General features: G+C 48.1%; 116 protein-coding genes and 1 riboswitch (1 of these 117 only partly in view). Of the genes, 2 read left to right on the top strand and 114 right to left on the bottom strand.

Annotated elements, in window-relative coordinates:
* Positions 1-371: 371 nt before the first annotated feature.
* The 76 genes from H2R00_RS06225 to H2R00_RS06600 all read right to left on the bottom strand — a co-directional run bounded on the left by H2R00_RS06225 (position 372) and on the right by H2R00_RS06600 (position 75,381).
* Positions 372-4,688 (bottom strand): PolC-type DNA polymerase III, encoded by a 4,317-nt coding sequence (locus tag H2R00_RS06225; RefSeq protein ID WP_154999846.1) that lies wholly within the window; start codon positions 4,686-4,688, stop codon positions 372-374.
* A gap of 87 nt (positions 4,689-4,775) precedes the next feature.
* Entirely contained in the window at positions 4,776-6,494 is a 1,719-nt protein-coding gene (locus tag H2R00_RS06230) for a proline--tRNA ligase (protein WP_182070673.1), read from the bottom strand.
* A gap of 108 nt (positions 6,495-6,602) precedes the next feature.
* Positions 6,603-7,868 carry an RIP metalloprotease RseP gene (gene rseP / locus H2R00_RS06235; protein ID WP_182070674.1) on the bottom strand — a complete coding sequence of 422 codons (1,266 nt, stop codon included), beginning with the start codon at positions 7,866-7,868 and terminating at the stop codon, positions 6,603-6,605.
* A 6-nt stretch (positions 7,869-7,874) separates the two neighbouring features.
* Positions 7,875-9,026, bottom strand: a complete 1,152-nt coding sequence (dxr, locus tag H2R00_RS06240) for a 1-deoxy-D-xylulose-5-phosphate reductoisomerase (RefSeq protein WP_154999843.1) — start codon at positions 9,024-9,026, stop codon at positions 7,875-7,877.
* A 46-nt stretch (positions 9,027-9,072) separates the two neighbouring features.
* Complete coding sequence (locus H2R00_RS06245) at positions 9,073-9,876, bottom strand: phosphatidate cytidylyltransferase (protein WP_182070675.1); 804 nt, start codon at positions 9,874-9,876, stop codon at positions 9,073-9,075.
* A gap of 12 nt (positions 9,877-9,888) precedes the next feature.
* Entirely contained in the window at positions 9,889-10,671 is a 783-nt protein-coding gene (locus H2R00_RS06250) for an undecaprenyl pyrophosphate synthase (RefSeq protein WP_182070676.1), read from the bottom strand.
* Positions 10,672-10,800: 129 nt separating this feature from the next.
* Entirely contained in the window at positions 10,801-11,343 is a 543-nt protein-coding gene (frr, locus tag H2R00_RS06255) for a ribosome recycling factor (protein ID WP_412056282.1), read from the bottom strand.
* Positions 11,344-11,359: 16 nt separating this feature from the next.
* Entirely contained in the window at positions 11,360-12,082 is a 723-nt protein-coding gene (pyrH, locus tag H2R00_RS06260) for a UMP kinase (protein WP_020451416.1), read from the bottom strand.
* Between the two features lie 147 nt (positions 12,083-12,229).
* Complete coding sequence (tsf, locus tag H2R00_RS06265) at positions 12,230-13,111, bottom strand: translation elongation factor Ts (RefSeq protein WP_075752805.1); 882 nt, start codon at positions 13,109-13,111, stop codon at positions 12,230-12,232.
* Positions 13,112-13,211: 100 nt separating this feature from the next.
* The gene (gene rpsB, locus H2R00_RS06270) at positions 13,212-13,952 is read right to left on the bottom strand and encodes a 30S ribosomal protein S2 (RefSeq protein WP_043926390.1); all 741 of its coding nucleotides are present in this window, start codon (positions 13,950-13,952) and stop codon (positions 13,212-13,214) included.
* A gap of 151 nt (positions 13,953-14,103) precedes the next feature.
* Positions 14,104-14,616 carry a DUF6115 domain-containing protein gene (locus H2R00_RS06275; protein ID WP_182070678.1) on the bottom strand — a complete coding sequence of 171 codons (513 nt, stop codon included), beginning with the start codon at positions 14,614-14,616 and terminating at the stop codon, positions 14,104-14,106.
* 95 nt (positions 14,617-14,711) lie between these two features.
* A complete protein-coding gene (locus H2R00_RS06280) occupies positions 14,712-15,476 on the bottom strand; it encodes a FliA/WhiG family RNA polymerase sigma factor (RefSeq protein ID WP_003181822.1) in 765 nt (254 codons plus the stop codon).
* A 22-nt stretch (positions 15,477-15,498) separates the two neighbouring features.
* The gene (locus H2R00_RS06285; protein ID WP_182070679.1) at positions 15,499-16,005 is read right to left on the bottom strand and encodes a chemotaxis protein CheD; all 507 of its coding nucleotides are present in this window, start codon (positions 16,003-16,005) and stop codon (positions 15,499-15,501) included.
* Entirely contained in the window at positions 16,002-16,631 is a 630-nt protein-coding gene (locus H2R00_RS06290) for a chemotaxis protein CheC (RefSeq protein WP_003181818.1), read from the bottom strand. Before H2R00_RS06290 ends, H2R00_RS06285 begins: the two co-directional genes overlap by 4 nt.
* A gap of 10 nt (positions 16,632-16,641) precedes the next feature.
* A complete protein-coding gene (locus tag H2R00_RS06295; RefSeq protein ID WP_003181816.1) occupies positions 16,642-17,118 on the bottom strand; it encodes a chemotaxis protein CheW in 477 nt (158 codons plus the stop codon).
* Between the two features lie 23 nt (positions 17,119-17,141).
* Positions 17,142-19,163, bottom strand: coding sequence for a chemotaxis protein CheA (locus H2R00_RS06300; protein WP_182070680.1), 2,022 nt, complete (start codon positions 19,161-19,163; stop codon positions 17,142-17,144).
* A 5-nt stretch (positions 19,164-19,168) separates the two neighbouring features.
* Entirely contained in the window at positions 19,169-20,242 is a 1,074-nt protein-coding gene (locus H2R00_RS06305; protein WP_154999837.1) for a protein-glutamate methylesterase/protein-glutamine glutaminase, read from the bottom strand.
* A complete protein-coding gene (locus tag H2R00_RS06310; protein ID WP_182070681.1) occupies positions 20,239-21,126 on the bottom strand; it encodes a MinD/ParA family protein in 888 nt (295 codons plus the stop codon). The genes H2R00_RS06305 and H2R00_RS06310 overlap by 4 nt, the downstream gene beginning before the upstream one ends.
* A 2-nt stretch (positions 21,127-21,128) precedes the next feature.
* Entirely contained in the window at positions 21,129-22,241 is a 1,113-nt protein-coding gene (gene flhF, locus H2R00_RS06315) for a flagellar biosynthesis GTPase FlhF (RefSeq protein WP_154999835.1), read from the bottom strand.
* Complete coding sequence (gene flhA, locus H2R00_RS06320; RefSeq protein ID WP_154999834.1) at positions 22,238-24,274, bottom strand: flagellar biosynthesis protein FlhA; 2,037 nt, start codon at positions 24,272-24,274, stop codon at positions 22,238-22,240. The genes flhF and flhA overlap by 4 nt, the downstream gene beginning before the upstream one ends.
* A 33-nt stretch (positions 24,275-24,307) precedes the next feature.
* A complete protein-coding gene (gene flhB, locus H2R00_RS06325) occupies positions 24,308-25,387 on the bottom strand; it encodes a flagellar biosynthesis protein FlhB (protein ID WP_154999850.1) in 1,080 nt (359 codons plus the stop codon).
* Positions 25,387-26,163 carry a flagellar biosynthetic protein FliR gene (gene fliR, locus H2R00_RS06330; protein ID WP_043926383.1) on the bottom strand — a complete coding sequence of 259 codons (777 nt, stop codon included), beginning with the start codon at positions 26,161-26,163 and terminating at the stop codon, positions 25,387-25,389. Before fliR ends, flhB begins: the two co-directional genes overlap by 1 nt.
* Before the next feature lie 7 nt (positions 26,164-26,170).
* Positions 26,171-26,440 carry a flagellar biosynthesis protein FliQ gene (gene fliQ, locus H2R00_RS06335; protein ID WP_003181801.1) on the bottom strand — a complete coding sequence of 90 codons (270 nt, stop codon included), beginning with the start codon at positions 26,438-26,440 and terminating at the stop codon, positions 26,171-26,173.
* Between the two features lie 15 nt (positions 26,441-26,455).
* Entirely contained in the window at positions 26,456-27,121 is a 666-nt protein-coding gene (gene fliP / locus H2R00_RS06340) for a flagellar type III secretion system pore protein FliP (protein WP_182070682.1), read from the bottom strand.
* Complete coding sequence (gene fliZ, locus H2R00_RS06345) at positions 27,114-27,794, bottom strand: flagella biosynthesis regulatory protein FliZ (protein WP_154999833.1); 681 nt, start codon at positions 27,792-27,794, stop codon at positions 27,114-27,116. Before fliZ ends, fliP begins: the two co-directional genes overlap by 8 nt.
* Positions 27,795-27,806: 12 nt before the next feature.
* A complete protein-coding gene (locus H2R00_RS06350; protein WP_003181796.1) occupies positions 27,807-28,169 on the bottom strand; it encodes a chemotaxis protein CheY in 363 nt (120 codons plus the stop codon).
* 26 nt (positions 28,170-28,195) lie between these two features.
* A complete protein-coding gene (gene fliY, locus H2R00_RS06355) occupies positions 28,196-29,329 on the bottom strand; it encodes a flagellar motor switch phosphatase FliY (protein WP_182070683.1) in 1,134 nt (377 codons plus the stop codon).
* Positions 29,319-30,317: a flagellar motor switch protein FliM gene (fliM, locus tag H2R00_RS06360; protein ID WP_182070684.1), complete on the bottom strand. Its 999-nt coding sequence runs from the start codon at positions 30,315-30,317 to the stop codon at positions 29,319-29,321. Before fliM ends, fliY begins: the two co-directional genes overlap by 11 nt.
* Positions 30,318-30,352: 35 nt before the next feature.
* On the bottom strand, positions 30,353-30,784 hold the full coding sequence (gene fliL / locus H2R00_RS06365) for a flagellar basal body-associated protein FliL (RefSeq protein WP_144582884.1): 432 nt from the start codon (positions 30,782-30,784) through the stop codon (positions 30,353-30,355).
* Entirely contained in the window at positions 30,781-30,996 is a 216-nt protein-coding gene (swrD, locus tag H2R00_RS06370; RefSeq protein ID WP_003181786.1) for a swarming motility protein SwrD, read from the bottom strand. The genes fliL and swrD overlap by 4 nt, the downstream gene beginning before the upstream one ends.
* A gap of 42 nt (positions 30,997-31,038) precedes the next feature.
* Positions 31,039-31,830 carry a flagellar basal body rod protein FlgG gene (gene flgG / locus H2R00_RS06375; protein WP_182070685.1) on the bottom strand — a complete coding sequence of 264 codons (792 nt, stop codon included), beginning with the start codon at positions 31,828-31,830 and terminating at the stop codon, positions 31,039-31,041.
* A 27-nt stretch (positions 31,831-31,857) separates the two neighbouring features.
* Positions 31,858-32,325 (bottom strand): flagellar hook assembly protein FlgD, encoded by a 468-nt coding sequence (flgD, locus tag H2R00_RS06380; protein WP_182070686.1) that lies wholly within the window; start codon positions 32,323-32,325, stop codon positions 31,858-31,860.
* Complete coding sequence (locus H2R00_RS06385) at positions 32,325-33,704, bottom strand: flagellar hook-length control protein FliK (protein WP_182070687.1); 1,380 nt, start codon at positions 33,702-33,704, stop codon at positions 32,325-32,327. The genes flgD and H2R00_RS06385 overlap by 1 nt, the downstream gene beginning before the upstream one ends.
* Position 33,705: 1 nt before the next feature.
* The gene (locus H2R00_RS06390) at positions 33,706-34,317 is read right to left on the bottom strand and encodes a MotE family protein (protein ID WP_154999827.1); all 612 of its coding nucleotides are present in this window, start codon (positions 34,315-34,317) and stop codon (positions 33,706-33,708) included.
* Positions 34,318-34,330: 13 nt separating this feature from the next.
* Complete coding sequence (gene fliJ / locus H2R00_RS06395) at positions 34,331-34,774, bottom strand: flagellar export protein FliJ (protein ID WP_003181776.1); 444 nt, start codon at positions 34,772-34,774, stop codon at positions 34,331-34,333.
* 2 nt (positions 34,775-34,776) lie between these two features.
* Positions 34,777-36,090: a flagellar protein export ATPase FliI gene (gene fliI, locus H2R00_RS06400; protein WP_411802374.1), complete on the bottom strand. Its 1,314-nt coding sequence runs from the start codon at positions 36,088-36,090 to the stop codon at positions 34,777-34,779.
* Positions 36,090-36,857 (bottom strand): flagellar assembly protein FliH, encoded by a 768-nt coding sequence (gene fliH, locus H2R00_RS06405; protein WP_182070688.1) that lies wholly within the window; start codon positions 36,855-36,857, stop codon positions 36,090-36,092. Before fliH ends, fliI begins: the two co-directional genes overlap by 1 nt.
* On the bottom strand, positions 36,841-37,857 hold the full coding sequence (gene fliG / locus H2R00_RS06410) for a flagellar motor switch protein FliG (RefSeq protein WP_182070689.1): 1,017 nt from the start codon (positions 37,855-37,857) through the stop codon (positions 36,841-36,843). Before fliG ends, fliH begins: the two co-directional genes overlap by 17 nt.
* Before the next feature lie 13 nt (positions 37,858-37,870).
* Positions 37,871-39,472 (bottom strand): flagellar basal-body MS-ring/collar protein FliF, encoded by a 1,602-nt coding sequence (gene fliF / locus H2R00_RS06415; protein ID WP_154999498.1) that lies wholly within the window; start codon positions 39,470-39,472, stop codon positions 37,871-37,873.
* Positions 39,473-39,522: 50 nt separating this feature from the next.
* Positions 39,523-39,840, bottom strand: a complete 318-nt coding sequence (fliE, locus tag H2R00_RS06420; RefSeq protein ID WP_182070690.1) for a flagellar hook-basal body complex protein FliE — start codon at positions 39,838-39,840, stop codon at positions 39,523-39,525.
* Between the two features lie 13 nt (positions 39,841-39,853).
* Positions 39,854-40,306, bottom strand: a complete 453-nt coding sequence (flgC, locus tag H2R00_RS06425; protein ID WP_009328519.1) for a flagellar basal body rod protein FlgC — start codon at positions 40,304-40,306, stop codon at positions 39,854-39,856.
* Positions 40,306-40,695 (bottom strand): flagellar basal body rod protein FlgB, encoded by a 390-nt coding sequence (gene flgB / locus H2R00_RS06430; RefSeq protein WP_025804533.1) that lies wholly within the window; start codon positions 40,693-40,695, stop codon positions 40,306-40,308. The genes flgC and flgB overlap by 1 nt, the downstream gene beginning before the upstream one ends.
* Before the next feature lie 351 nt (positions 40,696-41,046).
* Positions 41,047-41,826, bottom strand: coding sequence for a GTP-sensing pleiotropic transcriptional regulator CodY (gene codY / locus H2R00_RS06435; protein ID WP_003181756.1), 780 nt, complete (start codon positions 41,824-41,826; stop codon positions 41,047-41,049).
* Positions 41,827-41,864: 38 nt separating this feature from the next.
* The gene (hslU, locus tag H2R00_RS06440) at positions 41,865-43,268 is read right to left on the bottom strand and encodes an ATP-dependent protease ATPase subunit HslU (protein WP_154999499.1); all 1,404 of its coding nucleotides are present in this window, start codon (positions 43,266-43,268) and stop codon (positions 41,865-41,867) included.
* Positions 43,269-43,284: 16 nt separating this feature from the next.
* The gene (gene hslV / locus H2R00_RS06445) at positions 43,285-43,830 is read right to left on the bottom strand and encodes an ATP-dependent protease subunit HslV (protein WP_043928298.1); all 546 of its coding nucleotides are present in this window, start codon (positions 43,828-43,830) and stop codon (positions 43,285-43,287) included.
* 14 nt (positions 43,831-43,844) lie between these two features.
* Positions 43,845-44,759 (bottom strand): tyrosine recombinase XerC, encoded by a 915-nt coding sequence (gene xerC / locus H2R00_RS06450; RefSeq protein WP_182071033.1) that lies wholly within the window; start codon positions 44,757-44,759, stop codon positions 43,845-43,847.
* A 66-nt stretch (positions 44,760-44,825) separates the two neighbouring features.
* Positions 44,826-46,130: an FADH(2)-oxidizing methylenetetrahydrofolate--tRNA-(uracil(54)-C(5))-methyltransferase TrmFO gene (trmFO, locus tag H2R00_RS06455; protein WP_182070691.1), complete on the bottom strand. Its 1,305-nt coding sequence runs from the start codon at positions 46,128-46,130 to the stop codon at positions 44,826-44,828.
* Positions 46,131-46,205: 75 nt separating this feature from the next.
* The gene (gene topA / locus H2R00_RS06460) at positions 46,206-48,281 is read right to left on the bottom strand and encodes a type I DNA topoisomerase (protein WP_154999502.1); all 2,076 of its coding nucleotides are present in this window, start codon (positions 48,279-48,281) and stop codon (positions 46,206-46,208) included.
* Positions 48,282-48,485: 204 nt separating this feature from the next.
* A complete protein-coding gene (dprA, locus tag H2R00_RS06465; protein ID WP_154999503.1) occupies positions 48,486-49,388 on the bottom strand; it encodes a DNA-processing protein DprA in 903 nt (300 codons plus the stop codon).
* Between the two features lie 112 nt (positions 49,389-49,500).
* A complete protein-coding gene (sucD, locus tag H2R00_RS06470) occupies positions 49,501-50,403 on the bottom strand; it encodes a succinate--CoA ligase subunit alpha (protein WP_009328521.1) in 903 nt (300 codons plus the stop codon).
* A gap of 18 nt (positions 50,404-50,421) precedes the next feature.
* Positions 50,422-51,582: an ADP-forming succinate--CoA ligase subunit beta gene (sucC, locus tag H2R00_RS06475; protein ID WP_154999504.1), complete on the bottom strand. Its 1,161-nt coding sequence runs from the start codon at positions 51,580-51,582 to the stop codon at positions 50,422-50,424.
* A 175-nt stretch (positions 51,583-51,757) separates the two neighbouring features.
* Entirely contained in the window at positions 51,758-52,042 is a 285-nt protein-coding gene (locus H2R00_RS06480) for a FlhB-like flagellar biosynthesis protein (RefSeq protein ID WP_025811381.1), read from the bottom strand.
* Positions 52,039-53,733 (bottom strand): hypothetical protein, encoded by a 1,695-nt coding sequence (locus tag H2R00_RS06485; protein WP_154999508.1) that lies wholly within the window; start codon positions 53,731-53,733, stop codon positions 52,039-52,041. Before H2R00_RS06485 ends, H2R00_RS06480 begins: the two co-directional genes overlap by 4 nt.
* 24 nt (positions 53,734-53,757) lie before the next feature.
* Positions 53,758-54,525 (bottom strand): ribonuclease HII, encoded by a 768-nt coding sequence (locus H2R00_RS06490; RefSeq protein WP_043925929.1) that lies wholly within the window; start codon positions 54,523-54,525, stop codon positions 53,758-53,760.
* A gap of 77 nt (positions 54,526-54,602) precedes the next feature.
* Positions 54,603-55,454 (bottom strand): ribosome biogenesis GTPase YlqF, encoded by an 852-nt coding sequence (gene ylqF / locus H2R00_RS06495; protein ID WP_154999505.1) that lies wholly within the window; start codon positions 55,452-55,454, stop codon positions 54,603-54,605.
* Between the two features lie 114 nt (positions 55,455-55,568).
* Positions 55,569-55,916, bottom strand: a complete 348-nt coding sequence (gene rplS, locus H2R00_RS06500) for a 50S ribosomal protein L19 (protein ID WP_003181728.1) — start codon at positions 55,914-55,916, stop codon at positions 55,569-55,571.
* A gap of 138 nt (positions 55,917-56,054) precedes the next feature.
* Entirely contained in the window at positions 56,055-56,786 is a 732-nt protein-coding gene (gene trmD, locus H2R00_RS06505) for a tRNA (guanosine(37)-N1)-methyltransferase TrmD (protein ID WP_182070692.1), read from the bottom strand.
* Complete coding sequence (rimM, locus tag H2R00_RS06510; RefSeq protein ID WP_154999507.1) at positions 56,783-57,307, bottom strand: ribosome maturation factor RimM; 525 nt, start codon at positions 57,305-57,307, stop codon at positions 56,783-56,785. The genes trmD and rimM overlap by 4 nt, the downstream gene beginning before the upstream one ends.
* Positions 57,308-57,311: 4 nt before the next feature.
* Complete coding sequence (locus H2R00_RS06515; RefSeq protein ID WP_003181722.1) at positions 57,312-57,698, bottom strand: YlqD family protein; 387 nt, start codon at positions 57,696-57,698, stop codon at positions 57,312-57,314.
* 137 nt (positions 57,699-57,835) lie between these two features.
* Positions 57,836-58,081: a KH domain-containing protein gene (locus tag H2R00_RS06520; protein WP_043925934.1), complete on the bottom strand. Its 246-nt coding sequence runs from the start codon at positions 58,079-58,081 to the stop codon at positions 57,836-57,838.
* Positions 58,081-58,353: a 30S ribosomal protein S16 gene (rpsP, locus tag H2R00_RS06525; protein WP_006638197.1), complete on the bottom strand. Its 273-nt coding sequence runs from the start codon at positions 58,351-58,353 to the stop codon at positions 58,081-58,083. The genes H2R00_RS06520 and rpsP overlap by 1 nt, the downstream gene beginning before the upstream one ends.
* A 107-nt stretch (positions 58,354-58,460) precedes the next feature.
* Positions 58,461-59,801, bottom strand: a complete 1,341-nt coding sequence (ffh, locus tag H2R00_RS06530) for a signal recognition particle protein (protein ID WP_182070693.1) — start codon at positions 59,799-59,801, stop codon at positions 58,461-58,463.
* A 15-nt stretch (positions 59,802-59,816) separates the two neighbouring features.
* Complete coding sequence (locus tag H2R00_RS06535; RefSeq protein WP_043925936.1) at positions 59,817-60,140, bottom strand: putative DNA-binding protein; 324 nt, start codon at positions 60,138-60,140, stop codon at positions 59,817-59,819.
* Between the two features lie 133 nt (positions 60,141-60,273).
* Complete coding sequence (gene ftsY / locus H2R00_RS06540; RefSeq protein ID WP_065644117.1) at positions 60,274-61,260, bottom strand: signal recognition particle-docking protein FtsY; 987 nt, start codon at positions 61,258-61,260, stop codon at positions 60,274-60,276.
* Positions 61,261-61,276: 16 nt separating this feature from the next.
* The gene (gene smc, locus H2R00_RS06545; RefSeq protein WP_182070694.1) at positions 61,277-64,837 is read right to left on the bottom strand and encodes a chromosome segregation protein SMC; all 3,561 of its coding nucleotides are present in this window, start codon (positions 64,835-64,837) and stop codon (positions 61,277-61,279) included.
* A gap of 99 nt (positions 64,838-64,936) precedes the next feature.
* Positions 64,937-65,686, bottom strand: coding sequence for a ribonuclease III (gene rnc, locus H2R00_RS06550; protein ID WP_075752863.1), 750 nt, complete (start codon positions 65,684-65,686; stop codon positions 64,937-64,939).
* Between the two features lie 140 nt (positions 65,687-65,826).
* Entirely contained in the window at positions 65,827-66,060 is a 234-nt protein-coding gene (acpP, locus tag H2R00_RS06555) for an acyl carrier protein (RefSeq protein ID WP_003181706.1), read from the bottom strand.
* 76 nt (positions 66,061-66,136) lie between these two features.
* Positions 66,137-66,880: a 3-oxoacyl-[acyl-carrier-protein] reductase gene (gene fabG, locus H2R00_RS06560; RefSeq protein WP_023857217.1), complete on the bottom strand. Its 744-nt coding sequence runs from the start codon at positions 66,878-66,880 to the stop codon at positions 66,137-66,139.
* On the bottom strand, positions 66,867-67,826 hold the full coding sequence (fabD, locus tag H2R00_RS06565) for an ACP S-malonyltransferase (RefSeq protein WP_176275650.1): 960 nt from the start codon (positions 67,824-67,826) through the stop codon (positions 66,867-66,869). The genes fabG and fabD overlap by 14 nt, the downstream gene beginning before the upstream one ends.
* A gap of 17 nt (positions 67,827-67,843) precedes the next feature.
* On the bottom strand, positions 67,844-68,836 hold the full coding sequence (gene plsX / locus H2R00_RS06570) for a phosphate acyltransferase PlsX (RefSeq protein ID WP_003181700.1): 993 nt from the start codon (positions 68,834-68,836) through the stop codon (positions 67,844-67,846).
* Positions 68,837-68,853: 17 nt separating this feature from the next.
* A complete protein-coding gene (fapR, locus tag H2R00_RS06575; RefSeq protein ID WP_003181698.1) occupies positions 68,854-69,420 on the bottom strand; it encodes a transcription factor FapR in 567 nt (188 codons plus the stop codon).
* 116 nt (positions 69,421-69,536) lie between these two features.
* Positions 69,537-71,585, bottom strand: coding sequence for an ATP-dependent DNA helicase RecG (recG, locus tag H2R00_RS06580; RefSeq protein ID WP_234113008.1), 2,049 nt, complete (start codon positions 71,583-71,585; stop codon positions 69,537-69,539).
* Positions 71,563-72,465 (bottom strand): L-serine ammonia-lyase, iron-sulfur-dependent, subunit alpha, encoded by a 903-nt coding sequence (sdaAA, locus tag H2R00_RS06585; RefSeq protein WP_182070695.1) that lies wholly within the window; start codon positions 72,463-72,465, stop codon positions 71,563-71,565. The genes recG and sdaAA overlap by 23 nt, the downstream gene beginning before the upstream one ends.
* 17 nt (positions 72,466-72,482) lie before the next feature.
* Positions 72,483-73,145, bottom strand: coding sequence for an L-serine ammonia-lyase, iron-sulfur-dependent subunit beta (sdaAB, locus tag H2R00_RS06590; protein ID WP_154997711.1), 663 nt, complete (start codon positions 73,143-73,145; stop codon positions 72,483-72,485).
* Positions 73,146-73,327: 182 nt separating this feature from the next.
* Complete coding sequence (locus H2R00_RS06595) at positions 73,328-75,001, bottom strand: DAK2 domain-containing protein (RefSeq protein ID WP_154997713.1); 1,674 nt, start codon at positions 74,999-75,001, stop codon at positions 73,328-73,330.
* Between the two features lie 17 nt (positions 75,002-75,018).
* On the bottom strand, positions 75,019-75,381 hold the full coding sequence (locus tag H2R00_RS06600) for an Asp23/Gls24 family envelope stress response protein (protein ID WP_154997715.1): 363 nt from the start codon (positions 75,379-75,381) through the stop codon (positions 75,019-75,021).
* A 286-nt stretch (positions 75,382-75,667) separates the two neighbouring features.
* On the opposite strand from H2R00_RS06600, the gene rpmB reads away from it, so the two are divergent.
* Entirely contained in the window at positions 75,668-75,856 is a 189-nt protein-coding gene (gene rpmB / locus H2R00_RS06605; RefSeq protein WP_003181685.1) for a 50S ribosomal protein L28, read from the top strand.
* Positions 75,857-75,975: 119 nt separating this feature from the next.
* On the opposite strand, the gene spoVM is transcribed toward rpmB, so the two are convergent.
* The 17 genes from spoVM to H2R00_RS06690 form a co-directional block, all read right to left on the bottom strand.
* Positions 75,976-76,056 (bottom strand): stage V sporulation protein SpoVM, encoded by an 81-nt coding sequence (spoVM, locus tag H2R00_RS06610; RefSeq protein ID WP_003221545.1) that lies wholly within the window; start codon positions 76,054-76,056, stop codon positions 75,976-75,978.
* Between the two features lie 85 nt (positions 76,057-76,141).
* Positions 76,142-76,786, bottom strand: coding sequence for a thiamine diphosphokinase (locus tag H2R00_RS06615; RefSeq protein ID WP_154997717.1), 645 nt, complete (start codon positions 76,784-76,786; stop codon positions 76,142-76,144).
* A 75-nt stretch (positions 76,787-76,861) separates the two neighbouring features.
* A complete protein-coding gene (gene rpe / locus H2R00_RS06620) occupies positions 76,862-77,518 on the bottom strand; it encodes a ribulose-phosphate 3-epimerase (RefSeq protein WP_182070696.1) in 657 nt (218 codons plus the stop codon).
* A 3-nt stretch (positions 77,519-77,521) separates the two neighbouring features.
* Positions 77,522-78,406 (bottom strand): ribosome small subunit-dependent GTPase A, encoded by an 885-nt coding sequence (gene rsgA, locus H2R00_RS06625; protein WP_182070697.1) that lies wholly within the window; start codon positions 78,404-78,406, stop codon positions 77,522-77,524.
* Positions 78,407-78,418: 12 nt separating this feature from the next.
* Entirely contained in the window at positions 78,419-80,392 is a 1,974-nt protein-coding gene (pknB, locus tag H2R00_RS06630; RefSeq protein WP_182070698.1) for a Stk1 family PASTA domain-containing Ser/Thr kinase, read from the bottom strand.
* Entirely contained in the window at positions 80,386-81,150 is a 765-nt protein-coding gene (locus tag H2R00_RS06635; RefSeq protein WP_154997725.1) for a Stp1/IreP family PP2C-type Ser/Thr phosphatase, read from the bottom strand. Before H2R00_RS06635 ends, pknB begins: the two co-directional genes overlap by 7 nt.
* A 7-nt stretch (positions 81,151-81,157) precedes the next feature.
* Positions 81,158-82,243: a dual-specificity RNA methyltransferase RlmN gene (rlmN, locus tag H2R00_RS06640; protein WP_003181673.1), complete on the bottom strand. Its 1,086-nt coding sequence runs from the start codon at positions 82,241-82,243 to the stop codon at positions 81,158-81,160.
* Positions 82,243-83,589, bottom strand: coding sequence for a 16S rRNA (cytosine(967)-C(5))-methyltransferase RsmB (gene rsmB / locus H2R00_RS06645; protein ID WP_182070699.1), 1,347 nt, complete (start codon positions 83,587-83,589; stop codon positions 82,243-82,245). Before rsmB ends, rlmN begins: the two co-directional genes overlap by 1 nt.
* Positions 83,579-84,529, bottom strand: a complete 951-nt coding sequence (gene fmt / locus H2R00_RS06650) for a methionyl-tRNA formyltransferase (protein ID WP_182070700.1) — start codon at positions 84,527-84,529, stop codon at positions 83,579-83,581. The genes rsmB and fmt overlap by 11 nt, the downstream gene beginning before the upstream one ends.
* Before the next feature lie 4 nt (positions 84,530-84,533).
* A complete protein-coding gene (def, locus tag H2R00_RS06655) occupies positions 84,534-85,016 on the bottom strand; it encodes a peptide deformylase (RefSeq protein WP_182070701.1) in 483 nt (160 codons plus the stop codon).
* Between the two features lie 29 nt (positions 85,017-85,045).
* Positions 85,046-87,463, bottom strand: a complete 2,418-nt coding sequence (gene priA, locus H2R00_RS06660) for a primosomal protein N' (protein ID WP_182070702.1) — start codon at positions 87,461-87,463, stop codon at positions 85,046-85,048.
* Positions 87,460-88,677: a bifunctional phosphopantothenoylcysteine decarboxylase/phosphopantothenate--cysteine ligase CoaBC gene (gene coaBC / locus H2R00_RS06665; protein ID WP_154997731.1), complete on the bottom strand. Its 1,218-nt coding sequence runs from the start codon at positions 88,675-88,677 to the stop codon at positions 87,460-87,462. The genes priA and coaBC overlap by 4 nt, the downstream gene beginning before the upstream one ends.
* Before the next feature lie 81 nt (positions 88,678-88,758).
* Positions 88,759-88,959 (bottom strand): DNA-directed RNA polymerase subunit omega, encoded by a 201-nt coding sequence (rpoZ, locus tag H2R00_RS06670; RefSeq protein WP_154997733.1) that lies wholly within the window; start codon positions 88,957-88,959, stop codon positions 88,759-88,761.
* A gap of 2 nt (positions 88,960-88,961) precedes the next feature.
* A complete protein-coding gene (gmk, locus tag H2R00_RS06675) occupies positions 88,962-89,576 on the bottom strand; it encodes a guanylate kinase (RefSeq protein ID WP_003181659.1) in 615 nt (204 codons plus the stop codon).
* 7 nt (positions 89,577-89,583) lie between these two features.
* A complete protein-coding gene (gene remA / locus H2R00_RS06680; RefSeq protein ID WP_003181657.1) occupies positions 89,584-89,853 on the bottom strand; it encodes an extracellular matrix/biofilm regulator RemA in 270 nt (89 codons plus the stop codon).
* Between the two features lie 75 nt (positions 89,854-89,928).
* The gene (locus H2R00_RS06685) at positions 89,929-90,804 is read right to left on the bottom strand and encodes a YicC/YloC family endoribonuclease (protein WP_154997735.1); all 876 of its coding nucleotides are present in this window, start codon (positions 90,802-90,804) and stop codon (positions 89,929-89,931) included.
* A 110-nt stretch (positions 90,805-90,914) separates the two neighbouring features.
* Positions 90,915-93,587 (bottom strand): calcium-translocating P-type ATPase, SERCA-type, encoded by a 2,673-nt coding sequence (locus H2R00_RS06690; RefSeq protein ID WP_154997737.1) that lies wholly within the window; start codon positions 93,585-93,587, stop codon positions 90,915-90,917.
* A 146-nt stretch (positions 93,588-93,733) separates the two neighbouring features.
* Between H2R00_RS06690 and H2R00_RS06695 the strand changes: the two genes are divergently transcribed.
* The gene (locus tag H2R00_RS06695; RefSeq protein WP_154997739.1) at positions 93,734-95,446 is read left to right on the top strand and encodes an Rqc2 family fibronectin-binding protein; all 1,713 of its coding nucleotides are present in this window, start codon (positions 93,734-93,736) and stop codon (positions 95,444-95,446) included.
* A gap of 18 nt (positions 95,447-95,464) precedes the next feature.
* On the opposite strand, the gene H2R00_RS06700 is transcribed toward H2R00_RS06695, so the two are convergent.
* From H2R00_RS06700 to H2R00_RS06800, 21 genes are all read right to left on the bottom strand, one after another.
* Positions 95,465-95,959 (bottom strand): NAD(P)-dependent oxidoreductase, encoded by a 495-nt coding sequence (locus H2R00_RS06700; RefSeq protein WP_182070703.1) that lies wholly within the window; start codon positions 95,957-95,959, stop codon positions 95,465-95,467.
* A complete protein-coding gene (locus H2R00_RS06705) occupies positions 95,940-96,725 on the bottom strand; it encodes a sirohydrochlorin chelatase (RefSeq protein ID WP_182070704.1) in 786 nt (261 codons plus the stop codon). Before H2R00_RS06705 ends, H2R00_RS06700 begins: the two co-directional genes overlap by 20 nt.
* A 1-nt stretch (position 96,726) precedes the next feature.
* Positions 96,727-97,500, bottom strand: coding sequence for a uroporphyrinogen-III C-methyltransferase (gene cobA, locus H2R00_RS06710; RefSeq protein ID WP_182070705.1), 774 nt, complete (start codon positions 97,498-97,500; stop codon positions 96,727-96,729).
* Between the two features lie 151 nt (positions 97,501-97,651).
* Positions 97,652-98,245 (bottom strand): adenylyl-sulfate kinase, encoded by a 594-nt coding sequence (cysC, locus tag H2R00_RS06715; protein ID WP_182070706.1) that lies wholly within the window; start codon positions 98,243-98,245, stop codon positions 97,652-97,654.
* Between the two features lie 13 nt (positions 98,246-98,258).
* Positions 98,259-99,395 carry a sulfate adenylyltransferase gene (gene sat / locus H2R00_RS06720; protein ID WP_182070707.1) on the bottom strand — a complete coding sequence of 379 codons (1,137 nt, stop codon included), beginning with the start codon at positions 99,393-99,395 and terminating at the stop codon, positions 98,259-98,261.
* Between the two features lie 25 nt (positions 99,396-99,420).
* A complete protein-coding gene (locus H2R00_RS06725; RefSeq protein WP_154997749.1) occupies positions 99,421-100,485 on the bottom strand; it encodes a sulfate permease in 1,065 nt (354 codons plus the stop codon).
* A gap of 11 nt (positions 100,486-100,496) precedes the next feature.
* Positions 100,497-101,198 carry a phosphoadenylyl-sulfate reductase gene (locus H2R00_RS06730; protein ID WP_011197966.1) on the bottom strand — a complete coding sequence of 234 codons (702 nt, stop codon included), beginning with the start codon at positions 101,196-101,198 and terminating at the stop codon, positions 100,497-100,499.
* Positions 101,199-101,284: 86 nt separating this feature from the next.
* Positions 101,285-101,401 carry a YezD family protein gene (locus tag H2R00_RS06735; protein WP_369878884.1) on the bottom strand — a complete coding sequence of 39 codons (117 nt, stop codon included), beginning with the start codon at positions 101,399-101,401 and terminating at the stop codon, positions 101,285-101,287.
* A gap of 103 nt (positions 101,402-101,504) precedes the next feature.
* A riboswitch (SAM riboswitch) is annotated at positions 101,505-101,611 on the bottom strand.
* 163 nt (positions 101,612-101,774) lie between these two features.
* Positions 101,775-102,404, bottom strand: coding sequence for an orotate phosphoribosyltransferase (pyrE, locus tag H2R00_RS06740; protein WP_154997754.1), 630 nt, complete (start codon positions 102,402-102,404; stop codon positions 101,775-101,777).
* Positions 102,401-103,120 carry an orotidine-5'-phosphate decarboxylase gene (gene pyrF / locus H2R00_RS06745; RefSeq protein WP_154997756.1) on the bottom strand — a complete coding sequence of 240 codons (720 nt, stop codon included), beginning with the start codon at positions 103,118-103,120 and terminating at the stop codon, positions 102,401-102,403. The genes pyrE and pyrF overlap by 4 nt, the downstream gene beginning before the upstream one ends.
* Positions 103,089-104,027, bottom strand: coding sequence for a dihydroorotate dehydrogenase (locus H2R00_RS06750; RefSeq protein ID WP_182070709.1), 939 nt, complete (start codon positions 104,025-104,027; stop codon positions 103,089-103,091). Before H2R00_RS06750 ends, pyrF begins: the two co-directional genes overlap by 32 nt.
* Positions 104,024-104,794 (bottom strand): dihydroorotate dehydrogenase electron transfer subunit, encoded by a 771-nt coding sequence (locus tag H2R00_RS06755; RefSeq protein ID WP_182070710.1) that lies wholly within the window; start codon positions 104,792-104,794, stop codon positions 104,024-104,026. Before H2R00_RS06755 ends, H2R00_RS06750 begins: the two co-directional genes overlap by 4 nt.
* Positions 104,791-108,003 carry a carbamoyl-phosphate synthase large subunit gene (carB, locus tag H2R00_RS06760; RefSeq protein WP_182070711.1) on the bottom strand — a complete coding sequence of 1,071 codons (3,213 nt, stop codon included), beginning with the start codon at positions 108,001-108,003 and terminating at the stop codon, positions 104,791-104,793. The genes H2R00_RS06755 and carB overlap by 4 nt, the downstream gene beginning before the upstream one ends.
* Complete coding sequence (locus tag H2R00_RS06765) at positions 107,988-109,082, bottom strand: carbamoyl phosphate synthase small subunit (protein WP_154997763.1); 1,095 nt, start codon at positions 109,080-109,082, stop codon at positions 107,988-107,990. Before H2R00_RS06765 ends, carB begins: the two co-directional genes overlap by 16 nt.
* On the bottom strand, positions 109,079-110,365 hold the full coding sequence (locus tag H2R00_RS06770) for a dihydroorotase (protein WP_182070712.1): 1,287 nt from the start codon (positions 110,363-110,365) through the stop codon (positions 109,079-109,081). The genes H2R00_RS06765 and H2R00_RS06770 overlap by 4 nt, the downstream gene beginning before the upstream one ends.
* The gene (locus H2R00_RS06775) at positions 110,349-111,269 is read right to left on the bottom strand and encodes an aspartate carbamoyltransferase catalytic subunit (RefSeq protein WP_154997767.1); all 921 of its coding nucleotides are present in this window, start codon (positions 111,267-111,269) and stop codon (positions 110,349-110,351) included. Before H2R00_RS06775 ends, H2R00_RS06770 begins: the two co-directional genes overlap by 17 nt.
* 144 nt (positions 111,270-111,413) lie before the next feature.
* Positions 111,414-112,718, bottom strand: a complete 1,305-nt coding sequence (gene pyrP / locus H2R00_RS06780; protein ID WP_154997769.1) for a uracil permease PyrP — start codon at positions 112,716-112,718, stop codon at positions 111,414-111,416.
* A 194-nt stretch (positions 112,719-112,912) separates the two neighbouring features.
* Positions 112,913-113,461, bottom strand: coding sequence for a bifunctional pyr operon transcriptional regulator/uracil phosphoribosyltransferase PyrR (pyrR, locus tag H2R00_RS06785; RefSeq protein ID WP_043928159.1), 549 nt, complete (start codon positions 113,459-113,461; stop codon positions 112,913-112,915).
* Positions 113,462-113,638: 177 nt separating this feature from the next.
* Complete coding sequence (locus H2R00_RS06790) at positions 113,639-114,553, bottom strand: RluA family pseudouridine synthase (protein WP_154997771.1); 915 nt, start codon at positions 114,551-114,553, stop codon at positions 113,639-113,641.
* A 1-nt stretch (position 114,554) separates the two neighbouring features.
* Entirely contained in the window at positions 114,555-115,016 is a 462-nt protein-coding gene (gene lspA, locus H2R00_RS06795) for a signal peptidase II (RefSeq protein WP_234112996.1), read from the bottom strand.
* A 122-nt stretch (positions 115,017-115,138) separates the two neighbouring features.
* Positions 115,139-115,343: the 3' portion of a TraR/DksA family transcriptional regulator gene (locus H2R00_RS06800; protein WP_154997773.1), read on the bottom strand. The gene runs 161 nt beyond the window's last position; the window shows 205 of its 366 coding nt (coding positions 162-366); its start codon lies off the right edge, out of view; its stop codon occupies positions 115,139-115,141.

Here is a 115,343-nt window from a genome sequence, read left to right on the forward strand (position 1 = left end):
CCCCATCTGTCTACATCATACTCACCTCCTTTTAGATTTACCGGCGAACAAAGCAAGGGCAAAGTTGAAAAATCGAAGAAATGATTGCACATTAAATCAGCACACGGCTGCAAGCGAGGAATTTGAAAAGCAACTTAGTTTATTTATGCAATAAACTAAGTTGTGAGAATAAAAATCTAATAGACAATACATTCTAAAATCAATGTTATATTTTGGAAATTCTAACATTAATGTTTATTTATTGTCAACAGATCTGACAGCCCTTTATTTTTTTTGGAATCATTTCCTCCAAGCATTTGGCATCTAATCCTGAAAACGATCTTTATGCTGTAAAACATATAAAAAAACTGCCTGCTTTAAGCAGGCAGTTTCTAGAACAATGACAGCTGGTTCTGATCTGGAAGCGACTCGAGACAGCCGTGGCGCTCCAAGTATTCCATGATCGTTTTTGACACCTTGCCTCTTTTTTGCAAATCTTCTTTTGAAAGAAATTCGCCTTCTTCTCTCGCTTTGACAATATTCAAGGCGGCGTTTGTTCCAAGCCCCGGTATTGAATTAAACGGCGGAATCAAGCTGTTGCCGTCAATGATGAATTCGGAAGCGCTCGATCTGTATAAGTCGACTTTTTGGAAAGAGAAGCCCCTTTCGCACATTTCAAGCGCCAGCTCAAGCACTGTGAGCAAACTTTTCTCTTTCGGAGAAGCGTCAAGACCTTTAGAATTGATGTCATCCATGACGGCTCTGATCGCTGTCGACCCTTTGATCATCGTTTCGATGTCAAAGTCGTCGGCCCGCACCGTAAAGTATGCTGCGTAGTAGAGCAGCGGATGATGGACTTTAAAATAAGCGATTCTGACCGCCATCAATACATATGCCGCAGCGTGGGCTTTCGGGAACATGTATTTGATTTTTTTGCAGGAATCGATATACCAGTCCGGAACATTATTATTCTTCATTTCTTCTTCCCACTCAGGTGTCAGTCCCTTCCCTTTACGGACAAATTCCATAATCTTAAAGGCGAGGGATGGCTCAAGCCCCTGGTAGATTAAGTACACCATAATGTCATCACGGCAGCCGATTACTTCGCTCAGTTCACAAATATTGTTGTGAATAAGCTCCTGCGCGTTGCCGAGCCATACGTCCGTACCGTGTGACAGGCCGGAAATCTGAACGAGCTCGGAAAATGTCGTCGGCTTGGTGTCCTCAAGCATCTGTCTGACAAAGCGGGTTCCGAATTCAGGAATGCCAAGTGTACCGGTTTTACAGCCGATCTGCTCCTCGGTTACCCCTAAAGACTCTGTCCCTTGGAAAATTTTCATCACTTCAGGATCATCGGTCGGAATCGTCTTCGGATCAATCCCGCTCAGATCCTGGAGCATACGGATGACCGTCGGATCATCGTGTCCGAGAATATCAAGTTTCAGCAAGTTGTCGTGGATGGAATGAAAGTCAAAGTGCGTCGTCTTCCATTCGGAATCGGTGGCATCCGCCGGAAACTGAATTGGTGAAAAGTCGTAAATATCCATATAATCAGGCACAACGATGATTCCGCCCGGGTGCTGTCCTGTCGTCCGCTTGACGCCTGTACAGCCTTGGACAAGGCGGTCGATTTCCGCCCCGCGCATATGCAAATTGTTATCGTTAGCATACCCTTTAACATACCCGTAAGCCGTTTTTTCGGCGACTGTGCCGATCGTTCCCGCACGGTAGACGTTATCCTCTCCGAACAGGACTTTCGTATAGTTGTGGGCGTGCGGCTGATATTCGCCTGAGAAGTTCAAGTCGATATCAGGGACCTTGTCCCCTTTAAATCCCAGGAACGTCTCAAACGGAATGTCGTGGCCGTCTTTTCGGTAGGCCGCTCCGCACTTCGGACAGTCTTTGTCAGGCAAATCAAATCCCGAACCGACCGATCCGTCGTTGAAAAACTCAGAATGGCGGCAATCCGGACAGACGTAATGCGGCGGCAGCGGGTTAACCTCGGTAATTTCCGTCAATGTTGCGACAAGGGAAGAACCGACAGATCCCCTTGAACCGACGAGATAGCCGTCATCAAGGGAGCGTTTTACAAGCTTATGAGAGATCAGATAGATGACGGCGAATCCATGGCCGATAATGCTTTTCAGCTCTTTTTCGATCCGCTTTTCGACGATTTCGGGCAGGTCGTCGCCGTAAATGCTTCTTGCTTTCTCATAGCTCATGCGGCGGATTTCGTCATCTGCGCCTTCGATCTTCGGTGTGTAAAGATCGTCTTTGATCGGCTTGATCTCATCGATTCGCTCGCTGATCATGCGGGTGTTCTTGACAACGATTTCTTTCGCTTTTTCCTCACCCAAAAATGAAAAGGCTTCAAGCATTTCATCAGTCGAACGGAAATGAACGTTCGGCAGCTCGTGCCTGTTGAGCGGATTTGCGCCGCCTTGCGAGGAAACCAGAATCTTCCGGTAAATTTTGTCCTCAGGGTTCAAGTAATGGACATTTCCTGTTGCTACTACTGGAATATTCAGCTTCTCGCCGAGCTTAGTGATGTTGGCGATGATTTCTTTTAACGCTTTTTCATCCCTGACGAGTTCAAGCTGGAGCAGGTGCCGGTAGACTTCAGGCGGCATGACTTCAAGGTAGTCATAAAATGAAGCGATGTCTTCGACTTCTTCCGGCGATTTCTGCATCATGCCTTCGAATACTTCGCCTTTGTCGCACGCCGAACCGATTAAAAGACCTTCTCTGTACTTTTCAAGCTGTGACCTTGGGATCCTCGGCACCCTGTAAAAATAATGGATATGCGACAGCGAAACGAGTTTGAAAAGGTTTTTCAAGCCTGTCTCATTGACCGCCAAAAGGGTTGCGTGATATGGCCTTGAACGCTGATAGGCATTGGACTGCCCCATATTTTCATTCAGCTGATCGTGGTACAGTATATTTTTTTCGGCCGCGTCTTTCAGCATTTTCACAAGGAGATAGCCCGTCGCTTCGGTATCATAAATCGCCCTGTGGTGCTGGGTGAGCTCGATGTCAAACTTTTTACAAAGCGTATTCAGCCTGTGGTTTTTGAATTCCGGATAAAGAAAACGGCCCAGCTCAAGTGTGTCAATGACCGGGTTCTGCACTTTCTCCGAATTCAGCAGGCGCTTATAGGCGACATTGATGAAGCCGATGTCAAAGCTTGCATTGTGAGCGACAAGCGTGTGATCTCCGACCCATTCTTTAAAATCTCGGATGACCTCTTCGGCTTCAGGCGCATCTTTCAGCATATCATCGGTAATCCCCGTAAGCTCGATGATCGTAGCCGATAAAGGCCGATGCGGGTTGGCAAACCTTTCAAAGCGTTCGATGATTTCCCCGCCTTTTACTTTTACGGCGGCCAGCTCGATGATTGTATCATAGACGGCTGATAGCCCCGTCGTCTCGACGTCAAACACGACATATGTTTCCTCTTCAAGCAGACGGTGTACGGGATTGTAGGCAATCGGCACGCCGTCGTCGACGAGGTTGGCTTCAAGTCCGTAGATCATTTTCACGCCATGCTTTTTGCTTGCCGCGAATGCATCAGGAAACGATTGGACAACAGCGTGGTCAGTGAGCGCGATAGCCGGATGCCCCCATTTTTTCGCCTGTTCGACAAGCTTGCCGATGCTTGATACGGCATCCATTTGGCTCATCGGTGAATGGAGGTGGAGCTCGACTCGTTTTTCGTCCTCAGGTGCTGTATCCTCACGGGTTTTCCCTTTGATTTCATTGACATCGTTGGCGATCATCACCAAATCGCGGACGAACGTATCGTTTTGTATGCTTCCTCTCGCCTTTACCCACATCCCTTTTTTCAGGGACTTCATCAAAACGGCGTCCTCTTTTTCGCGCGCGAACATTTTGACGAGAATGCTGTTTGTATAGTCGGTTATTTTAAAGATGCAAAGTGTTCTGCCGCTTTTCAGCTCTCTTGTTTCAGCGTCGAATACATAGCCTTGCACCGTAATTCTCCGCTCTTCATCCATAATGCTGTCAAGCGTTCTGATCTCTTCAGAGTCTTTAATCTGGTAGCCGATCTGAAGAGGGCCTGACGGCGCTTCATCGTCTTGGGCTTCCTTATCCTGCTTTTCCATTTCGATTAAAGCCTGAAGGGCTCTCTCTTGATCCTCGGCCATTTTTTGCTCTCTGAATTTCTGAATCTCTTGATCTGACACAAAGATTTCTGTGTCGAGCTGGAGCTCAGGAAAACCGAATGTGCGGTAGCTTGACTGGATGAGCGAGCTGTATTTCTTTTTTAAAGCGGATGCTTCTGTATCTGTTTTCGTTTTAAGCAGGATTTTGTTCCCCGTAAGCTTGGGCTTTTGGTCGTTCAAAAGCGTCAAAATCGGCGGAGAAATACCATCGAGTTCTTGGATGCAGCGCGTCCAGTAATCCTGAACAAGCTGCTCATCAACCGAAGGGTTTTCCGCCTCGATGGAACAGGTGACCTGGGCGATATGGGAAAAGGTGCGGGTCAGCTGGCTGTGAAACCGTTCGAAGATTTGATAAGGCAGCACATTTTTCAGTTTAAAGTGAAAGTGCCATGTCTTCTTGTTTTTATGAACGGTCAGCTTTATGATTTGTCCGCCTTCAAGGTGGCGGATCATCGTATCTTCCGTTACATTCAGCTGCTGCAGAAGAATTTGAAACTGTCTTCTGTTGACAGAAAGCTGGTCTTCCAAGACAGATTCCTCCCTAAAAGAAAATCATAATTGAAGGTACCTTGGGACGATGCCCGAGGTACCTTCCTTTACTCTAGTTTAACAGGTTTAAGAGTGAGAAGATAAGCTCTTGACTTGTTTTTCGATGAAGTCCGGAAGCTCATCAGCAGCGACTTCAAAGGATTCTCCGGTTTTGCGGATCTTCACTTCAACAACGCCTTCATCAGCTCTCTTTCCGACCGTGATGCGGATCGGCAGACCGATCAAATCGGAATCTGCAAATTTAACGCCGGCCCGTTCGGCACGGTCATCAAACAGTACGTCGTAGCCGTTCGCTTTAAATTCTTCATACAGCTTTTCGGCAAGCTGAACCTGCGCGTCATTTTTCATGTTAAGCGCGAGGATATGCAGGTCATACGGCGTCACTTCCAGCGGCCAGATCAAGCCTTTATCGTCATGATGCTGCTCAACGATGGCAGAAAGCGTCCGGGAAACCCCGATTCCATAGCAGCCCATCAGCATCGGCTGAGCGCGTCCGTTTTCATCAAGGTATGTTGCGTCCATCGCTTCAGAATAGCGGGTGCCGAGCTTAAAGACTTGTCCGACTTCGATTCCTTTTGCAAAACGGATCGTTCCGTTTCCATCCGGTGAAGGGTCTCCTTCCTGGATAAAGCGGAGATCGGCGAATGTCACATTGTGCACATCCCGGCTGATATTCACGTTTTGATAATGGTAATCTGTTTTATTCGCTCCTGCTGCTGCGTTTGCCATCGCCTTCACAGCAAAGTCTGCAAAGATTTCGATTTCGCGGTCGAGTCCAACCGGTCCGACAAAACCGGGCTCAGTACCTGTTATCTCAGCAACCTCTTCGGCGCTCGCGAATTCGATCGTTTCTGCTTGAAGCAGGTTCTTCACCTTAACATCGTTGACTTCGTGATCCCCTCTCGTCAAGACGAGGACAAAACGTCCGTCTGCTTTCATCAGCATTGATTTCATGCAGTCTGACGGGGATATGCCAAGAAATGCGGCAACTTCTTCGATCGTTTTTACCGAAGGTGTGTGAACTTCCTGCAGCTCTTTCATTTCAGCCTGCCCGCCAGCATCGGTTTCTTTCACTTCAGCCATTTCAATGTTGGCAGCGTATGAAGACTGATCAGAGTACGCAATTGTATCTTCACCGACATCTGACAGTGCCATAAATTCATGGGTATCCTTTCCGCCCATCGCGCCTGAATCTGCAATGACCGGTCTGAAATTCAGGCCGCAGCGCGTAAACACATTCGTATACGCCTGGTACATATCATTGTACGTTTCATCAAGGCTTTCGGCGGAGGAATGGAAGGAATACGCATCCTTCATGATGAATTCGCGGCCTCTCAATAGACCGAAGCGCGGGCGCTTTTCATCGCGGAATTTCGATTGAATCTGGTAAAGGGTCAGCGGAAGGCGCTTGTACGATTTCACTTCATCTCTGACGATGCTTGTGATGACCTCTTCGTGTGTCGCGCCAAGGGCAAATTCGCGGCCGTGGCGGTCTTTCAGCCTCATGAGCTCAGGACCGTACGTGTACCATCTTCCCGATTCCTGCCAAGTTTCCGCCTGCTGGAGCGCCGGCATCAGCATTTCGACGGCATTGATTTTCTCCATTTCTTCGCGGACAATGCTCTGGATTTTATGAATGACTTTATTGGCAAGAGGCATATAGCTGTATACGCCGCTTGTGTTTTGTCTGATAAACCCCGCTCTGAGAAGAAGCTGATGGCTTTTCGCTTCAGCATCAGCCGGCACTTCGCGGAGCGTAGGAATTAAAGTCCTGCTCTGTCTCATTCGTTCGCACCTCATTTGTTTCAGTTGGTTACTTTTTGAGTCGGGAACGGCGTCCCTAAAAAAGAGCCTTTTAAAAGGCTTGGCTGCACTTAAAAAAGGCAATTGGTTTTACAGAAATAAGCGCTGGATATCGTTCCATGTGACGACAAGCATTAAGAGCATCAAAAATGCGACGCCGATGAAGACGACAAACGCTTCTTTCTCGCGGTTGATCGGCTTTCCGCGGATCGCTTCAATAAACAGGAACAACAGTCTTCCGCCGTCCAGCGCAGGGATTGGCAGAAGGTTGACGATCCCGAGGTTGATGCTTAAAAATGCGGCCAGCTTCAGCAGGTTGATAACGCCTGTCTTGGCCACTTGGTCTGTCATGTCATAAATGCCGACAGGACCGGCCAGCATGTCGATTGAGAACTGTCCCGTGACGAGCTTTCCGAGATTGGTCACGATGCTCTGCGCAACTGTCGCCGTTTCGGTCGCACCGTAGGAAATCGATGCCAGGATTCCTGTTTTCACCGGGTTGTAAGCGCCGAATCTGCCGACGGTTTCATCCCCCGCCTTGACTGCTTCAGGTGTTACGTATTTCGTCAGCTTGACATTGTCGCGCATCACAACGATTTTCAGTTCTTTTTCAGGGTGTTCCCTGACTGTGTTGACAATATCCGTCCACGATCTCATCTTCTCGCCGTTGATCGTTTGAATGCGGTCTCCTTCCTGGAGCCCTGCTTCCGTCGCCCGTCCGTTGTCTATCAACTTGCCGAGCACCGGCTCGTCAGACGGCACTCCCTGCATCAGTCCGAGCATCACGAGAATGACATAAGCCAAAATAAAGTTCATAATCGGGCCGGCCGCAATCGCTTTTATACGCTGCCAAACCGTTTTTGAATGGAATTGGCGGTTGTAAGGGGCGATCTGGACTTCTTCCCCGTCTACGATGAAAAAGGACGTTTCACTGACAGAAAATGAAGAGAGATGATCTTCATTGCCGTGTTCATAGCCCGTAATCCTCATCTGGTGCTCCAGGTCAGCCTGCTCGACTTCGATGACCAATGCGTCAGGATACTTTTCTTTTTGGTTGATAATGATCTTTTCGACTTTGTTTTCGCTGTCGAACAAGAGCCCGACCGTATAACCGGGCTTCACTTCAATCATCTCAGGATCTTCGCCGGCCATTCTGACAAAGCCGCCGATCGGAAGAAGCCTGATCGTATAAACGGTCTCATTTTTCTTAAACGAAAAGATTTTCGGACCGAAGCCGATAGCAAACTCCCGGCACAGTATTCCGGCTCTTTGAGCAAGGATGAGATGACCAAGCTCATGGAAAAATACGAGCGTTCCAAAAATAAGAATAAACGCGATCACAGTATTCACGAACATACCACCTTATGTGAGTAATGTTTGGACAAACTTTCTGGCGTCTTTGTCCACTTCACGGATCTCTTGAAGACTCGGCTTTGCGATCACCTGATGGCGTTCCAAAGCTTTTTCGATGATGTCTTCAATTCCGAGAAAGGAAATCCTGCCCGAAAGAAATGCCGCAACGGCTTCCTCGTTGGCCGCGTTTAAAACAGTCGGCATTGTACCGCCTATTTTACCTGATTCATAAGCGAATTGTAAGCAGCGGAACCTTTCAAAATCAGCTTGGGCAAAATTCAGCTGTCCGACTTCCCAGAGTTCAAGGGATTTGGCCTCATCAAACGGCAGGCGTTCCGGATAGCTGAGCGCATATTGAATCGGCACTCTCATATCAGGTGTGCCAAGCTGAGCGATGACGCTTCGGTCGTGGAATTCCACCATTGAATGAATAATGCTTTCTTTGTGAAGGAGGACATCGATCTGGTCATAAGGCAGATCAAACAGCCAGTGCGCTTCAATGACCTCGAGCCCTTTATTCATCATTGTAGCCGAATCGACCGTGATTTTTGCACCCATCGACCAATTTGGGTGATTGAGGGCTTCTTCCACTGTGACGCCTTCAAGTTCCTGCCTTGTTCGGTCCCTGAAGCTGCCGCCTGATGCCGTGACGATCAGCCGTTTGATATGCTTCGGATTTTCCCCTTGAAGGGCCTGGAAAATCGCGGAATGTTCGCTGTCGACAGGCAGCAGCGGGACATCGTATTTTTGGGCGTGTTCTTTCACTATATGACCGGCTGTTACGAGAGTTTCCTTATTTGCAAGCGCAATTGTTTTTTTATGCTCCATCGCCTTTAAAGTCGGCAGAAGGCCGACGCTGCCGACGAGAGCGTTGACGACGATATCCGCTTCCGGGATAACGGCCGCTTCGATTAAAGCTTCCTCCCCGATCCCTGTGTTAAAGGTGTAGGAGAAAGAATGCTGTTTTAATGTTTCATATGTATGCTCATCCCCGACGCCTACATACTTCGGTTTAAAGGTTTCAATGATTTCTGCCGCTTTTTCGGCGTTTTTGCCGAAAGTCATGGCGGTCAGCCGAAACTTATCGTCATGCGCTTTGATCACATCAAGCGTCTGTTCTCCTATGGAGCCTGTCGCCCCCAATAGACATATGTTCTTCAAAATTGCCGCACCTCTGTTTCTTTCTAGCTATCAGTACCCTTTTCTATCATAGCCCGAACGGCTGAAAAAGAACAAGCAGGAAGTATAGAACCGGCATGACAAATAAAAAGCTGTCAAAGCGGTCCAGCATTCCGCCGTGTCCCGGGAGGATCCGGCCCGAGTCTTTCACCTGGTAATGCCTTTTGAAAGCAGACTCGGCCAAATCGCCAATCTGACCGACGATTGATAAAAGCACGGTAATGATCAGCACAAACAGATAAGCGTGCGGAAAACCTGTGGCAGCCTGATAAATCGCGGAAAAAACGACCGCTGTTAAAATTCCGCCCCAAAAGCCTTCAACCGTTTTGTTAGGACTGATTTCAGGCCAGAGCTTCCGCTTTCCAAACGCCTTTCCGATAAAATAAGCGCCGGAATCTGTCGACCAGACGACGCCGATCGCGAAAAAGACATAACTGAGTCCGATGTTTCTGATTTCAATAAAGTAATAAAACCCGAATCCGATATAAACTGCTGCGAGCGCCACGAATGCCGCTTCGTCAAAAGTAAACGAGTTTTTGCTGAGCACCGTATATGCCAAAAGCAAAAGGACGGCCAAAAAGACGACCTCCCCTTTGGTTATACCCAGCCCCGCGTTTTCCGCGTATTGGCTTGGATACAGCAAAACCGCCAAAACCAGCAGGCTGATGATACCCGGAGCGCTGATAAGCTTCAGGCCTTTCATTCTTAAAAGTTCAAATAGAGCGAGTATACCTATTGCATAAACTAGCAGGGTGAACGGCAGCTCGCCGAAAATCACGAGCGGCAGAAAAACCGCTGCCGCGATCACACCCGTCAATATTCTCTGTTTCATCTGCACCATCCTCTAAATTCCGCCAAACCTTCTCCCGCGACGCTGATATTCTCCGATAGCCTGAAGCAAGTGAACCTCTTTAAAATCAGGCCACAATACATCGGTAAATAAAAATTCGCTGTAGGCAAGCTGCCAAAGCATGAAGTTGCTCAGCCTGATCTCGCCGCTTGTGCGAATCAGCAAATCAGGGTCCTGCAAAGATTCTGTCATCAAATAATCGGAAAATAGCTTTTCGTCGATTTCCTCGGTATTCAATGTGCCTTTTTTCGCTTCTTCGGCAATTCTCTTTGCGGCTCTGACGATTTCTGCACGTCCCCCGTAATTCAATGCAAAATTAAGAATAAGTCCGTCATTGTTCTCCGTATCACGGATGGCTTTTTCAACCGCGCGGATCGTGTGGGGCGGCAGTCCTTCCCTATCGCCTGTCATGCGGACCCGGACATTTTCTTCGACCAGCTCCGGGAGATACGTTCCCAGAAACTCTTCAGGCAGCTTCATCAGAAAGTCAACCTCAAGCTTTGGACGCTTCCAATTTTCCGTCGAAAAGGCATACAGCGTCAACGCTTTGACACCGAGCTCATTGGCAAGCTTTGTCGTCTGTCTGACCACCTTCATGCCTTCGTGATGACCCGCGATGCGGGGCATCGCCCGTTTCTTTGCCCAACGGCCGTTTCCGTCCATAATAATGGCGATATGTTCAGGAATTTCTCCTTTTAAAATATTTTCTTTTGTGTAACATTCCATGTTGGAAGCAGCTGAATGCTGATTCTTCCAATTTTTGAGTATATTGAGCATGAGAGTCCTCCATCACCCAAAAGGTTGCTTTCCTGTTATATCGTTCTAGATAACAACAGTATTAACAAAAAAACCCCCTGTAAACATGAGAGGGTCTTTTCACTATTATCTATTGTACAGAGTTTTTCATTAAACTTCCATGATTTCTTTCTCTTTATCTTTTGTGATCTCATCAATTTTTGACACATATTCATCTGTCAGCTTTTGTACGTCTTCCGTTGAAGAGCGCAATTCATCCTCAGTCATTTCACCATTTTTCTCTAGTTTTTTCAGATCGTCATTCGCATCGCGGCGGATGTTGCGGACCGCGACTTTAGCATCTTCCGAATATTTTTTCACGAGCTTGGCAAGCTCTTTTCTGCGCTCCTCAGTTAGAGCAGGGATCGTGATCCGGATGATGTTGCCGTCGTTTGACGGAGTTACGCCCAGGTCGGCTTTTTGAATCGCTTTTTCAATATCGCCGAGCGCCGTTTTGTCATATGGTGTGATGAGGAGCATGCGCGCTTCCGGCACCGTAATGGACGCGATCTGGTTTAAAGGCGTTTGCGCTCCGTAGTACTCAACTGTCACTTTGTCCAGCAAAGACGGATTTGCACGTCCTGCACGGACAGTGGCCAATTCGCGCTGATAAGCGCCTATCGCTTTTTCCATCCGTTCTTTTGTTTCATTCATCACTTGAGTTGACACGTTATTTCCCCCTTACGATTGTACCGATTTGTTCGCCTAATACGGCTTTTTTAATATTTCCTTCTTCCATAATAGAAAAGACGATCAGCGGGATGTCGTTATCCATGCAAAGTGAAGAAGCGGTTGAATCCATGACAGCCAAACCGTCTTTTAACACATCGAGATAAGACAATTTTTCATATTTTACGGCTGTTTCGTCAGTTCTAGGATCGGCATTGTATACACCGTCGACATTATTTTTGGCCATTAAGATGACGTCGGCTTCGATTTCAGCCGCTCTGAGCGCTGCTGTCGTATCCGTTGAGAAGTATGGATTGCCTGTACCGGCAGCGAAGATGACGACGCGCTTCTTTTCAAGATGGCGAATCGCTTTTCTTCTTATGTATGGCTCAGCGACCTGCCGCATTTCGATGGATGTCTGAACTCTTGATTGAATGCCGAGCGTTTCAAGGCTGTCTTGCAGCGCAAGGGAATTCATGACCGTTGCAAGCATTCCCATGTAGTCCGCTGTTGCGCGGTCCATTCCGAGATCGCTGCCCGTTTTTCCGCGCCACAGGTTGCCGCCGCCGACGACGACCGCCACTTCAACATCAAGCTCGGCGATTTCTTTCACCTGTTTGGCGATGGACTGGATCACGGTCGGGTTGATGCCGTTTCCCTGTTCACCCGCAAGGGCTTCTCCGCTAAGCTTTAATACGATACGATTATACTTTGGTTTTTCCATAATAACCTCCAAGTGCATGCTTGCCGTTATTTATTATGCAAGAGAAAAAAAGGTTTGTAAACTGTTTTAAAAATAGGGACACAAATTGTGTCCCCTATTCTCCTTGAAAAGACCTTGCCGTGTGTTTTAAGCAAGCGCTTTTCAATCTTATTTTTTCACTTGGTTCATAACTTCTTCAGCAAAGTTTTCTTGGCGTTTTTCGATGCCTTCTCCAACTTCGTAGCGGACGAATGTTTCAACTGTTGCGTTTTTCGCAGCAACGACCTGTTTCACTTTTTCATCCGGGTTTTTAACGAATGCTTGATCAAGCAGGCAGATTTCTTCGAAGTATTTGTTCAGGCGGCCTTCAACCATTTTAGCGACGATGTTTTCAGGCTTGCCTTCTTGAAGCGCCTGCTGAGTCAAGATTTCGCGCTCGCGGTTCGCTTCTTCTTCTGACACTTGGTCGCGGGAAATGAAGCGAGGGTTAACAGCCGCAACGTGCATCGCGATGTCTCTTGCTGTTTCTTCGTCAGTTGTGCCGTTAAGGACAGTCAATACGCCGATTTTTCCGCCCATGTGCAGGTATGCGCCAAATGCAGCGTCATCGCCTTTTGTCAGGACAGCGAAGCGGCGAAGCGTGATTTTTTCTCCGATTTTAGCAACCGCGCTTGTGATGTATTCTTCTACAGTTGAACCGTTAGCCATTTTTTGGGCCATAGCAGCCTCAACGCTTTCAGGCTTTTCAGCAAGAATGTGGTCAGCCAGGTCGTTTAAAAGCTCTTTGAAGCCTTCGTTTTTCGCAACGAAGTCCGTTTCAGAGTTCACTTCAAGAATAACGCCTGTGTTGCCGTCGGTTTTGATCAAAGTCAAACCTTCAGCTGCGATGCGGTCAGCTTTTTTGGCAGCCTTTGCGATTCCTTTTTCTCTTAGAAGATCGATCGCTTTATCCATGTTGCCGTCAGTTTCAGTTAACGCTTTCTTGCAGTCCATCATGCCTGCGCCAGTTTTTTCGCGAAGCTCTTTTACCATTTGTGCAGTAATTGCCATTTTTGATTTCCTCCTTATATATCAAACAAAATATGTAAATGTTGATCTGGTGAAAAAAAAGGTGATAAAAGGCAGACCCCCTTATCACCTTTTGACCAGGTTAAGCAGTTGTTGTTTCAGTTGTTTCTGCTTCTTTCGCTTCTGTTTCAGCTGTTTCTTCGCCTTGTTTTGCTTCAAGGATGGCATCTGCCATTTTAGAAGTCAGCAATTTAACAGCGCGGATGGCGTCATCGTTCGCAGGGATGACAACATCGATTTCATCTGGATCGCAGTTTGTGTCAACGATTCCGATGATCGGAATGTTCAGCTTGCGCGCTTCTGCAACCGCGATGCGCTCTTTGCGAGGATCGATGATGAACAGTGCGTCAGGAAGCTCTTTCATTTCTTTGATTCCGCCGAGGAATTTTTCAAGACGCTCTAATTCTTTTTTCAATTGAACGACTTCTTTTTTAGGAAGTACGTCAAATGTGCCGTTTTCCTGCATTTTTTCGATATCTTTAAGGCGTTTGATACGCTTTTGGATCGTTTCAAAGTTTGTTAATGTACCGCCAAGCCAGCGTTGGTTGACATAGTACATTCCAGAACGTTCCGCTTCTTCTTTAACAGAGTCTTGAGCTTGCTTTTTCGTACCGACGAAAAGGATTTTTCCTCCGTCAGCTGCAAGGTTTTTCGTGAAGTTGTATGCTTCTTCAACTTTTTTGACTGTTTTTTGAAGATCGATGATGTAGATTCCGTTACGCTCCGTGAAGATGTAACGCTTCATTTTTGGGTTCCAGCGGCGCGTTTGGTGGCCGAAGTGAACACCAGCTTCAAGCAATTGCTTCATAGAAATGACTGACATGTGTTATTTCCTCCTAATATAATGGTTTTTTTCCTCCGCTTAGGTCATTTTTATGCAGGACTGTACGAGAAGCGCACAGCACCGCTTGCATAAATCGTTAAGCGTGTGTAATTAACACCAAGAAATAATATAACATAAGCTTTCTCGACAATCAAGAATCGTTTTTCAGCTTTCCGCGAAATTTTAAGAAAAGCTCGATTTCTGTTTTCCCGCTTTTCAGCTGTCTTGCGATTTCCTCCGGAGAGAGCCCCTTTTCATATAATGCGAGAGCTTCTTCTTCATAGGATATGGATGCTTCCTGCTCCTTTTGATTGAGCTCATCCTCTTCCTGCTCCACCTCGTTGATCATCGCTTCGATGTGAAGCGGCAGATCGCGCGATTCGTCCGCTTCCGGAAGGACGGGGGGTTGAGCAGGAATGTCAGGCTGTGTTTGCGGTCTTTGCGGCTTTTCTTCGGCATTCGCCCGAATCTCCTGAACGAGTTTTTCATTTTCGTCTTTTAACTCCATCAAAAAAGCGGTCAATGTATTCTCGGTTTCTTCCAAAAGCTGTTTTTGCTCTTTCTCCGCGGCCTTAAAAGCGCTGAGCCTCGTATTCAGAATGATGACGAAATAAATCAAAATACCGTGGAGCGTAAAGCTCACAAGCCATAATATTGTTGACATATTTTTCACTCGCTAACCATGAAATTTAATCAAAAAAAGACTTCCCGTCTGACGCCTTAAAAAATGCTGCCGGTTTTATGCCGACAGCTTACATGTTATTGTACCACTTTATCCAGCAGATGCTTCAATTTCAAAAGCGCCTTGGAGTGAATCTGTGAAATGCGGGAAGTCGACAAATTCAAAACCTGTCCGATTTCCGTCAGCGTCAGCTCTTCTTTATAGAATAAGCTGATCACGAGCTGCTCTTTTTCTGAAAGCTCGTTTATTTTTTCTGCAAGCTGGGAGATCAGTTCGTCTTTGAGCATTTTTTCTTCAGGCGTGCTCGTTTTGTCGTCCCTTATCATCACCTGGACATTCTCCCCGTCTTCATGGTCGTGAAGCTTCTCATCAATTGAAAGGAGGTTCGCAAAGAAACCTTCATTGATTGTGGTCACGACGTCTTGTTCGCTCATTCCCAGCTCAGCGGCGATTTCGCTCGGCGAAACATTTCTTAGGTAACGCTGTTCGAGCTTTTCGATCGCAGCTTCCACTTTCTTCGTTTTTTCACGGGATGTTCTCGGAAGCCAGTCTTCTTTGCGAAGGCCGTCGATAATAGCGCCTCTGATTCTGAAGGAAGCGTATGTATCAAACTTCAAATCCCTTCCCGGATCAAATTTTTCAAGGGCATCATACAAACCCAGCATGCCAAGGCTGACCAAATCGTCTTTATGAACGGACTTGGGCAAGCCGACGGCTATCCGGCCGACATGATATGTCACAAGCGGCATATAGCGGCGGATTAAATCATCGCCTGCCTGAGGATCTTTCCATTCTTTCCACCGCGACCAAAGCATCTGATCTTCATAGTTCAAGGATTGCATCTTTATCCCCCTATATTGCATATTAAATCGTCGTTACACCTTGTTTAACTGTCCGGATGACAAGTTCTGCTGATTGCGGATCGAACTCAATCGTCCTTCCGCTGCTTCCGCCTGTATCCTCGCTTACAATCGGAATGTTTAAGAGAGATAGATGTTTTTTAATCGCAAGCACATTTCTTGGCCCGACTTTCATCAAATCATTTGTCATCTTAAATTTAAACATTTCGGCTCCTCCGGCCATTTTCGCTTTCAAAGCGTATTTTCGGCATCCGGCTTCAAGCAGCATCTTGACCGTTGCTTCGACGGCTGTGTCCGCGTATTTTGCCACGTTGATGTCAGGCGTCTTGGATAAGGAAGAGTCGGGAAGCATGACGTGGACGAGACCGGCCGTCTTTGCTTCCAAATCATAAAGCACGAGTCCGACGCACGAGCCGAGACCCGATGTCCTGATCTTGTCGGGCGTGCGGACAATTTTTACATCGGCAATTCCCACTCTGATGATCGATGTTTCTTTTTCTAAGATTTTCATAGCGCTGCACCCAATGCATGAAAGAGCTTTTCAAAAGAATCATAGTCCGGCAGAAGGAACAAATGCGCTTTTACTTTCCGGTTGTGCTCCTCGTCAAAAATGGAGTTGTCGATGACGATGACCTGGTCTCCGACTTGGCTGAGCTCGATCAGCCCTTCGCTGATGACGGCTCCAAACATATCAAGCGTCAGTTCTGGGACGCTCGGGTACATTTGCCGGTTTGTCAAATCAGCGAGAGCGGTCAAATAAGATCCCGCCATAATGTTTCCGAGTTCGTGCAGGGCAGAGGCTCCGATATCATTCGGCGTCATGCTGTCAATCTCGAATTCCGGATTGCCGACAAGCTCCCTGATCAGCTGCTCGGCCTCTGAAAAAGGCATGATCACGAACATAGAACCAGGAAAATCCCCTTCCATGCGCAAAAAGATGCTTGCGACAGGAAGGTCTGCACCGCCGAATAGGTTGACAAGCTCATCAAACGACATCAGCTTGACAAACGGCACTTCCATTTCGATTTTCCTGTTCAGCAACAGAGCCAGGGCGGAAGCGGAATGGCCCGCCCCGATATTCCCGACTTCCCGCAATATATCAAGATGCTCTTCTCTAATTCCGTTAAATACGCTCATCATCGGCTCCTTATTTCTTCACATTTTCAGAAGCGGCGGCAAGGCTCGACTTCCGGTTTAAAACAGCTTCAGAGTCAATCAGATTGAGAAGTCTGGACCCTTGCTTGACGATGCCTTTAATCCATTGCCTGCCGTCTTTTCCTACCGTTTCGGGAGCCGATTCAATTTCCTCTTCCTCGACGGTGATGACATCGTTCGCTTCATCCACCACCCAGCCGACTTCAATGTCCTGATGGGTGATGATGATGATTCTCGTTTCATCTGTAATCGTATCTCCAGGCGCTTCAATCCGCTTTCTTAAATCGATGACAGGTGTGACAACACCTCTCAAATTAATGACGCCGCAAATATACGGTTCCACTCCCGGCACCCTTGTTGGCTGCTGCCATTTTTCAATGGACATCACTTCGGATACAGAGATGGCATACTCTTTATGATTTACTTTGAACACAATCATTTTTTCACCGGTGGTAGTCTGTGTGGTCAAGAGGATCGCTCTCCTTTCGCTTTCTATTTAATAAGGGCGTTGCAGTCGATGATCAGGGCTACTTGTCCGTCTCCCAAAATCGTCGCGCCGGAAATGGCAAAGACGTTTGTTAAATAATCGCCGAGTGATTTTAAGACGACTTCCTGCTGGCCGATAAAGGAGTCGACAACAAATGCCGTCAGCTTGTCTCCTTTTTTCACGACGATGGCGTGAAGCTGATCAAGATCATCTGAAGAATCCTCAACATTAAACTGTTCTTTCAGGTAAACCACCGGTACGATATGGCCCCTGAAGTCGATCACTTCGCGATCGTGCGTCTGAAGAATATCTTTCTTATCGATGACAGCCGTTTCTATAATAGAAGAAATCGGAATCGCAAACGTTTCATTTTCAAGTTTGACTAACAGCACGGATATGATCGACAGTGTAAGCGGAAGCTGAATGGAGAAAAGCGAACCTTCGCCTTCGCTCGATTTGATGCTGACAGAACCGCCCAATGATTCCAGCTTGCTTTTGACAACGTCCAAGCCGACCCCGCGTCCTGAAATATCCGAGATTTGATCTGCGGTTGAGAATCCCGGCGCAAAAATGAGTGCGTCGATTTCATGATCTTCGATCGTTTCGGCGTCACGTTCAGTAATAACGTTGCGCTCAAGCGCTTTTTCGAGCACCTTTTTGCGGTTGATGCCGGCGCCGTCATCCTCCACCTCGATAAAGACGTGGTTCCCGCTGTGGTATGCTTTGAGGCGGACTTGACCCGTTTCAGGTTTACCGTTTTTCACCCTGACTTCAGGCGCCTCGATCCCGTGATCAAGGCTGTTTCTCAAGAGATGGACAAGCGGGTCGCCGATTTCGTCTATTACCGTTCTGTCAAGCTCTGTTTCCGCCCCGAAAATCGACAGCTCGATCTTTTTATTTAATTCTTTTGTCAGCTGGCGGACCATGCGCGGGAAGCGGTTGAATACCGTTTCAACCGGAACCATTCTCATATTGAGGATGATCGATTGCAGGTCGCCTGAAATTCTTGTCATCCGTTCGACGGTTTCCGTTAATTCGCCGTGTTCAAGTTCTTTGGCGATCTGCTCTAAGCGCCCCCTGTCAATGACCAGCTCCTCAAACAGGTTCATTAATGAATCGAGGCGGTCGATGTTGACGCGGATCGTCTTCGTTCCCCCGCCTGCTGCAGGTTTCGCCGCTTCTTTTTTGCCGTCCGGCTGCTTCGCCGGTTTTTTCTCCGCCTCTTTCGGTGCGGTTTGCTTTTCAGGTGCGGCAGGCTTCGCTTCTTCCTGTGCCGAAAAATCGTTTTTCAGCTCGGTCACTTCTATTTTTTCGATTTCAGATACGCCGTTGATTTTGTTGAAAATCTCTTCTTCCCCGTGCTTGCTTAAAAAGCAAACGACGAATTCGGAATCAAAATCTTCCGATTCAAGGACTTCCGTTTCCGGAATCGTTTTAACGACTTCGCCGATTTCGTTCAGCTGCTCAAATACCATGTACACCCGAACGCCCTTCAACAGACAGTCCTCTTTCAATGCAACATTGATTTCGTAACATTTAAAGCCTTGTTCCTCAGCTTCGGCGATGACCGTCCGCTGAAATTCGTCATAGGCCCATTTCGTTTCGGAAGATGCCGCTTCAGGCGCTTCTGCCGATGCGGCTGTCTCCTTGTTTGCGCCTGTCACATCAAGCTTGGCGCAGACTTCGGAAACGTCTCTTTTGCCATCGCCCCCTTCAATGATCGAAAGGACAATCGCTTCAAGGTCATCGAGCGCTTCAAACATGACGTCCATCCACTCTGATGTGATGGTCATTTCTTCATTCCGGATCGCGTCCAGCACGTTTTCCAGACTGTGCGTTAAATGAGCCATGTCTTCATAGCCCATCGTTGCGCTCATCCCTTTCAAGGTATGAGCCGCTCTGAAAATATCATGGACAAGCTGCAGGTCTGTAGGATTTTTTTCGAGTTCGAGCAATTTTTCGTTACAGGTTTGCAAATGTTCTCTGCTTTCTTCAATAAAGACGTCTAAATATTGATTCATATCCATATGAGTCACGCCCTCTCTTTTTTCATATACGTCATAATGGCTGCGGCAATCTCATCAACATGCTTGATGTCGTTTGCAAGCCCGTTGTTAATGACCGATTTCGGCATTCCGAAAACGACGGACGACTCGGCTGCTTCGGCGATCACCGTTCCGCTTCCATGTTTCAAAAGGCCTTTTACGCCTTCTGTTCCGTCGCTTCCCATCCCCGTCATAATAACGGCGATTTTTTCAAAATCTCGAAGTGAGGCCAGGGATTGGAACAAGTAGTCAACAGAAGGCTTGTGGCGGCTTTCTGTATCGCGGTCATCGAGCGTGATCACCAATTCGCCCTTTTCAAGGCCGACCGCCATGTTTTTCCCTCCGGGTGCAATGTAAACCCAGCCGTCTTTCGCTCTCTCACCGTTTTCAGCCTCCTTCACGGTTACTTCTGAGAGGTGGTTCAGCCTGTTCGCTAATGAGGCCGTAAACCCCTTTGGCATGTGCTGAACGACAAAAACAGGCGCCTTCAACGTTTTAGGAAGCTTGGGAAGCACTCTTTGCAGCGCCCTCGGTCCCCCAGTCGATGTACCGATGCAGACGAGCTGTTTTCCAGCCCGAAAGCGGACTGAATCGCTGCCGCTTACCAGAGGCTGCTTCGCTGTCTCAATGGCGGGCTTTGAGATCGGAACAGGCCGGCCTTTCAGTTTCACCCGTCCTGCTGTCAAAACCTTCTCAGTCAGCATGTCTCTTACTTTGTATAAATCAATTGAAATCGAGCCCGACGGCTTCGCGACGAAATCGATCGCCCCGAGCTCAAGACATTCGATCGTGATATCCGCCCCCTGCTGCGTCAGGCTCGATACCATGATAACCGGAAGCGGATCGCTTGCCATGATCCTTTTCAATGTTTCTTTTCCGTTCATCACAGGCATTTCAATATCCAATGTGATCACGTCCGGACGGAGCTCCTTGATTTTTTGGAGCGCTTCCTCGCCGTTTCTTGCCGTTCCTGCTACAGCAATCTCGTGATTGGATGTTAAAAACTTGGTGATCATGTTTCTCATAAAAGCAGAGTCGTCAACGACAAGAACACGAATCATAATGTATTGCCCCTCCTCAGGAATGAAGATAATTTATCGATAAAGGACCGGTTTTCGCCCATTTCCGTTCTGCCGTTATGAAGCAGCGATTCTGCCAGCAGATAAACCGCCCTGCTCGGCTTTGAACGCGGATTCTTCATCAGAAACGGCTGCTGCTCCACAACGGCTCTCGATACCAGGGGATCCTCAGGAATCGGCCCTGCATATGCAAGCTTTTGCTGTAAAAAAGCGTTTACCGTGTGGGAAAGGCGGAGAAAGGCAGAAATTCCGTCTTTTTGGGTTGTACAGCGATTGACAACGACTTTGAGCTGAAGATCGCGTCCGGTTAATGCCAAATGCTTGATCGCGCTGTAAGCGTCCATGATGGATGTCGGCTCCGGCGTGGTGACGACCAGAATTTCATCCGCTGACAGGACGAATGGCAGCTGATCTTTTGACAGCCCCGCTCCCATGTCAAAGATGACATAATCGAAGCTTGTCAAAGCCCTCGTCAATTCCTTCAGAAAAAACGTCCAGTTTTCCCTGTTCAATTCGAACATCGCATCCAGCCCTGTTCCGCCCGAAATGTATTGAAGGCCTCGCGGGCCGGCTGACAAGGCGCGCTCAAACGGCATTTTTTGCTGAAGGAGATCCATCACGGTGTAGAGCGATTGCCGGTCGATCAGAATATCGATGTTTCCCATACCGACATCAAGATCGATCAACAGCACGCTCTTTCCTTTTTCCAAGAAGGCGAGAGCCGTATTCAGCGATACGTTCGACTTCCCGACGCCTCCTTTTCCGCTCATGACAGCGAGCGTTTTCGCTTTTGGATGAGCGATAGCGGCGGGCGGTTCGGCGAAGCGCTGCCCCATCCGCCTTCGTAAGCTTTCTGCCTGATCCATGTTCAACACCCCGTAAGCAGTCTGACAAATGATGCATTTGACAAGTAGCGGATATCTTCCGGAACATTTTGTCCGTTTGTAATATAGCCGAGGCCGATTCTCGATTCGGCGAGCAGATTCATGACGCTTCCCAACGAATCGGTTTCATCCACTTTCGTGAATATCAACTGATCGATCGGAATGCTTGAGAACTGCTTAATGAGCTCCTTCATATCCTCGTACTTGCTTGTCGCGGACATGACGAGAAACGCCTGTATCTTACGCTCAAACGGAATGATTTCCTTCAGCTCCCTGACATATTGCCCGTCTTTGAAATTCCGGCCCGCCGTATCGATGAAGACGTGGTCAAAATCAGTGAACTTTTGCTGGGCCGCTTTAAATTCTTCTTTCGTGTAGCACACCTCGAGCGGCGCATTCAGAAGCTCGGCATATGTCCTGAGCTGTTCAACCGCTGCAATCCGGTACGTATCCGTTGTGATAAAAGCGATTTTTTTCTGCTTTTCCAGCACAGAAGAAGCGGCGAGCTTTGCCAATGTCGTCGTTTTACCGACTCCGGTCGATCCGAAGAGCACGACATATTGCGAATGAATCGCCACGTCCTGTTCCTGATTGACGGGAAGAAGATCTGCCAAAGCATCTGTTAAGTGCGCCAGTGCCTTATCATCCGTCCACTCTTCGCCGTTTCTTAAAGAAGTGCTGACCAACCGGCCGAGCGCTTTCGTACGGATGGCTGGCGATACCCCTTGCTTTGCCAGAAGCTGGTCCGCCTTTTTCAGCGGCTCAGGCAGCACATCAACAGGCTGCTCATGCTGCCGCATTTCCAGCAGTTCTTTCAGCTCTTTCACTTGGCTTGCCAAATCAAGGTGGTCCGGCTGCGGGACAGGCGAAGGACTTTGTTCACGGAAAACGGGCTTTTGCCGGTCTGGCTTCCTTGCGTCGGAAAAGTCCTGATCGACAACCGCGATCACTTCAACCCCGGTTTTTTTCACAAAGCCGAGAAATTTTCTCGTTTGAATCTTTTTAGAATTCAAGATTACGGCGTCATTTCCGAGCTCCTGTATAATTTGCTTTGTGGCTTCCTGCATAGAACCAGCTACAAATTTTTTGATTTTCATTGAATATCCACCACTCCGATGCTTTGAACTTCTACATTGGCTTCCAATTCGTTATAGGAAAGAACCGGCAGATCAGGGAAATAGCGCTCAAGCAGCTGTTTGACATACATTCTGACAGGCGGCGAACATAGAAGGATCGGCACTTCCTGCCTTAATGAGAGCTGTTCGATTTCTCTTGCTACAGATTGAATGATATTTTCGGATAATGCAGGTTCAAGAGATAAAAAGTTGCCGTGTTCAGTCTGCTGAATTCCTTCCGCCACGGCCTTTTCGACGCGGCCCGAACAAGTCACCACTTTCAGCGTCTCATTTTCCTTCGCATATTGGGCGGTGATCTGCTTGGCAAGAGCCTGTCTCACGTACTCGGTCAGCATATCTGAATCCGTCGTCAGTTTTCCGTAGTCGGCCAGCGTTTCAAAGATTGTCACCAAGTTCCTGATCGATACTTTTTCTTTCAGAAGTTTTGCCAGCACTTTCTGTATATCACCGACAGACAGCGGATTCGGCGAGACCTCTTCGACCAGTACAGGATAAGATTCTTTCAAGTGGTCGATCAGCTGTTTCGTTTCCTGTCTTCCGATCAGTTCATGGGCGTGTTTTTTCACCTGCTCTGTAATATGGGTCGACACGACTGAAGCCGGATCGACAACCGTATAGCCGAGCATTTCGGCCTGATCTTTCTGAGATTCCGGTATCCATTTAGCCGGGAGGCCGAAGGACGGTTCGATCGTGTCAATCCCTTCGATCTGATCGTCTTCGCCTGTCGGAGACATCGCCAAAAAGTGATCGAGGAGAAGCTCGCCTTTCGCGACTTCGTTTCCTTTAATTTTGAGCCTGTACTCGTTCGGCTGAAGAGCGATGTTATCCCTGATTCTGACGACCGGAATGACGAGCCCGAGTTCAAGCGCGAGCTGGCGCCTGATCATGACGATCCTGTCTAATAGGTCGCCGCCCTGATTTGCATCTGCAAGCGGAATCAATCCGTAGCCGAATTCAAATTCGATCGGATCAATATCGAGCAAATGGACGACGCTTTCGGGGCTTTTTAATTCGTCCACTTCAGCTTCTTCCTCAAGGATATCCTCCACTTTTTCCTTCTCTTCACCGGCTTTGGAGAGCATATAGCCGCCGATGGCGAGAAGAAGAGCCAGAGGGCCTGTCAGGAGAATGCCGATCGGCGTGAAAATCCCGAGCAGGAAAATCGTTCCCGCCGTTACATACAAAAGCTTTGGATAGGCAAACAGCTGGCCTGTAATATCGTGGCCGAGGTTTCCTTCCGATGCTGCTCTTGTCACGACGATACCCGTCGCCGTTGATATCAAGAGCGCAGGCAGCTGAGAGACGATTCCGTCGCCTACAGACAAGAGCGTAAAGTGTGAAGCGGCTTCCTGAATGCTCATCTGTTTTTGCAGCATGCCGATGACAATTCCGAAAAGGACGTTGATGAGGACGATGATGATCCCTGCGATCGCATCCCCTTTCACGAATTTGCTCGCTCCGTCCATCGCGCCGTAGAAATCAGCTTCACGCGCCACCTTCTCGCGGCGCACTTTCGCTTCCTGCTCGGTCACCATTCCGGCATTCAAATCGGCATCAATGCTCATCTGTTTCCCCGGCATGGCGTCGAGGGTGAACCTGGCAGCAACTTCAGATACCCGTTCCGCCCCTTTCGTTATGACGATAAATTGGATAATGATCAAAATGATAAAGACAACGAGACCGACCAAAACGTTCCCGCCGACAACGAAAGACCCGAACGTCTCGACTACTTTTCCCGCATCTCCGTTGGACAGAATCGAACGCGTCGTCGATACATTCAGCCCGAGACGGAACAGCGTCAAGAGGAGCAGCAAAGAAGGAAAAATCGAAAATTGCAGCGGTTCTTGCATGTTCATTGTGGTGAGAAGCACGATTAACGCAAGAGAAATATTAACGATAATTAAGATGCTCAACATCCATGTTGGAAAGGGTATGATAAGCATTGCCACAATGAGGACAACGCCGGATAAAATAGATAAATCTCTTGCAGACATGCTGTTTCTCTCCTTTTAAAACTGAAAAATTCACTAGATTTTTTGCTTTGTTTTGTAAACATAGGCCAGGATTTCGGCAACGGCCTTAAAGAACTCTTCCGGAACGGCCTGGTCGATCTCAACCTGGTCATAGAGCGCCCTCGCCAAAGGTCTGTTCTCGACCGTCATGACATCGTGTTCTTTGGCGATCTGCCTGATTTTCAGAGCCATCAGATCGACCCCTTTTGCGAGGATAAACGGCGCATCCATTTTGTTTTCGTCATATTTCAGTGCGACGGCGTAATGGGTCGGGTTCGTGATGATGACATCCGCTTTTGGCACTTCCTGCATCATGCGGCGCATCGCCATTTCCTTTTGCTTCTGCTTGATCTTCGACTTGATCAGAGGATCGCCTTCGGTTTTTTTGTATTCGTCTTTAATGTCCTGTTTTGACATTCGAATATTTTTCTCATAATCGAATTTTTGATAGAGGTAATCGAGCACCGCGAGAAAAATCAATGCGACTGCAGCGGAAACCCCCATTAAAAAGGTGAGCCAGCCGACATATGACAAAGCCTCGCCAGCGGACAGCGCCGGGATTCTGAGGATTTTGTCAAAGTTCAGCCAGAGAACGGCGAATGTCACGCCGCCGACAATCACGATTTTTAAAATCGATTTAAGCAGTTCAACGATCGCCCTGATGCTGTAAATCCGTTTGAATCCTTTAAGCGGGTCAAGCTTTTTCAAATCAGGCTTGATCGCTTCAGGGGCAAATAAAAACCCGACTTGCAAATAGTTGCTCAATACCCCGGAGACGACAGCTGTCAGCAAAAGCGGTGCCATGATGAGACCCGATTCAAGCACAAGACTTTGAAACAGGCCGGGAATATTGGCGACTGACACCTTCATCGTGATCAACTCTTTGTAATACTTTTCGATCAGGGCGAGCAGGCGGTCTCTCATAAAAGGTCCGATGAATAAAAAGGATAAAAACACGATGAGAAGTGTGACCGCTGTATTGACATCTGCACTTTTGGCAACCTGTCCTTTTTTTCTGCTTTCCCGCCGTTTTTTCGGCGTCGCTTTTTCCGTTTTTTCACCTGCGAAAAATTGCAAATCCAACGTCAGCTTCATCATGCCACCCCAAGCAAAGTTAATAGATCTCTCATTGTCCGAATGGCAAATTCGAAGACGTGCTGCATCATGCTGAACATAACGGCCATGCAAATGATGAGCATGATAAAGGTGATCGCAATTTTCAAAGGAAGCCCGACGACAAACACGTTGAGCTGCGGCACCGTTCTCGCCACAATCCCCAATGCCAGATCGACTAAAAACAAACAAGCCACAACAGGCGCAGACAATTGAAATGCTGTAATAAACATCGTGTTGAAGCTTTTTGCAATAAACTCGGCAAACCCTTCGCTTCCAAACGACAGCGCCATCTTGTCGACCGGAATGTATTGATAGCTGTAATAAATCCCGTCAAGCAGGAGGTGGTGCGCATTCAGGCTCAGCATGAGAAGCAGCGCCATCGTATATAAAAACTGGCCGACAAGCGGGCTTTGCGCCCCTGTCTGGGGATCGATCACATTCGCCACCGCAAATCCCATTTGAAAATCAATGAATGATCCGGCGATTTGAACGGCTGAGATCATCATGTAGGCGATCAGCCCAAGCAGAAGCCCGATGAGCGCTTCCTTCATGGCTAACATCATGTAAACTCCGTCAACATCAAGCTGAGGAGGCTTTTCAATCGCCTGAAAACTGACGAGCGCAAGAAAAAATGCAAAACCTATTTTATGAACGGCCGGAATTGTCCGATAAGAAAATAGAGGCACCGTTACATAGAATGCTGTAATTCTGACAAACACAAGTAAAAAGGCTGGAAATGATTCGATTATTGACATGTTAAAACTACCCTGCAAAACGGTTTAAATTAGAGAACAGCTCAGTCGCGAATGATAAAATCGTCGACAGCATCCATGGGCCGAAAACGACGAGTCCGACCAAAACGGCGACGATTTTCGGAATGAATGCAAGAGTCTGTTCCTGTATTTGGGTGGTTGCCTGAAAAACGCTGACGATCAGCCCGACGAGAAGAGCGAGCGCCAAAAGCGGCCCGCTGATAAGCAATGTTACGTATACAGCCCTTTCAGCCATCGATATAACAAATTCTGAATTCATGTATTAGCACCTACTCTAAAAGCTTTGCAGCAAAGATTTAACGATTAAATACCAGCCATCTACAAGAACAAACAGCAAAATCTTAAACGGCAGTGAAATCATGACCGGAGGAAGCATCATCATCCCCATCGACATCAAAACACTTGCCACAACCATATCGATAATTAGAAACGGTATAAATATCATAAATCCCATTTGAAACGCGGTTTTCAATTCTGAGATGACAAACGCGGGAACCATTGTTGAAAGCGGAATATCATCGATGGATTCAGGCGTTTCCATCTTTGCGTAATTCATAAATAAAGCCAGATCTTTCTGTCTTGTATGCTTGCTTATAAATGTTTTGATCGGGGCTTCCGCTTTTGTGTAAGCTTCATCCAAGGTGATTTTATTGTTCATTAATGGCGTCAGCGCTTCTTTATTAATCTCTGAAAAAGTCGGCCCCATAATGAAAAATGTCAGGAACAGTGCAAGTCCGATCAGCACCTGGTTTGGGGGCATTGATTGTGTTGCCAGCGATGTCCTGACAAAGGACAAGACGATGACAACCCTTGTGAAACATGTCATCAGGATCAAGATCCCCGGAGCGATCGAAAATACTGTCAAAAGCAGCAAGAGCCGGACGCTGGCGCTGACATTTGCCGCATCGCTTGAATTAAATAAATCCATAAACTCATTCATGTTGATTTTGGCCTTTCTTTCTGCCTTCTGCGCGATTTTGTTTCAGTTCCGCGAGCTGTGCTTTTAACGACTCGGAAAAAGATGCCGTGCCGCTTTGTTTTTGCACACCTGGAACTTTGACTTGATCCATCCATTTCTGCCATTCAATCTTGCTGTTCATCGCAGCTTCATGCTGCGTGAGAATTTCTTTATATTCCTTTTCATCATCGATCTCTTTCAGCAGCTGGATATTTTCGCCGACACCGACGACCAGCACCCTGTTTCCTACTTTAATCAGCTGTACGGACTTGTTTTGTCCGAGCGAAGTCCCGCCGATGTTTTCGACATACTGGAAGGGTTTTAGCAGGCGGTTGCGTTTATTCATGAACTTGACCAGTGCATAGATCAGAAAAATGACGAACAGTAACGCGCCGATCATTTTCACAAAATCAAATATGGAAACGGAAGGAGACGGGGGTTCGGTCTCCGCCTCTTCCTTAAGAGAACTTTTTTCCTCGGTTTTGTCTTTGTCTTTTGCTTTTTCTTTTTCTTTCTCTTTGCCCGCACCTTTTTGCTCAAACAGATGATCGACGGTCTGGTCCCCCGATTCCTCTGCGAGAGCCGGAGCGTACGGCAAAACGAAAAAGGCAAACAGACAAAGGCCGGCTATGAAAATAAGAGGTTTCTTAAACAAGTTGTACACCCTTTAGCTTAGCGTTTTATTGATCGCTTCCATGACGCGGTCAGCCTGGAACGGTTTGACGATAAAGTCTTTCGCTCCCGCCTGGATGGCGTCGATAACCATCGATTGCTGGCCCATTGCCGAACACATGATGATTTTTGCCTGCGGATCGATTTCTTTGATTTCTTTAAGAGCCGTAATTCCGTCTTTTTCCGGCATTGTGATATCCATTGTGACAAGATCAGGTGAATGCTCTTTATATTTTTCAACAGCCTGTGCTCCGTCTTGCGCTTCTGCGACGACTTCAAAGCCGTTTTTCACCAAAATGTCTTTAATCATCATTCTCATAAATGCTGCATCATCAACTACTAAAATCTTGTAAGCCATTATTAATCTCTCCAATCAATCTGTTATTATCGTAATTTGCTGATTCGTTCCGCCTGACTTAAAATGTCTGTCACCCTGACGCCGAAGTTTTCGTCTATGACGACGACTTCGCCTTTGGCAACGACGCGCTGGTTGACCAGGATGTCGACAGGCTCACCGGCGAGTTTGTCAAGCTCAATGATACTGCCGGTTGACAGTTCAAGCACCTCTTTGACACTGCGGTTTGTCCTCCCCAGTTCGACTGTGACGGACAAAGGAATATCCATGAGCATGTCAAGGTTTTGAAGGTGCGGGTGCGCTTCAGTCTGAGGGGCAAAGGATTGAAACTCTGCCGGTGCCACTTGCACAGGCTCTGAAACTTTTGCCGTCCCTTGCCGTTTAGGCGCAGGCTCCTGTCTCTGTGTCTGAGCAGGTGCCGGACTCGGACTAGGCGCCGGTTTTTCCTGTACGGGCGGCTGTACCTCTTCAGTCTGCACAGGCTCTTCTCCGCCGTCCTGATTCGTTAATTCATCAATCAGGTCTTTTGCAAAGGTCAGCGGATAAAGCTGCATTATATGCGAATCGATCAGATCTCCGACTTTTAGTCTGAAAGATACTTTGACGAGCGGGTCCTCTTTCGGAATTTGCTCAGTCCCTTCCCCTTCATTTACATCAAGGAGGTCAACTTCCGGCGGAGAAATATCAATCTTCTTGCTGAAGACGGTGGACATCGACGTCGCTGCGGAACCCATCATTTGGTTCATCGCTTCCTGAACGGCGCTTAAATGAATTTCGCCAAGCGACGGATCTGCGTTCGTCCCGTCTCCACCCATCATCAAATCAGCGATGATCGCGGCATCTTCCTGCTTGATGACGAGAAGATTGTTTCCTGAAAAACCTTCCGTATAGCTCACACCGATTGAAACATACGGGTGCGGGAACTCATCATTTAAATGACTTTTTTCAATCACCGAAACAGTCGGCGTTGTAATTTCGACTTTTTGATTCAATAAAGTGGACAAAGCTGTTGCAGAGCTCCCAAAGGAAATGTTTCCGATTTCCCCGATCGTATCCTGTTCCATCAGGGACAACCCTGATTCCGGCTGCTCTTGAGCCGTATCATCGCCGCCTTTAAGCAGCGCATCAATTTCATCCTGTGATAACCTATTGTTATTCTCCATATTCTTCACCTCTTATGTCGTGATCTAGAATTTGAATCGCAGTCTTTCGATTCATTCGGCCGGCTTGTGCTAGAAATTTCGGTTTATCTCCGACCAAAACAGTAAGAGGTTCTGCTACTGATTTGTCCAAAGTGATACAATCTCCAATTTCTAAATTTAAAAACTCTTCAATGGTTAATCCCGATGATCCGAGTTCTGCGACAATTGGAATTTGCGCCGTCATAATCCGCTTTTCTATCGACTTTGTTTCCTCCGGTTTTGGTTCAATTCTGTCTGATTGCATCCAGTAGTGAACGGAAAGCTTAGGAATGATCGGTTCCAGGACGACGTGCGGGATACACAGGTTGATAACCCCGCTGATGTCTCCTATTTGCGTGTTCAGCGAAATGACAACGACCGTCTCATTCGGCGATACCATTTGCACAAACTGCGGATTCACTTCAAAATCGGACATTTCCGGCTCGATTTCCGTGATAGATTCCCACGCATCTTTGTAATTCGTGAGGCAGTTTTCGAATAAATTGGTCATGATTTTCGTCTCAATTTCCGTCATGCTGTCAATTTTGTTATGGCTCGAGCCGATCCCACCCATCACCCGGTCCATCATCGTATAGGCGATGGTCGGGTTGATCTCCATCATGATTCTTCCTTCAAGAGGGCGAACCTCAAACAGATTGAGGATCGTCATATTCGGAATGGATCTGATGAATTCCTCATACGGAACCTGATCAACCGAGCTGACCGAGATCTGGATATAGGTTCTCAGCTGAGCCGAGAAATAAGTCGTTAGCAGCCTAGCAAAGTTATCATGAATCCTTGTCAAGCTGCGGATTTGATCCTTTGAAAAGCGGAGCGCCCGTTTAAAGTCATAGACTTTTACCTTTTTAACGGACTCTTCTTTTTTCAGCTCGTCGGCGTCCATTTCACCGGTCGATATTGCTGAAAGCAGTGCATCGATTTCATTTTGGGAGAGCACTTCTCCTGCCATCTGTTTTCACCTCCATGGTTCTGTCATCTATGTTCCTACTGCAGATTAAAGGAGGTAATGTATACAGTTTTCACTTTTCCCTCTTTCATGTAGTTCGTGTTCAGCTTTTCTTTCAGCTGTTCTTTAAATTTTTCTTTTCCTTTTTGTCCTTCAAGCTCATCTGCGTTCGTGTTCGCCAAAAGGGAAATGACGGAATCTTTAATTTGGAAATCCCGCTTTTCAAGCTCTTCTTTCGCCTCTTTCGAATCGGTTTCAAGCTTGATTGACAAACGGACCACATTGTCTGATTTCAAGTTTGTCGTGATTTCGGCGACTTCAACTGAAGATTCGACCACTTCATCAATCGAAGGTTCAGCATTTTGATCTTTTTCACTTGCGCTTCCCTTGATGACAAAGAACGCAGCGGTTCCTAACACAGCAATTGCCAGAATAATCGTCAGCATAATTCCTAGAAGTTTTTTATTCATTCAGATTCCTCAATTCTTTGGTCACAAGAAAGTATTTGGATTTTTTGATAGAATGACACGATTGTATCCACAACTGTATCTTCATCTTCTTTGACAACAAACTTTTTTCCGTTGGACAGCGTAATGGTCGTATCCGGAAAACATTCAATTTGCTCAATGAATAGTGCATTCAGAATAAAGGGCTGTCCGTTTAATCGCGTAACTTTGATCATGTGTTATCAAGAGGCGCCTTCACGAGGGTGCCTCCTTCCCTCCTATCGCTTCAGATTGACGAGTTCCTGAAGAATTTCATCAGAGGTTGTAATGATTTTCGCATTGGACTGGAAGCCGCGCTGCGCAATAATCATTTCGGAAAATTCTTCTGAAAGGTCGACGTTCGACATTTCAAGCGCACTCGTTTGAATTTTTCCTGAGCCGCCTTCCCCAGGTACAACGACTTGCGGATCTCCCGAACTCAATGTTTCGCGGTAAAGGTTGTCCCCCGTTTTTGTTAAACCGGATGTATTGTTGAATGTCGCGAGCGAGATTTGGCCGGCGGTCTGGTTCTCGTTGTTTTGATCGACATAAGACACGGTTCCGTCAGGCGCGATGCTGAAGCTTTGCGCGTCTTGCGGGATATTAATTCTTCCATTATTGGCCGTTAAGACGAACAGTCCGTCAACAGTGACGAGGTCACCTTCATCAGACCGGTAGAAATTCCCGGATCTTGTGTAGTACACTTCATCTCCTGATCCAACGCGGAAGTAGCCGTCTCCTGTAATGGTCATGTCAAGCTGGCGGCCTGTTGTCGAAGGCGCAGCGTTTGTGTGAATGATATCGATCGATCCGATCGTTGCACCGAGCCCGACCTGCTGGCCGTTGACAGAGCCGCGGTTTGCAGTAGACGCCGTTGCACCGGAAAGCTGCTGACTGACAATATCTTTAAACGTAACCCTGCTTTTCTTATAGCCTGCCGTATTGACATTCGAAATGTTGTTTGCGACGACATCAAGCTTTGTCTGAAAGTTTTTCATACCGCTGATTCCTGAGTATAGTGAACGTAACATAATTATTCCTCCCTGAATTGTCTGTTTTTATTTGTCAGAATGGCTTACCGCCGTCACATTCCACGGATTGACTTCGGTTCCATCGTCAAGGACAAGCAGATACTGTCCGTCTGAGCTTTTAACTGATTTGACAAGCGCCGTTTTTTCTTCGCTGTCTTCGCCTTCATAGGTGACTTCTTTTCCGATCCAGCTGACATACATCGTCATCGGGTCTTGAAGTCCGACGAACGCCGACATCGTTGTGTTCAGATTCGTTAGTTGCTCAAGGCTTGAAAAGGTCGCCATTTGCGCAATGAATTCACGGTCTTCCATCGGATTTAAGGGGTCTTGGTACTGCAGTTGTTTCATGAGCAGTTTCAAAAATTCATCCTTGCCAAGATTGGAGCCGCTCCCTGCTTTCTCGGCTTTTTTTGCCTCGGATAAAAAATCGGATGTCGTCGATTTCGTGTTTGTTGTTCCTACGGCGGTTCTTGTATCAATTGAAGTGTCAGGCATTAGATCTCCTCCTCGCTGTCCTGTGATCGAGTCTCGATAAGCTCATCCAGAAACTCCTGAAAATCCTCATTTTCCTGCTCTTTTTGCTGATCTTGCTTCGGCTGATGCTGGTTTTTCTGTTCGTCCGCCAGCTGTCCGAAAGTCTGATCGCTGTTTTGAAGCGGAACACCGAAGCGGTCAATTTGTACAGACATGTTGGGCAGCGCCTGTTTAAGATGCGCGAGATTGTGTTCGAGCAGCTCTTTAGCCGACTGAGTCGATGCGATGATTTTGCTCGAAAACATCCCGTGCTGTTTGACGAGCTTGATCGTGATAAAGCCAAGATTTTCAGGATTCAGGCGGATCGTGAAACTGCCTGTCGACCTGCCGAACGGTGTATACTTCATCTGTTTCCATGAGCTGAGAATTTGTTCTGAAAAGCTTTTCGGCTGTGCGGAAGATTCCTCTGCCGCCGAAGTCTGGAGACCCTGGATCAGCGCTGTGCCTGTCCGCTGATTGGCCGGTACAGAGGATTGAATCGGCTGTTCCTTTTGGCCTTGCTTTCCTTCAGTTTGAATTTCCCTTCCGTTCAAAACAAAGGACAACGGCTTCTCAGAAAGAGTGACATCAGTCTTTTTGCTCATGAGCATTGCTTTCAGTTCGCTTTCGGCCATTTTCCACTCTTTTTGATCCGGTTCAGTGTTTGCGTTCATCATCTGCTCCATTAAACTTTTCAAGCTTTTCAGCTCGGCGTTTGACATGGACAAAAGCTGCGATTGGCTCGGATCTTTCGTGAAAAATTGACGTTTAAGTTCATCAATCAGCCCTTCTGTTCCCGCCTTTGTCTGAAGAGCGGCGAGAAATTCCGGCACCTGTTTCAGTAATTCTGCAATTTGCGAAGTTTTGAGTGACGGTTGATTTTCATTTATTATTGCAGCGAGCAGCTGCTGAATCTGACCGAGAATTTGCAGGTCAGGCAGTTTCGGCTCTTCTGTCCCGCTTTCGTCGGCAGGCAAAGCCTGAGCATCAGCCGTTTTGCCTGATTGTCCAGGCAGGGCGGCATTTTCAAGCAGCTCTTTTATTTGCTGTAGCAGCTGCTCTGCCAATGCCAGTTCATCCGGAGATGCACTCAGCTCTTCAAGCTGCTTGAGGGAATTCAGCCAGTCTTCATTGAAGGAGCCGTCTTCCTTATTTGAAAGCCATTGCTTCAGTTCATGCAAAAGCCCTTCTAACGGCGTATCCTGAGAAGGCTCTTCTCCCTTTTGAAAAGGGGAAAGTGAGCTGTTTTCCTTCTGGAGCACATTCTGAAAGAGTGCTCCTATCGGTGTCCTGCTCGTTTTTGCAGGTGCGGTTTCCACCGCAGGCTTGGCATCAAAGGAGATTGCGTCAAAAAGCCTCAAGCTATTCCCCCCCTTCTTTTTTCTTTTCGTTTTTCGCCTCGTTTTTCACAAGCTTTTCTGTGAATACAGCCGCTTTATCAGGAGACATTTTTGAGAGGATCTCAGTCACTTTCTTTTTGCTTAAAGAATCTAAAATGTTGATTGCCTCTTCCTCTTTTAATTCGCTTAAAATTTTTGCAGCTTTATTGCTTTGCATGCTTTCATAAATTTTGACGACTTTTCCGTCTCCTTGACCTTCAGCGTTCTTTTCATCCTGCTCTTTTTCATCTTTTGCCGTTTTTTCGAGTGAGCTGATTTTTTGTTTCAGCCTTTTAATCTCTTGATCACTCGTTTTTAAGTCACTCGTCAGCGTTTCGATTTCGCTTTTTTGTTCATCGATCGTCTTTTGGAGCTTTTCTGCTTTGTTCTCCTGCTGTTTTGCTGCGTGATCGATTTCCTGATCCTCGCCGCTTTTCACAAGCTCTTTTACGACGGGGATTTTGGAGGCTGCATCCTGGAAATTGACGCCCAAAAGCCACATGCCGACGAACGCTACAACGATTAAAAAGATCAGCGGAATGACGATGACAAACAAAAATGTCTGAAATTTACCGGCTTTTTTTTCTTCGGTCATCGTTTTTCTACCCCTAGCTTCCTTGAGTTATGTACTGAGCAATGGAGATATCATCCATTTCCTTTAACTCATTTGCTTTGTTTTGCAGCGAATACATTTCAAACTGCTTTTCTTTCATTTTTTCAAATTTTTTCAGCTCGATATTTTTTTCCGTCAAATCGTGCTGTTTTTCGTTCATTTCATTTCTCTTCATCATGACGAGCTTTTGATAATGGTAGATTGTCGTTTCAAGATTTGTGACAAATTGCTGATAATGCCGCATTTCCTGAACGCTCATCCCCGTCTGCATCTTGATTTCCTTGTTTTTTTCCAGCGTTTCTTTTTGGCTCATGCTTTCATACAGCTTTTCCGCGACTTTTTCGAATTCGGAAACTGAGTGCTGATATTCAGCGAATGATTGGTCTTTTTCATTTTCTTTAAGCTCGAGGAGCTTTTGAAATTTAAATGAATAAGCCATTCTTAATCCTCTCTTCCTGTAAGACTCTTTAATAAGGAAATGCTCTCTTCCAGCGATGCCGCTTCATCCACTTCCTGCTTGAGAAAGCTGATCAGCTTAGGGTGGAATTGGATGGCCTCGTCAATTTCTCGGGAAGACCCTTTTTTATAGGCTCCTATGTTGATCAGGTCCTCAGAGTTTTGATAGGTTGACAGCATTTCCCTGAACCGGTTCGCCGCTCTTATATGGTCTTTCTCGGCGATGTTCGACATCACCCTGCTGATGCTTTTTAAAATGTTGACTGCCGGAAACTGACCTTTATTCGCAAGGCTCCGGTCAAGAACGATATGACCGTCCAAGATTCCCCTGACAGTATCGGCAATCGGTTCATTCATATCATCGCCGTCGACAAGAACCGTATAGAAAGCAGTGATTGACCCGTTTTCCGTCGTTCCTGTTCGTTCTAAGAGCTTAGGTAAAATAGCGAACACTGAGGGTGTATAACCTTTCGTCGTCGGCGGTTCGCCGGTCGCCAGGCCGATTTCCCTCTGAGCCATGGCGACCCTTGTCACCGAGTCCATCATGAACATGACGTTTTGTCCTTTGTCGCGGAAGTACTCGGCAATCGCAGTTGCTGTATAGGCTGCTTTCAGCCGCATTAATGCCGGCTGGTCAGATGTAGCCACTACAACAATCGTGCGCTTCAGCCCTTCTTCGCCAAGATCTTTCTCTATGAACTCCCTGACTTCCCGGCCCCGCTCTCCGACAAGAGCGATAACATTCAAGTCTGCGGCCGTCTCTCTCGCAATCATTCCCATAAGCGTGCTTTTTCCGACGCCGCTTCCGGCGAATATCCCGACACGTTGTCCTTTTCCGACGGTCAGCAGACTGTCGATCGATCTGACCCCGACCGCCATTTTTTCTCTGATCGGCGGTCTTTTCATCGGATTAGGCGGCGCCTGGTCTGTCGAAACTTGAGCCAGACCTTTCGGAAGCGCGCTGCCGTCGAGCGGATTGCCGAAAGCATCGACAACTTGCCCGATCAAGCCGGAGCCGACTTTGACTCTGAGCGATTCGCCCGTCGCTTCGACAATGCTGCCGGGTGCAATATTGGCCGCTTCTAAATATGGCATCAGAAGAATATTTTGGTCTTTAAAACCGACAACTTCAGCTTTGATGGCATTTGGCCCGTCACCTTTTGTATAGATTTTGCAGACATCGCCGATTGAGCATTCAGGTCCTTTCGATTCAATCATCAGGCCGACCGCCTGTTTGACTTTTCCGTATCGTTTGAAGGAGTCTGCCGTTTCTATACATTCAAGGAGCTGCTTGAGCATCAACGGACTTCACCCGCCGTTTCAAGCAGGCTGAGCAGTTTTTGTTTCAGCTGCTGTAATTGAGTGTCGATGCCTGCATCGATTCTTCCGAAAGCCGTTTCAACATAGCACGTTCCTTTCGGCGCTTTTTCATCGGCGTATATCGCGAGATGGGCGCCGTATTGGAGAAGCTGCTCAAGTTCGTTTTTGTGGCTTTGAACCTCCGTGTAATACTCCGGATCCACATAGACGGCAATGTCATCGAACTCCTTCATTTCGGACAGCACCTGTTTGACAAGGGCTGTAAAAGCTTCATTGTCGTCAGCCTTTTGATTCCAAACTTTTTTAGCCAGTGACACGGCAAGTTCGACAATTACTTCGGAAGATTGTTCGATCTTTTCTTCATAGTCATGCCTCGCTGTTCTGACGATGGCATTGGCTTCATCCAAATAGGATTGATAAGCGCTTTGGGCCTCAGTCTTTCCCTGTTCAAACCCCGCTTGAAAGCCTTCTTGTTTCGCCTGGTCTATCAGCGCTTCGCGTTCTTTTTCCCAGCTTAACCTTTCCTCTTCGATTTGCCGTCTGACCTGTTCGAGTTCAGCGCTGGCTTTTTCGTATATTTTCCCGGCTTCTTGTCTGGCATGATCGAGGAGGAATTCCGGATCCTGTCCGGTATCAAGTTCGGTTTCTGTTTCAGGAAGTTTGACTTCCTTTAATGAAATCGTCCGCCTTTCTTTTGGCGGTATTGATGATAATCGCTGTTTAATAATGTTAGACAATGATATCATCTCCTCCGCCTCTGGCGATCACGATCTCACCTGCTTCTTCAAGTCTTCGGATGACGCTTACGATTCTGGATTGCGCTTCTTCTACATCACGCAGACGCACAGGGCCCATGAATTCCATTTCTTCTTTAAATGTTTCGGCCATACGCTGCGACATATTGCTGAAGACGATGTCTTTGACCTCTTCGCTGGCCACTTTGAGAGAGAGAAGCAGATCGTCGTTTTCCACATCGCGGATAACCCTCTGAATGGCGCGGTTATCAAGCGTAACGATATCTTCAAAGACAAACATCCGCTTTTTAATCTCGTCGGCAAGATCAGGATCCTGAATTTCAAGGGCGTCAAGGATCGTTTTCTCCGTACCTCTGTCAACTCCGTTCAACACTTCGACAACGGCTTCGATGCCGCCTGTCTGCGTGTAGTCCTGAGTGAATGTGGAGGATAGCTTTTGCTCCAGAATCTGTTCGACTTCATTAATGATTTCCGGTGACGTCCTGTCCATGACAGCGATCCGTCTTGCAACCTCTGCCTGCACATCCTGATTCAGTTCTGACAATATCTGACCGGATTGCACGGGATCGAGATAAGACAGAATTAATGCGATCGTCTGCGGATGCTCATGCTGGATAAAGTTCAGAATCTGCTCGGGGTCCGCTTTTCTGGCAAAATCGAACGGTCTGACTTGAAGAGACGATGTCAGCCTGTTGATAATGCTGGCGGCTTTGTCTTCGCCAAGCGCTTTGTCAAGCACCTGCTTGGCGTATTGGATGCCGCCTTGTGATATATATTCTTGAGCAACAGCCGTTTCATGAAATTCCTGAATAATTTCATCTTTTTTCTCTGGTGATACAGCTCTGACATTTGATATTTCAAGCGTCAGCCTTTCGATTTCTTCGTCTGTTAAATGCTTATAAACGGAAGCTGACACATCAAGCCCTAAGGATATCATGAGAATGGCCGCTTTTTGTTTGCCTGTAAGCCTGTCTTGTTTCATTTTTGCCATTTCAATACTCCTCCTAATCCTCGGTCAGCCAGCTGCGCAGCAATTTGGCGAATTCTTCAGGCTTATCTTTCGCCATTTTTTCAAGCTGTTTTCGTCTGACAGTTTCTTCCGTCTCTTTTTCATTGTTCACATCAGCAACCCGAATCGGTTCCTGAGGCGTCTCATACCATTCTTCCTCATATTCGTCATCTCTATTTTTACGTCTTCTGACAAGCCAGATGATGAGGCCGATTATAGCAACAAGCGCTGCTCCGCCTGCGATGTAAACCCACATCGGTATGCCGCCTGTTTCCGTTCCTTCATCGATTGTCTGCTTGCCGTCGAACGATTGGACAGAAACAACGATTTTATTTTCAACATCCTCATCTGTCAGAGGCTCTTCTTCATAGTTCTTGTCAATCGATGTTTTCACAATGGTTGAGAGGATTTTTTTAATATCGTCTTCCCTTTCAGCAGGCAGTGACTGCGGGTTGTTTGCATCAGGCGGTTCAACCATGACCTGGACGCCCAGATCTCTGATTTTGTACGGGCTCTCAGCGATTTCTTTATGGATTCTGTTGACTTCATTGTTGATCCGTTCTTCGCTTTTCTCATAGTCTCCGTTGCCTGTTCCGCCTTCTGTTTCCGCATAGTTCGTTACATCGTTTTCACCTGTTCCGTTGACGCCTCCCGCTTGTGCTCCCTGTCCGGAATACGTTTCACTGACGCGCTCTGCGCTGACCGTGATCCCTTCCATATTTTCTTTGTCGACAGGTTCAACCAGGTCTTCCGTCCTGTTTTCTTTTGTGAAATCGATGTCAGATGTGACGGATACAACCACTTTATCCTGTCCCATCATCGTGCCGAGCATGGTTTGAATTTGTCTTTGCAGGTCCTTTTCGATCTGGGCTTTGACTTCCCTTTGGGAAGAATAGCTGTCAGCGTAAGAACCGGACTCTTTGCCTGTTTGATCGTAATATGTGGAGTTTTGATCCATGATCACGATGTTTTTCGGGTCAAGGTTTGGCACGCTTTTCGATACGAGATGATAAAGGCCGTTGATTTCATTTTGATCAAGCGTGTGGCCGGGCTTCACCTGGAGAACAATTGAAGCGGATGCTTCCGGCTTTTCCTCTCCGACAAAGACGGATTCCTTCGGCAGGTTAATCATAACCTTCGAATCTTTAATCCCGTCTATTCCTTTGATGAGGTTGGAAAGCTCGGTTTGCGTTGCTTTCACTTTCAAAACGTCAAATTCGTTGTCCGTCATACCGAAACCGGCATTTTCGCCAAAGAACGAATAATCGATGCTTCCGCTTTTCGGAAGACCCTCTGCCGCAAGATCGACTTTCAGTCCGTCGACTGTTTCTTCCGGAACTTTGATGACTGAACCGTCAGCTGCAACTTCAGATGGAATACCTTTTTCATCGAGCACCTGTTTGATTTGGCCGGTTTCTTCAGCTGACAAATCTTTATAGAGCGGCACCATTTTATTTGACGAAGCAACAATTCCAATGATGATTGACATGATCACTGCCAGAGCGACAATGCCGATCAGCAAAATCTTCTGCAGCTTTGATCTGTTTTTCCAAAAATCAGTTATTTTCGTTTTAATTTGCAATAAAGTACGATTCATCTTACTCCCCCGGTAGTTACACTAATTCTCTTCGCTTTCAGACTCCTTTCTTACATTTGCATTCTCATGATTTCCTGATAAGCTTCAACCGCTTTGTTGCGGAATTCCGTCGCAGCCGTCAATGTAATGTTTGCCTTTTGGGCTGCAACCATCACTTCATCAAGGTTGACATCCTGACCGAGAGCAAGCGCGTTTGTCAGTTTATCAGATTCATTTTGAGATTGATTCAAAGCATTGATAGAATCCTTCAGCACGTTGGAAAAGCTGACTTGGTTCTCTGAACCGTTCTGCTTGTTCGCGATCTGATTTGTTGCATTCGTTCCCGCCTGCACGGATTGAACTCCAAACGGAGAGATTCCATTAACCATTCGTGTCATCACCCTACTTTCCGATTTCTAATGCTTTCATCAGCATTCCTTTTGTCGCGTTCATTGCTGTGACATTCGCTTCATATGACCTTGTGCTGCTCATTAAATCGACCATCTCTTTTAGCGGATCGACATTCGGCATCTGCACATATCCGTCTTCGTTTGCGTCGGGATGTGTCGGATCATAAACGAGTTTAAACGGTGTTTTGTCTTCGCTGATCTTGGTCACCTTTACCCCTTCGCCGACTCTTGCCGATGCATTCATCGATGATTGGAGAACGGATGAAAAGGATTCGCCTTTCGGGGCCGTCGATACAAGCTTTCTTCTATACGGCTGCCACTGACCGTCGACCAGCTTCGCTCTCGTCGTATCCATGTTTGCCAAGTTGGAAGAAACGGTATCCATTCTGACTCTCTGTGCAGTCAACGCTGAAGCTGAAATGTTGATGCTGTTGAATACCCCCATTATTTACCTCCTGTAATCGCGGTCCTTAGTGAGTTGAATTTGCCGCTTATTCTTTCAACCAGCGCTTGATACTGGATTTGATTTTTCGCCATTTCACTCATTTCCTGATCAACGTCCACGTTGTTCCCGTTTTCTTGATAAGTTGTATTCTTTCTCGACACAACTGAATAATTTGACTCATTCCCTTTGAAGTCAATGTGTCTATAGTCTGTTTTTATGGCATTAATCCGGGAGGACTCCTCATTCAGCACATTTTTAAAGGATACTTTTTTCGCCTTGTAGTTCGGTGTATCTACATTGGCCAGATTATTTGTTATGACTTTTTGCTTAATGTTCGCTTGATTCAAGGCTCCCTCTAGTCTATGTATTGTTCCTGAAAATATATCCATCGCCAAATACCTCCAATCTTTTTCCATCTGTCTTAAAATCTTGTCGAGAATTGTAAAAACCATAAGCCTATTGTAAGGAATAATAGGCTTAAAGTCTATGATCTGGAAGCAAAAAAAACTCGTAAGAAATATCTATTTTGCGAATAGGTCTTTTGGCCTAGATTATAAGAACTATGTAATGTTACGTGTGTTAAAGTTTCGGAACATTATGTTAGTATATCTTTTATTCAAGTAACGCATTGATTTAGCACCGCATTCTATTTATTTTCGCTATAAAAAAATTACGATAATATAGTTTAAAACATGAAATAAAAAAAGCCGCAGAACGGCATGTTCTGCGGCTTTCACCTTTTAATGAGACTTTAGTTTTTCTAATTCCATCAAAAATTTGTTGTTCAGCACTTTAATGTATGTGCCTTTCATCCCTAATGACCTTGATTCAATGACACCGGCGCTTTCAAGTTTACGCAATGCATTGACAATGACCGAGCGGGTGATGCCGACGCGGTCTGCAATTTTACTTGCGACAAGCAGGCCTTCATTTCCGTCAAGCTCTTCAAAAATATGTTCAATTGCTTCAAGCTCGCTGTAAGATAATGAACTGATCGCCATTTGGACAACCGCTTTGCTGCGTGCTTCCTCTTCGATCTCTTCAGCTTTTTCTCTGAGAATTTCCATTCCTACGACCGTGGCGCCATATTCAGCAAGGATCAGATCGTCATCCTCGAACTTCTCCTGAAGGCGGGACAGAATCAAGGTGCCGAGTCTTTCGCCTCCTCCGATGATCGGAACGACTGTGGTCAGACCCGCTTGGAACAAATCGCGGTTTTCCACAGGGAAAGCCGTGTATTCGCTGTTAATGTCAAGGTTAGATGAAGTTTCCGGAATGTTGAAAAGACTTTTTGTATAGTCTTCAGGAAACTGGCGCTCTTCAAGCATTTTTTTCATCCGGTCATTTTCGATCTGCTGGTTGATCGAGAAACCGAGAAGTTTTCCTCTGCGGCTGACGACGAAAATGTTCGAATCAATCACATCGCGAAGCGTTTCGGCCATTTCTTTAAAATTAACCGGCTTTCCTGCCGCATTTTGCAGCATTGCATTAATCTTTCTTGTTTTTTGTAATAAAGCCATAATAAATTGATCCTCCTAAATTACTCTTATTTAATTGTTTATAAAATAAACTGGCTTAAATCCTTATTCTTAGCGATCGAACCGAGCTTTTCTTCAACATATTGAGGCGTGATGACAACTTCCTCCATCATCACATCCGGAGCCTCGAATGACAGTTCTTCCAAAAGACGTTCCAAAATGGTGTGAAGCCTTCTCGCCCCGATATTGTCTGTGTCCTGGTTCACATGATAAGCCACTTCTGCAATCTTACGAATAGCATCGTCAGAAAATTCAAGAGATATACCTTCCGTCTTCAATAAAGCTTTATACTGCTTTAGAAGAGCGTTGTCAGGCTCAGTTAAGATTTTCACAAAGTCATCGATGCTCAGCTTTTGAAGCTCAACACGGATCGGAAAGCGTCCCTGCAGCTCCGGAATTAGATCTGAAGGCTTCGCCATGTGGAATGCACCTGCAGCAATGAACAGCACGTGGTCCGTTTTGACCGCACCGTACTTCGTCATGACGGTAGAGCCTTCTACAATCGGAAGAATATCGCGCTGCACGCCCTCTCTTGAGACGTCCGCCGATGAAGAAGCACCGCTCTTTTTAGCGATTTTGTCGATCTCATCGATAAAGATGATTCCCGACTGTTCGGCTCTCAGGACAGCTTCCTGGGCAGCTTCATCCATATCGATGAGCTTTGCCGCTTCTTCATTTGTCAGCACTTTTCGCGCTTCCCTGACGGTAAGCTTGCGGCGCTTTTTCTTTTTCGGCATCAGGCTGCTGAGCGCATCCTGCATGTTCATGCCCATCTGTTCCATACCCGAGCCTTGGAGCATATCAAACATGGACGGCTGCTGCTCCTCCACCTCAACGGTGACATAATGGTCTTCAAGTTCGCCGAGAGCAAGCTGATGTGCAATCCGCTTCCGGTTGTTTTCGATATCCGTGTCTTCATGCTTTTCCGCTTCATTGGTCTCTTGATCCTGATTTCCTCCAAACAGCATTTCAAAAGGATTTTTCGCACCCGTCTGTTTTTTTCTTCCCGGTACAAGCAGGCGGACGAGGCGTTTATTTGCGTTTTCTTCGGCGATGCCTTTCACTTCGTTCATTTTTTCCTCTTTGACCAGGCGGATTGACGTTTCCACAAGATCTCTGACCATCGATTCAACATCTCTGCCCACATAACCGACTTCTGTGAACTTCGTCGCTTCGATTTTGACGAACGGAGCGCCGACGAGCTTCGCGATTCGTCTTGCAATCTCGGTTTTTCCCACACCTGTCGGGCCCATCATCAATATGTTTTTCGGAACGATTTCTTCGCGCAATTTTTCATCAAGAAGACTTCTTCTGTAGCGGTTCCTCAATGCCACGGCGACCGCTTTTTTCGCATCGAGCTGGCCGACGATGTATTGATCAAGTCTTTCGACGATCTGCCTAGGAGTCAGCGGCTTTTTTTCCATATGCCTCATATCCTTTCTATTCAAGTTCTTCTACAATGATCTGATCGTTCGTATACACACAGATTTCGCCCGCGGTTTCAAGTGAGGCCCTCGCAATCGCTTTCGCGTCGAGCTGGCCGCCTGCATGGCGTTTCAGCGCCCTTCCGGCTGCCAGGGCGTAGTTTCCACCTGAGCCGATCGCCAAAATGCCGTCGTCAGGTTCTATCACTTCGCCTGTTCCGGAAACGAGCAGCATGCTGTCAGCATTCATGACGATCAGCATCGCCTCAAGCTTTCTGAGGACTTTATCGCTTCGCCACTCTTTTGCAAGCTCGACTGCCGCCCGCTGCAAATTGCCGTTGTACTCTTCAAGCTTCGCTTCAAACATTTCAAAGAGCGTGAAAGCGTCCGCAACAGAACCGGCAAAGCCGGCAATGACTTTTCCGTTGAAGAGCTTTCTTACCTTTCTAGCGGTATGCTTCATGACGACAGCCTGACCGAACGTAACCTGGCCGTCTCCCGCCATCGCGCTTTTTCCGTTGTGCTGGACGGCAAATATCGTCGTTGCGTGAAAAGATGACATAAAAGAACCTCCCTTTATTTCCCTTTATGTGCCCGAGGGTGATGAGACATATATGTCTTTCTGAGCATATCTTTAGATACATGCGTATACACCTGGGTTGAAGAAAGATTTGAATGCCCAAGCAGTTCCTGAACGCTCCTGAGATCCGCACCCTCATTTAACAAATGGGTGGCAAAAGTATGGCGGAGCATATGCGGATGTATATGTAATGTACCCGAAGTCTTCTTGACCAGTTCTCCCAAAATGTAACGAACCCCCCTCGGGGTTAAGGGCCCGCCCCTTTGATTCAAAAAAATAAAAGGGCAGGGCTCTTTCGCTTTTAACAGAAGGATGCGTCTTCCATTTTGCAAATACAGATCCAAAGCCTCCCGGGCGAATGAACCAAATGGAATATACCTTTGCTTCCTGCCTTTCCCGTAGACCAAAACCGTATCTAAAAACAGATCCAAATCAGATTCCTTCAGGCTGCAAAGTTCGCTTACCCGCATGCCTGTCGCGTAAAGAAGTTCCAGGAGCGCCTGATTTCTTTGGCCGAGCGGTGTACTCAAGTCCGAAACCTCAAACAGTTCTTCAAGTTCCTTTTCATATAAAAACTTCGGAATTCGCTTATCCTGTTTCGGAAGACTGACAAGCAGAAACGGGTTTTCATTTACCATCTTTTCCCTTAATAAAAATTTATAGAAGCTTCGCAGAGCCGAAATTTTCTTGCTGATCGTCCTGCGAGTGAGCCCTTTTTCATGCGCTTCCGTCAAGAAAATCCTCACATCCGGATAAGTCACGTCTTCAAAACCCTTTATGCCCTGAACTTGTAAAAAGCGTTCAAAGTCTTCAATGGAAGAAATGTAACCCACAATTGTATATTGTGAATAATTCTTTTCTATTTGTAAATATTCAATGAATAAAGTTAAAAAATTCTTAACATTTGCCATCATTACACCTCTTCGAAAAGGGCTTTTAAATGTTATCACATAACAAGTTCATCTGGCAATGAATAACTATAGCGTTTTCGAAATATTTTGAATTGTCTCCAATGCGCGCGAAGCATACTGTTCATTTCGTTCCTGCTTGTTTTTAATTTTAACACCCAATTCCTTGAACAGGCCGAAGTTTGCATTCATCGGCTGGAAGTTTTTCTTGTTTGTTTCCGTGATGTAATGGGCCATGCTGCCGATCGCTGTGTCATTTGAAAAAGTGACTGGTTCTTTTCCCTGGATGAGCCGAGCCGCATTTATACCAGCCACAAGACCTGAAGCCGCTGATTCAACATACCCTTCAACACCTGTCATTTGACCGGCGAAAAACAGATCGTCCCGTTTTTTAAACTGGTAGGTCGCTTTTAAAAGACTAGGCGAGTTGATGAACGTATTTCTGTGCATCACGCCGTAGCGGACGATTTCAGCTTGTTCCAGTCCCGGAATGAGGCGGAGCACTTCCTTTTGATCACCCCATTTGAGGTGGGTCTGAAAACCGACGATATTATAAAGCGTGCCGGCTGCATCATCTTGGCGCAGCTGTACAACAGCGTATGGGCGCTTCCCTGTTTTGGGATCTTCAAGTCCGACTGGCTTCATCGGGCCAAACAGCATTGTTTTTTTTCCGCGCTTCGCCATAACTTCAATCGGCATACAGCCTTCAAAGAAGATTTCCTTTTCAAATTCTTTCAATGGAACGGTTTCCGCAGACACGAGGGCGTCATAAAACCTGTCAAACTCTTCTTCTGTCATCGGACAGTTCAAATACGCTGCCTCCCCTTTGTCATAGCGGGATTTCAAATAGACTTTATCCATGTCAAGGCTGTCTTTCTCAACAATCGGCGCAGCGGCGTCATAAAAGTACAGATAGTCTTCGCCTGTCAGCTCCCGGAGCTTTGCGGAAAGCGCTTCTGATGTCAGCGGTCCTGTCGCAATGATTGTCGGCCCTTCCGGTATTTCCGTGACTTCTTCATTGAGCACAGTCACATTCGGATGATTCTTTACTTTTTCGGTAACGTTTGCGGCAAATTCATGCCTGTCTACGGCAAGCGCACCGCCGGCAGGAACAGAACATTCGTCAGCAGCAGCGATGATGGCCGAGTCAAGAACCCGCATTTCTTCCTTTAATACACCGACAGCATTCGTTAATGAATTCGCCCGAAGCGAGTTGCTGCAAACAAGTTCTGCAAATTTATCTGTATGGTGTGCCGGCGTTTGCTTGACAGGCCTCATTTCGTATAAACGGACATTGATACCGCGCTTGGCAAGCTGCCATGCCGCTTCACTTCCGGCAAGTCCTGCACCGATGACATTTACTGTTTGATTCATATTCACATCTCCTAATTTATGAGTTGACTTATTCTTTTAACACAACAAAGAAGGTGAGCAAAGCCCTGCTCACCGCTACTTTTGTTGTTCTTCCTTATAATCGCAATTAACGCACTGCACTTGAACGCCTTTTTTGAGCTTTTTCTCCACAAGCATGTCCTCACATTTCGGACATTTCCGTTCAAGCGGTTTATCCCATGATACGAATTCGCATTCAGGATAGCGGTCACAGCCGTAAAAAATGCGGCGTTTTTTTGATTTGCGCTCGACGATGTTGCCGGTTTTGCATGAAGGGCATTTGACGCCGATCTCTTTTACAATCGGCTTGGTGTTGCGGCAGTCCGGAAAATTGGAGCAGGCCATAAACTTGCCGTAGCGGCCCATTTTATAGACCATCGGATGGCTGCACAATTCGCAGTCAACACCCGCATACTCCGGTTCGATTTCCACTTCCTGCATCTCGGCTTCCGCCTTTTCAACGCGTTTTTCAAAGTCCTTGTAAAAGGAATCGATGATCTGTACCCATTGAATGTTCCCGTCTTCAACATCATCAAGCTCTTTCTCCATTTTGGCAGTGAACTCAACGTTAATGATCTCAGGGAAGAACTCCATGATCAATTCAAGCACGATTTCACCGAGCTCAGTCGGGGTAAAGCGTTTGTTATCAAGGGCAACATACCCGCGCTTTTGAATTGTGTCAAGCGTCGGTGCGTATGTGGACGGACGGCCGATTCCGAGCTCTTCAAGCGTTTTGACCAGCCTTGCTTCCGTATAGCGCGGAGGCGGCTGTGTGAAGTGCTGTTCGGGCTCGATATCTTTTGAAAGAACGGTATCGCCTTCAGCGAGAGCTGGCAGCATCTTATTCTTCTCTTCCATCTGATCGTCTTTGCCTTCAACGTACACTTTCATGAAGCCTGAAAACTTGACTTTACTGCCGTTTGCACGAAATGTCAACCCGTTGTTTTCAAGATCGACGCTCATCGTATCCAGTGTCGCCGGTGCCATTTGGCTTGCGACAAAGCGCTCCCAGATCAGCTTGTATAGCCGAAGCTGGTCTCTTCCCAATACGGCCTTAAGATCGGAAGGTTTTCTGAGCACCGAGGTCGGCCTGATCGCTTCGTGGGCATCCTGGGCGTTTTCATTCTTTTTGGCAGGCTTTCGTTTGCTCCCCAAAAATTCTTTTCCGTACTGTTCGCCGATGAATGATGCCGCTTCTTCTTGAGCTGTATTCGAGATACGGGTTGAATCCGTTCTCATATAAGTGATTAACCCGACCGTTCCTTCTTTGCCGAGATCGATTCCTTCATAAAGCTGCTGGGCGATCATCATCGTTTTCTTTGCCCGGAAATTTAATTTGCGCGCCGCTTCCTGCTGAAGCGTCGACGTCGTAAACGGGAGCGCAGGGTTCCGCTTCCGTTCTTTTTTCGTTACCTTTTTGACCTCAAATTTGTTCCCTTTAATCTGGGAGAGGATTTGCTTCACATCATCTTCGCTTTTCAGCTGGTGCTTTTCGCCGTTGATTCCGAAAAAGCTCGCTTCAAACGTTTCTTTACCTTTGAGAAAAGACCCTTCAATGGTCCAATATTCTTCCGGTTTAAAATCGTTGATTTCTTTTTCCCGGTCAATGATAAGACGGAGGGCAACAGATTGGACACGTCCAGCACTCAAGCCTTTTTTTACTTTTTTCCATAAAATCGGACTGATTTTGTACCCTACTAGGCGGTCCAGAATTCTTCTCGCCTGCTGGGCGTCGACAAGATCCATATTGATCATGCGCGGATGCTTAAATGAATCTTTAATCGCATCTTTTGTAATTTCATTAAATACGACGCGGCAGTCGGAATTCAGATCCAAATCAAGGCTGTGTGCCAAGTGCCACGCAATCGCTTCCCCTTCCCTGTCGGGGTCGGCTGCGAGATAGACTTTTTTTGCCTTTTTGGCGGCCGTTTTTAATTCTTTCAACACGGGGCCTTTCCCGCGGATCGTAATGTATTTTGGTTCAAAGTTCTGCTCGATGTCAACGCCCATCTGGCTTTTCGGCAAGTCTCTGACATGCCCCATCGAAGCTTTCACTTTATATTTTTTTCCTAAGTATCGCTCAATCGTTTTTGCCTTTGCAGGCGATTCCACGATGACTAAGTATTCGGACATAACATTATCCCCCTCAAGAGGTGTTCTCTCTCTTTTCAATTTAGCCTTTTTATTGTATTCAGCATAATCGTCGTTTATATAGTTATTATTTTTACGAAAAGTGTTTGATTTAATCCTTCTATATGTTGAACGCCGATTAAAGCGTTTAAACTTGAAATCCTCACTATTATTAAATATTACAATACGGTTTGTCAAACGATAATTCTAAACAGGCTCCGTATATTGAGCGTGTGAAGGCGGAAGTTCGCTCAAAATATCTTCAATATTCAATACGAGTTTCGCCCCTTCCTGGATCAGCCTCGAAGGACCGAAAGAGTTGGCGTCAAAGATCGGACCCGGCACGGCGAACACCTCCCGCCCCTGCTCAAGGGCTTGGTATGCGGTGATGAGCGATCCGCTTTTTTCCTTTCCCTGGACGACAACGATTCCTTCCGTTAATCCGCTGATCAGCCGATTTCGCATCGGAAAGTGCCATTTTTGAGGTTTAATGTCAGGAGGATGCTCTGATACCAGCAGGTGGCTTTCGGCCATTTGACCGGCGAGCTGGCGGTGTTCACGGGGATATATGCTGTTGAATCCGCCCGCGATGACGCCGATTGTCCTTCCCTTTGAACGGATGCTCTCCTGATGGGCGAGACCGTCAATTCCTTTTGCAAGGCCGCTGACGACCGTCCAGCTTTTTTTGCAAAGCTCCCTGACAAGATGGACCGCTGCTCTTTTTCCGTATAATGACGGGCTGCGGGTTCCGACGATTCCGATCAGTCTTTGTTCATGGAGAAGTTTTTCGTTTCCTTTTAAAAAAAGGACGGGAGGCGGGTCATGAATGGTTTTCAGGCTGGCTGGATAGTCGGGGGAAGATATGGCGGTCATGCGGACACCGTCCGCCTCGTAAGAACGGATAAGCCGTTTAACGTTAGACAGTTCTTGTTCCGCCAGTTTTCGTATGGAGCACAAGTCTGATCTTTTTAATGAAAGTTTCGTTAAAAGATGGTTTTTTTCGCCCGTAAGAGACAAGGAAGGGTCCTGCTTCCACCACTTGGTCAGCAGAGAAGGGGAGAGTGTGCCGCGAAGGCGGAGCAATATCAAAAGCTCGCTGCTGTCGTTCATTCAAAAACCTCCAAAAATTTTTAAAACAAGACAATCTGAAATTACTAAACGATATAATCAGTTATGAAAAAGCAGGAATAGACCAATCGGACTATTCCCGCTCAAGTTAACATCAGTGTGTTTTACACGTTTCGTAAAGGCCTTTTTCCTTCAGCACTTTAATCAATGTTTCTCCCATGACAGAAGGCGTTTCAGCCACTTCGATTCCGCAGGCATTCATCGTTTTGATCTTTTCGTCCGCCGTGCCTTTTCCTCCGGAAATGATGGCGCCGGCATGCCCCATGCGCTTGCCTGGAGGCGCTGTTTTTCCTCCGATGAAACCGACGACAGGTTTGGTCATGTTGGCTTTCACCCATTCAGCCGCTTCCTCTTCAGCTGTTCCGCCGATTTCGCCGATCATGATCACCGCATGTGTATCAGGATCTTCATTAAAAGCCTTCAGCACATCGATGAAGTTTGTGCCGTTGACAGGGTCTCCGCCGATGCCCACTGCAGTCGACTGGCCGACTCCTGCTTCGGAAAGCTGATGAACCGCTTCATATGTAAGGGTTCCTGAACGTGACACAACGCCGACATGGCCTTTTTTATGGATATATCCGGGCATGATCCCGATTTTGCATTCCTCAGGCGTAATGACTCCCGGACAGTTCGGACCGATGAGCCTTGTTTTCTTGCCTTCCATATACCTTTTCACTTTTACCATATCCAGCACCGGAATGTGCTCAGTGATACAGATGACAAGATCAAGCTCAGCATCTGTCGCTTCCATAATCGCATCGGCCGCAAAAGCCGCAGGAACGTAAATGACAGACGCATTTGCCCCGGTCTGCTTTACAGCCTCTTCGACCGTGTTGAACACAGGCACCCCTTCGACCTCTGTTCCGCCTTTGCCCGGTGTGACTCCGCCGACAATTTTCGTTCCGTATTCAAGCATCTGCTTTGTGTGAAACAAAGCGGTTGAACCCGTTATCCCCTGAACAATGACTTTTGTGTCTTTATTAATAAATACACTCATTTTGGTCCCCTGCCTTTCTTACTTCACTAAGGATACGATTTTCTGCGCGCCGTCAGCCATTGATTCCGCAGACGTAATATTGAGTCCTGAATCATCGAGGATCTTCTTGCCGAGATCGACATTGGTGCCTTCAAGGCGAACGACAAGCGGCAATGTCAGACCGACCTGTTTCGTCGCTTCAACAACGCCTTCTGCAATGATGTCGCATTTCATGATGCCGCCGAAAATATTGACAAAGATCCCTTTGACATTTTGATCAGACAAAATGATCTTGAACGCTTCCGTTACCTTCTCAGCTGTCGCGCCGCCTCCAACGTCAAGGAAGTTGGCCGGTTCACCTCCGTAGTGCTTGATAATGTCCATGGTCGACATCGCAAGCCCCGCTCCGTTGACCATGCAGCCGATGTTTCCATCGAGCGAAATATAGCTTAAATCATACTTGGAGGCTTCGATTTCCTTCGGATCTTCTTCATCGAGATCTCTGTACTCCAAGATGTCTTTTTGTCTGTATAGCGCATTGCTGTCAAAGTTCAGCTTGGCGTCAAGGGCCATGACTTTTCCGTCCCCTGTGACGACGAGCGGATTGATTTCAGCAATGGAACAGTCTTTTTCAGTAAACGCCTTGTACAGCCCCATCATAAACTTAACGGCTTGGCCGACAAGCTCTTTCGGGATATTGATGGCGAAGGCGATTTTTCTCGCCTGGTAACTCTGCAGTCCGACAGCCGGATCGATCACTTCTTTGACGATTTTTTCCGGTGTTTTTTCAGCGACTTCTTCAATTTCCGTGCCGCCTTCTTCAGAAGCCATCAGCACGATGCGTGAAGTCGCCCTGTCGAGAACTAGACCGACATAGTATTCTTTTTTGATATCGCAGCCTTCTTCAATAAGTAAGCGTTTTATTTGTTGGCCGTCGGGACCTGTCTGGTGAGTGACAAGCGTCTTCCCTAACAATTCTTCCGCATAGGCTTTGACTTCTTCTTTTGATTTTGCAATTTTAACCCCGCCAGCTTTACCGCGTCCGCCGGCGTGAATTTGAGCTTTCACGACATAAACCGAGCTGGACAGCGCTTCCGCTGCTTTGACCGCTTCATCTGCTGTAAATGCCACTTTACCTTCCGGAACAGCCACTCCGTATTTTCTGAGTACTTCTTTCCCTTGGTACTCATGGATATTCATTTCCCATCCTCCTAACTTATGTAGCAAAAATAAAAATAGACTGCGCTTTCATTTTATATAATCATAGATCGATTGTCTAGGTTTCGATGAGAAATCGTAAAATCCTTCTAAACATTCACACTTTTATTTTATTAAAAATATAAAATTAATAGAGGAAACGGCTTTTTTTCAAAAGTCATTCCCTCTTTTTCATTTTTTCATCAAGCGTATAGACGAATGAAAAGATTTCGGCGACGATTTCGTAGAGCGCTTCAGGAATGTGATCGTCAAGCTCCAAGTGGCGCATTAATTCGACAAGCGTCGCATCTTCCTGAATCGGTACACCGGCTTTTTGCGCCTCTTCAATGATCTTCTCCGCCGTGTATCCCGATCCTTTGGCAACTACCTTCGGCGCCTTATCTTTCATTTCATCGTAGTGAAGCGCAACAGCTCTTCTTAATGGAACAGATTCTTCCTTCATATTTTCACATCCACTGCGCTCTCTGTAATTTGTTCAAAACGGGCGTCCAAAAAAGGAGCAAGCTTCATGTTTTCCCGTTTTTTTGCTGTGACACCTGACAAGCTGTAGCCCAGTTCTTTCAGGTTTTCCTTTAAAGCCGGGACCAACGGTTCAATCAAAGGCTCCAAATCGAACCCAGTTTCAATCGTAACCGTCATGACGTTTTGCTGGATCAAACAATCGATCACCGTCTCTTCCAAGGCCTCCAATTGAAGATAAAACATGAGACGGCACTGGGAAGGGTCGATTTTTCCGTCGTCTTTTTTCTGCCCTTTTAAGAAAACGGTCAAATCCTGGACGCCGTTCTTTGAAAACAGAGGGTACGACAGAAAAAGCTGGCTTTGGGCAGGCTGGTCATTCTGCAAAAACAGCTGTCCGTTTAAACGGTGAAAGATCTGGTCCGCTTCCTGTTTTACAGGAGCCGGAAGATCTGAAGCATGCCTCATTTCATTCAGCACGAGCTTTAAAGATTGAAGGCCCTGCTCTTTGAGAACGGCGCCGTTTTCCATCGCTCTCAACAATGAGAGTTCATCTCTGACGCCTAAAACGTCTTTGATCTTGAGGAGGACGGATAATACATCGGCTTTATTCGTCAATGCAGGCGCTGTTTCTTTCATGATATGCTGCAATAGTTCCGTCTCTTTTGGCGTGAATCCTTCCAGAATGGCCGGAGCTTGTCCGAAAGACCCCCGCGAATCAAGCGCTCTGATGACGCCCGCCGCTTCTCTTGCAATCTGCGTCCCGTTCGTTTCGGCTTGTGCTGCCAATTTAGCGAACAGGTCTTTAGCTGCCGCGATTTCTGCGATTTGCGGTTTCTGCTGAACGGCTTTTGCTTCTTGTCCTTGGGCGTCAGCGTCTGCTTTTTGCAGAGGTTTTCCGCCTTCTGACTGAACCTGCGGCTTTAATGGCTGAACAGCCTGCAGTTCTCCTTTTTCCAGCGATCTGACGTGTTCCGCAAGCTTTTGAATCAACCTTTCGGCATGCACCTCGGTCTCCGCTTGTAAAACAGGCAAAAGCGCCTGTTTCAGCTTTTCCATGCCTGCGGATGGCTGAGCGGCGTTCGTGATCATCTCAAACGTTTTGGCAATCTGCTCGTTGAGCGGAACGGGGTTTTTGACGGCTAAAATCGAATCGAGCACGCCGGGATGGACTGGAAGTTCGCGTTTAAGAGCGAACATGACCGCATCGGCGCCTTTCTGGGCATCAGACTTCGGCAGATTTTCAAGCCACTTGATGGCGGCTCTTAAATCGTTCTCCCTGATCGGCTGCTGCTCCTTCAGCAACGCACCGACCAGAAAGACAGCTTCCTTCGTCCGCTTCAGAGAAAGCCCGTTCAACAGCTTAAAGGCGGCATCCTGCACTGTCTTCGGGTTTTTATCAAACGCTTCAACGACCTGAAGGCGGCCTGTCGCTTCATCCGGCTTCTTTTCATACGAAAACCAGTAGTGAGCGCCCGCTTTCAGGGGTGCCTCTAGCTTCCCCTGCCATTTCGTATTGCCGATTTGTATTTCGGCAAACTGCTCGCTGATAAAGCGGAGCACCTTGCCGAGCATCAGCCTTTTCTGATCCGTCTCCGTTCCGCTGATCCGCTGGAGAGAATCCGCTTGTTCAAATTGTTTTCTTAAGCTGTTATGTACATCGTTCAGCATCATCAAAGTCATTCTTCCTCCGGAACGTTATTCATGTGCTTTAACAGGGGCGAACGATCTTCGGTGTATCGGCGACGGGCCGTATTTGGCAAGGGCATTCAGATGCTCCTTTGTTCCGTAGCCTTTATGCTTTTCAAACCCGTAGAGAGGATACTTTTCAGCGTATTCATCCATCAGCCTGTCCCTCGTCACTTTTGCGATGCATGCGCCTGCTGCTATCGAGGCGCTTTTGGCATCCCCTTTAATGATCGATGACTGCTCTGTATCGACTGCAAGCGACATGGCGTCGATAAGAAGATAATCCGGTGCGACGTCCAGCGCTTGGACCGCTTTCAGCATCGCCGCTTTCGAGGCTTCATAAATATTCAGCTCATCGATCTCATGGGCGTCCGCGATCCCGACGCCGACTGCTGCGGCTTCTTCCATTATGTATGAATAATAGTCTTCTCTTTTTTGCTTTGACAGTTTTTTCGAATCTGTCAGCCCTAATATTTCACAGTCTTCTTTGAGGATGACAGCGGCGGCAACAACCGGCCCTGCGAGAGGCCCTCTGCCCGCCTCGTCGATTCCGGCGATATATTGATAGCCCCGCGCTCTCAGCGACCGTTCAAAAGACGTCATCACCTGCCACTCTTCCCGCATGGCCGAAAGCCTTTCATTCTTCTTCAGCCAGGCGTCAACGAGCGCTTGGACGCTTTTCCGCTCATCATTTTTGCACTGCTCTATAAAAGGGTCCTTTTCATCACTCACCGATTGAAGATGTTCTTTAATTTCTTTGACGGTTAATGTTTTCACTTTCTCTTCTCCCCTAATGTTCTTATCGGCGCATCTCCTGCAAAAATAAAGGCCCGCTCTTTTAAAAGCGCGCCTTTTTACATATCCTCCGGCTTTTCAAAAGAAAGCGGACCGAACTTTTCGGTGCGGATATCGCGGATGATGACTTCTGTCGTCTTGTCGTAATTGATCTCGCCTCCGGCCATGAGACAGCCGCGTTTTTTTCCGATCTCATCAAAAAGCGTTGCAATCTCTTCAGGAATCTCCTCTAGATCATAGCGCTTTTTTAAGCGCTCAGGGTAATTCTCTTCCAAAAAGCGCAAGCCGTAGACGGCGACATCCTGCAAGTTGATAATCGAATCTTTAATTGCGCCTGTTGCCGCAAGCCTCAGCCCGACAAGCTCGTCCTCAAACTTCGGCCATAAAATCCCCGGTGTATCGAGAAGCTCGAGCTCTTTTCCGACCTTCACCCACTGCTGTGCAGTCGTTATCCCGGGTCTGTCGCCTGTTTTGGCGATGTTTTTTTTCGCAAGCCGGTTGATTAAAGTCGATTTGCCGACGTTTGGAATGCCGACGATCAATGCTCTGATCGCGCGCGGCTTTACACCTTTTGCTTTCATTTTATCAAACTTTTCTTTCAGCAGCTCTTTTGATGCAGGAAGAATTTGATTGAGCCCCTGTCCGTTGACCGAGTTGATGGCGAGAGAAGGAATTCCGTCTTTTTCAAAGTGCTGCTTCCAAGCCTTTGTCACGGAGGAGTCCGCTTTATCCGCCTTGTTGAGCAGCATGATTCTCGGCTTGTTCTTTAAAATCTCTTCAATCATCGGGTTTCTTGAAGACATCGGAATTCTGGCGTCGACCAGTTCGTATACAATGTCGATCAGCTTGAGTTTCTCCGTTACTTCCCGCCTCGCTTTGGCCATATGCCCGGGGAACCATTGGATCACCATTTGTCTGACACCTACTTTCTGTTATTGCTATTCTTTTAATGGTGCGGTGCATTTATACTTGTTTGACAAAAAAAGAGCTTGTTATGGTTAACAAGCTCTTTTCGTTCGTTATCATTATCGTCTGATTTCTTTAATACGAGCCGCTTTTCCACGAAGTTCGCGCAGGTAATAAAGTTTCGCACGGCGTACTTTACCATGACGGACAACTTCGATTTTCGCGATTTTCGGTGTGTGCAATGGGAATGTACGCTCAACTCCGACACCGTAAGAAATCTTACGAACTGTGAAAGTTTCGCTGATCCCGCCACCACGACGCTTAATCACGACACCTTCAAAAACCTGGATACGCTCACGGTTACCCTCGACAACTTTAACGTGTACACGTAAAGTATCACCAGGACGGAACGCAGGCAAATCAGTGCGCAATTGTTCTTTTGTGATTTCTTCAATCAATTTTTGCATCGTCTTCAACTCCTTCCAACAGATGCTCTTGCGCGAGTTAACCGGCACAGCGGAACATCGTTTTCAAACTTAAACGAGCGTTCCCGTTCAAGTCACAAGTAGTATCATACCACACCTTTTTCCCGGGTGCAATAGAATCTACCGGTTTTTCCATTCAGAAATCCATTTTCGCTCTTCTTCAGATAAAGGATAGTTTTCCAGAAGGTCGGGACGCCTTAAAAAAGTGCGCCTGATAGACTCCTTCCGCCGCCATTCTTTGATTTTCGCATGGTTCCCGGATGTCAGAACGTCCGGCACCTTCAGTCCTTTATAATCTGCCGGCCGCGTGTAATGGGGATGTTCAAGAAGCCCCGTGCTGAAAGAATCTTCAAGGTGCGATTCTTCTTTGCCGAGCACGCCCGGCAAAAGCCGCACAACGCTGTCTGCGATCATCATCGCCGGAAGCTCTCCCCCTGTCAAAACGAAATCTCCGATCGAAATCTCGTCTGTAGACAGGTGCTCCCTGATCCGTTCATCATACCCTTCATAATGCCCGCAAATGAACATTAAATGTTCTTCCTGCGCCAGTTCTTCCGCCTTCTGTTGGGTATAGCGTTCCCCCTGGGGGCAGACGAGGATGATTCTCGGAGACCCTTCGGCTTCAGCCGTCAGCTTTTCGACCGCGTCAAAGACGGGCTGCGGTTTCAGCACCATTCCAGCTCCGCCGCCGTATGGATAATCGTCAACAGTTTGATGTTTGTTGTCGGAAAAGGCCCGAAAGTTCACCACGCGAAAACGGACAGCGTCCTTGTCCTGGGCTTTTTGCAGGATCGACGAGCCGAGCACGCCTTCAAACATTTCCGGAAAAAGCGTTAAAAAATCGATTTTCATTCGTCAAGTAACCCTTCCATGATATGAATCTTGATCGTTTTATCCGCCACGTTAATCTCTTTGACAACGGCGTCAATATAAGGGATGAGCGCGTCTTTCATTCCCGGTCTTGCCACGACCCAGACATCGTTGGCGCCCGGCGTTAAAATCTCTTTGACCTTGCCGATTAAATCCCCGTCTTCCGAGAAAACATCGCTGCCGATGATTTCATGAAAGTAGTATTCGTCTTCCGCCAACTGGCTTAATTGGTCTTCGGGAACTTTAATCAAGGCATTTTTTAATTTTTCGGCTTCGGTAAGCGTTTCAACCTCTTTAAACTGCAAAAGGTGGAACTGTTTGTGAAGCCTGTGGGCGCTGACGGTCACCTGGACAGGCTCGTCTTTTCCTTCCAGGAACAAGTAGAGCGTGTTTCCGGGCTTGTACCGTTCCTCAGGAAAGTCGGTTCTTGAAATGACGCGGACTTCGCCTTTTACCCCATGAGTATTAACAATTTTCCCTACATTAAACCATTGTTTCAGCATTTCTTCACCTCGGACGAATTTCAATGACGATCCCGTCTTTAATCACGATTGTTTTTCCCGCCGTCATATCATGCCAATTATCCCCGACTTCAATGTCCATTAAAGCGTCGATTTCTTTTTCCTTTACTTCGCTGCCAAGCGGCAGTGTGTGGATTTGATTGATTTGAAAAACGATCATTTTAATCTTGTCCTGGCGTTTTTCAATTTCTTTTTTAAATGACTCAGTCGCTGCCGGATTGTGGTGTTCCTTTTCGTGTTTCCTGAGCTGGAAATAGAGCTGGTTGCATTCGCGCTCAAGAATTTCCTTTCTTTCTTCAAAAGAAGCCAGCAGCTTTTTTTTGCTGTTTTCAGTCAAAACCTGCATGACGGTAACACGTTGGATAATTTGCATGGCATCATCACCTACTGTCCCGTGATTTTTCCTTTCCCTGAAATCCGGCAGCCTGGCATAAGCCGACAATCGGAATCGTTCATCTGTTTCTATTTTTCTTTCATGTTAAAAAAGGGGGAGGTTTTCACCCTCTCCCCTTAGTCTGCGATCTCAAGTTGAACTTTCTTAGAAGACTGTGCGCCTGCCGCAAATACGACAGAGCGTATCGCTCTTGCAGTGCGCCCTTTTTTGCCGATGATCTTGCCGGTATCCTCTCTGTTGACAGACAGGCGGAACATCGTCCGCTCTGGATTTTCCTCTTTGAAAACCTGAACATCATCCGGGTGATCCACAAGCGGTTTGACCAGTGATACAATCAGCTCTTCCAAGTGCAGATCACTCATTATTTGCTTTGTTTAGCGTTGTGGAATTTTTCCATAATGCCTTCTTTAGAGAACAGGTTGCGAACAGTGTCAGACGGTTTAGCTCCTGTTTGAAGCCATTTAAGAGCAAGCTCTTCGTCGATTTTGACTTCCGCTGGTTTTGCAACCGGGTTGTAAGTTCCGACTGTTTCGATGAAACGGCCGTCACGCGGTGAACGAGAATCTGCTACAACAATACGATAGAAAGGAGATTTTTTAGCTCCCATACGTTTTAAACGAATTTTTACTGCCATTTTACTAGCACCTCCGAAAATATTTCAACAAGATAGTATATTAACAATGATAAAAGTGTTTGTAAAGTGTTTTTTCTTAACAACGTTTTTATCATCTGAAAACAGGTTTACATGAAGGGCAGTTTAAACCCTTTTTTCTTGCCTTTTGTCATGTTTGTCATCTGTTTCATCATTTTTTTCATTTCTTCAAATTGCTTTAAAAGACGGTTAACTTCCTGAACGGATGTCCCGCTTCCTTTTGCAATCCGTTTGCGCCTGCTTGCATTGATGATCTCAGGCTGCTCTTTTTCCTTCCCGGTCATCGACTTGATGATGGCTTCGATATGGCTGAGCTGTTTTTCATCAACCTTAACGTTTTTTAAGCCTTTCATTTTGCCTGCGCCGGGCATCATTTGAATCAGGTCTTCAAGCGGTCCCATATTGCGGACCTGTCCGAGCTGTTCCAAAAAGTCGTCGAGCGTAAAGCTCATATTTTTCATTTTTTGCTCGAGTTCTTTCGCCTTTTCTTCGTCTACGTTGGCTTGGGCTTTCTCGATAAGGGTGAGCACATCGCCCATTCCGAGAATCCGCGAAGCCATCCGTTCGGGATGAAACGGCTCCAGCGCATCAAGCTTTTCGCCCATTCCGGCGAATTTGATCGGCGTGTTTGTCACGGCGCGGATTGACAAGGCCGCCCCGCCTCTTGTATCACCGTCAAGCTTCGTCAAGATGACACCCGTCACACCGAGCTGTTCGTTGAAGCTTTTGGCAACATTGACCGCGTCTTGACCCGTCATGGAGTCAACGACAAGGAAAATCTCTTCCGGCTGAGCTGTTTCTTTTACCTGCTCAAGCTCATCCATCAGTTCTTCATCAATGTGAAGGCGTCCCGCCGTATCGATGAGAACGTAGTCGTGATGATCTTCTTTCGCCTTTTCGATGGCCTGCTTGGTAATCTCCACCGGACTGACCTTGTCACCAAGTGAAAATACCGGCATATCGAGCTGCTTGCCGAGCGTTTCCAGCTGTTTGATCGCCGCCGGGCGGTAGATGTCTGCTGCCACGAGCAGCGGATTGCGGTTATGTTTTTTGCGAAGCAGGTTGGCAAGCTTTCCGGTCGACGTCGTTTTACCGGCCCCTTGCAGACCGACCATCATGATGACGGTCGGCGGACGCTTTGCAGCGGCAATCTTGCTTTCCTCGCCGCCCATCAGCTCCGTCAGCTCTTCTTTTACCACTTTAATGACCTGCTGTCCGGGCGTCAGGCTTTTCATAACGTCTTGTCCGACAGCTCGTTCGCTTACCTTTTTCACAAAATCTTTCACGACTTTAAAATTGACGTCCGCTTCAAGGAGCGCTAAACGGACTTCGCGCATCATGTCTTTGACGTCTTGCTCCGTTACTTTTCCTTTTCCGCGGATTTTTGAGATCGTTTGTTGCAGTCGGTCGGCTAATCCTTCGAATGCCATATTAAGTGCCGCCTCCTAATCTAATTTCTCAAGCGCATCGATCAGGGATTCCGCCTCGGGCTGACCGTCAGTCAGCTTTCTCAGCTCTTCAAAAATCTTTTTGCGCTCTTGAAATTTTTTAAACAAAAGTAGCTTTTCTTCATATTGCTCAAGCATGGCTTCCGTCCGTTTGATATTGTCATAGACCGCCTGCCTTGAGACATGATATTCTTCAGCTATTTCGCCAAGGGAGAAATCATCTAAGTAGTAAAGCGACATGTAGCTTTTTTGTTTTGATGTCAACAACGACTGATAGAAATCGAATAAGTAATTCATTCTCGTTGTTTTTTCAAGCGTCATGAGACTCTCCCCTTTGTTAAGTCAAATCCCTTTACGATACACTAGTTTACGCTGAAATATTTGATCTGTCAAGTTTTTATCTTGTCATACATGACGGCGATAAAGAAAACCCCGGCGAAGGGGTTTTCCGCGCCTATTCTTCTTTCTCGATCAGATCGGAAAACAGGCCGTATACATATGACTCTGCTTCAAACGGCTGCAGGTCATCCATTTTTTCTCCCAGTCCGACAAACTTGACCGGAATCTGCAGCTCGTGGCGGATGGCGAGGACGATGCCGCCTTTTGCCGTTCCGTCGAGCTTCGTCAGCACGATGCCAGAGACATCAGTCGCTTTGGAAAATTCGCGCGCCTGTGTCATCGCGTTCTGCCCTGTCGTCGCATCCAGTACGAGCAGCACTTCATGAGGCGCATCAGGCACTTCGCGCTGAATCACGCGCTTTACCTTTTCGAGTTCTTTCATTAAGTTCACTTTATTTTGCAGGCGGCCTGCCGTGTCGCAAAGCAGAACATCGGCGCCGCGGGCTTTCGCGGCTTGAACAGCGTCATAGATAACGGCCGCAGGATCCGAACCTTCCGCCTGTTTGACGACATGCGCGCCGACGCGCTCTCCCCACACTTCAAGCTGGTCGATCGCGCCGGCCCTGAATGTATCTCCGGCAGCAAGGACGACATTTTTGCCTTCTTTGATGAATTGATGGGCGAGCTTGCCGATCGTCGTCGTTTTGCCGACGCCGTTGACGCCGACGAATAAAATGATGTTTAAGCGGCCGTCTTCGACGCGGAGCTCTGCTGCTTCCTGCTCCCCGCCTTCATAGATTTCGACGAGCTTTTCAGAAATGACGGACTGAACCTCTTTCGGGTCCTGTATATTTCTTCGTTTGACCTCGCTCTTCAGTTCGTCAATCAGCTCCATCACCGTTGCAACGCCGACATCAGCGCTGATCAGAACCTCTTCAAGCTCTTCAAAAAAATCCTCGTCCACTTTCCGGTAGCGGGAGACAAGCTCATTGACCCGCTCCTGAAACGTATTTCTCGTTTTCGCCAGGCCTTCTTTAAATTTGCCTGAGACCGAATCGGTCTGCTGTGTGATTTTTTCTTTCAGTTTTTTAAAAAAGCTCATGTCCTGTAACCTCGCTTTATTGAACTAATTCTTTTGTTTCTTCAAGCTTGACTGAGACCAGCTTGGAAACGCCTGATTCCTGCATCGTCACGCCGTAAAGAACATCGGCTTCTTCCATGGTTCCTTTCCGGTGGGTGATGACGATAAACTGGGTTTCATGGCTGTATTTTTTCAAGTATTGGGCAAAGCGGAACACGTTCGCTTCGTCAAGCGCCGCCTCGACTTCATCCAGCACGCAGAACGGAACCGGTCTGACTTTGAGGATCGAAAACAGGAGCGCGATCGCCGTCAAGGCCCGTTCCCCGCCGGAAAGCAGGCTCAGGTTCTGCAGTTTTTTGCCCGGAGGCTGAGCGATAATATCGACGCCCGATTGGAGCAGGTCATTCGGATCTGTCAGCTTGAGCTCGGCTCTTCCGCCGCCGAACAGCGCCCGGAAGACGTCTTCGAAATGGGAACTGATCTGCGCAAATGTTTCCGCAAAACGCTTCGTCATTTCCTCATCCATTTCCTCGATAACCTTAAAGAGCGTATTTTTCGCTTCGAGCAGGTCGTCTTTCTGCTCCGAGAGGAAGAGGTAGCGTTCATTGACCCTTTCGAATTCCTCAATGCTGCCGAGGTTCACCGTTCCCAGCTCTTCGATCGCAAGCTTGATCAGCTTGACGCGCTTCCTCGCTTCTTCAGGGGAAAGCTCCAACGGATATTTTTCCCTTGCCCCTTCAAATGAAAGACCGTACTCTTCTCGCAGGAAAGAGAGCAGGTTGTCGAGTTCGACTTCCATGCGGCCGAGCTTGACTTCTTCGTCTTTTAAGAGACCGGCCATCTGCTTATACTGGCGCTTCATTTCTTTCAGTTCCAGCTCTTCGGTTTCAAGGCCTTTTTGCAGTTTCATCCGCTGCTCTCTTCTTGATGCGATAAGCTCTGCGGTTTTATTTTTGTCGTTCAGCTTCTTTTTCGCAGCTTCTTCAAGTTTTTCCTCACCGGAAGTATTGGAGGTCATCTCTGTCGTCAAGAAAGAAAGATCCTCTTCGGCCACCTTGAGCGCTTCCGCATTCTCGGCATACTCTTCTTCAAGCCTTGCTAGCTTTTCCCGTTCATTTTCACACGACTGTTCGGTTTTCGCCAGCACGACTTTCAAATCGGTCAGCTCGCTTTGCAGCGCTTCTTTCGTCGAGGTCTGCGTCTGTTTCCGCTCCGTCATGGCTTCGATTTCGGAATCGAGGCGCTTCAGCTCGCCGGCGATCGATGTGAGCTTTTCTTCAAGCTCTTTTTTACGCCTCTTCTTGTCTTCGTCTCCTTCGAGCAGAGCCGATTTTTCCTGGTCGTAGAGTTCCAAATGGCTGTTGACGTTTTTCTCGGCGATTTCGAGTTCGTACAGACGACCTTTGATTTCCTGCTGCTCGGTTCTTATGCGTTCTCCGTCCTCGCGGAGTGACTGAAGTTTGGCATCAAGCTCCTGAATCGTCAGCTTCAGGGTTTTCACTTCTTTTTCGAGCAATTCGGTTTTCTCTTCCATTTCTGCGAGGCGTTTTGTCTGGGCTTCCAGTTCCCTGTTGCGTCCCAGAAGCGAGCTGCTTTTTTTCTTAACAGCTCCTCCCGTCATTGAACCGCCCGGATTGACGACATCCCCTTCAAGGGTGACGATCCGGTACCTGTGGCCGAGCCGCTTAGCAAGGTCGTTGGCGCCTTTTAAATGCTCGGTGATCAGTACGGTGCCGAGCAGGTTTTGCACGACGGTCCGGTAGGCCGGATCAAACGAAACAAGCTCGCTGGCGATGCCGATGAACGACGGGTTTTCTTTCGCCGCCTCGATGTCTCTCGACTGGATGCGGCGCTCTTTGATGACGGAAAGCGGGAGAAAGGTCGCCCTTCCGAACGAATGCTTTTTCAAATATTGAATCGCCCGTCTTGCGGCATCTTCATCTTCTGTGACAACATGCTGGGCTGTTGCACCGAGCGCAATTTCGATCGCTGTTTCATACCGCTCGTCCGTCTTTAACAGCTCCGCAATCGCGCCGCGAATTCCCGGAAGCTCGCTCTTGGCCTTTAATACTTCTTTGACGCCTTGATAAAACCCTGAGAAGTCCTCCTGCATCGCTTCAAGCATTTCCTTTTTAGAGCGCGCCTGCTGAACGTATTGATAAGCCTGGTAAAGGGCGGATTCCTTTTTTTCGTACTGGCTTTTTTTCTGTTCGTAGCTTTTTTGCGCGTCCCTGAATGCTTGAATCTGGCTGTGAAGGCGCTCGTCCACGAGGCTGAATTCTTGTTCGGTTTTCATCTTTCGGTCGGCGATTTCCTTCCGCTCGCTTAAATATTTTTCATTGTTTTGGGCGAGCCGTTTTTGCTGTGCCGCAGATTGGGACATTTGGTCTTCAAGAAATTGAAGCTCGTTTCGGACGGAAGCCTGTTCGTTCAACAGCTCGAAGTAATCGCTTTTCAACTGTTCGATTTCTTCTTCTACATTTTCGCTGTATCCGGAGAGAGCCTGATTCTTTTCTTTCACCTGGCGGGCAAGCTCTTTTGTTTCGGTCTCGAGCTTTTCAAACACAAGCTTCTGCGCGGCGATTTTCTCTTTCAGGCTGCGCTCTTTTTCACTGCGGTGGACGATCGCTTCTTCAAGCTGGGCTCTGTTTTGCGTCGCGTTTTTTTTGCGTTCCTTCAGCACTTCTTTCCGGCCTTCAAGCTTCTCCAGTTCCTCGCTTGTCAAAAGCAGCACTTGCTGAAGCTCATCGACCGATTCGTCGAGCGCTTGAATTTTATCTCTTGCCTCTTCGATCTTGGCTTCTTTTGCCTGGATGGCCGCAGAAGATGACATTTCTTCGTCTTTCGCCTTTTCGACTTTTTGCTGAAGGGATTCCCATTTTCCGTGAAGCTCTTCGATATCATGCGCCGTTAACGCGATTTCGTTTTTTTCAAGCTCAGCCTTTTTTTCAAGGTAGTCTTTGGCGATCGATGCCTGCACTTTCAGCGGCTCCACCTGTCCCTCGAGTTCGTGGAGAATGTCTTCGACCCGGTTCAAATTGTCCTGTGTCTCAAACAGCTTGTTTTCGGCTTTTTTCTTTCTTGTTTTGTATTTTAATACGCCGGCCGCTTCTTCAAAGATGCTTCTTCGTTCTTCAGCCTTGCTGCTTAAAATCTCTTCGACTTTGCCTTGGCTGATGATGGAAAATGCTTCTTTTCCAAGCCCTGAATCCATAAAAAGATCGATGATGTCTTTCAGGCGGCACGGCTGGTTGTTGATGAGAAATTCGCTTTCTCCCGATCTGTAGACTCTTCTCGTCACACTGACTTCGTGAAAATCGATCGGCAAAAAGCGGTCGTCATTGTCAAGCGTCAGCGTCACTTCGGCAAGATTCAGCTTTTTCCGCGAGTCGCTGCCGGCAAAAATGATATCTTCCATTTTGCCGCCCCTGAGCGATTTGGCGGACTGTTCACCGAGCACCCAGCGGATCGCGTCGGTGATGTTGCTTTTTCCGCTGCCGTTCGGGCCGACGACGGCTGTCACGCCTTTTACAAAATCTACAGAAATTCGTTCTGCAAACGATTTAAATCCTATCACGTCTAAACGTTTGAGGAACATGGTGATCCTCCTTATGTATTAAAGTATTACAATTCTATCATAACCCTATGGAAAAGGCTCAAAATACATTGAAATCCCCCTGAGTTTTGCAAGGGGGATTTATTGTTTCATATGGTGTTTTTGCAGCTTCGCAAGCGCTTCTTGAGCGGCATGCTGTTCTGCTTCTTTTTTGGAACGGCCGCTTCCCACCCCAAGTACTTCTCCTTTTAGCGATACGTTTGCTTCAAATTCGCGGTTGTGCGCCGGTCCTTTTTCCTGAAGGATTTTATACTCCAGAATGCCTCGTCCGTCGCGCTGTACAAATTCCTGCAGCTGGCTTTTAAAATCCATCACATGAGAAAAAGCACCATCGTCGATTTTAGGGAAAACGTACGCTTTCAGAAAGGCCACGACAGCTTCGAGCCCCTGATCCAGATAGAGCGCACCGATAAAAGCTTCAAACACATCGGCTAAAAGCGCCGGACGCTTTCTTCCTCCAGTCATTTCCTCTCCTTTTCCCAATAGAACAAGCTCTCCGAAAGAAAGCTCGTGGGCCAGGGAAACCAAAGAAGGCTCGCATACGATCGCCGCTCTCAATTTCGTCAAATCACCCTCGCTCATCGCCGGGTATTTGGCGTATAAAAATTGAGAAATCGTCAGTTCCAAAACGGCGTCTCCTAAAAATTCAAGCCTCTCATTATCTTCATATGGCTTCTTTCGATGCTCATTCACATAAGATGAATGTGTAAACGCTTGATATAAAAGCTTCTCGTTTTGAAATTGAACCGAAATCCGTTCCTGAAACTTTTTAAACTGCTCCGCTTTCTTTTGAAACATTTTTTTGTCTCTGAAATGTGAATGTTTTGACATAGCAACCTCCATATGGGCACATCGAGTTCACCTCACCTCCTATGAAAAGGCAGGTTCGTGTATCATTGGGCAAAACATTAAAATTAAAGCCGCATTTATAAAGGGATAAAGCCCCGTCTTTAAACGGGACTTTAATGAGCTTACTGCTTACTATTTATGTAGTTCACAGCGTCACCGACTGTTGCAATCTTTTCAGCATCTTCGTCAGAAATCTCCATATCAAACTCGTCTTCAAGTTCCATGACAAGCTCAACTACATCCAGGGAATCAGCGCCTAAATCCTCTTTAAAAGAAGCTTCAAGAGTGACGTCAGCTTCATCCACGCCGAGGCGGTCTACGATGATTTTTGTTACACGCTCTAATGCGTCTGCCATAGCTATTCACCTCCCCTCAAGTATTATAGTTGATTCGTTTTTAAAAAACCAGAGATAATTCAATTTTTGATTTCGTTTAAACCATAGCCATTCCGCCGTTGATGTTCAGCGTCTGGCCGGTCATGTAGCTCGCATGGTCAGATGCGAGGAAAACAACGGCGCTGCTGATGTCAGACGGATCGCCGAACCGTGCAAGCGGAATCTGCTTCAGCATTTCATCTTGAATGTCTTTTGTCAGCTTGTCCGTCATTTCCGTTGAAATAAATCCCGGAGCGATCGCATTAACGGTGATGTTTCTTGACGCCAGCTCTTTCGCCAGCGTTTTCGTCAAGCCGATCACGCCTGATTTAGCCGCGACATAGTTGGCCTGCCCGGCGTTACCGACGACGCCTACAACCGAGGTGATATTGATGATTCGGCCGCTTCTTTGTTTCATCATCTGTCTTGTCACAGCTTTAGAACAATTGAACACACCTTTTAAGTTTATGTTAATGACGTCGTCCCATTCATCTTCTTTCATTCTCATGAACAGATTATCTTTTGTAATGCCCGCATTGTTGACAAGGATGTCAAGCGTGCCGAAGCGTCCGACCGCTTCTTTCATCATCGCCTGAACTTCATCCGCATTGGAAACGTCTGCTTTAAAAGCAAACGCATCGCGGCCGAGCGCTTTGATTTCGTCTACAACTTCGTTCGCTTTCGCTTCATTTCCCGCGTAGTTAACGACGACATTTGCTCCGTTTTTCGCCAGGTCCAGGGCGATCGCGCGGCCGATCCCTCTTGAGGCTCCTGTAACAACGGCTGTTTTATTCTCCAGCATTTTCGTTTTCCTCCTTCAACGTTTGAACGGCAAGTTCAATTGTGTTCGGGTCTGATACAGCAATCGTTTTGACTCTGCGGTTCACTTTCTTCACAAGCCCTGACAAAACTTTTCCGGGACCGATTTCGATGAACGTTGTGACGCCTTCGTCAATCAAGCGGCTGATTGTTTCTTCAAAGCGTACAGGGGAATACAGCTGTTCAATCAGTTTATTCTTAATGTCGTCTTTATCCGTTACAAAGTCGGCCGTTACGTTGGAGACGACCGGAATCGCTGCATCGTTGATCGTGCACGCATCAAGAACTTCACGAAGCTTATCAGCTGCCGGCTTCATCAGTTCAGAATGGAACGGCCCGCTGACTTCGAGAGGAATCGCGCGTTTTGCGCCCTTTTCTTTGGCAAGCTCTGAAGCGAGCTCCACGCCTTTAGCTGTTCCCGAGATGACGATTTGCCCGGGGCAGTTCAAATTGGCAAGCTGAACAAGATTTCCTTCTTCAGAAATTTTGTCCGTCACTTCTTTGAGCGCCTCGCTGTCCATGCCGAGAATTGCCGCCATCGCGCCTTCTCCTGCCGGCACGGCTTCATTCATGAATTCGCCGCGCTTTCTGACGGCATAAACCGCATCTTTAAACGACAAGGCGCCGGCAGCTACCAATGCACTGTATTCGCCGAGGCTGTGCCCTGCCGCATAATCGGCTTTAATGCCGTATTCCTTCAGTTTTTCAAGCGCTGCGATGCTCGCCGTTAAAAGGCTTGGCTGCGCGTTGTATGTAAGCGTCAGTTCCTTTGCATCCCCTTCAAACATGAGGGTGCTCAGTTTTGTTTCAAGCGTTTGATCCGCTTCTTCAAAAATCTTCTTCGCATTCGGTTCTTTTTCATACAATTCGTGTCCCATGCCGATATGCTGCGAACCTTGGCCCGGGAATAGAAAAGCAATCTTGCCCATGTGTTAAAACCTCCAGACTATTCATCTGCTTTTTGTTGAATTTTTTCTTCGATAAATGCCGCGACATTTTGACTGACCATCTCTCTTGCCTGGCGGATCGCGTGATAAACAGCGCGTCCGTCAGATGATCCGTGCGCTTTAATGACGGGCGCCTTTAAGCCGAACAATCCGGCTCCGCCGTATTCAGAGTAATCCATTTTTGTTTTCATTTCTTTCAGCTTCGGCTTCAGCGCAGAAGCGGCGAGCTTCGCCGTGAAGCTCGAAGTCAGCGTCGTTCTCAGCATTTTAAAAATGGACAGCGCCGCGCCCTCGACTGTTTTCAAGGCAACGTTACCGGTAAAGCCGTCTGTCACGATGACATCAGCGACTCCGTCCAGCATGTCGCGTGCTTCCACATTGCCGATGAAGTTCAGATCGGTTTCCTTTAATTTTTGAAAGGTCTGCTTGGCAAGCTCATTTCCTTTTTTGTCTTCGGTTCCGACGTTTAAAAGTCCGATGCGCGGATTTTTAACGCCCAGCACCTGTTCTCCGTAAACAGATCCCATAATGGCGTATTGAACGAGATGTTCGGGCTTGGCGTCCACATTCGCTCCGACATCAAGAAGGAGAAAGCCGTCACCGGAGACGGTCGGCAATGTCGGTGCCAACGCAGGCCTTTCAATCCCTTCAATCCGGCCGACAATAAAGAGCCCGGCCGTCATAAGCGCTCCGGTGTTTCCTGCGGAAATGCAGGCATCCGCCCTGCCTTCAGCGACTTCCCCAGCCATCAGAACCATCGATGAATTCTTCTTTCTTCTGACGGCTCTGACAGGCTCGTCTGTCGCTTCGATGACTTCTTCCGCATGTTTAACAGTGATCCGCCCGTGTTCTGTTAAATGGGCGGCTATTTTTTCCCGGTCGCCGATCAGCGTGATCTCGAGGTCTTCAAAATCTTCGACCGCTTTCATCACGCCTTCAATAACCGCTTTGGGAGCATTGTCTCCTCCCATGGCATCTACAGCAATTTTCATGACTTACGCGCCACCTTCTATGATTGTTTTGAACGATACATGACAAATTCGCCTGAAAACACAGGCTCTTCGGCAACATAGCTGTTCACTTCAACAACTGTTCTGCCTTTATCTTTATCAAGTTTCACGACTTTTGCTTTTGCAACGACCCGTTCGCCTTGCTTGACCTGCCTGGTAAAGCGGATGTCCGCTTTGGCTGTCAATGCGAGCTCATCATCGATGAGGGCGACGGCGAGCGAGTTGGCCTGGGCAAACAAATGGTGCCCCCTGGCGATTTGATTTCGGCTGAAAACATGCTCCCTTCTGATCTCAAGAATGGAAATCGCGTGCTCATCCAGCTCCAAGTCAATGATCTCGCCAATGACCTCGTCGAGCGGGAGAGACTTGACTTCATCTTCAAGAGATTTCTCGGCAACACTTTTGATTCTTTCTCTCAGTTCAGGTATGGAAAGTTCCAAACGGTCCAAGCGAATCGTCTGAATGCTGACGTTAAATTTCTCAGCTAACTCCTCGTCCGTAATAAACGGGGTCGTACGAATCGTCTGCTGCAGCAATTCTTGGCGTTCCCTCTTACTTTTTCTCATGTTTTTAAACACCATCCGCGCAATTATGACTAGGTACTAATAGTAGTATATAATTTCATAGATTGGAATGCAATCTTTCTTTACCCGCCGACGATAAATTTTCACGGGACTTCAGGTCAGCTCAGCTTTTCTCCGTCCATAACCCCGCTGTTTTTCAAGTGTTCCCGCAGGTTTTCATATTCGGCATCCGTCCAGAACGCTTTTGAAGAGACAAGTTCTGCAGCGTCTCTTCTTGCCGTTTCCAGCGCGCGGTAGTCGTGAACCATGTCGGCGACTTTAAACTCCGGCATCCCGCTCTGTTTTTTGCCGAAGAAGTCCCCGGGCCCTCTAAGTTCAAGATCCTTTTCAGAAAGCTCAAAGCCGTCCGTCGTCTCAGACATGATGCTCATGCGCTCTTTGCCCGTTTCTGATTTCGGGTCTGCCATTAAGATGCAATACGACTGGTGGTCGCCCCGCCCGACCCGGCCGCGAAGCTGGTGGAGCTGGGAAAGGCCGAACCGGTCGGCATCATAGATCAGCATGACCGTCGCATTCGGAACGTTTACCCCGACTTCAACGACGGTTGTGGAAACGAGAATCTGGCATTCGTTTTTGCTGAACTGCCTCATCACCTGTTCTTTTTCGTCATTTGACAGCTTTCCGTGCATGAGACCGATCTGCCATCTTCCTCTGAAGGCATGGGTCAGCATGCTGTGCACATCGATCGCGTTTTGAACGTCGAGCTTGTCCGATTCTTCAATCAAGGGACAAATCACATACGCCTGTCTGCCTTTTTTAAGTTCTTTTTCGATAAACGCGAGAATCCGTTCGAGCATGTCGTGCTTCACCCAATAAGTCTCAATCCGCTTTCGCCCAGCCGGCATTTCATCGATGACGGACACATCCATTTCCCCGAAAACCGTGATCGCCAGTGTTCTCGGAATCGGCGTCGCCGTCATAAACAAGACATCGGGATCTTTCCCCTTGCTTCTCAGTTTTTTTCTTTGCTCGACGCCGAAGCGGTGCTGTTCATCGGTGATCACGAGTCCGAGCTGTTTAAAGTGGACATCGTCTTGAATAAGGGCGTGCGTCCCCACTAAAATATCTATTTCTCCTTCTTTTAATCTTTCTAAAAGCTCTCTTCTCCTTTTCCCTTTCACAGAGCTTGTTAAAAGCGCCACATTGACATCGTGTTGCTCAAAGAGAGATACAAGCGAATCGGCGTGCTGTTCCGCCAGTATTTCGGTCGGCACCATCATCGCCCCCTGGAATCCCGAAAGCAGCGAGGCGTATAACGCAATCGCGGCGACGGCTGTTTTGCCTGAACCGACGTCTCCTTGCAAAAGCCGATTCATTTTATACCCTGAAGCCATATCCCTTAATATGTCGTCGAGCGCTTTCGCCTGCGCGTTTGTCAAAGGAAACGGAAGGCTTTTGACAAACGAATTGACGTCTTCCAGCTGAAAGGTGTGGCTGATTCCGTCGGACGCTTCCCGCTCGAACTTCCGCAAAGCCTGCATTTTCAGCTGAAACAATAAAAATTCCTCATACACAAAACGGCGCCGGGCATGTTTTAAAGCTTCCCTCGACTCGGGCTTGTGCATCGCCTTTACCGCCTCCTGGTAAGACAGAAGTTTATAGGCGGTCCGAAGCTTTTCCGGAAGGGGATCTTCGGCGAACGGCAAATGGCTGCGGACGGCTTCTTGAATCAATTTCCTCATCGTCTTTACGGTGATGTTTTCTTTGACAGAGTAGACGGGTTCAATTGATTGGTCACCTTGGTGCGGCCCATTTTTCAGCTCCTGCACCATCACGGATTGTCTGTGCTTGTCCCATTTTCCGGTTACGGTAACAATCGAGCCGATCGCAAGCTTTTTTTTCAAATAAGGCCTGTTAAAGCAAACCGCTGTGATCAAATAGTTTCCGACCAATAGCCGGAATGTGAGGCGGCTCCGCTTTTTCCCGTAATAGGCAAGAGAAGGCTCGCTGTGAACCTTCCCTTCCACCGTCACTCGTTCGTCGTGTGCCACTTCTTCCAAATCGCGCAATTCATAATCGTCATATCGGTACGGGAAGTAGTTTAAAAGATCGAGAACCGTATAGATTCCAAGCTCGTTTAACGTTTTTTCCGTTTCCGTCCCGACGCCTTTTATAACAGATATACTAAGTTGCAGATTGTGTTCCACGTGCAGCTGACGCTCCTCCGAATATTTTTTTCTCCAATTCTTTGCCCGTCGGTGTTGCGGCAAGACCGCCCCGGCCTGTTTCCCTCAGTGCCGTCGGCATCGTCTGGCCGATTTTGTACATCGCATCGATCACTTCATCGCATGGAATGCGGCTTGTAATGCCGGCAAGCGCCATATCAGCCGCGACCATTGCGTTGGCTGCGCCCATCGCGTTCCGCTTCACACACGGGACCTCAACGAGCCCTGCGACAGGATCGCAGACTAGACCGAGTACGTTTTTTAAAGCGATCGCCATTGCTTCGGCGCACTGTTCAGGGGTTCCGCCCGCCATTTCGACGATGGCGGCAGCCGCCATGCCCGAGGCTGAGCCGACTTCAGCCTGACAGCCTCCGGCGGCTCCCGAAATGCTCGCATTGTTGGCAACGACGAATCCGAACGCTCCCGATGTAAATAAAAAGCGGACCATCTGCTCTTTCGTCGGGTGAAGTTTCTCTTTTACCGCAAAGAGCGTCCCCGGGACAACGCCGGCCGATCCGGCCGTCGGCGTTGCGCAAATCGTTCCCATCGCAGCGTTGACTTCATTTGTCGCAACCGCTTTGCTGACAGCGTCAAGGACGACATCCCCTGACAGCCCTTTGCCCGATTTGAGGTAGGCCTGAAGCTTAACGGCGTCTCCTCCCGTCAATCCTGAGTGCGACACGACGCCTTCAATACCTTTTTGAACAGCATCTTCCATCACGGCCAAGTTGGCTTCCATCTGCTTGAATATTTCTTCCCGTGTCCGGCCTGACATCTCGATCTCTTGCGTGATCATGATTTCAGAGATGGGCACGTTCTTTTCTTTTGTCAGCTGAATTAATTCTTTCACATTTCGAAACATATCGTCTCACCCTCCTTTTAGTCAGCGATCTGGGTCACCTCAATGATGTTCGGCAGCGCTCTCAATTCTTCAAAAACAGCCGGATCAATCGTTTGATCGACCTCAATCGTCATGAGCGCTTCCTGGCCGACGTCTTTGCGGGCCACTTCCATATGGCCGATGTTGATTGCGAACTTTGCAAGCACATTGGCTACGCCTGCAATCGTTCCGTAGCGGTCGTTATGGACGACTAAAATAGCGGGGTGATTTCCCGATAATCTGAGTTCAAAGCCGTTCAGCTCAATGATTTCGATTTTCCCCCCGCCGATTGAGATGCCTGCGAGTTCAAGGGAGCCTTCATCATCAGAGATGAGGATGCGGGCTGTATTGGGATGCTTCGGAACCGCTTCTTCTTCCCGAAACTCGATGGCGATTCCCTTTTCTTCGGCTAGGCGGATCGAATCTTTGATTCTTTCATCAAATGTATCAAAATCCAAAAGGCCGCCGATGATCGCAACATCTGTTCCATGTCCTTTATATGTTTCGGCAAAAGAACCGTACAATGACACGATGATTTGTTTCGGCTCCCTCCCAAACACGCTTCTGGCGACTCTGCCGATTCTGGCCGCGCCGGCCGTATGAGAACTTGACGGTCCGATCATGACGGGCCCGATAATATCAAACACACTTCTGTACTTCATCCTTATCCCCCTTTTACACACAGATTCCCCCGCTGTATACGGAGGAAAAAAAGCCGTTTTTTTTAGACTAATCGATCATTCCCCGATTGGCAAGCAGACAATCGCCCGAGCGGGCTGATGCTTTAAAAAAAGCCAAAAGAAGAGAAGGGCTTTTATCAACATGCCCTTCTGCCTTTGATCCTTTATTCAACAGCCAAAATGTAGGAATACAGCGGCTGTTTTCCGTCGTGCACTTCTACTTCAACGTCTTCGTACGTCTCGCTGATGAAGGCTGCGAGTTCTTCGGCCTCTTCTTCCGGCGCGTCTTCCCCTTTGATCACAGTGACGATTTCGCTGTCTTCATCGATCATGCCTGCGATCAGCTTTTTCGCTGCTGTTAACTGGTCAGACGCCGTCTCAACGATTTTTCCGTTTAATATGCCCATAAAATCGCCTTTTTTAATATCGATGCCGTCAATGTTTGTGTCTCTTACCGCATAGGTGATTTGTCCGCTTTTCACCTCGCCGATTGCATCAAGCATAGCGGCTTCATTTTCGTCCGCTCCAAGGGCCGGGTTGAATGCGAGCAGTGCGGCCATCCCTTGAGGAACGGTCTTCGTCGGGATGACAATCACATGTTGTCCGGCAACATCCGCAGCCTGGTTCGCCGCCATCACAATGTTTGAATTATTCGGCAGGATCACAACCGTGTCCGCATTGGCGTCTTTGATCGCCTGAACGATGTCTTCCGTGCTCGGATTCATCGTCTGGCCGCCTTCTATGACCTTTGTGGCGCCGATGCTTTCGAAAAGCTCGGCAATCCCTTCTCCCATAGCAACTGTGACGATGCCGTACGGCTGTTTTTCTGCCGGAGCTTTTTCAGCCGGTGCAGCTGTCTCCTGTTTGTTCTGACTGAGAATCGCGGTGTGCTGTTCTCTCATATTTTCGATTTTCATGTTGATGAGGCTGCCGTATTTTTGCGCATAAGTCATGACTTCCCCTGGATATTCGGCATGGATGTGCACCTTGGCGATATTTTCGTCTGAGACGACGAGCAGCGAATCACCGAAGCCGCTTAAATCCTGGCGGAACGTATCTTCATTAAAGTTTCTTTTGCCGCTGTCGAGCTTCACCATAAACTCCGTGCAATAGCCGAATTCGATGTCTTCTGTGTTCATGTGGCTTTGAGCGTTTTTATGGTGCTCCGCACTGACAAGATCATTCAATGACGGAAGTGCAGCCGCTTTTTCAGAAAGCTTTTCTCCCTTTAAAGAAGCGAGAAACCCTTCATATACGTAAAGAAGCCCTTTTCCGCCGCTGTCGACGACACCGACTTCCTTTAAAACCGGAAGCAGCTCAGGCGTCCGCTCCAATGAAGCCTCCGCTTCATTCACGACGGCTTCCATCACCTTGATGATATCGGTTTCAGTTTGAGCGGTGAGCACAGCTTTTTTTGCCGCATCTTTGGCAACCGTCAAGATCGTGCCTTCGACCGGTTTCATGACGGCCTTGTAGGCGGTGTCAACTCCGGCCTGAAACGCGGCGGCAAATTCTTTCGCGTTAATTTCCGATTTCTGTTCAATCGATTTGCCAAAGCCTCTGAACAGCTGGGATAAAATGACGCCCGAGTTTCCCCGCGCTCCCATCAGAAGCCCCCTTGACAGGCTTTGTGCCACTTTTCCGATATTGGCGGTATCGATTTGCTCCACTTCTTTTGCACCGGATGTCATCGACAGATTCATGTTCGTTCCTGTATCTCCGTCCGGAACCGGAAATACGTTTAACGCATCAACTACATTTGCGTTTTGAGACAGATGGTGTGCGCCGTACAGAACCATTTCTGCAAAAGCTTTTCCATCCAGATTTCGTATAGACACTCTTGTTTTCCTCCTAACTACGGGTTCGTCACTCGTACTCCTTGAACGTAAATATTTACGGAATCTACTGCAAGACCCACTGTATGGTCGAGCGTATATTTGACTTTTGTTTGAACATTATGTGCCACTTCTGAAATTTTTGTTCCGTAGCTAACAATGATGTACATGTCAATATGAATACGATCTTCTTCCTGGCGGACGAGAACGCCTCTTGCAAAGTTTTCTTTTCTAAGGATTTCAGTCAGTCCGTCTTTAATTTGGTTCTTGGATGCCATACCTACGATCCCGTAGCAGTCGATCGCTGCGCCTCCTGCAACCATGGCGACCACTTCGTTTGATATATCAATCTGTCCGTATTTTGTTCGGAATTCAATGGACACGTTGGTTCCTCCTTTTCGAGTCTCGCTTTTGACCTCTGGTTATCATCATTCTACTATAAGGACCTTCTTTTTAAAAGAACAGGCAGGCTTCTCTCCAAACCTAACCCTACTTATACTACAGCGCGTTCATTTTTTCAAGATGTCAAGGGATTTTTCTTGAAAGCAGAGTAATCAATAGTTGCAAACGGTTTTTAGCTGTGGTAAATTATTAAAGTATCTGAAGCATCACAGGTGATCAACTGATAAAGAATGATGATGTTTTTTTTGATAGTTAGGAGGGAAACAAATGGCACGTAAATGCGTTATTACAGGCAGAAAATCACGTTCTGGCAACTCTCGTTCTCACGCGATGAACGCTTCTAAACGCACATGGGGCGCTAACGTTCAAAAAGTGCGCATCCTTGTGAACGGCAAGCCTAAAAAAGTATATGTATCTGCTCGAGCTTTGAAATCTGGAAAAGTTGAGCGTGTATAAGAAAAAATAAACGCCTGCCAAGAGCGACTGTACGCTTTAGGCAGGCGTTTTTTCGTTCCTCTGCTTTCCCGGGGAGAGCCCTTTGACCCGCTCCGCAAAAAAAGCGCACCCGGCGCTTCTTAGTCTTTGCGAAACGAGCCAAGCATCGCCCGGACGATTCCCCCTAAAAACTTCGGTAATTTGATGGTGTAAAATTTCATTCCCTTCCCTCCTCAAAGAGTCCGCAACCGCATCCACCTTCAACATCGAATCCCAAACACAAAGCGAGCGGAAGCGCCAGGATATTTAATCAGTGCTTCTTATCATTATTAATATGCCTTCAGAAAACGAAAAAGCACCTTGTGAATGGATGAGTTCGTTACTAATACATAGTGTCGAACCGAGAGCAATATGACACTTATTTAAAGAATACTTAAATCCTTCGAGAGAAAGGTTTTTTACCGTCTCCGTAAACGGCAGGAATGAAATATACGGTTTTGTTTGATCATGCATGACGGTGTAGGAGCCTGGGGGATGCATGCTGATCGTATTTTGACGGTCGATCATGACGGTCTTGACGTTTTGCTTCATTGCGGTATAAAGAAGGTGCAGATTCCCTAGAAAATGGTCTGCTCTGCCTCCCGAAATGCCGAACATTCTGATGAATGAAGGCCGCTGTCCAACGGCCCAGCTCAACGCAAGATCCAAATCCGTCTGATCTTTTTCCGCCTGATAAATATGGAGGCGAGGAGCAGCCTTTTCAATGGCTTTTTTTTGTTCTTCTGTGATGCTGTCAAAATCCCCGAATGCTTCATCAGGCACGATCCCCGCTTCCAAAAGGGTTACAGCGCCTCTGTCAACCCCGACCCAAATCGCATCCCCGTCCTGATACTGCAGCAAGTCGGGAATCAGATGATCAGGGCCTCCCGCTACAATATTGATCGTTTTCATCGCATTGTCCTTTCTGTGAACGCCCTAAAAAAAGAGCGCAGCTGCAGAAAGCCGGCTCTCTTTCATCGGTAAACCTTACCCAAGCGCACCTTTTATATCGAAAATGGCTTTTTTGCGGTCTTTTTCGTTATAAACGGCAGATCCTGCAACAAGCAGGTTCGCTCCCGCTTCGATACACTGTCTTGCCGTATTTTTGTTGACGCCCCCGTCCACTTCAATCAGCAGGTCGCCAAGTCCTTTTTGCTCAGCCATCTCCTTGACCTGCCTGATTTTCGGCAGGACTGAGGAAATAAACGACTGTCCGCCGAAGCCCGGATTAACCGTCATCAATAATACGAGATCAAGGTCTTCAAGCACATGCTGGATCTGCTGCACAGGGGTATGCGGATTCAAGACGACACCCGCTTTGACCCCTTGTTCTTTAATGAGCTGGATCGTCCTGTGAAGGTGCGGGCACGCTTCAACATGGACGGACAAAATATCGGCGCCCGCTTTTGCAAAAGCAGGTATATAGCGGTCAGGCGCTTCGATCATTAAATGAACGTCGAGCGGAAGTTCAGTGATCGGGCGGACGGCTTCCACTACAAGCGGCCCGATGGTCAGGTTGGGAACGAAATGGCCGTCCATCACATCGATGTGGATGAAATCGGCGCCGCCTTGTTCCACATCTCGAATTTCTTCCCCTAGACGGGCAAAATCAGCTGAAAGAATCGAAGGAGCAACATATACCATATCTTAATACCTCGGCTTTCTATCTTTGATCTCTGTTAAAAATTCAACATAATGGTCGTAGCGATACTGGGCGATTTCACCGTTTTCCACGGCGCGTTTGACCGCGCAGTTCGGCTCTTTCATATGCAGGCACCCACGGAACTTGCATTCGGCACTTTTTTCACCGATTTCCAAAAATGTAGACCCTAAATCTTCAGCTTCAATACCGGCAAACTCAAGCGAGCTGAAGCCCGGGGTGTCCGCGACGAGCCCGCCGTTTATATCGATCAGCTCCACATGGCGAGTTGTATGCTTTCCCCTTCCCAAGTGGGTGGAAATCCCGGCGGTTTTCAGTTCAAGGTCAGGGCTGATCGCATTTAAAAGCGAAGATTTGCCCACGCCGGACTGGCCGGCGAATACAGTGATTTTATCTTGAAAATGGGGGATGATGTCTTCGATGCCGCTTCCGTTTTCCATCGATGTCAAATAGACGCTGTACCCGATGTTCCGGTAGTCTTCGGCATATTGGTGAATCCGCTCTTTCAGCGCGTCATCATCCACGAGATCCATTTTCGTGATGCATATGATCGGACTAATATACGCCGCTTCAACCAGCACTAAAAAACGATCCAATAGCGACGTGCTGAATGTCGGCTCCTTTGCCGAAAACACGAGAACCGCCTGATCCACGTTGCTGATCGGAGGTCTGACCAATTCATTGAATCTGTCTTTAATTTCGAGAATGTAGCCTTCCTTATCGTTATCGGCCTGGTAGACGACATCGTCGCCGACGAGAGGGGTTACTTTATTTTTTCTAAATACCCCTCTTCCCCTGCACTGAATGACCTGATCGCCATCTAATACATAGTAAAATCCGCTTAATGCTTTAATGATTTTGCCCTCAGGCATATCGCACCTCCCTTATTCATCCTCAGGATATTCAATCGTTTTTGACCTGACCACTTTATCGTTGATCGTTACTTGATAATACCCTTTTTGGCCGGGCGCAATCCTGAATTTGATCGTCCGCTCCGCCGGCGCCGTGATTTTGAAATTTTCGTAGACGTCGGAAATGCTGTGTTCTTCATCATCGATCGAAATTTGGACGTTTTGTTCTTCGCCCTCCGCTCCCGGTTCATAAGGGATATCAATTTTCTCGGTCACCGTTTTGACGGGCTTTTTTTCAGGTCCGAGTGAAAACGTGACCTCAACTTTGTCTCCCGGCTTAACGGATGCCCCCGCCTCAGGCTTTTGTTTGATGACCTGACCTTCCGGCACGTCTTCGGAATGCGCCTCCTTTTCGACTAGGACAAGCTGATGGTCATCCAAATAGCCCGAAGCCGCCTGTTTGCTGTATGTTTTTAAATCCCTCAAAGTAATGGCTTCCGGACCGAGGCTGACCGTTAATTTGATCTCGTCGTCGGCGGCAACGATTTCGGTTCCGGCTGCAGGGTCCTGTTCGATGACGGTGCCCGCTTCTTCTTCATGGTGCACTTCTTCTGTTTTGATGTTTTTAAAGCCTTTTTGCTCGAGATGCTTCTTGGCGGCGTCGACTTTCTGGCCGACCACATCATCCACTTCTGTTTTCTCTTTGCCTGAGCTTTTATAAAGCTTGACAGTTGAGCCTTCCTTTACGATATCGCCGCCTGCAGGGTCCGTTTTCACGATCAGCCCTTCTTCAATTTTATCGTCGGCAATGTCTTCAGCATTCGGATCCACTTCAAACCCTTCGTCTTCAAGCTTGATGACGGCTTCTTCATACTCAAGGCCGGCAACGTCGGGAACGGCAACGTCTTTTGGAATAAAGAGCGATGGAAACACCGTCAAGGCCAAGACGGCTGACACAGCGAGAACGAAAAACACCGTTAGCAATATAAGCGGCCATTTCTTTCTTTTTTTCTTCTTGTTTGCTTTTGCCTGCTTCTTCTTTTCTTTTTTTGACAATGGAGCCGCTTCCTCTTGTCCGTCGCCGGATTGCGGGCTGCTCTCAGCTTCCGGCAAGTTCTTGATGATCGGAACAGCTTTCGTCATCTCATCATCGGATTCAATCGTGAATCGCTTTTCGTTGAGCCTGTCCGGGTCGAAAGCCGTTTTCAAATCGTTTTCCATCTCTTCGGCCGCTTCATAGCGGTGGAATGGATCTTTTGCCATCGCTTTCAGGACGACGTTTTCTATGCTTTGCGGCACGGCCGGATTCCACCTTTTTACCGACGGCGTTTCTGATTGGAGATGCTTCAGCGCGATGCTGACCGCTGATTCTCCTTCAAACGGCGTTCGCGCCGTCAGCAGCTCAAAAAGCACGATGCCGAGCGAGTAGATATCGGATTTTTTCGTAGACAATCCGCCTCTCGCCTGTTCGGGCGACAAATAATGGACAGAGCCCAAAACCGAGTTGGTGTGCGTGATGGTCGTCGAGCTGAGTGCCATGGCGATGCCGAAATCGGTCACTTTAATGTGGCCCATATGATCGATTAAAATGTTGTGGGGCTTAATATCCCGGTGGACAATCTGGTTATCATGGGCATGTGCGATGGCGGATACAATCTGCTCCATAATTTGGACCGCTTCTTTCGGATGAAGTGGGCCTGTTCGGTTTATGTATTCTTTCAGGGTCATCCCCTCGACGTACTCCATCACGATATAATAGATGTCATCTTCTTCTCCGACATCATAAATGCTGACGATATTCGGGTGGTCGAGGCTTGCAGCGGACTGCGCTTCCCTTCTGAACCGCCTGATAAAATCGGCATCGTGAACGAAGTCAAACCGCAGCACTTTAATCGCGACTTCACGGTCAAGGATGATGTCCAGCGCTAAATAAACGTTCGCCATCCCCCCGCCGCCGATGGCGCGCAGGATTTCGTAACGTCCGCTGATCCGTCTGCCGATTAACACTTGTCTTCACCTTCTTCAATTTGAGAAGGAAGTTCCAATAGCGCGACGGTGATATTGTCTTCGCCGCCGTTGTCATTGGCCAGCTGAACGAGCTGTTCCGCTTTTTCCTCCGCAGAAGAAAGAGCCGTGAGCATCTCCTTCAGTGTCTCATCTTCCACTTTATTCGTGAGCCCGTCAGAGCATAGTAGAACTTGATCGCCCGGTTCGATTTCAAAAGTATGGGCTTCAACCTTCACTTCCGGATCTGTGCCGAGCGCTTTTGTCAGCACGTTTTTCCGCGGATGGTGTTCGGCATCCTCCTTCGAAATCCCCCCTGTCCGCACGAGTTCATTGACAAGCGAGTGATCTTCCGTCAGTTGTATGAAATTGCCGCCTTGCAGGAGATAACAGCGGCTGTCTCCGATATGGGCGACCGTCAGCGTTTTTCCCGTGTATAAAGCGCAGACGACCGTTGTCCCCATTCCCTGGCACTCTTCATGCGCCCTCGAATGGTCGAAAAGTTTTTGATTGATCGCTGAAATCTGCTCTTTCAGCCATGCTTCGCTTTCAGCCGGCGAAGCCGGGACTTCTTCGGTTTCCTCCCAGATATCCCGAAGGGCTGAGACAGCCATCCTGCTGGCGACATCGCCGGCCAGATGACCTCCCATTCCATCGCAGACAACAGCTAAAACCAGTCCGTTTTTTTCCGTAAAAATGCCGGCATCGTCTTCATTGTGCTGGCGTATTTTTCCCCTGTCCGTTTTTAAGGCTGTTTTCAACCTTGATTCACCTCGTCTCTTCCTGGCGCTCCTTTGCACGAAGCTGTCCGCAGGCAGCGTCAATATCATGGCCTTGCTCTCTTCTGATCGTGACATTTACTCCATGAGACTTTAATGTTTTTTCAAAGGCGAAAATCTGTTCTTTCGGTGTTCTGACATAGTCTCGTTCAGGTACATAGTTGACCGGAATCAAGTTGACGTGACATTTGATTCCTTTTAGCAATTCAGCCAGCTCTTCCGCGTGTTCAACCTGATCGTTGACACCGCCGAAAAGCCCGTATTCAAACGTAACCCTTCTGCCGGTTTTCTTAATGTAGTAATCGACAGCTTTCATCAGATCCGGCAGCTTGTAGGCTCTGTTGATCGGCATCAGCCGGCTTCTGATCTCAGTGTTCGGCGCGTGCAGAGAAATCGCAAAGTTGATCTGCAGCTTTTCGTCTGCAAACTCATAGATTTTCGGAATGATTCCGCTCGTTGATACGGTAATATGGCGCGCTCCGATATTCAGCCCTTTATCATGGTTGACGATTTTCAGGAACGCAAGCATTTCTTGAAAATTATCGAACGGCTCGCCGATTCCCATAATGACGATTGAGCTGACGCGTTCATCTGTTTCATCAAGCGCCTGCTGCACTTTGACAACCTGGGCGACAATCTCTCCGGCTTCCAGGTTCCGCTTTAAGCCGCCGAGGGTCGACGCGCAAAATGTACAGCCGATCCGGCAGCCCACCTGTGTCGTTACACAAACAGAATTGCCATATTCGTGCCGCATTAATACGGTTTCGATTGTATAGCCGTCATGAAGCTCGAATAAAAACTTCATCGTCCCATCTTGTGAAGTCTGCTTGACGGCCGTTTTCAGCGTCGTTAATACGAAATGCTCGTTCAGCTTTGTCCGCAGCTCTTTTGAAAGGTTTGTCATCTTTTCAAATGACGTGACTCTTTTTTCGTAAAGCCATTCGAATATTTGCGCGGCGCGGAAAGGCTTTTCGCCGTTTTCCGAAAGCCAGCTTTTCAGTTCTTCTATTTCAAAAGAATAGATGGACGGTCTTTCTGTCCGCAATTCTTTTCTCACTTTTTGTTTCGATTCCATTATTGTGATCCCTTCTTTCTCATGCTGCAAATAAAGAAGCCGTCCGTTCCAAAGTAGTGGGGAAGGATTTGAATGCTTCCATCCTTGACATACGGCGCCGCTTTTTCGGGCAGCCGCTCGGCGAGGGTGGGGTCCGCTTCAAATTCGTCGTGTTCTTCCAAAAAAGCATGCATGACTTGTTCATTTTCGGTCGGGTCCATTGTGCATGTGCTGTAGACCAATGTCCCGCCTGTTTTCAATAAAGGTGCGATCTCGTTTAAAATCGCAAGCTGAATCCCGGCGAGACGCGCGCTGTCTTCGGGCGTTTTGCTGTATTTGAGATCCGGTTTTCTGCGGATGACACCGAAGCCCGAGCACGGGGCATCGACGAGAATCCGGTCAAACTGCTCCAGCTCGAAGGCTTCGCCGGCTTTTCTGGCATCCAGCGCCCTTGCTTCAATGTTGGAAAGTCCGATCCGTCCTGCCGCTTCTTTGATCAGCTTTACTTTATGCTGATGAAGGTCCAGGGAGACGACCTTTCCCGTATCTTCGAGCAGTTCGCCGATATGAGTGGATTTTCCTCCCGGAGCTGCGCATGCATCCAGCACCGTTTCTCCCCGTTCAGGACCGAGGGCTCTCGCTACCAGCATCGAGCTTTCATCTTGTATGGTGACTTCGCCTTCTTTGAAAAAAGAAGTGGACGCAATCGTTCCTTTTAGCAGTTTGACAGCGTCTTGGGACAAGTCGCCTTCTTCCGCCTCAATCCCAGCTTCATTCAGGTGGGAAAGAAGCGTATCCCGGTCGTGTTTCAGCCTGTTGACGCGGATCGTCTGCTTCGGCGGGATCATATGAATCCGGCAGATTTGTTCTGCCGCTTCGAACCCGTAGGCATCCGTCCATTCTCTGACAAGCCATTCCGGATGGCTTGTCTCAACCGCAAGGCGTTCAATGGGGTCGGCAATATCGGCAAAAGAAGGTACGCCTTCCCTTTGAACGGAGCGCAGAACTCCGTTAACAAATGAAGAAATTCCTTTATGCCCGCGTTTTTTAGCAATTTCAACAGCTTCAAAAAGAGCGGCCCGGTCAGGGATTTTCTCCAGGTATTCCATCTGGTACAGCGACATTCTCAACAGATGAATGACCCAGTTTTTCACCTTTTCCGGTTTTTTAATAAACGGCTTCAGCATATAATCTAGCGCCAGCTTGTTCTGAAGGGTGCCGTAAACGAGTTCTGTCAAAAGGCCTCTGTCTTTGTCGCTTAAATCGTTCGCTTTCATGACAGACTGAAGCAAAAGATTGCTGTATGCCTGATTCTGGTCAAGCTTAACCAGTGCATCAAGCGCGACTTCTCTCACATTATTTTTCATCGTCATGACCCAATTTCATTCCGGCTTGAAGACCCGATCCCCTGACAAAATCTTCAGCCTTCATTCTTTTTTTGCCGGCAGGCTGCACTTCCGTTAATTTTAACGCGGTGTCATTTCCGGTAGCGACAACAATGCCGTCTTTATCAACGCTGACGATCTCTCCCGGCTCTGCCTGTTTTAAGGTTTCGCATTTTTTCGCAGCCCATACTTTTAGCGTCTGGCCGCTTAAAACCGTGTATGCGACAGGCCAAGGATTCAAGCCCCTGACTTGGTTGTACAGGACTTCGCCGGGCTTCGACCAGTCGATTAGTTCCTGTTCACGCTTAATGTTCGGCGCGTATGTCGCTTCCCGTTCATCCTGTTTTTCCGGGATTACCGAACCGTCAATGACTTTCGGAACCGTTTCGGAAAGAAGCGCCGCTCCGGCCTTGCTCAGCTTATCATGGAGCGTGCCGACATTATCGGTTTCTTCGATGTCAACTTCAACTTTGGCGAGCATATCGCCTGCATCCAATTTTTCGACCATGTACATGATCGTCACGCCCGTTTTCTCTTTGCCTTCCAGAATGGCGTAATGGATCGGGGCTCCTCCGCGAAGCTCCGGCAGAAGAGAGGCATGGACATTGATACAGCCGTATTTCGGATAATCGAGGAGCTTTTTCGGCAGGATCTGTCCGAATGCCGCCGTTACAATTAGATCAGGTTCAAGCGCCAAAATCTTGTCCGTTTCCGCTTCTTCCCTCACTTTCTCAGGCTGGAGCACGGGAATGCCGCGGCGCAGCGCTTCCTCCTTGACAGGCGGCGGAGTCATCACCTTTTTTCTGCCTTTCGGGCGGTCAGGCTGGGTGACGACACCCACCACCTCATAGCCGTCATCAATCAATGTGCTGAGCACCGGGACGGAAAAATCCGGCGTTCCCATAAAAACGATCCTTGTCATCCTATCATCCTTCCATTTCCTCAAGTTCTTCCGCATCATAATAGCGCATTACTTTTGATGTGAATAAAATACCGTCCAAGTGGTCGATTTCGTGCAGCAGCGCCCGCGCCAAAAAGCCCTCAGCTTCAATCGTAAACGGTTTCCCGCGGCGGTCGAACGCCTTGACCTTTACATAATCCGAACGCTTCACTTCACCGTATAGATCGGGAAAGCTCAAACAGCCTTCAGGACCCGTTTGTTCACCGCTCTCTTCGATGACCTCCGGGTTGACCAGTTCAATTCTTCCCGTGTCATCGCCGATATCGACGACTGCCGCTCTTTTAGAAACGCCGATTTGCGGGGCAGCCAGTCCGACTCCGTCCAGCTCAAGCATCGTATCATACATATTATCGAGTAATTTCTTTAATGATTTATCAAAAGACGCAACGGGTTCGGCAGGGGTTTCAAGAACCTCCGCCGGATACGTTACGATCGGTTTTACTGCCAATCTAGAAGCCCTCCATCACACTGTTATTTTTACATCATCATATATGGATTCATGTCGATCGAAATCGTCAATTGCTTTTGTTCAATGTCGCGTTTGTAATGATCCATAATGTTTTTAAGCAACGATGTAAGCTGGTTTTCCTGTTTGTATTTTATCACGCATTGATAGCGATATCTATCTTTGATCCTGGCGATCGGCGATGCGACAGGGCCGAGAATCTTCGCCTCACTTGAAATGTTCTGTTTTAAATAGTTGGCGATTTTTTCAGTCACGAGTGCCGCCTTCGTCACTTCTTCGTGCGATACGCCGACCAGCGCCAAATAATAATAAGGAGGGTAGGCCTGTTCCCTTCTGTGCAGCATCTCCTGCCGGAAGAATGTTTCATAATCGTGTGTTTTCGTGAGCTGAATGCTGTAATGGGACGGTGTGTACGTCTGAATGATCACCTTGCCCGGCTTTTCGTGGCGCCCAGCTCTTCCGCTCACCTGCGTCATCAGCTGGAACGTTTTTTCAGCGGCTCTGAAATCGGGGATGTGAAGCATCGTATCCGCGCTCAAAACACCGACGAGCGTGACGTTTTCGAAATCGAGCCCTTTGGCGATCATCTGTGTTCCAAGCAGGATATCGGCTTCGCCTCTGCCAAAGGATGTGAGCAGCTTTTCATGCGCTCCTTTTCTTGAGGTTGTATCGACATCCATGCGGATCACCCTTGCAGCCGGCAGAACCTTTGTCAATTCTTCTTCGACCCGCTGCGTGCCTGTACCAAAGTAGCGGATATGCTCGCTTCCGCATTCGGGGCAGCTTGACGGCATACCGGTTTCATAGCCGCAGTAATGACACTTCAGACGCTGTCCATACCTGTGGTACGTCAATGAAATTTCGCAATGAGGACACTGGATGACATATCCGCAGTCTCTGCACATGACAAATGAGGAATATCCCCTTTTGTTTAAAAACAGAACGGCTTGCTCTCCTTTTTCAAGGGTTTCCTCAAGTCCGGCCATTAAGTCTTTGGAAAACATCGAACGGTTTCCGCTGCGCAGTTCCTCTCTCATATCGACGAGAGACACGTCAGGCATGACTTGGTGATTGACGCGGTGCTTGAGAGAAAGAAGTTTGTACACGCCTTTTTTCGCCCTTGCGAACGATTCGAGCGTTGGCGTCGCACTGCCGAGCACGACCGGACACCGGTGGTATTTGGCCCTTTGAATCGCCGCTTCTTTCGCATGGTATCTCGGCATCTCCTCCTGCTTGTACGATGTTTCGTGCTCTTCATCAATAATAATCATGCCGAGATTTTCAAACGGCGCGAAAATCGCCGAGCGCGCCCCGACGACGAGACGGACTTCTTTGCGGTGGATCTTCCGCCATTCATCATATTTTTCTCCTGTTGAAAGCCCGCTGTGCAGTACGGCTACCTGTGAGCCAAAGCGCCCTTTAAAGCGGTTGACCATCTGCGGCGTCAGCGAAATTTCCGGAACGAGGACGATCGCTTCTTTGCCGGCTTCCAGCACCTTTTCGATCGATTGCAGATAGACTTCCGTTTTTCCGCTTCCGGTCACTCCGTGAAGAAGAAACACATCGTGCCGCTTGTCTTCAATCGCATCTGCTATCGCCTCGTAGGCCTGCGCCTGCTCTTCAGTCAACGGAAGCGGTTCGGTTTTTTTGAACATTCTGTCCTGATAAGGATCCCTGTAAACCTCCTCTTCGCTCTCCTTTAACAGACCCTTATCGATCAGCGCTTTTAAGGACGCGGACGAGCCTCCCGTTTTGTCGATCAGATCTTTTGCCGGAACAGCATCGGCTTCTTTGCGATCGATGAAAAACTGAAGGACCGCTTTTTGTTTGACAGCTTGCGGGGAGAGGCCGTCAAGCGCTTCTTTTAAATGTTCTTTCGCGCGAAGGGGGGCGATCATTCTCCGCATTTTTTTATTTGTTTTCTGCTTTACTTTATACGCCACTTCAAGGTTGCCCTCTTGAACCTGGCGCTGAATCAGCTTTAATGTCCCGTGGTCATTTATATCGGAATAAGAAAGCGTTTTTTTTTGTGAGAACAGAGTTTTAAGCGGTTCGGGAAGCGGCTTATCGCCGATCACCTTGATTTCTTTGCCGTATTTTGCTTTCATAGCCGCGGGGAGCATCGCCTGCAAAGCCGTAATTTTAAAAGAAAGTGTTTTTTCTGTCAGCCAGTCTGACAGCTCGAGCAGCTCCTCCGTCAAAACGGGCGTCAGATCAAGGATATCCTCGACATCCTTAACCGAACGGCCGGCGAGCTCCGACGATTCTTTCACACCGGTGACAAATCCCTGGATTTTGCGGGCGCCGAACGGAACAATCACGCGCATTCCTTTTTTAATCATACCTTTGAATTTGTCGGGAATGCGGTAGTCAAACGGTCTGTCGATATTTTTTGTTGTAACATCGACGATCACTTCAGCAAAATTCATGAGGACGTCCCGCTCCGTCCGGCAAGCTCAGCGGCTTCCTTCAAGACTTCGGCGGCAACCTCCCGTTTTGACATCAGAGGGTGTGCCGTCTTTTTGCCGTCTCGATGAAACACCGTCACGATGTTGGTTTCCGTTCCAAAACCGGCGCCTTCAGCTGTGATATTGTTGGCGACAATCATATCAAGATTTTTTGTCTCCAGCTTTTGTTTGGCATAGTCTTCGACGTGCTGCGTTTCGGCAGCAAAGCCGACCAAGATTTGCTTTGTTTTCCGCTCTCCCAGGGCTTTTAAAATATCCTTCGTGCGCTCAAGCTCAATGACGAGGCCGCCGTCCTTTTTCTTCATTTTTTGATCGTGAACATGCTTTGGCCTGTAATCAGCGACAGCTGCTGTTTTAATGACGATGTCGCTCTTATCGAAAACGGATAGTGCCGCTTGATACATATCTTCTGCAGACTGAACATGAATAACGTCAACTCCTGCGGGATCATCAAGCGCTGTCGGGCCGGCAATCAGCGTCACGCGCGCTCCCATTCTTGCTGCTTCCTCAGCAAAAGCATAGCCCATTTTCCCTGTCGAACGGTTGGAGAAAAAGCGGACGGGATCGATTTGTTCTCTTGTCGGGCCCGCTGTAATTAAGACACGCTTTCCTTCAAGCAAACCGCTTTTTTCGTTTGAAAAATACGACTCGGCCAACTGGACGATCCGCTCAGGCTCTTCAAGTCTGCCTTTGCCGATATAGCCGCACGCAAGGTAGCCTTCACTCGGCTCGATAAACCGGTAGCCGTCTTTGTAAAGAACGCTAATGTTCCGCTGAACAGCCGGGTGGTCGTACATATGGACATTCATCGCCGGAGCGATCCATACGGGGGCTGTTGTCGCCAAAAGCGTCGTCGTCAGCATGTCGTCGGCAATGCCTGAAGCAAGTTTTCCGATCACATTGGCCGTTGCCGGAGCAACGATCACCAAATCCGCCCAATCTGCGGCATCGATATGGGCGATGACACGGGGATTCGGTTCTTCGAACGTATTGGTATATACTTCATTGCGCGAAAGCGCTTGAAAGGTGAGCGGAGATACAAATTCACAGGCGGATTTTGTCATGATGACTTTCACATTGGCTCCTGCCTGTACGAGCTTGCTCGTCAAGGCGGCCGCTTTGTATACCGCGATTCCTCCGCTTACTCCCAGCAGGATGTTGCGATTTTTCAGCATCGTTTTTCTCCCCCTTATGTTCTGTTCGCCGGCCCTGAAAAAAATAACAACCTAGTGTATAGGTTGCTATTTTTAAGGCTATTAGCGATTTTCCTTTTCGAATGTAAGCAGTCCGGCATCGATTTCTTCCAGTGCTTTGCCAACATATTTATGCGACTTCGGATTTTCGATCTGCTGATCTTTGTTGATCTGCATTTCGCGCGCACGTCGTGCCGATACGGTAACGAGCGTGTATTTTGAATCCAGTTTATTCATTAAAGAGTCAATTGACGGATCTAGCATAATTATTCAACCTCCAGCATTTTCTTATATCTTGGAGCAACGCGGTCGCGCCGTAAATGTTCGGCGAGAACGATTGCTTTGATTCTTTCGCATGCAAGCTCAATGCTGTCATTTTCGACAACATAGTCATACGCGTCCATCAGTTCGATTTCTTCCTTCGCCGCTTTCATCCGGTTCTCGATCAGGGCTTCTGTTTCTGTCCCTCTTGTGACAATCCGGTTTTTCAATTCGGCAAGGCTCGGAGGCGCCAAAAAGATAAACAAGCCTTCTGGAAATGCCTTTCTGACTTGCAGCGCACCCTGGACTTCGATTTCGAGAAAAACGTCTCTTCCACTTTCAAGGGTCTGTTCGACGTAGTCAACGGGTGTTCCGTAATAGTTGCCGACATATTCGGCCCATTCGAGCAGCTTGTTGTTCTCGATCATCTCTTCGAACTCTTCGCGCGTCTTAAAAAAGTAGTCGACGCCGTCTCTTTCGCCTTGCCGCGGTTTTCTTGTCGTCACCGAAATTGAATATTCAAATTTTGTGTCCTCCTGAGCAAACAGCGCCTGCCTGACTGTCCCTTTTCCGACGCCTGAAGGGCCGGAGAGAACGATTAATAAACCTCTTTCTTTCATAAAGCTCTTATCCCTGCCCTTCATCCATAATTTCTTCTTTAACGGAAAGCCTTTGTGCTACTGTCTCAGGCTGGACGGCAGATAAGATGATATGGTCACTGTCCATAATGACAACCGCACGGGTTCTTCTTCCATATGTAGCATCTATAAGCATGCCGCGGTCTCTGGCATCCTGGATCATCCGCTTAATAGGCGCGGACTCCGGACTCACAATCGAGATCAGCCGATTGGCGGATATGATATTTCCAAAGCCGATATTGATCAGTTTAATCGTCATCCTATACGTTCCCCCTGTACTTGGACGTCTCTAGTTTAACCTGCAGAGAACATCCGTAAACAATACGCACAATCGCTATTCTATATTTTGCACTTGTTCTTTTATTTTTTCAATAGAGCTTTTCATTTCGACCACATGTTTTGTGATCTGGTGATCATTCGCTTTTGAACCGATCGTGTTCGCTTCACGGTTGAGCTCCTGGACGAGGAAATCGAGCTTTCTCCCCGCGGCCCCGCCCGCTTCGCATATATCGCGGAACTGGCGGAAATGGCTTTTCAGCCTCGTCACTTCTTCCGTGATATCCGAACGGTCTGCAAACAGTGCGACTTCCGTCAACAGACGGCTTTCATCGAGACCGTCTGTTGACCATTCTTCAAGCCGTGCCTCAAGGCGTTCCCGATAGTGCTCGACGACCTTGGGAGCAAGCTCTGCGATGTCGTCTGTCAACTTTTCAAGCCTTTCAATATGCTGAAGGCAGTCATCCTTCAGTCTCAGCCCTTCTGCTTCACGCATGCTGCACAATTCAATAACGGCAGCCTCAACCGCATCAAGAAGGACCTCTTCAAGCTTGTCATTTTGAATCGGCTCTTCTTCGACTTGGATGACATGCTCAAACTGAAAGGCGTCTTGAAGCGTGATCTCTCCAGAAAGCCGGCAGCGGTCTTTCATTTCGCGCGCCGCTTTCTGGTACTCTTCAAGCAGCGGCCAGTCAACCTGGATTTTCCGGGTGACCAAAGCCTCGTCGTCAACGGACACGAACAGCTCGAGGCGCCCCCTTTGTATATGGTTAAAAATCGTTTGCTTTATTTTGTCTTCTAAATAGAGCAAAGGTCTTGGCATGCGTGCATTTACTTCTTTAAACCGATAGTTGACAGATTTCAGCTCAACAGCTGCTGTCAGCCCATCCTTCGTTTTGCTCGCGCTGCCGAAACCGGTCATACTCCGTATCATAAAACACACCCAATTCCGTATAAGTGAAAAAGACTTTCTTTGATTTAAATTTACGCAAGATGAAAAGGCAATAGAAACCTCTATTACCTTTAAGATTATATCATACAAGCCTATTTTTTTCTTGTCAAAAGTGACCCGGCCAATAAAAAAGTTGGAATCGCCGACATTCCGACAATCAGGAGCCAGTCTGCCATTAAAATCGGAACCGTATGGAAAATCGGCTGCAGCGGCGGATAATAAATAACGACAAGCATCAAAAGAATCGAAGACAATACTGCGCCGAGCAAATATATGTTTTCAAACGGATTGCGGTCAAAGATGGACCGCTCGCTCCGGCAGTCGAACACGTGGATCAACTGCGCAAGGACAAGCGTTGCAAAAGCGACCGTCTGTGCATACTCAAGCGCTTCTGGATTGCGATTGTAAATGAACATAAACGCCCCGAGTGTGGCGATTCCGATTAAAAAGCCGCGCGATACGACCTTCCAGCCGAGCCCCCTTGCAAACACGCCTTCTTTCGGACTCCGCGGCTTCCTCTGCATCACATCGTCTTCAGGCTGATCCATGCCGAGCGCCATGGCAGGCAGGCCGTCTGTCACAAGGTTGACCCAAAGAATCTGTATCGGGACAAGCGGCAGCGGCAGAGCGAGCAGCATTGCAAACAGCATGACCAAAATTTCGCCGACATTGGATGCGAGCAAGTATCTGATGAACTTTCTAATATTTTCATAGATATTGCGCCCTTCCTTGATGGCCGATTTAATCGTTGCAAAATTATCATCGACAAGGATGAGCGACGACGCCTCCTTGGCGACATCCGTTCCCGTAATCCCCATCGATATGCCGATATCCGCCTGTTTAATCGCAGGGGCATCATTGACTCCGTCTCCTGTCATGGCGACGATGTGGCCGTTTTCCTGGTAGGCGGTCACGATCTTCAGCTTATGTTCGGGCGACACCCTTGCAAACACGTAAACATCGTCAACAACTTCCACCAATTCTTCCTGCGAGAGTTCGTTCAGCATCTGGCCGTCCATGACCTTTCCGCGCGGAGGCAATAATCCGAGATCTTTTGCGATCGCCGTTGCCGTTATCACATGGTCGCCGGTGATCATGACCGTTTTGATCCCCGCTTCCCGGCATTCTTTAATCGCTGTTTTCACTTCGGGCCGCGGCGGATCGATCATCCCTAACAGCCCAATAAAAGTTAAGCCTGACTCCGCTTTTTCAAACGAGGGATTTTCTGTTTCTTTGATCGGTTTATACGCGACAGCAATCGTTCTCAGCGCTTGGGACGCAAGTGTTTCCAGCGCCGCGCTTGTTTCGGCGAGCCTTTCCTTTGTGAAGATTTCGCGCTTTTCTTCTGTCAGCGTATGCGACGAACGCTTCATCAATACATCCGGCGCGCCCTTTGTAATGACAAAGCGCTTGCCGCTCTTGTCTTCCACAATGACAGACATCATTTTCCGCGTCGAATCAAACGGAAACTCCTCGATGATTTTAAAATGTTCGTCAACATATCTGTCCGTAAAACCTGCTTTTCGAGCCGCCGTCAGCAAAGCGCCTTCAGTGGGATCGCCGTCAAGACGAAACTCCCCGTCTTTTTCGATAATCGAAGATGAGTTGCATAATGCGCCGAACAATAGTACCTGTTGGAGCGGTTTATGGTGCTTGGCTTGGACGTCGCGCCCGTTCATGCTGAAAGAGCCTTCGGGTTCGTAGCCGATCCCTGACACGTTCCACGTTTTCCCGCCTGACCAGACATGGGTGACCGTCATTTTGTTCTGCGTCATCGTCCCGGTTTTATCAGAGCAAATAATGGACGCGCAGCCAAGTGTCTCAACCGCGGGGAGCTTTCTGACAATCGACTTTTGCCTGATCATCCGCTGTACGCCGAGAGACAGAGCGACCGTGACAATGGCCGGCAGCCCTTCAGGTATGGCAGCGACGGCAAGGGAAACTCCCGCTAAAAACATGCTGTATAGATCATGTCCCTGGATGACGCCGGCAGCAACGACAAGCAGCGTCAGGAACAAAGCGGCGACAATCAAAATTTTGCCGAGCTCTTCAAGCCTTCTTTGCAGCGGGGTCGCCGTATTCCCGGCAGATTCAAGCATATCGGCAATTTTCCCCATCGCAGAGTTCATTCCCGTGCCGATGACGACACCGGTGCCGCTCCCCCTTGTGACAAGCGTTCCCATGAAAGCCATATTCTTCAGATCACCCAGCGATACATCGGACGCCTGAAAAGCTTCTGCCTGTTTAGACACGGGGAGCGATTCACCCGTAAGGGCCGATTCTTCTATTTCAAGGCTCTTTGTCTCGATAAGCCTGAGATCGGCGCCGATTCTGTCTCCGCTTGCAAAACGGACAACATCTCCCGGAACAAGCTCTTTGGAAGGGAGCTTCACCCAGTCTCCCTCCCGGAGCACAGCCACTTGAGGAGCTGACAGTTCTTTCAAAGCCTCGAGCGATCTTTCCGCCCGCCTCTCCTGAAAGAATCCGAGAATGCCGTTTACAAAGATGATCGCGATGATCGCGATGGCGTCAATATATTCGCCGAGAAAACCCGAAATCAACGTGGCCGCAAGCAAAACAAGAACCATGAAATCCTTGAATTGAGAAAAAAACAATGCGACCGCCGATGTTTTTTCCCCTTCCTGAAGTTCGTTTGTTCCGTGTCTTTCCAGCCGCTTTTCGGCCTCTTTTTCTGTTAAACCTTTGTCGATGGACGTTTTTGTTATATTTAACAATTCGGTTTGTCCCATCTCGTGCCATTTCATTGAATCGTCCACTCCTCCTGCCCTAAAGGTTGCTTTTTGTTTATCCATCTCTATAAGTCAATTTATTCAGACTCGTCCCAAATCATGCTATAATTATTGAATGGACGCTTTACGAAGAGGATTAACGAGAAAAGGGAGTTTTTCATATGTCTTTTGACGGCATTTTTACATACGGAATGATCGATGAATTAAATGAGACGATTCGAGGCGGACGGATCGCAAAAATCCACCAGCCGTTTAAGCACGAGCTCGTGTTTCATATCAGAGCGAACGGGCAGAACCGCAAATTGCTGCTCTCTGCCCACCCGAGTTATGCGCGGGTTCACCTGACAAACGAAACCTATGGCAACCCGAGCACCCCTCCGATGTTCTGCATGCTCCTCCGCAAACATCTGGAAGGCGGCTTTATCGACCAAGTCGAGCAAATCGGCATGGACAGAATGATGGTCTTTCATATCAGGAGCCGGAACGAAATCGGCGACACGCTGACAAGAAAGCTGATGGTCGAAATCATGGGAAGGCACAGCAACATCGTGTTAACCGACGGAGAAAAAGACGTCATCATCGACAGTTTGAAACATCTGTCACCTTCGGTGAACAGCTACCGCACCGTGCTCCCGGGATACGATTACATTCTCCCTCCCGCACAGAACAAATTGTCCCCGCTGGAAGCGGAGACTGAAGATATTCTTCGCCATCTTAATTTCCAGGAAGGCAAACTGGACAGGCAGATCGTCGATACCTTTTCCGGCGTCTCGCCTCTGTTTGCGAAAGAAGCCGTCTTTCGTGCGGGCCTTGCCAACAGGGCGACACTGCCAAGCGTCTTGACGGGGATGTTCAGCGAAATCAAAAACCGGCGTTTTCAGCCCCAGCTTGTCACGACAGAAGATGGAAAAGAATATTTTTACCTTCTTGAGCTGACCCATATAAAAGGCGATAACAGACCCTTTCATACGCTGAGCGAACTTCTTGACCGCTACTATTTCGGAAAAGCAGAGCGGGACCGCGTCAAACAGCAGGCTCATGATTTAGAGCGTTTCGCGGCAAACGAAAAGAAAAAAAACGAAAACAAAATCAAAAAGCTGCAAAAAACGCTTGAGCAGTCCGAACACGCGAAAGATTATCAGCTGTACGGAGAGCTGTTGACCGCGAACCTGTACCAGCTGAAAAAAGGAGACAAAGAAGCGAAAGTCATCAACTACTATGATGAAAACGGCAGAGAAATCACGATTCCGCTCAATCCGAATAAAACGCCTTCTGAAAACGCACAAAGCTATTTTACAAAATATCAAAAAGCAAAAAATTCGGTGGACGTCGTGAAGGAGCAGATCAGATTGGCAGAAGAGGAAATCGCTTATTTCGACCAGCTGATTCAGCAGCTTTCGTCTGCCTCTCCGAAAGATATAACCGAAATCCGCGAAGAGCTCGCCGAAGGAAAGTATTTGCGTGCCAAACAGCAAGGGGGCCAGAAAAAACAGAAAAAACAGGCGCCGACGCTCGAAGCATACGAATCCAGCGCAGGAGAAACGATTCTCGTCGGCAAAAACAACAAGCAGAACGAATATTTGACGATGAAGCTTGCCGCCCGCGACCACATCTGGCTTCACACGAAAGATATTCCGGGATCGCACGTCGTCATCCAATCGAGCGATCCGGACGAGCAAACCATTCTTGAAGCGGCGCAGATCGCTGCATATTACAGCAAAGCGAAAAACTCCGCTTCGGTTCCTGTCGACTATACAAAAATACGCCACGTCAAAAAACCGAATGGCGCCAAACCCGGGTTTGTCACCTACGACAGCCAGCAAACCGTTTTTGTAACACCTGATGAAGACTTGGTCATCAAGCTGAAAAAATAATGCCAAAAGGCCTGAACCTCAAGGGTTCAGGCCTCTTCTTTTACGGAGAAGCTCGTCGATCTCTTGGACGAACTCATCATCGATCAAATCATCGATCTGTCCGGCCAGCTTGATCGTGTGACGCGGGCTTGCTCCGTTTGTCGAGACGGATATGGTTATGTTTCCTCTGTTGATTATTTTCGGAACATATACATTTCCAAGCTCTGCTTCACTCGCAACATTGACGAGCTGATCAGGAGCGGCTGATGCGGCGATTCGCCTGTTCGCCTCGTGGTCATCGGTCGCGATAATGATCAGAAATGCATCTTTGAAATCACCGGGTTCCGCTTCTTTCTTCTTCCATTCGATGCCGTGCTCTTCGATCAATCCGAGCATCTCTTCTGATGCTTCAGGACTGATGACGGTTGCGGATGCCCCTTCTGCCAGCACCGTTTTCAGCCGCCGTGCTGCAATCTTCCCCCCGCCTGCAATGACCGCGGCTTTGCCTTTCATGTTAATGTGAAGCGGCAGCATCTGATGCTCCTCTAAAATCAAAGCGGCCGGCTTTGTTGACAACCGCTTCCTCAACGCGGTGCAAAAAGGCGTTTTTCACATGGGGGTGGAAGCCGAGGTAATCCGTCAGCACGACATCCGGATTGGTTTCTTTCAGCTTTGCGGTTTCCCTTTCAATCTCGTTCATCAGCATACCGGTAAACAGCAGATACGGCACGATGAATGCCGTTTTTCCGTCCCGTTCTTTAAGCTGTTTAAACACATCCAGGTAGTGCGGTTCACAGGCTGTCATAAAGCAGGGAATGACCTCGTCAACGAGTGTGAGCTCTCTCAGCCGCTCGCAAATGTCATAGACATCCCGTTTGACATCCGGATCAGAGCTTCCCCTTCCGATCAAGACGACTCTTGCATGTTCATATGGCGTCCCCGTTTCTTCGATCCTTGTAAAAACCGCTTTGACGACTTCCTGATCGACGCCGATCGGCTTTCCGTAAGTGACGCTGACGGAAGGATATTGCGAGGAAGCACGGGCAAGCTCTTCAGGGATGTCCCTTTTGGCATGTGCGGCTGTCAATAGAAGAAGCGGCACGGCCGCGATATGCGTCGCTCCTTTTTCCACACACGCTTTAAAGCCGGTTTCGATATCCGGTGCTACAAGTTCCAAAAAAGAAATTTCCTGAATGGGGGCGGACATGTTTTCTTTGCAGCTCTCCAAAAAAGCGGCTGCTTCTGTTTGGGCTCTTTTCAGACGGCTTCCGTGGCCGATATATAAAATCGCTTGTTTCATATTAAAGTGCCTCGCTTAATGCCGGATCTTTCAGCTCGGGTTCAAACCAGCTTAACTGTGAGCTGAATTGAACGACATCCCCGATGACAATCAGGCACGGGTTTTCAATCTTTTCGCTTTCGACTGTACCGGCAAGCGTTTCAACCGTGCAAAGCACTGTTTTTTGTTTGTCCGTCGTTCCCCAATGGATGAAAGCGGCAGGCGTTGACGGATCTCTGCCGTTTTCGATCAGAAGCCTTTCAATTTGCTTCACGTTTTTAATCCCCATATAAATGACAAGCGTATCGATCCCAGTGGCTAACGCTTTCCACTTCTCTTCAAAACTTTCTTCTTTTTGATAATGGCCTGTCACGAAAGCGACGTTTGAACTCGCTTCCCGGTGTGTCACCGGAATGCCTGCATAAGCAGCAGCGGCAATTCCTGAGGTGATTCCCGGCACGATTTCAAAAGCAACCCCGTGTTCAGCGAGGGTTTGCGCTTCCTCGCCGCCTCTGCCGAATACGAAAGGATCGCCGCCTTTCAGTCTGACTACGGTTTTCCCTTTTTTCGCATACTTGACGAGAAAATGATTGATCGTTTCCTGCTTCATCATGTGGTAGTCCGGAAGCTTTCCGCAGTAGATGAGATCCGCTCCCTCCTTGGCATGCTGTAAAATCTGTTTATTCACAAGCCTGTCATACAAAATGACATCGGCTGTCTGGATGGCTTTTAAAGCTTTGATCGTCAGTAAATCGGGGTCTCCAGGACCTGCCCCAACGATATATACTTTCCCCATCTTAGATCTCCCCCCGATCTGATCAACGTCTTCTTCAATTCATTATAAATCATAAAGAAAGCGTTTGGTGCCTGAAAATATCACAAAAACCAAACGTTTTCTTTATGGAATAGGAAAGTGCATGTGCCGCACTTTCCTATTCACCCGCATTTTATTTCGTTTGATCTTTTACGTATTGGACGAGCTGATTTTTGCACTCCTCCCGGTTATGTGTGCCTGTATCAAGCACAAGCTCAGGTGTTTCAGGCTCTTCATAAGGCGAATCGATCCCCGTGAAAAATGGAATTTCCCCGTTTCTCGCTTTTTTGTACAAGCCTTTCGGGTCGCGCTCCTCACACGTCGCCAAATCGCATTTCACATAGACTTCGTGAAACTCATCTTCCTCGACAAGCTGTCTGACAAGCCCGCGGTCTTCTTGAAAAGGGGAAATGAACGCCGTAATGACGATCGTCCCCTGTTCGACAAAGAGCTTCGCGACCTCGCCGATCCGGCGGATGTTTTCCTTCCGGTCTTCATCGGAAAACCCGAGGTCCTTGTTCAGCCCGTGCCTGACGTTGTCGCCGTCAAGCACCGTGACCTGGTAGCCTTGTTCAAACAACTCACGCGCTGCGGCGTTGGCAATCGTTGATTTTCCTGAACCGCTCAAGCCCGTCAGCCAAATGATTGAGCTTTTATGTTTATTTTTCTCATGATATTCCCGTTTTGTAATGGACGCTTCATGCCAGACAATATCTTTTTTTACCAAGAGATGCTCCCCCTTAAGAAACCCCGGCCGTTAAGCCTTTGATTAATGTTTGAATGACTTCAGGACGGCTGAATGTGCTCGGCGGGAACTCGCCGTTTCTCAGCATGGCCCTCACCTTTGTGCCGGACAAAATGACATGATGTTCTTTGCCGTGAGGGCACGTCTTCGCAGTAGCCATTGACCCGCAGACATTGCAGTAGAAGCTGTGTTCGAATTTCAGCGGCGTAATGCCGATCTCTTCCGGCGCGAACTGATCGAACAGCTCCTGCGCTTCATATGTGCCGTAGTAATCGCCGACTCCGGCATGGTCTCTTCCGACGATAAAATGCGTGCATCCGTAGTTCTTTCTGACAAGCGCATGGAAGATCGCTTCCTTCGGCCCCGCATAGCGCATCGCCGCCGGAAAAACGCCGAGGAAGACGCGGTCTTTCGGGTAGTAGCCGTCAAGCAGCACCTGATAGCTTTCCATGCGGACATCAGCCGGAATATCGTCTGATTTTGTTTCCCCGACGAGCGGATTGAGGAAAAGGCCGTCTACCGTCTCCAGCGCCGTTTTTTGAATGTATTCGTGCGCTCTGTGAACCGGATTTCTCGTCTGGAATCCGACGATCGTTTTCCAGCCGAGTTCTGCGAATTTTTTTCTTGTTTCCAGAGGTTCGAATGTGTGCGCCGGGAATTGCTTGACGCTCCGTTTAATGAGCGTGATCGGCCCGCCCACATAAACGCTGCCGCGGTCAAACAATTTTTTGACACCCGGATGTTCGAGTTCGTCGGTTTTATAGATATTGACGGCTTCCGTTTTCTTGTCCGGCGTATAGATGTCTTCGATCTCAATGACGCCGCAGGTATCCCCATTATAGGTGAGGCGGACGGTGTCACCCGCTTTTAAGCTTGAAGCTTTTTCCCCGTCAACAGGCAGAGTGATCGGAAGCGTCCATACTTCGCCGCTTGATAGTCTCATATTTTCGACAACGGACAGATAGTCTTTCTCTGTCATAAATCCTTGGATCGGGCTGTACGCACCGATTCCGATCAGCTCCAAATCTGAAAAAGCCATTAAATCAAGCTCAATTTCCTGTGCGATATGTTGAAAATCGTATGCTTCATTGACGCGGTTAACCAATACACCGCCGTGTGGTGCTAAACTCATAAACTTGTTTCCCCCTACTTTGTGTTTAAATTCCTCCGCCTTGCTCATGGACGGAGCTGTGTTCTTTTTTGACCGCTCTCATCAGGCTGAGCGTTCCGACAGATGCCAGAAGGACGCTTGTGATGACGATGAGAGCATAATAGTCTCCTTTTAATAAAAGGCTGACCAGCATATAAGATAGGCTTAATGAAAGGAACGGCGAGACGACCCATACTTTCAGCATTGTTTTGACCACTTGTTTATGAAAGACGTTGCCGCCGTTTTTTGCCATTCCCATCCCTATAATAGAAGATGATGTGACTTGCGCAAGCGGAACCGGCAAACCGAAAATTGAACTGATGATGACAAGCCCGGCCCCTGTTCCGGAAAGGATGATCCCCTCTCCTTTTGAAAATCTCGTTATCTTTTTGCCGTTTGTTTCAAGAACGCGCCTGCCCAGTAAAAGGGCGCCTAGCGCGACAAACAGTCCGCCGTAGAGCGTTCCTTCCCCGACTGTCAAAACATGCGCCGCCACCAGAGGTCCGACAGCGTTTGCGACATTGTTCATGCCTGCTGAGAAGGCTTCAAAAAACCCGGTGATCAACAGAATGACCGCCAAAACCTTTGCTTTTTTTCCCGAGGCTGGACGTTTGATCGTTTTTTTCATGATTTTTGCCATCGCAAATGTAAACATAAAAGCGACGATTGGTACAATGACCCAAAATGAGACGATGACAAGCAAAGATTTCACATACAAAACCTGGTAAGCGACACCTACTCCGACAACAGATCCGACTGTCACTTCACTTGTCGAAAGCGGGATGCCAAGTACATTTGCGATAAAGAGCGACAGCGCCGCCGATCCGATAATAATGCAGACGATTTCGAGCGAAATCACCCGTTCAGGAATGATGCCTGAGCTGATCGTTTTCACGACGTTTCCGCCGCCGATGACGGCGCCCGAGAGAACGCCGGCTGCACAGATCAGAAGGGCATGAAACTTCTTTTTGACGGCTTCAGATCCGTAGGCGATTCCCATTGAAGCAGCTGCACCGCTCGCTCCGATATTCATCGCAAAAAACATGCTAAATAAAATGGCGGCAAGTTCCATGACTCATCTCCTTACTCGTGTAATCCGCATTCTGTTTTAGCCGATCCGTTCCAGCGGCCTGATCGAAGATCATCCATCGTAAAGGCCGGAGAGGTGCACGGAGCGCAGCCGATGCTCGGATAGCCTTGATCATGAAGCGGGTTGTATGGGAGATCGTGTTTTGTCACATATCTCCAAATATCCTTCCACGTCCAATGAATGAGCGGACAAACTTTGATGGACTTGAATTTTTCATCTTTGTTCAAAAAGTTCGTTTTGCTCCGCCCGGGCGATTGCTCGCGGCGCAGGCCTGACAGCCAAGCCGGGTAGCCTGATAGCGTCTCGCGGAGAGGAATGACCTTCCTCATTTCACAGCAGGAATTCGGAGCGGTCTTCCATAGTTCGTCCCCATATTCTTTCGCCTGCTCTTCGACGGTAAGCTCCGGTTTTTTCATGATAATCTGAAGGCCTGGATATCGTTCTTTGACAGCGTCGATCGTTTCATATGTTTCTTTAAAATGAAGCCCTGTATCAAGGAAAACGATGACTGCATCTTTTTTAACCTTATAAATCAAATCGATCAGGACGATCCCCTCAATTCCGAAGCTGCACGCATATACGAGCTGATCCCCGTAATGTCCGTACGCCCATTTCAGGACGGACAGCGCTCCTTTATAAGAGTCATCTTCCTGAAAAGAGATGTTTGGTTCCTCCCATGTGCTGTAAGTAAAAATTTTCGGTTCCCCCTTTTTTTTGCCAACAAAAAAACGGCTTCCAGCAGAAAAAAACTGTGAAAACCGCCTCTAGTTTGTCTAGTCAGCTATTTCAATCTTATTTTTTCATTTTTTTCGATTTGAATGACTTTGCCGTCCTGAACAACGAATGTGATCGATCCGTAATTCATGTCTTTCAGCATGTCTTTCATTTTGATGATCACCTTTTCAAGCTGTTCATCTGTCTTCACTTCTAGCTCCTCCTCTGCCCCTTAAAAATTAAAATCTTTCTTCCAATTTTGAAAGAAAGACGAGGAACTCCGCTATTCCTTATCTCTCAAAATGAGGGCATTTTGCTGGAAGTAGCACCTTACGCATCACACGCAGGTTGCCGGGTTTCATCGGACCAGTCCCTCCACCGCTCTTGATAAGTTTGCTTTTGTTATTTTAAAATTTTAGCACAATTCGAATAAAAGTCAACCCGACTTTTTTTATAGGATTAATAAAAAATAAAAATAATCCGATTTTACTATTTTGAAATCTGCAAAAAGGCGCAAAAAAAGCCGTTCTCCCATTAGGAGAATACGGCTTTGGTCATCAGTCCATCCAAGACTTGCTTTCAGGATTCGCCTTCCATTCTTTCAGTTTGGCGGCATCCTGTTCGCTGATATATCCACCGGCAAGCGCAGCCTCTGTCAACGTATCATAATCAGTTAGCGTGTAATATTCAACGCCCGCTTCGCTGAAGGCGGCGGCGGCTTTTGGAAGCCCGTAAGTGAAAATGGCGGCGACGCCGAGCACTTCACATCCCGCCTCTGTAAGGGCGGCGGCTGCTTCAAGGACGCTTCCGCCCGTTGAAATTAAATCTTCGATCACAACGACTTTCTGTCCTTTTACAACGGCTCCTTCAATTTGGTTTCCTTTGCCGTGCGCCTTCGGTTTGCTTCTGACGTAGCACATCGGCAGGCTCAGTCTGTCAGCGGCAAGCGCGGCATGGGGGATTCCCGCGGTTGCCGTACCGGCGATCATTTCGGCTTCGGGAAATTTGTCTTGAATCAGTCCGGCAAGCCCTGAAGCTATATCATGCCTTACTTCCGGATATGAAAGCGTCAAACGGTTGTCGCAGTAGATGGGCGACAGGATGCCGCTCGCCCATGTAAACGGCTCATTCGGGCGCAGGAAAACTGCTTTGATTTTTAATAAATGGTTTGCAATGTCTGTTTTCATGCCTTGGTTCCCTCCCACTCATGTCCTATTCTTCTGTAGGCTGACACAGGATCTTCCGCCTGTGTAATCGAACGGCCGACAACGATCGCCGATACGCCTTTTTCCCGTGCGTATGACGGCGTCGCCACCCGGACCTGGTCGTTGTTTTTGTCATCTGCCATGCGAATTCCGGGTGTCACGGTCAGAAAACCTAAAGACACAGCCCGGTAAATGTGTTCGGCTTCATGAACGGAGCAGACGACGCCGTCAAGTCCGCTTTCTTCAGCCAACTTGCTGTAGTGAACAACTGCATCGAGAAGCGGTGTTTCAATCAGCAGTTCACGCTGAAGCATTTCTGAAGACGTGCTTGTCAGCTGGGTCACGGCAATTAATGAAGGGCGTTTTTGGCCTGCCGGAGTCCCCGCTTCAAGGCCTTCAAGCGCCGACTCCATCATTTGTTTTCCTCCTGCTGCGTGCACATTGACAAGACTGACGCCAAATCCCGCCAGCCTTTTCATCGCCTTATATACGGTCGTTGGAATGTCGTGGCACTTTAGATCGAGGAAAATGCGGCAGCCGCGCTCCTGCAACTTTTCAAGGATGGCAGGTCCTTCTTGATAAAAAAGCTCCATGCCCACCTTAACGAATAGCTCTTCCTCTTGAAACCGGTCCAAAAACGCATATGTTTCCTGTGCTGATGCAAAATCAAGCGCGATGATGGGCGGCGTATGTTTCATCCTTCCAGCTCCTTCCGACACACTCGTTCAACGAATCGGATCCGTATTTTTCTAAAACGCGCGGCAAATCGTCGATGATTTCGGGACAAGCAAACGGATTAACGAAGTTTGCCGTGCCGACGGCGACTGCGCTCGCACCCGCCAGCAAAAACTCAAGCACATCTTCGGCTGACTGGACGCCTCCCATGCCGATGATCGGAATGCTCACCTTTTGGCTGACTTCATGCACCATTCTGATGGCCACCGGTTTAACGGCAGGGCCTGATAATCCGCCGGTTTTATTCGCCAAGATCGGCTTTCCCGTTTTTAAGTCGAGTCGCATCCCGATCAGCGTGTTGATCATCGTCAGACCGTCCGCTCCCGCTTCTTCTATGGCAAGAGCGATGTCGGTTATGTTCGCAACATTCGGCGAAAGCTTCACATAGACGGGAACGCTTGCAACCTCTTTTACCGCTTTCGTCAGCTCGCCGGCCATTTCCGGCTGTGTGCCGAAGGCGATGCCTCCCGTTTTCACGTTGGGACAAGAAATATTCAGCTCGAGCGCATGAACGTTCGGCGCTTTGCTGATTTCTTCAGCCACTTCCACATAATCGTCGATCTGCGAGCCGGCGACATTGGCGATAATCGGCGTATCGAACTGTTCGAGCCAAGGCAATTCGCGTTCCATGACAGCCTCTAAACCCGGATTTTGCAGGCCGATGGCATTGAGCATGCCGGCTTGTGTCTCGGCGACGCGCGGCGTCGGATTCCCGAAGCGCGGCTCGCTCGTCGTCGCTTTAATCATGATCGCACCGAGACGTGATAGATCGTAAAAGTTCGCAAATTCTCTCCCGAATCCAAAGCAGCCTGAGGCCGGCATGATCGGATTTTTCAATTGAAGGCCCGGCAAATTGACTTCAAGCCTCATAACAGCACCTCCTCAGCTTTGAAAACAGGGCCGTCAAGGCATACCTTCACATAAGACGTTTCGCTTTCTTCCGTATGGCAGACACAGGCAAAGCAAGCACCGATCCCGCATCCCATGCGCTCTTCCATCGACAGATAAACCTCTTTATCCGGATAGCGCTGTTTTAAAGCTTTCAGCATCGGCGTCGGTCCGCAAGCCATTATGCAGTCAAACTGAAGCCTCTCGTTTTCAATGACATCTGTAACAAATCCCTTTGAACCGCGGGTGCCGTCTGCGGTTGCCACATACACCCGGCCGAAGCGGCTGAATTCCTGTTCGTAAAAGACATCTTTTGCAGAAGCAAATCCTAACACATGGATCGCGTGCACCCCTCTGTTTGTCAGCTGTTTGCTCAGCTCGTAAAGCGGCGGAACACCGATCCCCCCTCCGACGAGAAGAGCCGTTTTCCCCGGTTCAAGCGATTCAGCCGGAAAACCGTTGCCGAGCGGACCGAGGACATCGATCTGATCTCCTTCCTTTTTTAAAGAAAGGAGGCTCGTGCCCTCCCCATCCTTGCGAAAGATGATGGTCACCTGCCGGGCGGCTCTGTTGATATCAGCGATGCTGATCGGCCGCCTCAAAAGCGGTGTGAGGGAGTCTGAGACCTTGATGTGAAGGAACTGGCCGGGAGCGCCGCAAACTTCGGCAATCTCCCCTTCCAGTACCATTTGATAAATATGATCCGCGATACACTTGTTTGAACGGACTGTCATATACCCTTTTCTCATCTGACAGCCGCCTTTTGCTCGATTTTAATCTCCGGCATATGATCGGCGCGGAAGCTCATGCTTTCAAGCACCCGTAAAATCGCTTCCGCCGTATCAAGGGATGTCAGGCAGGCAACGCCGTTTTCAACGGATTCGCGTCTGATTCTGAAGCCGTCCCTTGCCGGTTGCTTCCCTTTTGTCAGCGTATTGACGACGAACTGCGCTTCTCCGTTTCGAATGACATCAAGGAGATTTGTTCCTTCTTCGCCGATTTTCCCAACGGTTTTAACAGGTACGGATGCGTCTCTTAAATAGCCGGCCGTTCCTTCCGTAGCCAATATGTTATAGCCGATCGCATGGAACCGCTTGGCGATCAATAGTCCTTCCTCTTTATCTTTATCAGCAACTGTCAGGAGAACAGAGCCGTAGTTCGGAATTTGGATGCCTGAAGCGATCAGTCCTTTGTATAGCGCTTTTTCCAATGTGCTGTCTTTGCCCATGACTTCCCCAGTCGATTTCATTTCCGGTCCGAGCGTGATATCCACTCTTCTCAGCTTTGCAAACGAGAAGACCGGCACTTTCACATATACGCCTTCCTGCTCTTTTTGGAGGCCTGCTGTATAGCCCAAATCGGCCAGCTTCCCGCCGAGAATCACTTTTGTTGCGAGATTGGCCATCGGTATGCCGGTGATTTTGCTGAGAAACGGCACCGTGCGGCTCGATCTCGGGTTGACTTCAAGGACGTAAACCTCATCTTTTGAAAGGACAAATTGAATGTTGAGCAGGCCGACGATGTTTAAGCCTTTTGCAAGCTTAATCGTGTATGCTTCAATCTTTTTCTTGATGTCCTCTGAAAGGGATTGCGGCGGGTAAACGGCAATCGAATCCCCCGAGTGGACGCCCGCCCGTTCGATGTGCTCCATAATCCCCGGAATGACAACCGTTTCACCGTCAGAGATTGCATCCACTTCAATTTCTTTTCCGGTCAAATATTTATCGATCAGGACAGGGTGCTGCGGATTGATTTTCACTGCATTCTCCATATAATGGAGAAGCTCTGCTTCTTGGTAGACGATCTCCATCGCACGTCCCCCAAGTACATACGATGGGCGGACAAGCACCGGATAGCCGATGTTAGCTGCGATTTCAACGGCGCCTTCCACAGATGTCGCCGTTTTTCCGAGCGGCTGAGGTACATGCAGCGTTTCAAGCGTCTGTTCGAACTTGTCGCGGTCCTCGGCGCGGTCCAAATCTTCCAGAGATGTTCCGAGAATGGCGACGCCCCGCTCTGCGAGCTCGTCGGCTAGGTTGATCGCAGTCTGTCCGCCAAACTGAACGACGACGCCTTTCGGCTGCTCCAAATCGATGATATGCATGACATCTTCAACAGTAAGCGGCTCAAAGTAGAGCTTGTCGGAAATGCTGAAGTCCGTTGAAACCGTCTCAGGATTGTTGTTGATTATGATTGCTTCATAGCCGGCTTCTTTAATCGCCCAGACCGAATGCACGGTCGCATAGTCGAATTCAACCCCCTGGCCGATCCGGATCGGACCCGAGCCAAGAACGATGACGCTGTTTTTGTCCGTTCTGACCGATTCGTTTTCTTCTTCATACGTGCTGTAGAAATACGGTGTCTCTGATTCAAATTCAGCCGCGCATGTATCAACCATTTTATAAACAGGCGTAATGCCTGCTTCTTTTCTAAGATCATAAAGCTTTCGTTCAGACATCTCCCAGAGAAGGCTAATGAAGCGGTCTGAAAAACCGAGCTCTTTCGCTTCTTTTAAAAGGCCAAGGTCGCCGCGCCCGGCTTTCAGCTTCTCTTCAAAGCGAATGATTCCCTCAAGCTTGTGCAGGAAGAACAGGTCAATTGCCGAAAATTCATGGAGATCGCTGACTGTGTATCCTCTTCTGAACGCTTCGGCCAAGTAAAAGAGCCGTTCGTCTCCCGCTTTTTTAATCCGTTTTTCAAGCACTTCATTCGAGATATCACCGGCATCTTTCAGTTCCAGGTGGTAGACATCCGCTTCAAGAGAACGGACCGCTTTAAGAAGAGATTCCTCCCACGTTCTTCCGATCGCCATCACTTCGCCCGTCGCTTTCATCTGCGTGCCGAGCCTGCGGTTTGCCGATTCGAATTTATCAAACGGCCAGCGCGGTATTTTTGAAACGACATAGTCGAGTGCAGGTTCGAAAGATGCGTACGTTTTTCCTGTAACAGGATTCATCATTTCGTCAAGAGACAAACCGACGGCGATTTTGGCGGCAAGCTTTGCGATCGGATAGCCCGTCGCTTTTGAGGCAAGCGCTGATGAACGGCTGACCCGCGGGTTTACCTCAATGATGTAGTACTGAAAGCTGTCCGGGTCAAGCGCCAGCTGAACGTTACAGCCGCCTTCGATTTCAAGCGCGCGGATGATTTTCAGCGATACATTGCGAAGCATTTGGTATTCGCGGTCGCTCAGCGTCTGGCTCGGCGCTACAACGATGCTGTCCCCGGTATGAATCCCGACCGGATCGATGTTTTCCATATTGCAGACGACGATCGCATGATCGCTCGAGTCTCTCATGACTTCATACTCGATTTCTTTGTAGCCGGCGATGCTCTTTTCAAGCAGACATTGATGAACCGGGCTCATTTTTAAGCCGTTTTCAACGATTTCTTTCAGCTCGTCTTCGTTTGAGCAGATGCCTCCGCCTGTTCCGCCAAGCGTGTATGCCGGTCTGACGATGACAGGGAAGCCGATACGCTCGACAAACTCGCGCGCTTCGCCGAGCGAGTGGATGATCTCGCTTTCCGGAACCGGCTCATTCAACTCATTCATCAAGCTTCTGAACAAGTCGCGGTCCTCCGCTTTCTGGATCGCCGACAATTTCGTGCCGAGCACTTCAACGCCGCACTCAGCCAAGATGCCGTGCTCGGACAGTTCGACCGCCAAGTTGAGGCCCGTCTGCCCGCCCAATGTCGGCAAAATGGCGTCCGGCCGCTCTTTGCGGATGATCCGTGTTAAGAATTCAAGCGTCAGCGGTTCGATATATACGCGGTCAGCCATTTCCGTATCCGTCATGATCGTCGCCGGATTTGAGTTGACGAGAATGACTTCATAGCCTTCTTCTTTTAAAGCGAGGCAGGCCTGTGTGCCCGCATAATCAAATTCCGCCGCCTGCCCGATAATAATCGGCCCCGATCCGATCACCAAAATCTTCTTGATATCTACGCGTTTAGGCATACCGCTTCCCCTTCTTTCTCTGTGGTTTCAATCATGTCTAAAAATTGATCAAATAAATGGTTTGCGTCTTCCGGCCCCGGTGAAGCTTCCGGATGGTATTGAACCGTGAAAGCCGGTTCGTGTTTATGTTTAAGCCCTTCGATTGTCTCATCATTAATCGCTACATGCGTCACCTCAAGCGGCGTGTTTTCAACGGACGATACAGTATAGCCGTGGTTTTGAGCCGTAATCGATACTCTCCCGGTTGCAAGCTCTTTAACCGGATGGTTGGAACCGCGGTGTCCGAACTTCATTTTCGCCGTCTTTGCTCCGCAGGCGAGGGCAAACAGCTGATGGCCGAGACAGATGCCGAACAATGGAACCTTGCCGAGAATGTTTTGAATCATGGCAATCGCTTCCGGTACGTCCGTTGGATCTCCGGGTCCGTTTGACAGCATTACGCCGTCAGGCTTTAGCTGCATCACTTCTTCTGCCGTTACATTGTGAGGAACGACGATCACATCGCATTTGCGCTTGTTCAGCTCCCTTAAGATGCCGTGCTTCATTCCGAAATCGACGAGCACGATTCGCTTCCCTCTCCCTGGGCTCGGATATGCCGTTTTTGTTGAAACTTGGCTGACCTGATCGGTCGGAAGGTTCGTTTCTTTCAGCTTATGAACCAAAGCCTCAGCATCTTCTTCCGGGCTGGCAAAAACTCCTTTCAGCGTACCTGCTGTTCTGATCATTCTTGTCAGCTTTCTCGTGTCAATCCCTGAGAGTCCCGGGATGTTCTTCATTTTTAAATATTCATCAAGTGTATAAGCAGAGCGCCAGTTTGACGGATGTTGACATAACTCTTTTACGATAAACCCTTTCACATAAGGGGTGATGGATTCAAAGTCGTCTCTGTTGATCCCGTAGTTTCCGATCAGCGGGTATGTCAGGGTGACAATTTGTCCGCAGTATGAAGGATCTGAGAGGATTTCTTGATAGCCTGTCATCCCCGTGTTGAACACGACTTCTCCCATGGTGTTTTCCAAGCTGCCGAATGCTTCCCCTTCAAAAATCGTTCCGTTTTCTAGTACAAGACGTCTTTTCATTTTACAAGTCTCCCCTCTTGGTAAACGAGTTTTCCCTTTGCCATTGTCATAACCGGCCAGCCGAAGCAGCTGATGCCGTCAAACGGCGTGTTTTTCCCTTTAGAAAGAAAGATGCTTTTGTCAATTTTTTCTTCGCGTTCAAGATCAATGAGCGTAATATCCGCGGACCGACCGGCTTCAAGCTTCCCGTAAGGAAGTCCGAACGCCTCGCAAGGTTTGACCGTCATATAATCGTGCAGCTGTTTCAGCGTCCATTTGCCTGTTTTGACAAAGTGCGTGTAAAGGAGCGGAAAAGCCGTCTCCAAGCCGACAATTCCAAATGGCGCCAGGCTCATTGTCTGTTGTTTTTCTTCTTCTGTGTGAGGGGCATGATCCGTTGCGATAAAATCGATTGTTCCGTCTCTAAGCCCCTCAAGGAGCGCTTCTCTGTCTTCCGGACTTCTGAGCGGCGGATTCATTTTATAATTTGTATCAAGACCGGGAATGTCACTGTCTGAAAGGAGCAGATGGTGCGGCGTCACTTCCGCCGTCACGCGGATCCCCGCTTTTTTGGCATCGCGGACGACCCTGACCGATTCCTTCGTGCTGATATGACAGACGTGGTAATGGCAGCCTGCCGCTTCGGCCAGAAGAACGTCCCTTGCGATGTGAACTGCTTCGCACACTGAAGGAATCCCGTTTAAACCGTTGGCTTTGGCAAATTCCCCATCGTGTACACTGCCGCCGTAGATCAGTGAATTGTCTTCACAGTGAGCGACGATCGCTTTATCGATCGAAGCCGCTTTTTTCATCGCTTCATACATCATCCCCGCCGTTTGAACGCCGACGCCGTCATCGGTAAACGCGAACGCACCTGCGTCTTTCAGCCCTTCGAAATCGGTCATTTCCTGGCCTGTTTGTCTGACGGTGATGGAAGCATACGGGAGCACTCTGACAGATGCCGTTTCGTCAATGCGGTTGACGAGCCACTCCATCTGCTCTTTCGTATCGGGGACAGGCCGCGTATTCGGCATTGCGGCGACAGTTGTAAATCCGCCTCTAGCTGCGGCTTTTGCACCTGTTTCGATCGTTTCTTTCTTCTCGCCGCCCGGCTCTCTGAAGTGAACGTGAAGGTCAACAAGCCCTGGCGAGACGAAAAGTCCATCGGCATCGATAACCGTTTCTCCCAAAGCGGCCTCAAGGCTTCCGATTTCGCTGATTGTATCGCCTTCAATCCTGATATCACGCTGTACTTTTTCACCTTTTTCGTCGAGTATGAAGCCGTTTTTAATTAAATAAGACATAAGCCTGATCTCCCCTTTTTCTGTTTTCGCCGTTTAGAAGCGCTCTTTTTAAAACCGCCATTCTGATATATACACCGTTTTCCATTTGTTTAAAAATTCTCGACTGAGCGGATTCGACCAGTGCACTGTCAATCTCGACACCTCGGTTGACTGGCGCAGGGTGCATAATGACCGCGTCTTTTTTCAAGAGCTCCGCCCGCTTCAGCGACAATCCGAAAGTTTCAAGATAGTCTCGTTCTGCCGCCTTTTTCTCATGACGTTCGTGCTGAATCCGGAGAAGCATCACGACATCCGAATTAGCAACCGCTTCGTCAGGCGACACATATGTCCCGTATGGATTGTCTTCATCCCGCCATTCGTCTGGACCTGAGAACAGAACCTTTGCTCCGAGCCTTGTCAGTACTTCGGCATTCGACCTTGCCACTCTGCTGTGTTTGATATCTCCGTGTATGGATACCGTCAGTCCGGCAAATCTGCCCCATTCCTCGTGAATCGTCATCAAGTCTAGCAAAGATTGAGTGGGATGCTGACCGCAGCCGTCTCCGGCATTGATCACCGGAATGCCGACGTGTCCGATGAGTTCATTGTAATAATGATCCTGAGAGTGTCTGATCACACATACATCAGCGCCGATGGATTCGAGGGTCTTGACGGTATCGTACAACGATTCTCCTTTTTGTACGCTCGTTGAAACACCGTCCAGGTTCAACACATTCATGCCAAGTTTCTTTTCAGCCACTTCGAAGCTGAAGCGCGTTCTTGTACTCGGTTCAAAAAACAGATTGGCAGCAAACTTTCCGGAGAGGACGGAATCGGACTTGCCTTTTTTCAGCTCTCTCGCCTCTTCAATCAGCTCGTGAATATCCTCAAGACTAAGCTCATTCATTGCGGTCAAGTGTTTCATTTTTTCTCCCCCTCAGGCTTTAATTTCCCGTAAAAAAACCCCAAGCTATAACGGCTTGGGGTACAGTGAATCAGAGAATGCGCTTCTTTGCACTTCTCTCTCCGCAACCCTTTCAAGCCTCTCTGGACTTCATTTAAAAGGTTTTTAAATATGCTCTTCTATTTCAATCCCGTCCTGATCTCCCTTTGATTCAGGCAGGACAAGGTTTAAAACCACTCCGACGATCGCCGCAAGCGCCATGCTTGACAGCTCAAATCCTGAGATTTTGATAAATGCGCCGCCCACTCCGATGACGAGAATGACGGATGAGATGATCAGGTTTCGCTTGTTTTCCAAGTCAATTTTGTTATCGATCAACATGCGCAGTCCGCTTGATGCGATGATACCGAACAGCAGGAAGGAAACGCCTCCCATGACTGCGGAAGGGACAGAGCTTATCAGGGCCGAAATTTTGCCGATAAACCCGAAGCACAGTGCAATGACAGCCGCTCCGCCGATGACAAATACGCTGAATACTCTTGTAATGGCGAGTACGCCGATGTTTTCTCCGTAAGTCGTTGTCGGCGGTCCGCCGATGCATGATGCCAGCATCGTTGCGACGCTGTCGCCGAAAATCGAGCGGTGAAGCCCGGGCTTCTTAATGAAATCCTGGCCGACGACCTTGCTTAATACCATTTGGTGGCCGATATGTTCTGACATCGTCACGAAAGCAACGGGCACCATGGCGATTCCGATTCCGACAGCCGCCGCGCTCGGCGTATAGTCGACAAACGGAAGCACGAAATCCGGAACAGCAAACCATTTGGCGTCAAGAACCATCTGGAAGTCGACGATTCCCTGGGTCAGGGCGAACAAGTATCCGCCGATAATTCCGATCAAGACAGGAATCAGGCTGAAAAATCCTCTTAAAAAAATCGCGCAGATCACGGTGAGCGCAAGTGTAAATCCTGCGACGCCAAAATGTTTGGCGCTGTAGACGAGCACTTTGGCTCCCGGATCTTCATACATGGCCATATTGACAGCCGTACTTGCCAGCCCGAGTCCGATGACGATAATAACCGGACCGACGACAACAGGCGGCAGGAGCCTCATCAGCCAGTCCGTTCCAAGCTGCTGGATGAGAAGGGCGATCAGCCCGTAGGCGATGCCTGCCATAAATGCGCCGATCATGGCCGCACCAGGGCCTCCAGCGGCTTTTGCCGCGATAATCGGGGCAATAAATGCAAAGGATGAACCTAAGTAAGCCGGGATCTGTCCTTTTGTAATCAAGAGATATGCAAGCGTTCCAAGTCCGCTCGTAATGAGGGCCACGCCCGGGCTCAAGCCTACAAGCTTCGGCACAAGGATCGTCGCTCCGAACATGGCAAACAGATGCTGCAGGCTGAAAGATATCCAATTCAAAGGTTTTGGTACTTCTCTGACACCAAGGTTCACTTTTTTCTGACTCATATTTTTTCCTCCTGATGATCGACTCACTGTCTATGATGTCTTCATATCCTGAAATGATTGATGCCCATTAAAAAAGCCTCTTTGCTTAAATTGCGCAAAGAGGCAGACAAAGACCGCCGCATGGTGAGGCGGCTACCTTTCGTTCTATCCCTCTTTGCAAACTCACTGGAATGCATTTAAAAAAGGATTATCATTCACTTTTTATAAATCGCCGCAAGGTCGCGTCCGTCAACTTCCTCTAATTGAACCATGACCTTCTCGGCTTTCGATGTCGGGATGTTTTTCCCGATATAGTCGGCTCTGATCGGCAGCTCTCTATGGCCGCGGTCGACCAGCACCGCAAGCTGGATGGATGAAGGCCGCCCGACATCGACGAGCGCATCCATGGCCGCTCTGACCGTCCGTCCCGTGTAAAGCACGTCATCGACGACGATCACCTTTTGATCGGTGATGTCCGCCGGAATGTCCGCTCCTTTGACAAGCGGCTCTTCATTGGACGTTTTTTTGGAAAGATCATCCCTGTAAAGGGTGATGTCAAGCTCTCCTACGGTGACTTTGTTTCCTTCGATTTGCTCAATCCGTTCGGCAAGCCGTTTGGCCAGATAGATGCCTCTCGTTTTGATTCCGACAAGGATACAGTTGTTCATTCCTTTGTTTCGTTCAATCATTTCGTGGGCGATTCTTGTCAGCGCCCTTCTGATCGCCTGTTCGTCAAGCACAACAGCCTTTTCCTGTTCTTGCATGGCCAGCACCCCGTATCTTTTAAAGGATAAAACAAAAACCCCTTCTGCATAAAGGCAGAGAGGGGTCTTTTAAACGAATTCATTGATTCGCTTGTCCGGTATCCTTCTCAGCCTCTCTGGACTGTGTTAAAGAATCTGATTTAACTGCATTTATTATTTCAAAAAAGAAAACGTCTGTCAACGTTTATTTCGAATTTTGTCGAGGAGATTTTTCATGTCGTCAGGCAGAGGCGCCTCAAATTCAACATATTCTCCAGTACGCGGATGGTCAAACCCCAATACGCCCGCATGCAGCACCTGGCCGTTGAAATCGACCGTCTTTTTCGGGCCGTATTTCGGATCTCCCGCGAGAGGAAAGCCGATATATTTCATATGCACGCGAATTTGATGGGTTCGCCCCGTTTCAAGCTGGCATTCAACGACAGTGAAATCATCGAACCGTTCGATTACTTCAAAATGAGTGACGGCATGCTTTCCGTTTTCCCTTGTGACCGTCATACTCTGCCTGTCTTTTTTATCCCTGCCGATCGGCGCGTCGATCGTCCCGTGGTCATGCGGGATGACGCCGTGGACAAGCGCAGTGTATTTTCTCGTCACCGTTTTGTTGACAAGCTGGTTCACGAGCGACTCATGCGCCATATCGTTTTTGGCAACCATCAACAGGCCTGAAGTGTCCTTGTCAATCCGGTGGACGATACCCGGCCTCATCACGCCGTTGATGCCTGACAGATCGTCACAATGCGCCATCAAACCGTTGACAAGCGTCCCTGTCAAATGGCCGGGAGCCGGGTGAACGACCATTCCGCGCGGCTTGTTGACGACAAGGACGTCCTGATCCTCATAATAAATATCAAGATCCATCGGTTCAGCCGTGACATCTAGCGGTTCCGGCTCGGGAACATGTACTGACACCGCATCCCCTTCCTGAACTTTATAGTTGGCTTTGACCGCATTTCCGTTAACTAGCACGCGGTCTTCTTTAATCCACTGCTGCACTTGAGTCCGCGACCAATCCGCTTCAACTGCGGTCAAGTACTTGTCAATCCGTTCACCTTTATATTCTTCATGAACGGTCATTTCATAATGCTCCATGTTACAGCTCCTTCTTCTTCTTTCCGTCTAACAGCATTTGTATAAATAAGAGCAGGACACCGACGCATAAAGATGAATCGGCAATGTTGAAAATCGGATAATGATAATTGACGATCGTCACGTGTATAAAATCGACAACTTCTTGTCTGAACACGCGGTCGATGAAATTGCCGACTGCACCGCCAAGCATCAAGCCAAGAGCGGTTCCGAGCAGAATTTGTCCTTTTGCATGTTTTTGAATGTAGTAAACAATGCCGATGACAACCGCTATCGTAATAATGTAAAAAAACCACATCTGTCCGGCCAAAATGCCCCATGCCGCACCCGTATTCCTGTGCGACGTAATTTGAAAGAAACCATCGATGACGGGGATGCTTTCACCGTACTCCATTTTGCTGACGACCAGCCATTTTGTAAATTGATCGATACCGATAATGAGCAGTGCAATTATGTAATAAGGCACAAACCGTTCCTCCAGTTTCTGTTTCTCTTCATTTAAGCATTTTAACAAGAAAAAGAAAAGGAGTAAAGGAATATTCATTGACATCCTGCAAGAGGGCAAAAGCCCTCCCCTCTTGCAGAATGTTATGAGTAGAGCGCCCGGTTGAACGTCTCATCCGTCTCAGCCCAAATAGGAAGCGTCTTTTTTTCAAACTGGGCATGATATAAAAAATCGTTCGCAGTGCGCGCCGTCGGCAGAATAGCCATTTTTACCAGCGGAATTGCCTGATTCGTTTCTTCGCAAATGCCGTATGTTCCGTTTTCGATTTTTGAAAGGGCCAAAAGCACG

Origin of the sequence: Bacillus haynesii (genome assembly GCF_014042035.1) — a bacterium.
Lineage (GTDB): Bacteria > Bacillota > Bacilli > Bacillales > Bacillaceae > Bacillus > Bacillus haynesii.

Excerpts from the sequence above, each read along its gene's own strand:
- H2R00_RS06230 (WP_182070673.1), bottom strand. The coding sequence starts at position 6,494 with ATGAGACAGAGCAGGACTTTAATTCCTACGCTCCGCGAAGTGCCGGCT.
- rseP (WP_182070674.1), bottom strand. The coding sequence starts at position 7,868 with ATGTTCGTGAATACTGTGATCGCGTTTATTCTTATTTTTGGAACGCTC.
- H2R00_RS06245 (WP_182070675.1), bottom strand. The coding sequence starts at position 9,876 with ATGAAACAGAGAATATTGACGGGTGTGATCGCGGCAGCGGTTTTTCTG.
- H2R00_RS06250 (WP_182070676.1), bottom strand. The coding sequence starts at position 10,671 with ATGCTCAATATACTCAAAAATTGGAAGAATCAGCATTCAGCTGCTTCC.
- frr (WP_412056282.1), bottom strand. The coding sequence starts at position 11,343 with ATGAATGAAACAAAAGAACGGATGGAAAAAGCGATAGGCGCTTATCAG.
- pyrH (WP_020451416.1), bottom strand. The coding sequence starts at position 12,082 with ATGGAAAAACCAAAGTATAATCGTATCGTATTAAAGCTTAGCGGAGAA.
- tsf (WP_075752805.1), bottom strand. The coding sequence starts at position 13,111 with ATGGCAATTACTGCACAAATGGTAAAAGAGCTTCGCGAAAAAACTGGC.
- rpsB (WP_043926390.1), bottom strand. The coding sequence starts at position 13,952 with ATGTCAGTCATTTCTATGAAGCAATTGCTTGAAGCTGGTGTTCACTTC.
- H2R00_RS06275 (WP_182070678.1), bottom strand. The coding sequence starts at position 14,616 with ATGTCAACAATATTATGGCTTGTGAGCTTTACGCTCCACGGTATTTTG.
- H2R00_RS06280 (WP_003181822.1), bottom strand. The coding sequence starts at position 15,476 with ATGCAATCCTTGAACTATGAAGATCAGATGCTTTGGTCGCGGTGGAAA.
- H2R00_RS06285 (WP_182070679.1), bottom strand. The coding sequence starts at position 16,005 with ATGAAAATCTTAGAAAAAGAAACATCGATCATCAGAGTGGGAATTGCC.
- H2R00_RS06290 (WP_003181818.1), bottom strand. The coding sequence starts at position 16,631 with ATGAGCGTATTTAACGGAATTAGAGAAGAGCATCTTGATATATTGCGG.
- H2R00_RS06300 (WP_182070680.1), bottom strand. The coding sequence starts at position 19,163 with ATGGATATGAATCAATATTTAGACGTCTTTATTGAAGAAAGCAGAGAA.
- H2R00_RS06305 (WP_154999837.1), bottom strand. The coding sequence starts at position 20,242 with ATGATTCGTGTTCTTGTCGTTGACGACTCTGCTTTTATGAGAAACATG.
- H2R00_RS06310 (WP_182070681.1), bottom strand. The coding sequence starts at position 21,126 with ATGGATCAGGCAGAAAGCTTACGAAGGCGGATGGGGCAGCGCTTCGCC.
- flhF (WP_154999835.1), bottom strand. The coding sequence starts at position 22,241 with ATGAAAATCAAAAAATTTGTAGCTGGTTCTATGCAGGAAGCCACAAAG.
- flhA (WP_154999834.1), bottom strand. The coding sequence starts at position 24,274 with ATGTCTGCAAGAGATTTATCTATTTTATCCGGCGTTGTCCTCATTGTG.
- flhB (WP_154999850.1), bottom strand. The coding sequence starts at position 25,387 with ATGAAGCTGACGTTGGATTTGCAATTTTTCGCAGGTGAAAAAACGGAA.
- fliR (WP_043926383.1), bottom strand. The coding sequence starts at position 26,163 with ATGTCAATAATCGAATCATTTCCAGCCTTTTTACTTGTGTTTGTCAGA.
- fliQ (WP_003181801.1), bottom strand. The coding sequence starts at position 26,440 with ATGAATTCAGAATTTGTTATATCGATGGCTGAAAGGGCTGTATACGTA.
- fliP (WP_182070682.1), bottom strand. The coding sequence starts at position 27,121 with ATGAATGAGTTTATGGATTTATTTAATTCAAGCGATGCGGCAAATGTC.
- H2R00_RS06350 (WP_003181796.1), bottom strand. The coding sequence starts at position 28,169 with ATGGCTTACAAGATTTTAGTAGTTGATGATGCAGCATTTATGAGAATG.
- fliY (WP_182070683.1), bottom strand. The coding sequence starts at position 29,329 with ATGGAGAATAACAATAGGTTATCACAGGATGAAATTGATGCGCTGCTT.
- fliM (WP_182070684.1), bottom strand. The coding sequence starts at position 30,317 with ATGGCAGGAGAAGTGCTCTCCCAAAATGAAATCGATGCACTGCTTTCA.
- fliL (WP_144582884.1), bottom strand. The coding sequence starts at position 30,784 with ATGAATAAAAAACTTCTAGGAATTATGCTGACGATTATTCTGGCAATT.
- swrD (WP_003181786.1), bottom strand. The coding sequence starts at position 30,996 with ATGATCAAAGTTACGCGATTAAACGGACAGCCCTTTATTCTGAATGCA.
- flgG (WP_182070685.1), bottom strand. The coding sequence starts at position 31,830 with ATGTTACGTTCACTATACTCAGGAATCAGCGGTATGAAAAACTTTCAG.
- flgD (WP_182070686.1), bottom strand. The coding sequence starts at position 32,325 with ATGCCTGACACTTCAATTGATACAAGAACCGCCGTAGGAACAACAAAC.
- H2R00_RS06390 (WP_154999827.1), bottom strand. The coding sequence starts at position 34,317 with ATGACCGAAGAAAAAAAAGCCGGTAAATTTCAGACATTTTTGTTTGTC.
- fliJ (WP_003181776.1), bottom strand. The coding sequence starts at position 34,774 with ATGGCTTATTCATTTAAATTTCAAAAGCTCCTCGAGCTTAAAGAAAAT.
- fliI (WP_411802374.1), bottom strand. The coding sequence starts at position 36,090 with ATGCTCAAGCAGCTCCTTGAATGTATAGAAACGGCAGACTCCTTCAAA.
- fliH (WP_182070688.1), bottom strand. The coding sequence starts at position 36,857 with ATGATATCATTGTCTAACATTATTAAACAGCGATTATCATCAATACCG.
- fliG (WP_182070689.1), bottom strand. The coding sequence starts at position 37,857 with ATGGCAAAAATGAAACAAGACAGGCTTACAGGCAAACAAAAAGCGGCC.
- fliF (WP_154999498.1), bottom strand. The coding sequence starts at position 39,472 with ATGAATCGTACTTTATTGCAAATTAAAACGAAAATAACTGATTTTTGG.
- fliE (WP_182070690.1), bottom strand. The coding sequence starts at position 39,840 with ATGGTTAATGGAATCTCTCCGTTTGGAGTTCAATCCGTGCAGGCGGGA.
- flgC (WP_009328519.1), bottom strand. The coding sequence starts at position 40,306 with ATGGGGGTATTCAACAGCATCAACATTTCAGCTTCAGCGTTGACTGCA.
- flgB (WP_025804533.1), bottom strand. The coding sequence starts at position 40,695 with ATGGATATATTTTCAGGAACAATACATAGACTAGAGGGAGCCTTGAAT.
- codY (WP_003181756.1), bottom strand. The coding sequence starts at position 41,826 with ATGGCTTTATTACAAAAAACAAGAAAGATTAATGCAATGCTGCAAAAT.
- hslU (WP_154999499.1), bottom strand. The coding sequence starts at position 43,268 with ATGGAAAAAAAGCCGCTGACTCCTAGGCAGATCGTCGAAAGACTTGAT.
- hslV (WP_043928298.1), bottom strand. The coding sequence starts at position 43,830 with ATGTCATCTTTTCACGCAACGACGATATTTGCCGTCCAGCACAACGGA.
- xerC (WP_182071033.1), bottom strand. The coding sequence starts at position 44,759 with ATGGCAAATGTTAAGAATTTTTTAACTTTATTCATTGAATATTTACAA.
- trmFO (WP_182070691.1), bottom strand. The coding sequence starts at position 46,130 with ATGAATCAAACAGTAAATGTCATCGGTGCAGGACTTGCCGGAAGTGAA.
- topA (WP_154999502.1), bottom strand. The coding sequence starts at position 48,281 with ATGTCCGAATACTTAGTCATCGTGGAATCGCCTGCAAAGGCAAAAACG.
- dprA (WP_154999503.1), bottom strand. The coding sequence starts at position 49,388 with ATGAACGACAGCAGCGAGCTTTTGATATTGCTCCGCCTTCGCGGCACA.
- sucD (WP_009328521.1), bottom strand. The coding sequence starts at position 50,403 with ATGAGTGTATTTATTAATAAAGACACAAAAGTCATTGTTCAGGGGATA.
- sucC (WP_154999504.1), bottom strand. The coding sequence starts at position 51,582 with ATGAATATCCATGAGTACCAAGGGAAAGAAGTACTCAGAAAATACGGA.
- H2R00_RS06480 (WP_025811381.1), bottom strand. The coding sequence starts at position 52,042 with ATGAAGGAAGAATCTGTTCCATTAAGAAGAGCTGTTGCGCTTCACTAC.
- H2R00_RS06485 (WP_154999508.1), bottom strand. The coding sequence starts at position 53,733 with ATGATGCTGAACGATGTACATAACAGCTTAAGAAAACAATTTGAACAA.
- ylqF (WP_154999505.1), bottom strand. The coding sequence starts at position 55,454 with ATGGTGATCCAATGGTTCCCCGGGCATATGGCCAAAGCGAGGCGGGAA.
- rplS (WP_003181728.1), bottom strand. The coding sequence starts at position 55,916 with ATGCAAAAATTGATTGAAGAAATCACAAAAGAACAATTGCGCACTGAT.
- trmD (WP_182070692.1), bottom strand. The coding sequence starts at position 56,786 with ATGAAAATCGATTTTTTAACGCTTTTTCCGGAAATGTTTGAAGGCGTG.
- rimM (WP_154999507.1), bottom strand. The coding sequence starts at position 57,307 with ATGCTGAAACAATGGTTTAATGTAGGGAAAATTGTTAATACTCATGGG.
- H2R00_RS06515 (WP_003181722.1), bottom strand. The coding sequence starts at position 57,698 with ATGCAAATTATCCAACGTGTTACCGTCATGCAGGTTTTGACTGAAAAC.
- H2R00_RS06520 (WP_043925934.1), bottom strand. The coding sequence starts at position 58,081 with ATGAGTGATCTGCACTTGGAAGAGCTGATTGTATCACTGGTCAAACCG.
- rpsP (WP_006638197.1), bottom strand. The coding sequence starts at position 58,353 with ATGGCAGTAAAAATTCGTTTAAAACGTATGGGAGCTAAAAAATCTCCT.
- ffh (WP_182070693.1), bottom strand. The coding sequence starts at position 59,801 with ATGGCATTCGAAGGATTAGCCGACCGACTGCAACAAACGATCTCAAAA.
- H2R00_RS06535 (WP_043925936.1), bottom strand. The coding sequence starts at position 60,140 with ATGACGCTTGAAAAAACAACGAGAATGAATTACTTATTCGATTTCTAT.
- ftsY (WP_065644117.1), bottom strand. The coding sequence starts at position 61,260 with ATGAGCTTTTTTAAAAAACTGAAAGAAAAAATCACACAGCAGACCGAT.
- smc (WP_182070694.1), bottom strand. The coding sequence starts at position 64,837 with ATGTTCCTCAAACGTTTAGACGTGATAGGATTTAAATCGTTTGCAGAA.
- rnc (WP_075752863.1), bottom strand. The coding sequence starts at position 65,686 with ATGTCAAAACATTCACATTTCAGAGACAAAAAAATGTTTCAAAAGAAA.
- acpP (WP_003181706.1), bottom strand. The coding sequence starts at position 66,060 with ATGGCAGACGCATTAGAGCGTGTAACAAAAATCATCGTAGACCGCCTC.
- fabG (WP_023857217.1), bottom strand. The coding sequence starts at position 66,880 with ATGCTGGAGAATAAAACAGCCGTTGTTACAGGAGCCTCAAGAGGGATC.
- fabD (WP_176275650.1), bottom strand. The coding sequence starts at position 67,826 with ATGGGCAAGATTGCTTTTCTATTCCCGGGCCAAGGTTCGCAGCATATC.
- plsX (WP_003181700.1), bottom strand. The coding sequence starts at position 68,836 with ATGAAAATTGCTGTAGATGCCATGGGAGGAGACAATGCTCCCAAAGCG.
- fapR (WP_003181698.1), bottom strand. The coding sequence starts at position 69,420 with ATGAGAAAAAGTAAGAGGGAACGCCAAGAATTGCTGCAGCAGACGATT.
- sdaAA (WP_182070695.1), bottom strand. The coding sequence starts at position 72,465 with ATGTTTCGAAATGTGAAAGAATTAATTCAGCTGACAAAAGAAAAGAAC.
- sdaAB (WP_154997711.1), bottom strand. The coding sequence starts at position 73,145 with ATGAAGTACAGAAGTGTGTTTGATATTATCGGGCCCGTCATGATCGGA.
- rpmB (WP_003181685.1), top strand. The coding sequence starts at position 75,668 with ATGGCACGTAAATGCGTTATTACAGGCAGAAAATCACGTTCTGGCAAC.
- spoVM (WP_003221545.1), bottom strand. The coding sequence starts at position 76,056 with ATGAAATTTTACACCATCAAATTACCGAAGTTTTTAGGGGGAATCGTC.
- H2R00_RS06615 (WP_154997717.1), bottom strand. The coding sequence starts at position 76,786 with ATGAAAACGATCAATATTGTAGCGGGAGGCCCTGATCATCTGATTCCC.
- rpe (WP_182070696.1), bottom strand. The coding sequence starts at position 77,518 with ATGGTATATGTTGCTCCTTCGATTCTTTCAGCTGATTTTGCCCGTCTA.
- rsgA (WP_182070697.1), bottom strand. The coding sequence starts at position 78,406 with ATGCCTGAGGGCAAAATCATTAAAGCATTAAGCGGATTTTACTATGTA.
- rlmN (WP_003181673.1), bottom strand. The coding sequence starts at position 82,243 with ATGGAATCGAAACAAAAAGTGAGAAAAGAATTGCGGACAGAAAGACCG.
- rsmB (WP_182070699.1), bottom strand. The coding sequence starts at position 83,589 with ATGAAAAATAATGTGAGAGAAGTCGCGCTTGATGCACTGGTTAAGCTT.
- fmt (WP_182070700.1), bottom strand. The coding sequence starts at position 84,529 with ATGACAAGGATCGTTTTTATGGGAACGCCGGATTTTTCCGTCCCGGTG.
- priA (WP_182070702.1), bottom strand. The coding sequence starts at position 87,463 with ATGAATTTTGCTGAAGTGATCGTCGATGTTACAACAAAAAATATCGAC.
- coaBC (WP_154997731.1), bottom strand. The coding sequence starts at position 88,677 with ATGCTGAAAAATCGCAACATCCTGCTGGGAGTAAGCGGAGGAATCGCG.
- rpoZ (WP_154997733.1), bottom strand. The coding sequence starts at position 88,959 with ATGCTAGATCCGTCAATTGACTCTTTAATGAATAAACTGGATTCAAAA.
- gmk (WP_003181659.1), bottom strand. The coding sequence starts at position 89,576 with ATGAAAGAAAGAGGTTTATTAATCGTTCTCTCCGGCCCTTCAGGCGTC.
- remA (WP_003181657.1), bottom strand. The coding sequence starts at position 89,853 with ATGACGATTAAACTGATCAATATCGGCTTTGGAAATATCATATCCGCC.
- H2R00_RS06685 (WP_154997735.1), bottom strand. The coding sequence starts at position 90,804 with ATGATACGGAGTATGACCGGTTTCGGCAGCGCGAGCAAAACGAAGGAT.
- H2R00_RS06690 (WP_154997737.1), bottom strand. The coding sequence starts at position 93,587 with ATGAAATGGCACGAGATGGGACAAACCGAATTGTTAAATATAACAAAA.
- H2R00_RS06695 (WP_154997739.1), top strand. The coding sequence starts at position 93,734 with ATGTCTTTTGACGGCATTTTTACATACGGAATGATCGATGAATTAAAT.
- H2R00_RS06700 (WP_182070703.1), bottom strand. The coding sequence starts at position 95,959 with ATGCTGCCGCTTCACATTAACATGAAAGGCAAAGCCGCGGTCATTGCA.
- H2R00_RS06705 (WP_182070704.1), bottom strand. The coding sequence starts at position 96,725 with ATGAAACAAGCGATTTTATATATCGGCCACGGAAGCCGTCTGAAAAGA.
- cobA (WP_182070705.1), bottom strand. The coding sequence starts at position 97,500 with ATGGGGAAAGTATATATCGTTGGGGCAGGTCCTGGAGACCCCGATTTA.
- sat (WP_182070707.1), bottom strand. The coding sequence starts at position 99,395 with ATGAGTTTAGCACCACACGGCGGTGTATTGGTTAACCGCGTCAATGAA.
- H2R00_RS06725 (WP_154997749.1), bottom strand. The coding sequence starts at position 100,485 with ATGGAACTTGCCGCCATTTTATTTAGCATGTTTTTTGCGATGAATATC.
- pyrE (WP_154997754.1), bottom strand. The coding sequence starts at position 102,404 with ATGAAAACAGACATTGCAAACCATTTATTAAAAATCAAAGCAGTTTTC.
- pyrF (WP_154997756.1), bottom strand. The coding sequence starts at position 103,120 with ATGAAACATACGCCGCCCATCATCGCGCTTGATTTTGCATCAGCACAG.
- H2R00_RS06750 (WP_182070709.1), bottom strand. The coding sequence starts at position 104,027 with ATGAGGCTTGAAGTCAATTTGCCGGGCCTTCAATTGAAAAATCCGATC.
- H2R00_RS06755 (WP_182070710.1), bottom strand. The coding sequence starts at position 104,794 with ATGAGAAAAGGGTATATGACAGTCCGTTCAAACAAGTGTATCGCGGAT.
- carB (WP_182070711.1), bottom strand. The coding sequence starts at position 108,003 with ATGCCTAAACGCGTAGATATCAAGAAGATTTTGGTGATCGGATCGGGG.
- H2R00_RS06765 (WP_154997763.1), bottom strand. The coding sequence starts at position 109,082 with ATGAAAAGACGTCTTGTACTAGAAAACGGAACGATTTTTGAAGGGGAA.
- H2R00_RS06770 (WP_182070712.1), bottom strand. The coding sequence starts at position 110,365 with ATGTCTTATTTAATTAAAAACGGCTTCATACTCGACGAAAAAGGTGAA.
- H2R00_RS06775 (WP_154997767.1), bottom strand. The coding sequence starts at position 111,269 with ATGAAACACTTGACCGCAATGAATGAGCTTAGTCTTGAGGATATTCAC.
- pyrP (WP_154997769.1), bottom strand. The coding sequence starts at position 112,718 with ATGAGTCAGAAAAAAGTGAACCTTGGTGTCAGAGAAGTACCAAAACCT.
- pyrR (WP_043928159.1), bottom strand. The coding sequence starts at position 113,461 with ATGCAAGAACAGGAAAAGGCTGTTGTGCTTGACGAACAGGCGATCAGA.
- H2R00_RS06790 (WP_154997771.1), bottom strand. The coding sequence starts at position 114,553 with ATGGAGCATTATGAAATGACCGTTCATGAAGAATATAAAGGTGAACGG.